Origin of the sequence: Streptomyces sp. CY-1 (assembly GCF_047218265.1) — a bacterium.
In the GTDB taxonomy this organism is placed as follows: domain Bacteria; phylum Actinomycetota; class Actinomycetes; order Streptomycetales; family Streptomycetaceae; genus Streptomyces; species Streptomyces niphimycinicus.
In genome coordinates this window covers 3,200,411-3,314,003 of the sequence record NZ_CP178393.1, presented here as the reverse complement: position 1 = coordinate 3,314,003, position 113,593 = coordinate 3,200,411, and the positions used below count along the sequence as shown (strand labels likewise).

The window sequence follows — 113,593 nt, the reverse complement described above, 5'->3', positions numbered from 1 at the left end:
GCTCGGCGGCGCCTTCGGCAATCTCACCGACCGGATCTTCCGGGCGCCCGGGGACTTCCAGGGGGCGGTCGTGGACTTCATCGCGCCCTCCCACTTCGCGGTCTTCAACCTCGCCGACTCGGCCATCGTCTGCGGCGGCTTCCTGATCGTGATCCTGTCCTTCCGCGGTCTCGACCCGGACGGCACGGTCCACAAGGACTGACCAGGGCCCGGCGGCCGGTATCCGACGGGCGTACGAACCGGTGCCTCCGGTCCGGCATACTCGTCGGGTGAGTACGATTCCCGAGATCCGCACCCTGCCCGTACCGGACGGTCTGGAGGGCGAGCGCGTCGACGCCGCGATCGCCCGCATGTTCGGCTTCTCCCGGACCAAGGCGGCCGAGCTGGCCGCCGCCGGAAAGGTGCAGCTCGACGGCAGCGTCGCCGGGAAGTCCGACCGGGTCTCCGGGGGTGCCTGGCTCGAGGTCGAGTTGCCACAGGCCGCGCCCCCGGTGCGGGTCGTCGCCGAGCCCGTCGAGGGCATGGAGATCGTGCACGACGACGAGGACATCGTGGTCGTCTCCAAGCCGGTGGGCGTCGCCGCCCACCCCAGCCCCGGCTGGACCGGCCCCACCGTGATCGGCGGGCTCGCGGCCGCCGGTTTCCGCGTCTCCACCTCGGGCGCCGCCGAGCGCCAGGGGATCGTGCACCGGCTGGACGTCGGCACCTCCGGGCTCATGGTCGTCGCCAAGTCCGAACTCGCGTACTCCGTGCTCAAGCAGGCATTCCGCGAGCGCACCGTGGACAAGCGCTACCACGCGCTGGTCCAGGGCCACCCAGACCCGCTGAGCGGCACCATCGACGCCCCGATCGGGCGCCATCCGCAGCACGACTACAAGTGGGCGGTGACGGCGGACGGCAAGCCGAGCGTCACCCACTACGACCTCATCGAGGCGTTCCGGGCCGCGAGCCTGCTGGACATCAAGCTGGAGACCGGCCGCACCCACCAGATCCGGGTGCATATGGCGGCCCACCGCCACCCCTGCGTCGGCGACCTCACCTACGGCGCGGACCCGACGCTCGCCAAGCGGCTGAAGCTGACCCGGCAGTGGCTGCACGCCATGCGGCTCGGCTTCGAGCACCCCGCGCACGGCGGGTGGGTCGAGTTCGAGAGCGCCTACCCGGACGATCTGCGCACGGCACTGGACATCGTGAAGGCCGAGAGCTCGTGATCGAGGTCGTGGCCGACGGGGACCTGTCCGGCTGCTTCGCGGTCCGCCGGGAGGTCTTCGTGGTGGAGCAGCGGATCCCCGAGGAGGAGGAGATGGACGCGTACGACGCGCACGCCGTCCACCTCCTGGCCACCGACGGCGCGGGCCGCCCGGTGGGCACCGTGCGCTTTCTGCACGGCGCCGCCGCGGACAAGAAGTACGCCCACGCCGGTGTCGACGGCGCCACCACCGCCGTTCTCGGCCGCCTCGCGGTGGCCAAGGCCGCGCGGGGCACGGGGCTGGGGGCCGACCTGGTCCGGGCCGTCGAGGCGGAGGCCCACCGGCGCGGTCTGGCCGAGGTCTATCTGGAGTCCCAGACCCATGCGCTCGGCTTCTACGAGCGGCTGGGCTACGCGGCGTTCGGCCCCGAGTTCGACGAGGGCAGCGGCATCCCGCACCGCGCGATGCGGCGGCCGCTGTAGCGGCCCGGCAGCGCCCTCACCGCGGGTGCGGGGCGTCCTTGCGGAGCCCGTCCTCGAAGCGGGCCAGACGGTCGTGGTGGTCGTGGCGGTCATGCAGCTCACGGCCCCGCTCGCGCTCCAGCCGCGCCGGCGGGGGCTGGGCGGCCGGGGCGGTGGCGATGCGCGGCAGGGCGTGCGGATGGGCGTCCCGCAGCCACGTGATCATCTTCTCGCGCACCTCACAGCGCACGGTCCAGGCGTCGTCCGGGTCCCGCGCCGTGATGAGCGCCCGTACCACGATGGTGCTCGGGGTGGTGTCCGTCACCACCAGGTTCCAGTCCCGGCCGTCCCAGGCCGGGGACTTCCGCACGATCTCGCGCAGCCGCTCCCGCATCTCCTCGATCGGCGCCGTGTGGTCGAGATGGAAGAGGACGGTGGCCACCTTCTGGGTGCCGCCCCGCGACCAGTTCTCGAACGGCTTGTTGGTGAAGTACGACACCGGCATGGTGATCCGGCGCTCGTCCCAGGTCCGTACGGACAGGAAGGTCAGTGTGATCTCCTCGACCGTGCCCCACTCGCCGTCCACGACCACCGTGTCGCCGATCCGCACCATGTCGCCGAAGGCGATCTGAAGCCCCGCGAAGAGGTTTCCCAGCGTGGACTGGGCGGCGACACCGGCGACCACACCGAGGATCCCGGCGGAGGCCAGCATGGAGGTGCCGACCGTGCGCATCGCAGGGAAGGTCAGCAGCATGGCGGAGACCGCCACCACGCCGACGATCGCGGCCACCACCCGCTGGATCAGCGTCACCTGGGTGCGCACCCGGCGCACCCGCGCGGCGTCGTGCGCGCTGGAGGCGTAGCGGAAGTAGGAGGACTCCACCACGGCCGAGGAGACCCGCACCACCAGCCAGGCCGTCGCCGCGATCAGCACCAGCGCGAGCAGCCGGCCGATCGCCGACTCATGCTCCTGGACGACCCTCGCCCGCGTCTTGTCGTACGAGCCGCTCAGCAGCGCGGTGCACACGGTCACCTGGAGCGGAAGCCGGCAGCGGCGCAGATGGCCCCACAAGGGGGTCTCGGGGTGCCGGGCATCGACCCTCCGCAGCAGCCAGTCGACGGCCCAGCCGATGAACAGCGTGATGGCCAGTGAGCCGCCGATGACGACGAGCGGACGCAGCACGTCCTCCATGGACACCTACCTCAATCCTTCCCTCGGACAGACTCCGGGTGTCCTGTGCCGCCTTCCCCGGATCCGGTGTCCTCAGACCGGGACTGGCACGATGGGAGGGGGCGATCCACGGAAAGGAAAGTGACAGCGGTGGCCGATACCTCGACGATTGTTCTGTTCCACTCCGCGTACGGGCTGCGGCCCGCCGTACAGGAGGCGGCCGACCGACTGCGCGCGGCCGGGCATGAGGTGGTCGTGCCGGACCTGTACGAGGGGCAGACCGCCGAAACCGTCGAGGACGGCATGGTGATCAAGGAGCGGATCGGCCGCGACGAGCTGCTGAAACGGGCCATCACCGCCGCCGCGCCGTACTCGGACCGCGGGCTGGTCTACGCCGGTTTCTCGCTCGGCGGCGCCCTGGCGCAGAACCTGGCGCTGGCCGACGACAAGGCGCGCGGACTGCTTCTGCTGCACGGCACCTCGGACATCGCCGACGACACCACGGTCGATGAGCTGCCGGTGCAACTGCATGTGGCCGACCCCGACCCGTTCGAGCCACACGACTGGCTCAACGCCTGGTATCTGCGGATGCGGCGGGCCGGTGCCGATGTGGAGGTCTTCCGGTACGCCGGGGCCGGGCATGTCTTCACCGACCCCGAGCTGCCGGACTACGACAAGGAGGCCGCCGAGGCCACCTGGCGGGTGGCGCTCGGCTTCCTGGCCGGCCTCTGAGCCGGTAGCCCGTCTGTGCACCGGTCCGTCAGCGCACCGGTGCGTCGGCGCGTTCGACCCGCTGGCTGCCCGCCTGGGTGCGGTACGACCGCGCCCAGGCGGTCGTGGCGTTGCGATCGGTCCTGTCGGAGACGGTGTAGTAGTCCATCTGGGCCCGCTGGGGAGTGACATCGAGCACGCCGTAGCCGTGCGAGTCCATGTCCACCCACTTCACATGGCGGTTGGCGACCTTGATCGCGGCCGCCGCGGCCAAGGACACCGTGTGCGGTGCCACATGGAGCAGATCGTCGAGGTTGTCCGAGGTCACCGAGGTGACCACGAACTCGGTCGCGGCCGACCGGGAGAGCGGATAGGTGGCGGCCTTCACCGGTACGTCGTTGGCCCACGCCATATGGATGTCACCGGTGAGGAAGACCGTGTTGCCGATCGCGTGGTCGGTGAGGTGGGCGAGCAGCTCGCGCCGGTCGTCCGTATAGCCGTCCCACTGGTCGGTGTTGATGGCCAGGCCGCCCTTGGGCAGCCCCAGCAGCTCGGCGAGCGGGCCCAGCAGCTCGGCGGGGAGGGCCCCGAAGGCGACCGGTGAGATCATCACAGAGTTGCCCACCAGCCGCCAGGTGGTGTCCGAGGCGGTCAGGCCCGACTTCAGCCAGTCGAGCTGGGCGCGGCCGGTCAGGGTGCGCTCCGGGTCGTCCACGTCGCCGCTGCCGGTGGCCGCCTGCTGGGAGCGGAACGAGCGCAGATCGAGCAGATGGAGATCGGCGAGGGTGCCGTAGCGCAGCCGCCGGTAGGTGGTGCCCTCGGTGGAGGGGCGCACCGGCATCCACTCGAAGTACGCCTGCTTGGCGGCGGCCACCCGCTGCGCCCACGCCCCCTCGGTGCCGGGCGTGTGGTTCTCCGCCCCGCCGGACCAGGCGTCGTTGGCGAACTCGTGGTCGTCCCATATCGCGATCAGGGGGAGCGCGGCGTGCAGCGCCTGGGCGTCGGGGTCGGTCTTGTAGTTCCCGTGCCGCATGCGGTAGTCGGCGAGCGTGACGATCTCATGGGTGGGGGCGTGCGGGCGGACGACGCTCTTCGCCTCCGGGTATTCGCCGCTCTTGTACTCGTAGATGTAGTCGCCGAGATGGAGCACCGCGTCCAGGTCGGTACGGGCGGCCAGATGGCGGTACGGGGAGAACCAGCCCGCCTCCCAGTTGGCGCAGGAGACCACGCCGAAGCGGACCCCGTCGGCCGCGGCGTCGTGCGCGGGGGTGGTGCGGGTGCGCCCCACGGGGGAGCGGACGCCGCCGTCCACGCCGAAGCGGTAGAAGTAGTCGGTGGCGGGCCGCAGCCCGCGCACATCGGCCTTGACGGTGTGGTCGGTGCCGGCGGCGGCCTTGACGGTGCCGCGGGCGACGACCGAGCGGAAGTCCCGGTCCTCGGCGACCTCCCAGGTCACCTCGATGGCCGGGCCGCGCCCCGAACCGGGCACGGCGTCGGGGACGGGCGTGATACGCGTCCACAGCAGGACCCCGTCGGGCAGCGGGTCACCCGAGGCGATGCCGTGCAGAAAGGCGGGCCCGGAGCCGGCGTGGGCGGCGGGTCCGGGGACGAGGGGCAGCAGGGCGGCGGCAGCCGCCGCGGCCGTGACGGCGCTGCGGCGCGAGATGTGGAGGTCGGTCACGGCCGAGGACATTACTGACAAGTAGCGGGCGGGGACAGGGGGCTTGGGGGATGTTCGCCCACCCGTCGCCGCCAGGTCACCACCGTCGTGGGCGTGAGGTCACCACCGCGGCTGCCGGCGCTGCCCTCGTCGCCGGGCCATAACGCCGTCGGCGGGCGCGCCCCAGGGGCACGCCCGCCGACTCGGCCGGGAAGGGCCGGACGTTACTTCTTGAGGTTCTGCTGGACGAGCGGGGTGAACTGGTCCGGGGTCATCGGCGGGTTCTGGCCCACCTCCAGCTTCTTCCCGTTGAGCTTGAAGGCCGGGGTGGAGTCGACGTCCTTGGTGTCGTTGAACGACTTGGACATGGCCAGCGCCCACCGGTCGTAGGTGCCGTTCTTCACGGCCTTCTCGAAGGCCGTGTTGCCCTTCAGCTCCTTGACCTGCTGGGCGATGTCGATCAGCTTCTGGTCGTTCGCGAAGGCGTCATCGGTCTCCTGCGGGTGGTTCTTCGGCGCGTACAGGGCCGCCTTGTAGTCCAGGAACGCCTGCGGGCTGACGTTGAGGGCCGCGCCGAGCGCGCTCAGCGCGTTCTTCGAGCCGGCGCCGGGCATCTGCTTGTTGTCGTCGAGGAAGGTGCCCATGGTGAACTGCGCCTTGTAGGTGCCGTCCTTGATGTCCTTGAGCACGGTCGGCCCGGTGAACTTCTCGAACTGGGCGCAGACCGGGCAGCGCATGTCCTCGTAGACGTGCAGGGTGTTCTTGGCCTTCTTGTCGCCGATGACGACCGTCGTGCCCTGGGAGCCGGAGGCGTTGGCGGGCTTCGCGAACGACTTCTTCTCGGCTGCCGCCCGCCACTTCTGGTTGGCGTCGTCCGACGAGTCCATGTTGGTGACGGCGTAGCCGATGCCGCCGGCTATCGCGAGGACCGCGACGACCGCGCCGCCGACGAACAACTGGCGCCGCGTGCGGTCCTTCTTGGCCTGGCGCTCACGCTCGGCGCGCAGCCGTTCGCGCGCGGCCTGCTTGTTCTGCTGGTTGTTGCGGTTGCTCATGATGGATCGATCTCCGTGGGTGTGCGTCGTCGGTAAGGCGTACGGGGTGTGGATCGCTGTGCTCGGGCAGCGGCCGAGCTGTGCTCAGGCAGTGGCCGAGCTGTGCTCAGGCAGTGGCCGAGCTGTGCTCAGGCAGTGGCCGAGCAGGGCGGTCCACGACGCACCACGGAGTGCACGAGGAGAGGGAGCGCCGGAGCCGGGCGCACGGGCCGTACGGACCGCGGGGCCGGGCGACGAAGGGGCCGCAGGGCCGCGGCGTGGACCGCGACGGCCAGCAGCAGCGGCCGGAAGGCGAAGGCGGCCAGGGAGGCCAGCAGACGGCTCAGGGCGGCCTCGCCGCGCCGCAGCCAGGCCGAGGCGAGCAGACCCACCGCGATATGCGCGGCGAGCAGCAGCCAGGGGGTGGCGGAGCTCACGGTGGCGGCCAGCGGGGTGCCGACCCCGTTCTGGGAGATCCCGGGCAGCGGACTGCCGAGATCGCCGCCGCCGCACAGCACGGTGACCCCCATGGAGCGCAGGGAGCCCGCCACGGGGCCGCCGGACGGTCCGTAACACGCCTGCTGGCCGGTGGTGAAGATCGTGTCGGCGGCCAGCTCCAGCGGGATCAGCAGGGCGGCTATGGACCAGAAGCCCCGCTCCCGGCCCGCGAGGGCGTACGCGACGGCGAAGACGGCCACCGAGAGCGCGCCGACGGTGCCCAGCGGCAGCGGGGTCCGCGACAGCAGGACATGCGAAGCCGAGGACAGCGTGACGCACAGCGCCGTGAAGAGCGCCGCGCGCACTGTCCTGAGCTGCGGTCCGGTGCCGTCCATGACTTCGAATTCTGCCATGAACGGCTGTAGGGACCATGTGAAGAATCGGCCCCGGCAGTCGGCTAACCGCCCTTGACCTGCTTGTTCACCGCTTCCGTGAACTCCGTCGCGGTCATCGGGGTGGAGCCGCCGCTGCCGGTGAGCTGGGAGCCGTCGAGCTTGACGGCGGGGGTGCTGTTCACCCCGGAGGCGTCGAAGTCGGCGATCATCTTCTTCGCCCAGGGGTCGTAGGTGCCCACGCGCAGCGCCTCCCGGAAGGAGGCGTTCGTCTTGAGTGCGTACACCTCCTGGGAGACGGCCAGCAGACGGCTGTCGTCGGCGTAGGAGTCCTTGCTCTCCTCGGGGTAGTTCTTCGCCGACATCAGGGCGGCCTTGTAGTCGAGGAAGGCGTCGGGGCTCACGTCCAGCGCCGCCCCGAGGGCGCTCAGGGCGTTCGCGGAGCCGTTGCCGCCCATGCTCTTGTCGAGGATGGCGGCGAAGTGGAACGAGACCTTGTACTTGCCGGCCTTGATGTCCTTGGCGATGGTCGGCCCGACCCCCTGGTCGAAGGAGGCGCACGGCGGGCAGCGCACGTCCTCGTAGACGTCGAGGGTGTGCCCCGCATCGGCCTCGCCGATCACCACGGTGGTGCCGCTCGGACCGGAGCTGTGGGCGGGCGCGACGAGGTTTCCCGGGCCCTGTGAGCCACCGGAGCCGTCCGGGCCCGGCGCTCCCGGCGGGCCCTGGACGACATCGTTCGCGGAACCGGCCCTGGAGTCCTTGTCGTCATCCGTGATCACGAGAACGCCCGCGACCACCGCGGCGGCCACCGTCACCGCCACCACGGCCATGAGCCCGGCCTTGCGCTGTGGGTCCGCCGGGGCGGGAGCGCCACCCCAGGGCCCGCCGCCCGGGCCGGGCGGCGGGGGAGCGGGCGGGAAGCCCGGGGGCTGGGACGGAGGCGGCGGATGACCCGGCTGCGGGTGCTCCGGCTGCTCCGGCTGCTGATACGGGTTCTGCTGCGGGTTCTGCTCGCCCCCCGGCGGCTGCTGTCCAGGCCACATGACCGGTAACGATAGGGGGGCGAGCACACAGTGACCATGGCCGGGTGACGATCGGAGCCCGGCGTGGCGATCAGAGCCCGGGGATGCGGCCGTTGCGGAAGAGGTCCACGAAGATCTGGTGGTCGGCCCGGGCGCGGGCACCGTAAGAGTGCGCGAAGTCCACCAGGAGGTCGGCGAAGCCGTCCTCGTCGGCGGCGATCACCGCGTCGATGGCGCGCTCGGTGGAGAACGGCACCAGCGAGTGGCCGCTCTGGTCGTCGGCGGCCGCGTGCATGGTGGCCGTGGCCCGCCCCAGGTCGGCCACGACCGCCGCGATCTCGGCCGGGTCGTCGATGTCGGACCAGTCGAGGTCCACCGCGTACGGCGACACCTCGGCGACCAGTTGCCCCGCCCCGTCCAGCTCGGTCCAGCCCAGCCACGGGTCGGCGTGGGCCTGGAGCGCGCGCTGGGAGATCACCGTGCGGTGGCCCTCGTGGTGGAAGTACGACCGCACCTGCTCGTCGGTGATGTGCCGGGAGACCGCCGGGGTCTGCCCCTGCTTCATGTAGATCACCACATCGTTCTCCAGGGCGTCGCTGTTGCCCTCCAGAAGGATGTTGTACGAGGGGAGCCCGGCGCTGCCGATGCCGATGCCCCGGCGGCCCACGACGTCCTTGACGCGGTAGGAGTCCGGGCGCGAGAGACTGGACTCGGGGAGCGTCTCCAGATAGCCGTCGAAGGCGGCCAGGACCTTGTAGCGGGTGGCCGCGTCCAGCTCGATGGACCCGCCGCCGGCCGTGAAGCGGCGCTCGAAGTCGCGGATCTCGGTCATCGAGTCCAGCAGCCCGAAGCGGGTCAGCGAGCGGGCGTCACGCAGTGCGTCCAGCAGCGGGCCCTCGGCGGTCTCCAGGGTGAAGGGGGGCACCTCGTCGTTCTTGGCGCCGGTGGCCAGGGCGTGCACGCGCTCGCGGTAGGCGCCGGCGTACGTCCGCACCAGCTCGCTGATCTTCTCGTCGCTGAGCGCCTTGGTGTAGCCGATGAGTGCCACGGAGGCGGCGAAACGCTTCAGGTCCCAGGTGAAGGGGCCGACGTACGCCTCGTCGAAGTCGTTCACATTGAAGATCAGCCGGCCGTTGGCGTCCATGTAGGTGCCGAAGTTCTCGGCGTGGAGGTCGCCGTGGATCCACACCCGGCTGGTGCGGTCGTCCAGGTACGGCCCGCCGGCGCGCTCCCGCTCCACATCGGAATAGAACAGACAGGCGGTGCCGCGGTAGAACGCGAACGCCGAGGCGGCCATCTTCCGGAACTTGACGCGGAAGGCGGCCGGGTCGGCGGCGAGCAGCTCGCCGAAGGCGGTGTCGAATACGGCGAGGATGTGCTCGCCGCGCTGTTCCGCCTGGGTCTGCTGGTTCGACATCGCGGAACGCCTCCTGGGGCATGAGGGATGTGATCGGTGTGGCAGATACGACAGGGTATGTTCCGTCGCGCCGGGTGCGCGGGAAGACCGGATGACCCGTCGGGATCAACGCCTGAGGCTACTCGTGAGTGCCCGGCCCGTGTCAGTGCGGAGGGGTAACCTTCGGAGCTGTCTCGCCCTGCCGTCATCGATTGTTCGCCGGAGGTCTTCCACCGTGACCAAGCCGCCCTTCACGCACCTGCATGTCCATACCCAGTACTCGCTGCTGGACGGTGCGGCGCGGCTCAAGGACATGTTCAACGCGTGCAACGAGATGGGCATGACCCACATCGCCATGACCGACCATGGCAACCTCCACGGCGCGTACGACTTCTACCAGCAGGCGACGGGCGCCGGGATCACGCCGATCATCGGGATCGAGGCGTATGTGGCGCCCGAGTCGCGGCGCTACAAGCGGCGGGTCCAGTGGGGCCAGCCGCATCAGAAGCGCGATGACGTCTCCGGTTCCGGTGGTTACACCCACAAGACCATCTGGGCGTCGAACAAGACCGGTCTGCACAACCTCTTCCGGCTCTCCTCCGACGCCTATATGGAGGGCTATTTCGTCAAGTGGCCGCGGATGGACAAGGAGACCATCGCCCAGTGGTCCGAGGGCCTGATCGCCTCCACCGGCTGCCCCTCGGGCGAGTTGCAGACCCGGCTGCGCCTGGGCCAGTTCGACGAGGCGCTGAAGGCCGCCTCCGAGTACCAGGACATCTTCGGCAAGGACCGGTATTTCCTGGAGCTGATGGACCACGGCATCGAGATCGAGCGCCGGGTCCGGGACGGGCTGCTGGAGATCGGCAAGAAGCTGGACATCCCGCCGCTGGTCACCAACGACTCGCACTACACGTACTCCCGCGAGGCGACGGCCCATGACGCGCTGCTGTGCGTCCAGACCGGTAAGAACCTCTCCGACCCGGACCGGTTCCGCTTCGACGGCACCGGCTATTACCTGAAGTCCACGGAGGAGATGTACGCCATCGACTCCTCCGACGCCTGGCAGCAGGGGTGCGCCAACACCCTGCTGGTCGCCGAGCAGATCGACGCCACCGGCTGGTTCGAAAAGCGCGACCTGATGCCGCGGTTCGACGTCCCCGAGGGGTATACCGAGGTCACCTGGTTCCAGGAGGAGGTCAAGAAGGGGATGGCCCGCCGCTTCCCCGGCGGCGTCCCCGAGGACCGTCAGAAGCTCGCCGAGTACGAGATGGACGTCATCATCCAGATGGGGTTCCCGGGGTACTTCCTCGTGGTCGCCGACTTCATCATGTGGGCCAAGAACAACGGCATCGCGGTCGGCCCCGGCCGTGGCTCCGCGGCCGGTTCGATCGTCTCGTACGCGATGGGCATCACCGACCTCGACCCGGTCGAGCACGGGCTGATCTTCGAGCGGTTCCTCAACCCCGAGCGTGTGTCCATGCCCGATGTCGACATCGACTTCGACGAGCGCAGGCGCGGTGAGGTCATCCGGTACGTGACCGAGAAATACGGTGCCGACAAGGTCGCCCAGATCGGCACGTACGGCACCATCAAGGCCAAGAACGCGATCAAGGACTCCGCCCGGGTGCTCGGCTACCCGTACGCGATGGGCGACCGCATCACCAAGGCCATGCCCGCCGACGTCCTCGGCAAGGGCATCCCGCTCTCCGGTATCACCGATGAGAAGCACCCCCGCTACAGCGAGGCGGGCGAGGTGCGCGGGATGTATGAGAACGAGCCGGATGTGAAGAAGGTCATCGATACCGCGCGCGGTATCGAGGGCCTGGTGCGCCAGATGGGTGTGCACGCCGCCGGTGTGATCATGTCGAGCGAGACGGTGACCGACCATGTCCCGGTCTTCTCGCCGAAGAACGACGGCCAGGTCGTGACCCAGTGGGACTACCCCACCTGTGAGTCGCTCGGCCTGCTGAAGATGGACTTCCTCGGCCTGCGCAACCTCACCATCATGGATGACGCGGTCAAGATGGTGCGCGCCAACAAGGGCGTCGACCTGAAGATGCTCGATCTGTCCCTGGACGACCCCAAGACCTTCGAACTGCTCTGCCGCGGTGACACCCTGGGCGTCTTCCAGTTCGACGGCGGCCCGATGCGCTCACTGCTGCGCATGATGAAGCCTGACCACTTCGAGGACATTTCCGCCGTCTCGGCCCTCTACCGGCCGGGCCCGATGGGCATGAACTCGCATATCAACTACGCGCTGCGGAAGAACGGCCAGCAGGAGATCACCCCGATCCACCCCGAGCTGGAGGAGCCGCTCAAGGAGGTCCTGGGCATCACCTACGGCCTCATCGTGTACCAGGAGCAGGTGCAGAAGGCCGCCCAGGTGCTCGCGGGCTACTCGCTCGGACAGGCCGACCTGCTGCGCCGCGCGATGGGCAAGAAGAAGCAGGAGGTCCTCGACAAGGAGTTCGTGCCCTTCCAGAAGGGCTGCCGCGAGCGCGGCTACTCCGACGAGGCCATCCAGGCGGTGTGGGACGTCCTGGTCCCGTTCGCCGGATACGCGTTCAACAAGGCGCACTCCTCCGCGTACGGCCTGGTCACCTACTGGACCGCGTATCTCAAGGCCAACTACCCCGCCGAGTACATGGCGGCGCTGCTCACCTCGGTCCGTGACGACAAGGACAAGTCGGCGGTCTATCTGAACGAGTGTCGTCGTATGGGCATCAAGGTGCTGCCGCCGAACGTCAATGAGTCCGAGGCCAACTTCACCGCTCAGGGTGATGATGTGATCCTCTTCGGTCTCACGGCGGTCCGGAACGTGGGTCAGAACGTGGTGGAAGCGATCATCCGCGGCCGTAAGGCCAAGGGGAAGTACGGCTCGTTCCCGGACTACCTGGACAAGGTCGAGGCGGTCGTGTGCAACAAGCGCACCACCGAATCGCTGATCAAGGCGGGCGCGTTCGACGAGATGGGCCACACCCGTAAGGGGCTCACGGCGCACTACGAGGCGCTGATCGACAATGTGGTCGCGGTCAAGCGCAAGGAGGCCGAGGGGCAGTTCGACCTCTTCGGCGGCATGGCCGGTGACAGCGGGGACGGCGAGGGGCCGGGCTTCGGCCTCGACGTCGAGTTCTCGGACGTCGAATGGGAGAAGACCTATCTGCTGGCCCAGGAGCGGGAGATGCTGGGCCTGTATGTCTCCGATCATCCGCTGTTCGGCATCGAGCATGTGCTGAACGAGAAGGCGGACGCCGCGATCTCCGCGCTCACCGGGGGTGAGCACGCGGACGGCGCGATCGTCACCATCGGCGGGATCATCTCCGGTCTACAGCGCAAGATGACCAAACAGGGCAACGCCTGGGCCATCGCCACCGTGGAGGACCTGGCCGGCTCCATCGAGTGCATGTTCTTCCCGGCCACCTATCAGCTCGTCTCCACCCAGCTCGTCGAGGACGCGGTCGTCTTCGTCAAGGGCCGCCTCGACAAGCGCGAGGACGTGCCCCGGCTGGTCGCCATGGAGCTGATGGTCCCCGATCTGTCCGAGGCATCGGCCAACGCGCCCGTGACGATCACCATTCCCACGGTCAAGGTCACCCCGCCGCTGGTCGAGAAGCTGGGCGAGGTGCTCACCCACCACCGCGGCGCCACCGAGGTGCGGATCAAGCTCCAGGGGGCGCGGAAGACCACCGTGCTGCGGCTCGACCGGCACCGGGTCACCGCCGACCCGGCGCTCTTCGGCGATCTCAAGGTGCTGTTGGGAGCGTCCTGCCTGGCCGGATGAGCCCCTGCGGCCTTGACGCCGGCACGAGCGCACCAGGGGCGCGCCCGCATCGGGCGCGCCCCTGGGGGCCGCGGTCACGCGGCCCTGCCACCGCGGTGGCTCAGCGCCGGTGCGCGGTGCGTCAGTTGTGGCCGAAGCTCTTCTGCCGGCCCTTGCGTGCCGTCGAGGGGCTGCCCTCCGGCCGCATCGCCTGCGACTGCCCGTCCATCGACGGCTGCTGCTCGGCGGGGCGGTCCGCCGTGCCGCGCTCCTGACGCTGTTCCTGCTGCTGCTTGCGATCGCGGTTCTTGTTCTTGCCCATGGTGGTCTTCCTCCGGTTGGGATCAGCCCCCTGGCGAAGGGCCCTCCCGGGCGAAGCCCTTCGGGAAGAAACAGTGACATGCCACGGTGACCCGTGCATTTCGGGCAATTACGGTGAGTGAGAAGGAGGGTATTGGCGGGTAAGCCGTATCCGCCACGCCGGTGATCCAGTTCGGACTGATAACCCCCGCACGGTCGGGCAGACTCGAAGGAAAGCCGAAAACCACATCCGGGGGCGCGGCTGTGTGCGGGGGGCGACCGAGGACTGGACCGTCAGGAAAGAGGGTGGAACGTGGACCGCTGCGTCGTCCTGGTGGACGCCGGGTATCTGCTGGGCGCCGCCGCGAGCCTGCTGGCCGGGGAGCCCGCCCGATCGCGTATCTCCGTCGACCACGCGACCCTCATCCAGGGCCTGCGGGAGCGCGCCGAGGCCGAGACCGAGTGTCCGCTGCTGCGGATCTACTGGTTCGACGGCGCCCCCGACCGGGTGCCCCAGCCGGAGCACCGGCGGCTGCGCGTGATGCCCCGGGTGACTGTACGGCTGGGTGCGCTCACCCGCAGTGACGGTCGCTGGGCCCAGAAGGGCGTGGACGCCGCCATGCACGCCGAGCTCACCGAGCTCGCCCGCAACCGGGCGTGCGCCGACATCGTCCTGGTCACCGGCGACGGGGATCTGCTGCCCGGGCTGATGTCGGCCAAGGAGCACGGCGTCGCCGTCCACCTCTGGGCGGTGCAGGCCGCCGACGGCGACTACAACCAGTCCGAGGACCTTGTCGCCGAGGCCGATGAGCGGCGCGTCCTCGACCGCGCCTGGATCACCAGGGCGGTGCGCGCCAAGGAGCTTCCCGGGCCCTGTGCGCCCGTCTCCGAGCCCCGCCCGGAGATCGCGGCCATTCTCTCCGCCCCGCTGCCGGAGACGGCCGCCGCCGCTGCCGCGGCCGCGACCGGGGCGCCCGGCGCGGCGGAGGCACCCGGCGGCCGTAACGGCGCCGCCCGGCCCGGCGCCGATGGGACCGGCCCGGCCGCCGCCCCCGGCCGTCCCGCCGCCCCGGCCGCCGAGGCGGGCACGGACGTCACCGCGGCGGGCGTCGGCAAGGGGGTGCCCACCCCCAAGGACCTCGCCGACCTGGGTCGCGGCCCGGCCGCGCCCGGCGGCCAGGGCGAGCGGCAGCAGGCCGCCGGTGCCACCCTGCGCTGGTCCTCCGACAAGGGCTGGGTCGACCGGGGCCCCGGCGCCGTGGGGGAGCCGCCGGAGACCGCCAACCTCCCCATGCTGGCCCAGCTCACCAGCGCCGAGCAGCGCTGGGCCGACCGCGAGGAGGACATCACGGCCGTCAGCGGCGACCCGTTCGAGGTCGGCCAGGTCTTCGCCCGCCGCTGGACCGACCGGCTCGCCGATCCGGTCCCGTTGCGCCAGATCTCCACGGAGTACCCCCGCATCCCGCACCGCATCGACGGTGAACTGCTGCGCTACGCGGCCCGCTTCGGGCTGCTGGCCCACAAGGACGACCAGATCGACGAGCACGACCGCTATGCGATCCGGGCGGGTTTCTGGCGCGAAATCGACCTCCGCTCGGCCGCGGAGCACGCGCAGACGGGCGGCTAGGGGATATCCGGCGGATCTTGACCGGGGGCACGGTCACGCTGAGCGGCTCGGGCCTGGCGAACCTCACCCGGGTGAACTTCGGGGATCGGTCGTCCCCACCACCGTGACGGCCGGTGCGGTCACCGCCACCGTTCCGGCGCTATGCGCCGATCAGTACCGCGTCACCGTCACCGCCCGCGGCTCGACCAGCAACTTCTTACCGTTCTTCGTCATCCCCACCCCGGTCTGCCACGGACTGAGCAGCAATGCCGGACCGGCCGGGCCCACCGCCGTCACGCTCCTCGGCACGGGCTTCCCGACCGCCACCGGCGTCACCTTCGCTACGACGCCCCAGCGCCGTCACCGTCACCCCGGCGGCGCAGCTCTCCGGCCCAGAACGTCACGATCGGCGGCACCTGTCTGCTCGACGCCACCGCGGTGGTCCTCGGCAGCGGGCCCACCCACGCCCCCGCCACCTTTGTGAACCTCTCCTCGACCCAGATCCTCTCCGTCGTGCCCGCGGTGCTCCCCGGGACGTACTCCGTTCTCGTCACGACCCCCGGTGGCACCGACACGGCCGGGCCGCCGAGCCTCCTCGTCCTGTGATCCTCCGATCCGTCCCCGAGGGCCCCGAGGACGGGAGCGGGTGTTTGGGCGCGTACCCTCATAGCTCGTGAGGACGGGCGCGAAACAGGCGACGAGTGGCGATGTGGTGTGCACCGTGCGCGGCCTGGTCAAGACCTATCCCGCGGCGCGCGGCCGCCGCGGCGCCCCCGCCACGCCCGCCGTCCGGGCCAGCGACGGCATCGACCTCGATGTGCTGCGCGGCGAGGTCTTCGGGCTGCTCGGGCCCAACGGCGCCGGCAAATCCACCCTCGTACGGCAGCTCACCGGCCTGCTGCGGCCCGACGAGGGCAGTGTGCGGGTGCTCGGCCACGATCTCGTACGCCACCCCGAGCGCGCCGCCCGGCTGCTGTGCTACCTCGGCCAGGACTCGACCGCCCTGGACGAGCTGACCGTCGCCCTCGCCGCCGAGACCACCGCGCGGCTGCGCGGGCTGGAGGCCCGCGCGGCCCGTGCCGAGCGGGACGCGGTGATCGAGGAGCTGGGGCTCGGGGAGATCGCCGGGCGCCCGCTGAAGAAGCTCTCCGGCGGCCAGCGGCGGCTGGCCTGCGTCGCCGCCGCGCTGGTGGGGGAGCGGCCGCTGCTGGTGCTGGACGAGCCCACCAGCGGAATGGACCCCGTCGCCCGGCGCGCCGTATGGGCGGCCGTGGACCGGCGGCGGGCCGAGCGGGGGGTGACCGTGGTGCTGGTCACCCACAATGTGATCGAGGCGGAAACGGTTCTGGACCGGGTCGCCGTGCTGGACCGCGGCAAGGTCATCGCCTGCGACACGCCCGCCGGGCTGAAGGCGCTGGTCGCCGACGAGGTGCGGCTGGAGCTGGTGTGGCGCACCGAGCCGCCGCTGGAGGTGCCCGAGGTCGCCGCCCTGCGGAGCGCCGCCGAGGCGGCCCGGGCCGCCGGTGGCGTCTCCGGGCGGCGCTGGACGCTCCGGCTCCCGCCGGACGAGGCGCGCGCCGCCATCGCCACCGTGACCGGTGGCCCCGCCTTCGCCGCGCTGGACGATTTCACCCTTGCCACGCCGAGCCTGGAGGATGTGTACATCGCCCTGGGCGGCCGTGCGGAGGGCGCGGAGGGGCTGGTGAAGGCGTGACCGCCGGGGTGAGCCGGTGAACACGTCGGCGACCGTGACCGTAAGAGCCGTAGAGGCGAAGAGGAGCCGCGCAACGTGAGTGTCATGCCCGCCGTGTCCGGTGTATCCGGTGTGTCCGGGGCCACTGCTGTGCCTGGTGCGCCTGGTGTGTCCGGTGCTTCCGCCGGGCTGCCCAGTGCGCCCGGTGCCTCGTCCGGTGCCTCCGGTACGTCCGGTGCCTCCGGTACGTCGGGGGCGTCCGGTGCGTCCGGTGAGGCCGGGGACATCCCCGCGCCGCTGGCGGCGCGGGCGCGGCTCCTCCCCGCGCTCGCCGCGGTCTACCGGGCCCAGCTCTCGCGGGCCCGGGTGGCCCGGATACCGCTGCTCTTCGTGGCCACCTTCCAGTCCATCGGGATCATGATCCTGATGCGCGGGGTGGTGGACGGCGGGAGCGAGGCTCGGGCCGTGGTGGCCGGGTCGAGCGTGCTGGTCGTCGCCTTCGTGGCGCTCAACCTGCTCGCCCAGTACTTCGGCCAGCTCCGGGCCAGCGGCGGGCTCGACCACTACGCGACCCTGCCGGTGCCGCCCTCGGCCGTGGTGCTCGGGGCGGCCGCCGCGTACGCCTCCTTCACCGTGCCCGGGACCATCGTCACCGCGGTCATGGGCAGTGTGCTCTTCCAACTGCCCATGACGCATCTGTGGATCCTCCTCGCCGTGATCCCGCTCTCCGGCGCCGCCCTCGCCGGACTCGGCGCCGTGCTGGGGCTGCTCGCCCCGCGTCAGGAACTCGCCACGCTGTGCGGGCAGTTGGGGATGTCCGCCGCGCTGCTGCTGGGAGTGCTGCCCGCGGACCGGATGCCGCAGGTGGTGTCGTACGCACGCGATCTGCTGCCGTCGACGTACGGTGTGGAGGCCCTGGCCCGGGCCTTCGACGGGCAGCCCGACTGGTGGGTGGTCTGTGCCGACCTCGGGGTGTGCGCCGGGGTGGCCGTGGTGTCCCTCGCCGCCGCGACCTGGGCCTATCGGCGGGCGGCCGTGCGGTGACGCGCCGCAGCGAACGTCCCGCCGACCGAACTACGCCGTCCGCCTGGCACGATGACGGGGTGACCGCACCGTTGACGCCACATGATCCGCCTCCGCCGCACGAGGACCCCGCCGAGGGCCGCCCCCCGGCCCACGGGCAGTCCGCCGGGGACTCCTCCGTGCCGAATCCCTCGGGGTACCCGGAGCACCCTTCCGGGCATCCAGGGGGCTCGGAGCACCCCGAGCACCCCGAGCACTCGGAGTACTCCGAGCCGGGGCCCGAGTTGCGCGCCGAACTGGTGCAGGCGTCGCTGGTCGCCATCGCGGTGGCGGTCTCCGGGGTGCTCCTGGGGCTGCTGTGGCTGTGGTTGGCGCCGAAGGTTCCCCTGGTCTCGGACGGCACCGCCGTCTATCTGAAGAACTCGGAAGGGGAGGACGCGATCGGCGCGGACGGTGTGTTCACGCTGCTCGGACTCGCCTTCGGGGCCGTCTCGGCCCTCATCGTCTTTCTGCTCTTCCGCCACGGCGGTATCGCGCTGGTCATCGGCCTGGCGATCGGCGGGGTCCTCGCCTCGGTGATCGCCTGGCGGCTGGGCCTCTGGCTGGGCCCCACCTCGGACGTCGTGGCCCACGCCAAGGAGGCCGGTAAGGGCGTCACCTTCGACGGGCCGCTGAAGCTGGGCGCGAAGGGTGCGCTGCTGGCGTGGTCGGTGGCGGCGATGGTGATCCATTTGGCGCTGACGGGGCTGTTCGGTCCCCGGGATCCGGAGCCTGCGTTGCCGTCGGTGGCTAGCCCGGGAGCGCGCTAGGGGGCTGTCCGGCGGTACGTGACGCCTGCGGCGGGCTGTTCCCCTCCCCGCCCCTTCTCGCGGCCATCGATTTGCGGCTCCGCCGCGTGGTGGGGGGCTGCCTCGGACTCCGGGTTCGGGGGCTGTTCCCCGCCCCTTCTCGCGGCCATCGATTTGCGGCTCCGCCGCGTGGTGGGGTTCCGCCCCAGGCCCCGGGTTCGGGGGGCTGTTCCCCTACCCGCCCCTTCCCGAAACTGGGGCTCCGCCCCAGGCCCCGGGTTCCGGGGACGGGGCTTCTGGTTTCGGGCGGCGGTGGGCGGGCTGTTCCGCTCCCCGGCTCCTTGCCGCAGCGTTGATTCGCGGCTCCGCCGCGTGGTGGGGCTCCGCCCCAGGCCCCGGACCCCGGGATGGGGCTTCTGGTGTAGGGCGGCGGTGGGCGGGCTGATTCCCTCCCCGCCCCTTCCCGAAACTGGGGCTCCGCCCCAGGCCCCAGGCCCCAAGCCCCGGGATGGGGCTTCTGGTGTCGGCGGCGGTGGGCAGGCTGTTCCCCTTCTCGGGCCTTTGCCGTGGCATCGGTTTGTGGCTCCGCCGCGTGGTGGGGCTCCGCCCCAGAGCCCGGGGTCCAGGGGCGGAGCCCCTGGTATCGGGAAGGGGCGGGTAGGGGAAAGATCCGCCGGACACCCCCGCAGGCCGCCGCCTGGGCGGCTACGGAGCCACGCGCGGGCGTCGGATGCCATGAGCGGGCACCACGCGGTACGAGCGGGCGCCGGGCGCCAGGGCACCGCAAGAGCGCTGGAAGCGCTATGCGCGGGCGATCGGTGCCAGTACCGCGTCCGTAAGCGACGCCAGGTCCCCCGGCGCCAGCTCGACCTCCAGCCCCCGGCGGCCCGCCGAGACGCAGATCGTCTCGTAGCCGGTGGCCGACTCGTCCAGGGCCGTGGGCAGGCGCTTGCGCTGGCCGAGGGGGGAGATTCCGCCCCGCACATAGCCCGTGGTGCGTTCGGCCGCCGCGGGGTCCGCCATCGTGGCGCGCTTGCCTCCCACCGCCGAGGCGAGCGCCTTGAGGTCGAGCGTGGCCGAGACCGGCACGATGGCGACCGTAAGGCGGTCATCGACGCTCGCGACAAGGGTTTTGAAGACCCGGCCCGGTTCGACGCCGAGCGCCTGGGCGGCCTCCTCGCCGTAGGAGGGGGCCGCCGGGTCGTGCTCGTAGGAGTGCAGGGTGAATTCCGTGCCCGCCGCGGTGAGGGCGGTGGTGGCGGGGGTGCCCGCCGAGGTCTTCTTGGTCTTCTTGGGCATATTCGTCCGCGTCAGTTGGGGCTGGTGGGACCGCGGGTCAGATCGACGGCCGGCAGCGACGGGAGCTTACCGATGACGGCGCTCTCGGCGCGAAGGAGTTTCAGCTCGTCGGCCAGCCGGCTCGCCGTGTCCGGCGCCTGTAGCAGCCGCTGCTTCGCGGGCGTGTCGAGCACGGCCGCGGCCGCCACCAGGTAGGAGAGCACGGACGGTTCGCCCGGCAGGTCCTGCTCGTTCGCCAGGGTCCGCTCACGAGCGCCCGCGAGCCGCTTCTGGTACATGCGGAAGGCCCGTACGACCCCCGAGGCCAGCGCCCCGGCACCCTCGCCCTGCTCCTCCTCCAGCTCCTTGACCTCGGCCGTCAGATAGGGGCCTGAGGAGTCCACGGAGACCAGTTCGAAGCGGGTGGTGCCGGTGGCCAGCACCTCGAAGGTGCCGCCCTCCTGTTCCCGGATGGTGGCCGCGTCGGCCACGCACCCCACGGCGTAGAAGGACTTGGCGGGATCCGGTCCGAACCCGGCCGTGGGGCCGGGGTCCGGCCGCGTGACGGAGTCCGGGAGGCCGACCGCGCTCGGGGCGACCTCATGGCCGTCCCGGATCGCGATCACTCCGAACCGGCGCGGCGCGTCCTCGGGGAGCGCCGACAAATCGCGCATCAGGGAGCGGTACCGCTGCTCGAAGACGTTCAGGGGCATGACGAGCCCCGGGAACAGCACCGTGTTCAGCGGGAAGAGCGGAAGGCGCGCGGAGGTCACGGGGCGTAAGCCTAATGGCCCCGCGCGTTTCCTTTCACTGGCGCCGCAGCAGTCGGTCCCCGGCGCCGCGGCAGTCGGTCACTGGCGCCGCAGCAGCCGGGACGCACCGGCGGCGACCGCGGTGGCCAGCACCCACCCCAGCAGGATCATGACGATGGACGCCCATTGGACGGCGCCGACCGGTTTCCAGTAGCCGTCCATGCCCAGATCGATCACCGGGATCAGCAGATCGAGCGTGTACAGCGAGGCGTTCCAGTGCGGGGATTCATCCGGCTTGAGCGCCTCCGGCCGGTTGTGGGCGAAGAACACCGAGCCGACCGCCCACAGCACCGCCATCCACACCGCGGCCCGGCCCGGGCGGTACCCGTAGGCCACCGTCCAGTCCTGGAGATAGCCCCAGACCTTCCCGGCGAGCGGCAGCGTCTCCCGGCGGCGGCGCTGCTTGGCGAGCTGCACCTCGCGCGCGTCGGCGTCCTCGCCGCTGGCCCGCATCGTGTTGGCCAGCATCTCGTACGGCTCGGGCGCGTACTCGGGGGTCGCCGCGGCCACCCACTCCAGCCGCCGGGCCAGCGGGAAGTGGCCGCGCGGAATCAGGCACTCATAGCTGAACCCGGCCATGGTCAGCCCGCCCGGCCCCGGCCAGCTCACCGACTTGTCGACAAGATTGACCACCCGGGCGCCGGAGAGGATCACCCGTCCACGCTGCGGCCGCTCCCCGAGGAATCGCAGCTCGGGGGTCTGGACCCGGCGCAGCGAAAGCTCCTGGTCGTTCTCCATGATGAAGCGGGCCTGGTCGAAGTCGATCGCGTCGCCGATCCGCCCGTCGTCCAGCCGGATCCCGCCCTCGCATTCGAAGCGCTGGATCCGGGTGCCCCGGGTGGGAGTGGAGGCGGTGCCGTACGGCGGGGTGGAGCCGCTGGAGTAGGTGCTCACCCCGCCCGCGGTGAGATAGAGGCTGCGCTCCACGGTGAGCTGCGGTGCGTTGAGCGCGCGGCGGCCGTAAGGGTTGCGCAGCCGGCTGCCGCGCAGGCTGAGCGACACCCCGATCTGCGCCCCGCGCAGGCTCAGCTCGCCATAGGACTCGATCATGTCGGCCTGGAAGTCCTGGGCGACGGTCAGCCCGTCGGCGCTGATCGACATGCCCCGGCGGTCGCGGCGCACGATGAGCTGGTTGAGCAGTAAATCCGTGCCGATATGGGCGTCGGTGAGCCGGATCCCGTGTTCGACCACACAGCGCGGCAGATGGAGATCGCCCTCGGTGCGCAGCCGGGCCGCCTCCAGCCGTGGAAGGGCGCAGCCCACCAGGCGCAGGGTGGTGAACTGCGCCTCGGGGAGCAGCACCTCCCGCTCGAAGCGGCAGTTCTTCAGCTCCACATAGGGCTCGATGTTCCCGCCGGCCAGGTCGAGCGTGCCGGTGATGTGCACCCCGTTGAGCTTGAGCGCGGCGACCCGGCCCGGCTGCGCGGGCGGCCCGTCCAGCAGCAGCAGGGCCACGACACGCGCACGGACACTGCGCTCCGGGCCCCAGGCATACGGGCCGGAGGGGTCGTTCCGCTGGGGGTGCGAGGTGCGCAGATCATGGGTGCTGCCATTGCGGAACGCCTGCCACATGCCCCATTCGGCGGTGGTCAGGTCGAGGCCCGGGGGTGGGTCGCCATCGTGCGGCTCGGTCACAGCCGTGTCCCCTCCTGATTCTCCGTGTCCCCGTACGGAGCACATTCCCGCTGAGTAACCGGTTGAACGCCAACGGTCAGGGTCAACTTAGGGCGTCCGTATCACTGACTGATACGGGGGGAGGGGCGTCGTGGCGGGTCTGAGACAATTGATCGCGTGATCTCCCGTATCGATCTGCGCGGTGCCGCCTTCCCGGAAGGCGGGATCGACCGCGACCTGCTGCCCCGTGCCGAGCTCGACGTCGAGGCCGCCCTGGAGAAGGTGCGGCCCATCTGCGACGACGTGCGCCATCGCGGTACCGCTGCGCTGATCGACTACGCCCATCGGTTCGACGGCGTCGTCATAGAACGGGTGCGGGTCCCCGTGGAGGCGCTGGAGCGCGCCCTGACGGAGCTGGACCCGGCCGTGCGCGCCGCCCTGGAGGAGTCCGTCCGGCGGGCCCGGCTGGTCCACCGCGACCAGCGGCGCACCGACCACACCACCCAAGTGGTGCCGGGCGGCACGGTCACCGAGCGCTGGGTGCCGGTCGAGCGCGTCGGGCTGTACGTACCGGGCGGGCGCTCGGTCTACCCCTCCTCCGTGGTGATGAACGTGGTGCCCGCGCAGGAGGCCGGGGTCGGCTCGATGGCCGTCGCCTCCCCGCCGCAGGCGGAGTTCGGCGGGCTGCCGCACCCCACGATCCTCGCGGCGTGCGCGCTGCTGGGCGTGGACGAGGTGTACGCGGCGGGCGGCGCCCAGGCCGTCGCCATGTTCGCCTACGGCACCGAGGACTGCCGCCCGGTCTCCATGGTGACCGGGCCGGGCAACATCTTCGTGGCCGCGGCCAAGCGGCTGCTCAAGGGCCGGATCGGCATCGACGCCGAGGCCGGGCCGACCGAGATCGCCATCCTCGCCGACGCCACCGCCGACCCGGTGCATGTGGCCGCGGACCTGATCAGCCAGGCCGAGCACGATCCGCTGGCCGCCTCCGTGCTGGTCACCGACTCCGAGGAGCTGGCCGCGGCGGTCGAGAAGGAGCTGGACGTCCAGCTCGGGGCCACCAAGCATGTCGAGGACCGGATCCGTCCGGCGCTGTCCGGGCGGCAGTCCGGCATCGTGCTGGTCGACGGCCTCGAGCAGGGTCTGGCCGTGGTGGACGCGTACGCGGCCGAGCATCTGGAGATCCAGACCGAGGACGCGGCGGCCGTCGCGGCCCGGGTGCGCAACGCCGGGGCGATCTTCGTCGGGGCCTTTTCGCCGGTGTCGCTCGGCGACTACGCGGCGGGCTCCAACCATGTGCTGCCCACCGGCGGCTGCGCCTGCCACTCCTCGGGGCTGTCCGTGCAGTCGTTCCTGCGCGGCATCCATGTGGTGGACTACAGCCGGGAGGCGCTGGCCGAGATCGCCGGGCATGTGGTGACGCTGGCCGAGGCGGAGGATCTGCCCGCCCACGGCGCCGCGGTGAAGGCAAGGTTCGACTGGAAGGTGCCACCGAGCAAGTGACCGGCATTGACGATCTCCCGATCCGGGACGAGCTCCGTGGTAAATCCCCGTACGGCGCCCCGCAGCTCGAGGTGCCCGTACGGCTGAACACCAACGAGAACCCCTATCCGCTGCCCGAGCCGCTGGTCGCCCGCATCGCCGAGCGGGTCACCGAGGCGGCCCGGAACCTCAACCGCTACCCGGACCGGGACGCGGTCGAGCTCCGTACCGAGCTGGCCCGCTATCTGAGCCGCACGGCCGGTCTCGAAGTCGGCGTCGCCCAGGTCTGGGCGGCCAACGGGTCCAATGAGGTGCTCCAGCAGTTGCTTCAGACCTTCGGCGGGCCGGGGCGCACCGCGATCGGCTTCGAGCCCTCGTACTCGATGCACGCGCTCATCTCGCGCGGCACCGGCACCGGCTGGATTTCCGGTCCCCGGAACGCCGATTTCACCATCGATGTCGATGCCGCCCGTAAGGCCATCGCCGAGCACCGCCCCGATGTCGTCTTCATCACCTCGCCGAACAACCCGACGGGGACGGCCGTCGCGGCCGAGACGGTGCTGGCGCTCTACGAGGCGGCCCAGGCCGCCAGGGCGGACGCCGCCGGGGCGCTCGTCGTCGTGGACGAGGCGTACGGGGAGTTCAGCCACCGGCCGTCGCTGCTGCCGCTGATCGAGGGGCGGCCCCGGCTGGTGCTCTCGCGCACCATGTCCAAGGCGTTCGGCGCGGCCGGGCTGCGGCTCGGCTATCTCGCCGCCGATCCGGCGGTCGTCGACGCCGTCCAGCTCGTCCGGCTGCCGTACCACCTCTCCGCCGTCACCCAGGCCACCGCGCTGGCCGCCCTGGAGCACACCGATACGCTGCTGGGGTACGTCGAGGCGCTGAAGGCCGAGCGCGACCGGCTGGTGAGCGAGCTGCGCACGCTGGGCTGCGAGGTGACCGACTCCGACGCCAACTTCGTCCAGTTCGGCCGCTTCGAGGACGCCCACGCGGCGTGGCAGGGCCTGCTGGACCGGGGCGTCCTGGTCCGTGACAACGGCGTACCGGGCCGGCTGCGGGTCACCGCGGGCACCCCGGCCGAGAACGACGCGTTCCTCGACGCGGTACGCGAGCTGATGAAGGAGAAGAGCGCATGACCCGCGTGGGACGTGTGGAGCGCACGACCAAGGAGACCTCGGTCGTCGTCGAGATCGATCTCGACGGCACCGGCCAGGTCGATGTGTCGACAGGTGTCGGCTTCTACGACCACATGCTCGACCAGCTCGGCCGCCACGGGCTCTTCGACCTCACGGTCAAGACCGAGGGCGACCTGCACATCGACACCCACCACACCATCGAGGACACCGCCCTCGCGCTCGGCGCCGCCTTCAAGCAGGCGCTCGGCGACAAGGTGGGCATCTACCGGTTCGGCAACTGCACGGTGCCGCTGGACGAGTCGCTGGCCCAGGTGACGGTCGACCTCTCCGGCCGCCCGTACCTGGTGCACACCGAGCCGGAGAACATCGCGCCGATGATCGGCACCTACGACACCACGATGACCCGGCACATCCTGGAGTCCTTCGTGGCCCAGGCGCAGATCGCCCTGCATGTCCACGTCCCGTACGGGCGCAACGCACACCACATCGTGGAGTGCCAGTTCAAGGCCCTGGCGCGGGCCCTGCGCTACGCCAGCGAGCGCGACCCCCGCGCCGCCGGGATCCTCCCCTCCACGAAGGGGGCACTGTGAGCGTCGCACGCGCGGCCGCCCGGCCGCGGATGGCACGCGACCCGCGCTTTCGCCGCGCGGGCGGAGAAGCGAACGAGGTAAGGCTGTGAGCGTCGCACGCGCGGCCGCCGGGCCGCGGATGGCACGCGACCCGCGCTTTCGCCGCGCGGGCGGAGAAGCGAACGAGGTAGCGTCTTGAACGGCTTGTCGACCGTGTTCATCCTCGTGGGGCTGTTTCTGCTCGGCGGGGTCATCTCCTTCGTCAAGCAGGGCATCTCCAAGAGCATCGTCACGCTGCTCGGGATCGGTGCCACGATGGCGCTGCTCGCCGGGATCCTGCGGCTTGAGGTATGGAATTGAGCGACCTGACGAACAGCACGACCGCGAAGAACGTCGTCGTCTTCGACTACGGATTCGGCAACGTACGCTCCGCCGAGCGGGCCCTCGCCCATGTCGGCGCGCAGGTCGAGATCACCCGTGACTACGACAAGGCCATGGCCGCCGACGGCCTCCTCGTCCCCGGTGTCGGCGCCTTCGCCGCCTGCATGAACGGGCTGCGTGAGGCGCGCGGCGACTGGATCGTGGGGCGCCGGCTGTCCGGCGGCCGTCCGGTCATGGGCATCTGCGTCGGTATGCAGATCCTCTTCGGGCGCGGTATCGAGCACGGCGTCGAAGCCGAGGGCCTGGACGAATGGCCCGGCACGGTCGAGCCGCTGCGCGCCCCCGTCGTCCCCCATATGGGCTGGAACACGGTCAAGGCGCCCGGGGACTCACAGCTCTTCGCGGGCCTGGACGAGGGCGAGCGGTACTACTTCGTCCACTCCTACGCGGTCCGCACCTGGGAGCTCGAGGTCACCAACGCCCATATGCCCTCTCCCAAGGTCACCTGGGCCACCCATGGCGAGCCGTTCGTCGCCGCCGTGGAGAACGGCCCGCTGTGGGCCACCCAGTTCCACCCCGAGAAGTCGGGTGACGCCGGAGCGCGGCTGCTCCGCAACTGGCTCGACACCCTCTGACCGGCCCGCGCCGGTCCCGGTCCGCACCTGCCCGCACCACCCGCACCGCCCGCACGCTCTCACCGAAGGTTGTCCGCATGCGCTCGAACCGCCTCGAACTCCTCCCCGCCGTCGATGTCCGCGACGGCCAGGCCGTCCGCCTCGTCCATGGCGAGTCCGGCTCCGAGACGTCGTACGGCGACCCGATGGAGGCCGCCCTGGCCTGGCAGCGGGCGGGCGCCGAATGGCTGCACCTGGTGGACCTCGACGCCGCCTTCGGCACCGGGGACAACCGCGAGCAGATCGCCGAGGTGGCCCGCGCCATGAACCTCAGGGTCGAGCTGTCCGGCGGCATCCGCGACGACGCCTCGCTGTCCGCCGCCCTGGCCACCGGCTGCGCCCGGGTGAACCTCGGCACGGCCGCCCTGGAGTCCCCGGAATGGGTCGCCAAGGTCATCGCCGAGCACGGCGACCTGATCGCGGTGGGCCTCGATGTGCGCGGCACCACGCTGCGCGGCCGCGGCTGGACCCGGGACGGCGGCGATCTGTACGAGACGCTGGCCCGCCTCGACTCCGAGGGCTGCGCCCGCTACGTGGTCACCGACATCGCCAAGGACGGCACCCTCCAGGGCCCCAACCTGGAGCTGCTGCGCAATGTCTGCGCCGCGACCGAAAAGCCCGTCGTCGCCTCCGGCGGCGTTTCCTCACTCGACGACCTGCGTGCCCTTGCGACTCTGGTACCGGAAGGTGTCGAGGGCGCCATCGTGGGCAAGGCACTCTACGCCAAGGCGTTCACCTTGGAAGAGGCGTTGGAGGCGGTATCCGTATGACCTCACCCGAGTCCGCGCGGCGGGTCCAGACCGGCAGCCCCTGGGAGGAGACCATCGGGTTCGCCCGGGCCGTCGAGGTCGGTGACCTGGTGCTCGTCGCCGGGACGATGCCGCTGGCGGAGCGCGGCGTACTGGAGGGCGAGGGGGATCCGTACGAGCAGACGCTCGCCGCCTTCCGCCATGCGCTGGACGCGCTGAAGAAGTTCGACCTGGGCGTCGAATCGGTGGTCCGCACCCGTATGTACCTCACCCACGCCCGCGACGTGGACGAAGTGGGCCGCGCCCACAAGCAGCTCTTCGACGCCGTACGCCCCGCCGCGACGCTGGTCGTGGTGTCCGGTTTCGTCGACTCGCGCGTCCTGGTGGAAGTCGAACTGGAAGCATTCCGAGGAGCACGACAGTCATGACCCTGGCGGTCCGAGTCATCCCCTGCCTGGACGTGGACAACGGCCGGGTCGTCAAGGGCGTCAACTTCCAGAATCTGCGCGACGCGGGCGACCCGGTCGAGATGGCCAAGGTCTACGGCGAGGAGGGCGCGGACGAGCTGACCTTCCTCGACATCACCGCCTCCTCGGGCGACCGCGAGACCACCTACGACGTGGTCCGCCGCACCGCCGAGCAGGTCTTCATCCCGCTGACGGTCGGCGGCGGCGTGCGCACCCCGGAGGACGTCGACAAGCTGCTGCGCGCCGGGGCGGACAAGGTCGGCGTCAACACCGCCGCCATCGCCCGCCCCGAGCTCATCCGCGAGATCTCCCAGCGCTTCGGCAGCCAGGTGCTCGTCCTCTCGGTCGACGCCCGCCGCTGTCCCGAAGGGACGGTGACCCCCTCCGGCTACGAGGTCACCACCCATGGCGGCCGCCGCGGCACCGGCATCGACGCCGTCGAATGGGCCCATCGCGCGGCGGAGCTGGGCGCGGGGGAGGTCCTGCTGAATTCCATGGACGCGGACGGCACCAAGGACGGCTATGACACGGCCATGATCGAGGCCGTCCGCAAGCACGTCACCATCCCGGTCATCGCCAGCGGCGGCGCGGGCAAGCTGGCCGACTTCGCGCCGGCGGTCGCGGCGGGTGCCGACGCGGTGCTGGCGGCGTCCGTCTTCCACTTCGGCGATCTGCGGATCGGCCAGGTGAAGGACGCGCTGCGGGAGTCGGGCCACCCGGTCCGCTGAGGGATCCACGCCTGCGGCGGGGGCCACCGTACGGTGACCCCCGCCGCGTCGGCTCTCAGGACGTCACGGGCGTCACTTCGTGATGCCGCCGCCCTGCGGCCGCTGGCGGTAGTGGTCGACGATCCCGTGCTTCAGGATGGCGTACTCCGCCAGGACGTCACCCTTCTTGCCCGCCGCGAAGTCCTTCGTCCGGTAGCTGCGGTCACCGAAGTAGGCGAGGCTGTCCCGGTCGAAGACCCACTCGGTGGCGACCCACGTCCGCTTGTCGACGCGGGCGATGGCGAACCCGTGGCGGCCCGCCGCGTCCACCGCGTCCTCCTGCCGCGTCACCCCGGGGATCTTCGCGGCGGCCTTGTACAGCGCGGCGGCGTTCTCCGGCGGCATCACATCGCCCAGCAACCGACCGATCTGGTCGAAGACGGCCTGGGCCTTCTCCTGGCCGTCCTCTGCCTCGGTCATCCGGTAGAGCTCCTTGAGCAGGACGTCCGGGTCGGTCGGCAGGGACGCCAGCCACTGGTACGTGGGGCGGTCGATGCCCGCCGTGGACCCGCCCAGTTCGTACATCGGCGAGTAGCCCCCGGCATCGTGTATCTCGCCGGTCTTGGTGATCCGCTTCACCTGCTGCGACTTCCAGACCTCGCGCTCGGCCCGCGGCTCCAGCTTGGAGGCGCCGTTCTCCTTCATCTCGGCCCCGGCCCCGACGCTCTTGACGTAGACGAACTGGTCCTGGCGCACCGGCTGGACGTCCGACTTCGCCGCGGTCCCGGCGATCCGGTCGAGCAGGACGGTGGCGGACTCGCGGGGCTGGGCGGCGCTGTCGCCGGACCCTCCGCCCCCGGTGAAGGTGACGGCCAGCGCCCCGGCCAGCGCCAGGGCCGCGGCGGGCATCACCAGCGCGGGGCGCAGCAGCCGCGGCCGGGCCTTCCGGGCGGGGGCGGTGGCGGGGGTGCGGTTCTGGTCGTCATCGATGAGCTGCATCAAACGGTCCTTGTGGTGGAGGTAGGGCTCGGAGGGAACGTCCCGCTCGGCCGGGGTGGGAAGCAGCCGGGCCAGTTCCTCGCGCTCCGCTTCCTCGTGCTCCGCTTCCTGGTGCTCGGCCCGGTCGGGCCCGGAGCCGGCGGCGTTCATCGGGGTTCCTCCTGAAACTCCTGATAGGGCAGGGCCGCGAACGCGGCCTCACGCTGTACCTCTCCGCGACGGTGTGGCGGTTCCGTCCCTTCTTCCGCGAGCCGCTGCTCGGCGAGCTTGCGCAGCCGGGCGCGGGCCCGGGACAGCCGCGAGCGCACGGTGCCCACCGGAATCCCCAGCGCCTGGGCGGCCTGCGCGTAGTCCAGCCCGGACCATACGCACAGCGCCAGCACCTCCTGCTCGCCGCGCCGCAGCCGGCCGTAGACCGTCCGCACGGCGGCCAGCCGGCGGGCGTCGTCGATCCGCCCGGCGGTCTCGTCGGCGAAGTCCGCCACCGGGGCGGGGGCCGGGCGGCGGGCCAGGAAGGCCAGGCGTCTGCCGATGCCGCGGTTGGCGTTGCGGGCCTTGTTCGTCGCCACGCCCAGCAGCCACGGTTTCAGCGTGCCCTCGCCCGGCTCCAGTTGCTCTCGGGTACGCCAGGCGTCGAGGAACGTGTCCCCCATCACCTCCTCGGCCACCGACCAGTTGCCGGTCAGCCGGTAGGCATGGTTGTAGACCGCGCGCGCGTACTCTGCGTAGAGTTCTGCGAACGCCTCGCGGTCACCCGCTCGTACCCGCGCTCGCAGGTCATCACTCATGTTGTTCACACCTCACACCCGTGCCTCTCCGCACGGCGGAGGTGGTTCCCGTGACCTGTGCCACATATGGGGTGCGGGCGCTTACGAGGTGTCCGGCGCGTGGCAGGGGCATCGCCCCTGGACCTCGGGGTCTGGGGCGGAGCTCCCACGCGGCGGAGCCGCATATCGACGCTGTGTGGGAAGGGGCGGGGAGGGGGAAGCATCGATATGCGGCTCCGCCGCGTGGCCCGCCGCAGGCGTCACGGCCCGCCGGATACCCCTGGGCGCTCGGCTACTCGGCCGGGACGGACGCCGCCTCGATCACCTCGTCCAGGACATCGCGGGAGCGGAGCAGGTCCGCGATCATGCGGTCGATGCGCTCCCGCTCCACCGTCAGATCGGAGACCAACTGCCCGTTGGCCGTCCGCGACGGGCCGCCGTCCGCATCCCGCATGCAGGGGAGCAGTTGGGCGATCTTCTCGCTGCACAGCCCGGCGGCGAAGAGCTCCTGGATGCGGATGACCCGGTCCACCGCGCCCTCGGGGTACTCGCGATGGCCGCCCGGCGTACGCTCGGCCGTCATCAGGCCCTGCTTCTCGTAATAGCGCAGGGAGCGCTCGCTCACGCTGGTGCGCCGAGCCAGTTCGCCGATCCGCATGCTCACCTCGTCCGCCGGGCCGGGATGTGACTCCGGGACTTGAATCTGACACCAATGTCAAGTTCTACCGTACCGGCATGACGCACACACCCCGGATACCCCGCCTCTTCGAACCCGCCCGCCTGGGCCCGCTGGAGCTGCCCAACCGCCTGGTGATGGCGCCGATGACCCGTAACCGCGCCGCCGCCGACGGCGTACCCGAACCGATCATGGCCACCTACTACGCCCAGCGCGCCACGGCCGGACTGATCGTCGCCGAGGCCGCCACGCCCAACGCGGTGGGGCAGACCTACCCCGATATCGCCGCGATCCACAGCGCGGCGCAGGTCGCCGGATGGCGACGGGTGACCGACGCGGTGCACGCGGCGGGCGGCCGGATGTTCCTCCAGTTGCAGCACGGCGGCCGGGTCGGCCACCCGGACACCAGCGGGCTGATGCCGGTGGCCCCCTCGCCGGTCCCGCTCCCGGATACGATCTTCACCCCCGGCGGCCACCAAGAGGCCGTCGTACCGCGCGAGATGACGGTAGAGGAGATCCGCTCCACCGTCGCCGACTTCGCCGCCGCCGCGCGCAATGCCCGGGGCGCGGGCTTCGCCGGAGTGGAGGTGCACGCCGCCAACGGCTATCTCCTCCACCAGTTCCTGGCCCGGAACACCAACCGCCGCACCGACGCCTACGGCGGCTCGGTGGCCGGGCGCATCCGGTTCGTGGCCGAGGTGGTCCGCGCCGTCGCCGCCGCGATCGGCCCCGAGCGGGTGGGCCTGCGCATCTCCCCCGGATCCACCGTCAACGGCATCGAGGAGGGCGACACCGAGATCCTCTACCCCGCCCTCCTCGAGGAACTGGCGGACACCGGCCTCAGCTACCTCCACATCGTCCGCGCCGAACCGGACCAGCCCCTCTTCCGGGAACTCCGCGCCGCCTGGCCCGCCACGCTGATCGCCAACCCGTCACTGCCCGGCGACGGCGTCCCCGCCGACGGCGGCATGCGCCAGGCCGAGCGGCTGCTGACCGCCGGAGCCGACCTGATCGCCCTCGGCCGCACCTTCCTGGCCAACCCCGACCTGGTGACCCGCCTGCGCACCGGCGCCCCGCTCAACCCCATCCGGGACGCGTATCTGATGTACGTGGGCGGCGAAACCGGCTATACGGACTACCCCGCGCTGACGGCGGCCTGAGCGCAGCCGACCCGATCCGGCCGACTCGGCTCAGCCGACCCGGATGGTCGGCTCGTGACGGACGGGGAAGTTGACCGAGTTGGCGATGAAGCACGTCTGATGGGCGTCATGGTGCGCCGAACGCGCCCGCTCCACCATCGCCGCGTCCGCGACGGAGACCACCGGATTGAGCACCACCTCGGTAAACCGCCCGCTGTGCCCGGCCGCCTCCTCCATGACCCCGGTGGCCACGTCCTCGTACGCGGTGATCCGCACCCCGTCCCGGGCGCACACGGACAGATATGTCAGCATGTGGCACTGCGAGAGCGAGATCAGCAGGAACTCCTCCGGATTCCAGCACTCCGGATCCCCCAGAAACGCCGGATCGGCGCTGCCCCGCAGGGTCGGCTTACCGTCCCCGAGAATGTCGTGCGACCGCCCGTAGCCCCGGTAACCACTCGTCCCCGAACCGGAATTGCCGGTCCACCGGACGGTGGCGCGGTAGGAGTGCTGTCGGCCCATCGGCTGTGTGCTCCCTTCCGTTGTGAAGCGCTCGTTCAATGATGGCGCAGCGCACTGACAGGGTGTCCCGCACCCAGGAGAAGCGCGTCCTGGTACAGGCCCGCTGACCTGCCCAGACTCGGTGGGGCAGGACAGAAACGGGATCAGGAGCGAAAGGGATACCGCCATGAACGCCACCACCGAGACGGGCAAGGTCGTGCTCATCACCGGGGCCAGCAGTGGGATCGGCGAGGCGACCGCGCGTCGGCTCGCCGCCGATGGGCACCGGGTGTATCTGGGGGCGCGACGGACCGAGCGGCTGGGGGAGCTGGCCGGGCAGCTCACCGCCGAGGGCGGCAGCGCGGCGTATCAGGGGCTGGATGTCACCGCGGCCGGGGACATGCGGGACTTCGTGGCCGCCGCCCGGGAGCGGTTCGGGCGGGTGGATGTGATGGTCAACAACGCCGGGGTGATGCCGCTCTCGCCGCTCGAGGCGCTGAAGGTCGACGAGTGGGACCGGATGCTCGATGTGAATGTGCGCGGTGTGCTGTACGGCATCGCCGCGGCGCTGCCGGTGATGAGGGAGCAGGGCGGCGGGCATGTCGTGAACATCGCCTCGGTCGGGGCGTACGAGGTGTCGCCCACCGCCGCGGTGTACTGCGCCACCAAGTTCGCCGTACGCGCCATCTCGGAGGGGCTGCGCCAGGAATCGGCCGGTGACATCCGGGTCAGCCTGGTCTCCCCGGGCGTGACCGAGTCCGAACTCGCCGACTCCATCTCCGATCCGGCCGCCCGGGAGGCCATGAAGACCTACCGCTCGGTGGCCCTGTCCGCGTCCGCGATCGCCGACGCCATCGCGTACGCCATCAGCCAGCCGGCCGAGGTCGACGTCAACGAGATCGTGGTGCGCCCGGCCGCGAGCGCCCAGTAGGGACCCGGGGGGCGCGAACTGGCGGGCGGGGGGCGGGCGTCGTGGTCGGATGACGGCCGGGGTAGCGGTCCGGCCGCGGGGGCCGTCGACTTGACGCCGTTGCCGGGGGCCGCTTTGATCACAACAGCCGCACGGGTGTACCGCCCCCGTGCCGCCCGAGAGGTACGCCCAGCCGGTAGGGGGTCCGGTTCCGGTCCCGAGCCCGGACACAGTCGCCAGGACGGCGGATGCCGTCCGAGGCGGGGCCGTTACCCGCGAGTGTTGGAGCTTTCATGCCAGCCAGCCATGCCGCCCGCCTTCGCCGCCGCTGGGTCCTCGCGTCGGTGGCGACGGCGGCGGCCGCCGCGGCCGCCGCCGTCGCCGTGTCCATGTCCTCGGGGGCCAGCGCGTCCGAAGTGGCGCTGCCGCCCGTCCACGGCGGCTTCGACTACCAGATCGGCGGGGAGTACACCCCGCCGAAGGGCGTCGACATCGTCAGCCGCGACCGCGCGGACTCCCCGGCGGACGGGCTGTACAACATCTGTTACGTCAACGCCTTCCAGGTCCAGCCGGGCGAGCGCGACCAGTGGCCCGACGACCTGCTGCTGCGGGACCGCGACGGCGATCTCGTCATCGACACCCACTGGAAGGAACCGCTGCTCGACATCAGCACCGCCAAGAAGCGCGAGCGCGTGGCGGCCAAGGTCAACGGCTGGATCGACGGCTGTGCCGACAAGGGCTTCGACGCCGTCGAGCCCGACAACTACGACAGCTTCGAGCGCTCCAAGAAGCTGCTGACCACCGCTCAGGCCGAGGAGTTCATGGCCCTGCTGTCGGAGCACGCGCACGCCCAGGGGCTGGCCATCGCGCAGAAGAACACCGCGGAGCTGCTCTCCGACCGTAAGGCGGCCGGGCTGGACTTCGCGGTGGTCGAGGAGTGCGGCCAGTACGACGAGTGCGGTGAGTTCGCCAAGGCTTACGACGACCATGTCGTGGTGGTCGAGTACGGCGAGGAGGGCTTCGCCAAGGCGTGCGAGGGCTGGGGCGACCGGCTCAGCATCGTCCTGCGGGACGAGGACGTCTCGACCGACGACGGTGCGGACTACGTCCGCGAGACCTGTTAGGGATTCCTCCGGCGATCCCCGCCGCGCGCACGGCGGCGGGGATGCGCCAGCCACGGGCTCAGACGCCCAGCTTGGCCTCACGCGCCGCGGCCACGGCCTCCTTGTCGCCCTCCAGATCGACCCGGGCGGCCTCCTGGCGGCCGCTGAGGAAGAGCGCCAGCTCGCCCGGTTCGCCGGTGACCGTGGCGACCGGGGCGCCGCGGCGGGCCACCGCCGTACGGCCGTCCGGACGCCGCAGCACCAGGCCGACGGGGGAGCGGCGGCCGAAGATCCGGGCGCCGCGCTCGATACGGGACCACAGCGTGTCGGCGAAGACCGGGTCCAGCTCGCGCGGTGTCCACTCCGGGCGGGCGCGGCGCACATCCTCGGCGTGGACGTAGAACTCGAAGCTGTTGGCCGCCTCGTCCACCTGCTTCAGCGCGAACGGCGACATCCGCGGCGGACCGGTGCGGAACAACTGGAGCAGTTCCTCGTACGGCTTCGCCGCGAACTCCTCCTGTACCCGGGCCAGCCGCGCGGCCAGCGGCTTGACCAGCACCCCGGCGGCCGCGTCGGGGCGGCGCTCGCGGACCACCAGATGGGCCGCCAGATCGCGGGTGTTCCAGCCCTCGCACAGCGTCGGGGCCCCGGGGCCCGCGCCGTCCAAGAGGTCGGCGAGAAGCAGGCGTTCGCGCTTGGCGTGAGTGGACATACGTCCACCCTACGACCGGGGCCCGCCCGCTGCCATGAGAAGCGCCGCCGCGCGCCCCGGCGGGGCGGCTCCGCCCGGGCCTACGGGGTGTCCGGCGGACCACGCGGCTCCGCGGCGTGGGAGGGCTTCGCCCCGTTACCCCGGGGTCTGGGGCGGAGCTCCCACGCGGCGGAGCCGCATATCGACGCTGTGTGGGAAGGGGCGGGGAGGGGGAAGCATCGATATGCGGCTCCGCCGCGTGGCCCGCCGCAGGCGTCACGATCCGCCGAACACTCACTAACCCGGCAGGGGCTTGCTCAGCTTCTTGCCGTCGCGTGCGGCGCTCAGCGTGAGCGCGCAGGAGACCTGGTCCTCGCCCTGGATGGAGTAGGTGCCCAGCGCGGGGTACAGCGCGTAGTAGTAATACATCCGGCCGTCGTTGGGGATGGTCTTGAGCCGCTTCTTGGCGTCCGTCCCGCACAGCGACAGCGCCTTGGTCTGTATCGCCTTCTCGGAGGAGAAGTCGCCGCTCAGCTTCTCGTTGGCGATCACCTCGCCGTCGTGCGGGCCGTGGCAGGACCGCTTCTCGACCTTGGTGACACTGCTGTCCATCGCCGGGTGGTCGAAGCACTGACCGGGGTCGAGCACCACATACGGCACCTTGTCACCGGGCTCGCCGGACTCCGACGCGTCCGGGGCCGCCGAATCCGAGGCGTCCGGATCCGCGTCCGGGGCATCGCTTCCGCCGCCCAGCGGCGCGCCCTGACCGGGGTCCTCCGAGCCCGGCGGGGCGGCGGACGCCCCGCCGTCCGAGGGCGAGGAGAGGGGGCGGTCCGAGGCGGAGGCGGACGGGCCCGCGTCGGCCGATGTCTTCTTGTCCCCGTCGTCCTTCGTCCCGATGACGATCGCGCCGACGACCACCGCCACGGCCACCACCGCCGCGATGACGATCGCCGTGACCTTGGAACCGCCGGGGCCGGCCGGCGGGGGAGGCGGCGGCAGCGCACCCGGGGGCGGCCCGCCGGGCAGCAGGGCCGGTGGGGCCGGCGGGCCGAAACCGCCGCTCGGCTGCCCGGGCGGGCCCGGCTGCGCGTACGGACCGGGCTGGGCGTACGGCCCCGGCTGGGCCTGCGGCCCGGACCCGCCCGGCTGCCCCGGACCGCCCGGCTGCGCGGGCTGGTCCGCCGGGGGCGGCGGCCCGAAGCCCTGCTGCTGCGGCTGCTGAGGAGGCTGCGGGGGCTGAGACGGTGGTTGCTGCTGCGGCTGCGGCGGTGGACCGAACCCCCCGCCGTTTCCAGGCCGGTTGGGGTCATTCGACGGCGGCGGAAACGTCATGCCCGAAGCATGCCCCATGCCACCGACAACCCGACCATCGGGCCCGGCGTACCGGCCCGGCGGAGATCATTCGCGAAGACCCCCCTCCGGGCGTGCAGAATGGTCGCATGACCGGCTCCGACCGCCCCTCCGCCCTCGACCCGGCCCTCGCCACCCGCCTCAAGCGCGGCGCCGACGGCCTGCTGCCCGCCATCGCCCAGCAGTACGACACCGGTGAGGTGCTGATGCTCGGCTGGATGGACGACGAGGCGCTGCACCGCACCCTCACCACCGGCCGCTGCACCTACTGGAGCCGCAGCCGCCAGGAGTACTGGGTCAAGGGCGACACCTCCGGCCATATCCAGCTCGTCAAGTCCGTCGCCCTCGACTGCGACGCCGACACCATCCTCGTCAAGGTCGACCAGGTCGGCGCCGCCTGCCACACCGGCGACCGCACCTGCTTCGACGCCGACGAGCTCCCGCTCGGCCGGTAGACCGGCCGGTGCACCGGCCAGCCGACCCATCGGTGCACCGGCCAGCCGACCTGCCGGTGCACCGGCCATCACCGCACCCGCCCGCCGGGCTCCCCAGCCCTTGACCCAGGACGTTGTCACGATGGATCTCGAGACCTTCCGCAAGCTGGCGGCCGACCGCCGCGTCATCCCCGTCAGCCGCAAGCTGCTCGCGGACGGCGACACCCCCGTGGGCCTCTACCGCAAACTGGCCGCCGAGCGCCCCGGCACCTTCCTCCTCGAATCCGCCGAGAACGGCCGCTCCTGGTCCCGCTACTCCTTCATCGGCGTCCGCAGCTCCGCCACCCTCACCGAACGCGGCGGCCGCACCCACTGGCTGGGCACCCCGCCGGTGGGCGTGCCCACCGAGGGCGACCCCCTCCAGGCGCTGCGCGCCACCGTCGAGACCCTGCACACCCCCCGCGACCTCGGGGGCCTGGTCCAGTTGCCGCCGTTCACCGGCGGCATGGTCGGCTACCTCGGCTACGACATCGTCCGCCGCCTGGAGAAGGTCGGCGAGCACGGGCGGGACGATCTGCGCCTGCCCGAGCTGACCATGCTGCTCACCTCGGACCTCGCGGTGCTGGACCACTGGGACGGCACCGTGCTGCTGATCGCCAACGCGATCAACCACAACGACCTCGACACGGGTGTGGACGAGGCGTACGCGGACGCCGTGGCCCGGCTCGACGCGATGGCCGCCGACCTGGTCCGCCCCGTGCCGACCGACCCCGCCGCGCTGCCCGAGTCCGAGCTGCCCGAGTACACCGCGCTGTGGGGCGGCGAGGACTTCATGGCGGCCGTGGACGACATCAAGGAGCGCATCCGCGCGGGCGAGGCGTTCCAGGTGGTCCCCTCGCAGCGGTTCGAGACGCCGTGCTCGGCCAGTGCCCTCGATGTCTACCGGGTGCTGCGCGCCACCAACCCGAGCCCCTATATGTACCTCTTCCGGTTCGAGGGCTTCGACGTGGTGGGCTCCAGCCCGGAGGCCCTGGTCAAGGTCGAGGACGGCCGGGCGATGCTGCATCCCATCGCCGGCACCCGCCACCGGGGGGCCACTCCGCAGGAGGACGCGGCCCTCGGGGAGGAGCTGCTCGCCGACCCCAAGGAGCGGGCCGAGCATCTGATGCTCGTCGACCTCGGGCGCAATGACCTCGGGCGGGTCTGCGAGCCCGGCAGCGTGGAGGTCGTCGACTTCATGTCGGTCGAGCGCTACAGCCATGTCATGCACATCGTCTCGACGGTCACCGGCAGCCTCGCCAAAGGCCGTACGGCCTTCGACGTGCTCACCGCCTGCTTCCCCGCGGGCACCCTCTCCGGCGCCCCCAAGCCTCGGGCGCTACAGATCATCGACGAGCTGGAACCGAGCCGCCGCGGGCTCTACGGCGGCTGTGTCGGCTATCTCGACTTCGCGGGCGACTCCGACACCGCGATCGCCATCCGCACCGCGCTGCTGCGCGACGGCACGGCCTATGTCCAGGCGGGCGCGGGGATCGTCGCCGACTCCGATCCGACGGCCGAGGACGCGGAGTGCCGCAACAAGGCGGCGGCCGTGCTGCGGGCGGTGCACGCGGCGGGCCGGCTGGGGCGGTAGTTCCCGGTAGTTCCCATATCCGCCACCCGGAGACGGTCCCGTACCCGGGTGGGGGATAGTGGTAGGCGTGAGTGCAGCAGCCGTACCCCAGCCCAGGGCCGAGAACGAGCCCTCCGCCTCCGCCGCGCGCGGCCGCCGAAGCAGTCTCGCCATCGCCCTGCTCGCCGGTGCGCTCGGCGCCGCCCTCGTCCTGCTGGCCACCAGCCGTAAGTGGGCCGAGGGCACCGCCTCCGTCGCCCAGGGCTCTCTCCCGCAGAGTGCCAACGGCGATGACATCACCGGGTTGCCCGGCGCGCTGGCGATCGTCGGCCTCGCCGCGCTGGTCGCGGTCTTCGCCGTGCGCCGCCTCGGCCGTGGCGCCGTCTCGGCGCTGCTCGCCCTCAGCGGCGCGGGCATCGTCGTCAGCTCGGCCCTCGGCGCGACCGACAAGGCGGCGCTGGAGGAGAAGGCGTCCAAGGTGAGCGGTCTGACCCACAGCCCCATCCACGATGTGGCGTACACCCCCTGGCCGTGGGTCGCCGCGGCCGGCGGTGTGCTGCTGCTGCTCGCGGGCGTGCTCGCGCTGGGCTACGGCCGCCACTGGCCGGCCATGTCCGGGCGGTACGAGCGCGCGGGCACCACGGGCCGGGCCCGCACCCGGCGTGGCGGCCCCGCCCCCGACCCGGACCGCCCCGAGGAGCTGTGGAAGGCCCTGGACCGGGGCGAGGACCCGACCCAGGCCCCGTCGCGGCAGGAGGCCGACCGGGGCGCCTAGGCGCTCCGCTGGATGTGCGGCGCCGTGCCGTCGGTCGACTGCGGCGCCGCCGTGGCTGGTCGCGCAGTTCCCCGCGCCCCTTCGGGGCGCTGCCCGAACCGCATCGGATTTCCGCCGATCTGCTGAGAGCCGCCGGGGCTCGCGCCCCCGTCCCGTCCCGGACCGCAAGGCCCACCCCCGCTCAAGGGCATTTCGCGCGTCGGGGACAATGGGCTGGGAGCGTTCGCCCCCGAGCGCCCGGACCAGGCGCAGTACAGCTACGAGGAGAATTCATGGCGGGTCACAACCACGGACACACCCCGGCCGCCTGGACCGGTGTCACCATCGCCTTCATCGGCTTCTGCGTCGCCGGCGCGTTCACCGTGGCGGCCAACCCGCTCGGCTTCTGGGTCGGCATGGTGATCATCGTCCTCGGCGGTGTCGTCGGCGCGGCGATGCGCGCGGCCGGGCTGGGCCTGCCCAAGGAGCAGCACTCGCTCCCGCAGCCGCAGCCCACGGCGCAGGCGCAGGCACAGACCCAGCAGTGAGCCCGGGCGCGGCCCGGGGCCGCGCCCGCCTCCACGGCGCTCGGCACTGAGCCGTACGGAGGCCGGCGCACCGGCCCTGAGCTGCGCCTTCGTGGATCCCGGGGGAGACTTGGCGGTGTGAGCGAACCACCGTCGGCCGCCCCGGCCCCCGTGGCGCGGCGTCTCGCGGCACCTCTCGGAGTGCTCGCGGGCGTTCTCGCCGCGTTCGGCTACGTCGGCGCCGTGGACCCCGGGGAGCCGGGTCACTACCCGGTCTGCCCGCTGCTGCGGCTCACCGGGCTGTACTGCCCCGGCTGCGGCGGGCTGCGCGGCGCCCACGCCCTGGCCCATGGCGAGCTGGCGGCCGCGCTGCGGGACAACGCCCTCGCCGTCGGGTGTTACGCGCTCTTCGCCGTCTGCTGGGTGATGTGGTGCGTGCGCGGACGCTTCCCTGAGGCGCGACCTTGGCATGCGGGGACGCTCGGTGCGGTGGCCCTGGTCTTCACAATCGTCCGGAATTTCCCGTTCGGGGGACTACTGACCCCGTGACCGCTGTTGTGTATGTGCATGTGGGGGCCGTCCGCGTCAACCGGATGCGAGACCTTGGCGTCCCGGCGGCTACCATCGCAGTGCCAGGTGGGGCGGCTTGCCGCCATACCCGGCGGATTCAAAGCCAGCTTCATCCCCGTCACGGAAGGGGGCCCGCTCGATGAGTGTGCTCGACGAGATCATCGACGGAGTCCGTGCCGACCTCACGGAGCGGCAGGCGCGCGTCACCCTCGACGAGCTCAAGGAGCGGGCGGCCAAGGCCCGGCCGGCGAAGGACGGCGTCGCGGCGCTCAAGGGCGACAGCGTCAATGTGATCTGCGAGGTCAAGCGGTCCAGCCCGTCCAAGGGCGCGCTCGCCGCGATCGCCGACCCCGCGGGGCTCGCCGCCGACTACGAGGCGGGCGGCGCGTCCGTCATCAGCGTGCTGACCGAGCAGCGCCGCTTCGGCGGTTCGCTGGCCGACCTGGAAGCCGTAAGGGCGAAGGTCGACATTCCGGTGCTCCGTAAGGACTTCATCGTCACCTCGTACCAGCTCTGGGAGGCGCGGGCGTACGGCGCCGACGTCATCCTGCTGATCGTCGCCGCGCTGGAGCAGGAGGCGCTGGTCTCGCTCGTCGAGCGCGCCGTGTCCATCGGGCTGACGCCGCTGGTCGAGGTGCACGACGAGGAGGAGGTCGCCCGGGCGGTCGACGCCGGGGCCCGGGTGATCGGCGTCAACGCACGCGACCTCAAGACCCTCCAGGTGGACCGCACGACCTTCGCACGCGTCGCCCCGGAGATCCCGGACCACATCGTCAAGATCGCGGAGTCGGGTGTGCGCGGTCCGCACGACCTGATCGCCTACGCGAACGACGGCGCGGACGCGGTGCTGGTCGGGGAGTCCCTGGTGACCGGGCGCGACCCCAAGGCCGCGGTGGCCGATCTGGTGGCGGCGGGCGCCCACCCGGCGCTGCGCCACGGCCGGGACTGACGAGGCGGGACCGGCGGACCATGGAGACGTACGCGCGCCTGGCCCGGGGCTGTCGGCCCCGGGGCTGCCGCGCGCCCGCGAGGCGGGTGCGGGGGCGGCGCGTGCGCTACCACATCGGATGCGAGCCGGGGCAGATCAACGGGCGGCGATGGCGTCGGACGGCAACGCGCTGACAGTGCGCTGCGGGCCGTAACCGTGGGCCGTGCCGGGGGCTTTCCGCCCGGCGGGCCATGGCTTTTCCACCCATCACATCTGTTGCGGGGCGCTGCCCCGATCGAGGAGTACCACCCATGTCCTCTGATTTCTTCATCCCCGACCCGGAGGGTCGAGTGCCCAGCGCCGAGGGCTATTTCGGCGCCTTCGGCGGCAAGTTCATCCCCGAGGCGCTCGTCGCCGCCGTCGACGAGGTCGCGGCCGAGTACGAGAAGGCCAAGTCGGACCCCGCCTTCGCGGCCGAACTCGAGGATCTGCTGGTCAACTACACCGGCCGGCCCAGTGCGCTGACCGAGGTGCGGCGGTTCGCCGAGCACGCCGGGGGCGCCCGGGTCTTCCTCAAGCGGGAGGACCTCAACCACACCGGCTCCCACAAGATCAACAATGTGCTGGGGCAGGCCCTGCTCACCAAGCGCATGGGCAAGTCCCGGGTCATCGCCGAGACCGGCGCCGGTCAGCACGGGGTGGCAACGGCCACCGCGTGTGCGCTGTTCGGGCTCGAATGCACCATCTACATGGGCGAGGTCGACACCCGGCGGCAGGCGCTCAATGTGGCGCGGATGCGGATGCTGGGCGCCGAGGTCATCTCCGTGACGTCCGGCAGCCGCACCCTCAAGGACGCCATCAACGAGGCGTTCCGGGACTGGGTCGCCAATGTGGACCGCACCCACTACCTCTTCGGCACGGTGGCCGGCCCGCACCCCTTCCCGGCGCTGGTGCGCGACTTCCACCGGGTGATCGGCGTGGAGGCGCGGCGGCAGATCCTGGAGCGGACCGGGCGGCTGCCGGACGCGGTCGCGGCCTGCGTGGGCGGCGGATCCAACGCGATCGGGCTGTTCCACGCCTTCCTGCCGGACGAGGGCGTACGCGTCGTCGGCTTCGAGCCCGCCGGGCACGGTGTGGAGACCGGGGAGCACGCGGCCACGCTGAGCCAGGGCGAGCCCGGGATCCTGCACGGCTCCCGGTCGTTCGTGCTCCAGGACGAGGACGGCCAGATCACCGAGCCGTACTCGATCTCGGCCGGTCTGGACTACCCCGGCGTCGGGCCGGAGCACGCGTATCTGAAGGACATCGGCCGCGCCGAGTACCGGGCGGTCACCGACGACGAGGCGATGCGGGCGCTGCGGCTGCTCTCGGAGACCGAGGGCATCATCCCGGCGATCGAGAGCGCCCACGCGCTGGCGGGCGCCCTGGACCTCGGCCGTGAGCTGGGGAGCGACGGCCTGGTGCTGGTCAACCTCTCCGGGCGCGGCGACAAGGACATGGACACGGCGGCTCGGTACTTCGGGCTCTACGACCAGCAGAGCGACCAGGGAGCGAAGTGATGGCCGGGAATCTGGAGCTGCTGGGATCCGTCCTGGCGGGCGCCAAGGACGAGGGGCGCGCCGCGCTCGTCGGCTATCTGCCCGCCGGTTTCCCCTCCGTCGACGGCGGGGTGGACGCGATGACCGCCATGATCGAGGGCGGCTGCGACATCATCGAGGTCGGGCTGCCGCACAGTGATCCGGTGCTCGACGGGCCGGTGATCCAGACCGCCGACGACATCGCGCTGCGCGGCGGGGTGAAGATCCGCGATGTGATCAGCACGGTGGGGGAGGTACACGCCCGCACCGGTGCCCCGATCCTGTGCATGACGTACTGGAACCCGGTGGACCGGTACGGCGTCGAGCGGTTCGCCGCCGATCTCGCCGAGGTGGGCGGCGCGGGCTGCATCCTGCCCGATCTGCCGGTCCAGGAGTCGGAGGTCTGGCGGAAGGCCGCCGAGCAGCACGGTCTGGCGACCGTGTTCGTGGTCGCGCCCAGCAGCCGTGATGAGCGGCTGGCGAAGATCACGGCGGCCGGCAGCGGTTTCGTCTACGCGGCGTCCCTGATGGGCGTCACCGGAACGAGGGAATCGGTGGGCCAGGAGGCGCGCGAGCTGGTGGAGCGCACCCGCGGCACCACCACGCTTCCGGTCTGCGTCGGGCTCGGCGTCTCCAACGCCACCCAGGCGGCCGAGGTCGCGGCGTTCGCCGACGGGGTCATCGTGGGCTCGGCCTTCGTCAAGCGGCTGCTGGACGCCGAGGGCGACACCGAGGCCGGTCTCGCGGGGCTGCGCGAACTCGCGGGTGAGCTGGCGGAAGGCGTGCGCGCCCCCCGTTAGCCGCCTCGTCCGTCAGAGGCGCCGCCGGTTGTACGCCTCTGGGCGGCTCGCCCGTTGGAGGGTCGCTCGTTAGAGGGAAGAACGGGGCGGAGGAGCCCAGCGGTGCTCCTCCGCCTCGTTGGCGAGGGCGTGAGTCAGAGAAATCGTGAGGGAAAGCGCGGCGCCCGAGAGCGCCTGCGGGAACAGCGCGAGCGGGAGCGGTCGCGCGCGAAGCGGAAGCGGACGCTGGGCGTCCTGGGGGCCGTGGTGGCCGTCCTCGCCGGGGCCGTGGGGGTGGGCATGGTCGCGTCCAGGACCGAAGACGACTCGGGCAAGTCGGGCAGCTCCGTGGTGCCGCCGCGCGGAGCGATCGGCAAGGGGCACCTGGTGATCCCCTCGGGGATGGCGGAGAAGGCGGGGCGGGCCGGGCAGGCGGACAAGGCCGGGAAGCCGGCCCCGGTGACCCTGACGGTGTACGAGGACTTCCGCTGTCCCGGGTGCAAGCAGTTCGAGGACGTCTTCCGCAAGACCGTCCACGAGCTCCAGGACGAGGGCCGGATGAAGGTCGAGTACCACCTGGTGACGATCATCGACGGCAACCTCGGCGGCACCGGTTCGGTCCGTGCGGCGAACGCGGCGGCCTGCGCCCAGGACCAGGACGCCGGGAAGTTCCGGGCGTACCACGATGTGCTCTACCGCCATCAGCCCGCGGAGACCCGGGACACCTACGCGAAGAACGCCCGGCTGATCAAGCTCGCGGACCAGGTCCCCGGGCTGGTCACCGCCGCCTTCCGGAAGTGCGTGGAGGAGGGGCGGCACGACGCCTGGGTGCGCAAGTCCAACGATGTCTTCGCGCACTCCGGCTATGCCTCCACGCCGACGGTGCTGCTGGGCGGGAAGTCCGTGTACGGCGACCCGGACAAGCCGCTGAGCCCCAACAAGCTCAAGCGCATGGTCCTCGCGGCGGCCCGGGACTGATCCTTGTTACGCAGCCGTTGCCGGGTGGGTTGCCGCATCTCCCGCCCGGCACGGTAGCGTCGGTCCTGTCATGGACCTCCTCGCTTACATTCCCAGCCCGTCGTCCGGCGTGATCTATCTCGGCCCGGTCCCGCTGCGCGGCTATGCCTTCTGCATCATCATCGGCGTCTTCGTCGCGGTCTGGCTCGGCGGGCGGCGCTGGGTCGCCCGGGGCGGCCGCGTCGGCACCGTCGCCGACATCGCCGTCTGGGCGGTGCCCTTCGGCCTGGTCGGAGGCCGCCTCTACCACGTCATCACCGATTACGAGCTGTACTTCACCGACGGCCGTGACTGGGTGGACGCGTTCAAGATCTGGCAGGGCGGCCTCGGGATCTGGGGGGCCATCGCGCTGGGCGCCCTGGGTGCCTGGATCGGCTGCCGCCGCCGGGGCATCCCGCTCCCGGCCTACGCGGACGCCATCGCGCCCGGTATCGCCTTCGCCCAGGCGATCGGCCGCTGGGGCAACTGGTTCAACCAGGAGCTGTACGGCAAGGAGACCACCCTGCCGTGGGCGCTGAAGATCGACGGCGACGCCGACGCGGGCCGGGTGGCCGGCACGTACCACCCGACCTTCCTGTACGAGTCGCTGTGGTGCATCGGCGTGGCCCTGCTGGTGATCTGGGCGGACCGTCGCTTCAAGCTGGGGCATGGCCGTGCGTTTGCCCTCTACGTCGCGGCGTACACCGTGGGCCGCTTCTGGATCGAGTACCTCCGGGTGGACGACGCCCACCATGTGCTCGGGCTGCGGCTCAACAACTGGACGTCCGTCGTGGTCTTCCTGGCCGCGGTGGCCTATCTGGTGATCTCCGCGAAGAAGTCCCCCGGCCGCGAGGAGGTCGTCGAGCCCGCCGCGGCCGAGGACGGCGCGGATGCCGGCGGCGGACCGGCCCCGGCGACCAAGGCCGAGGCGGGCGACGCCGCTCCGGCCGGGACCGGCGGGGCGGACGAAGCCGGTGCGGTGGCCGCCGAGGCGGAGCCCTCCAAGAAACCCTGACGCGCGCCGCGTCGCGTCCAATAGGACGTCCCATAGGCCGCCGGACCCCTCGGGGTTCGGCGGCCTCTTTACGTTTCCGCAGGTCAGCGAGGTAAGTTCGGCCTTCCTTGCTGGCGGAGCGGGGTAATTCGTGCGTACCTTCGAACCGTTGGGGTGGGGCCGCATCGCCGCACCCTTCTCGAAGGGAGCACATCTTCACATGTCCGTCATCGATACCGCCGAGCCCCCGCACATCGCCCACCGCGACAACCACACCCACCGTGATGTGACCGGCGGCTGGCTGCGCCCCGCCGTCTTCGGAGCCATGGACGGACTGGTCTCCAACCTCGCGCTGATGACCGGCGTGGCCGGTGGCGCGGTGGACCGGCAGACCATCGTGATCACCGGTCTGGCGGGCCTGGCGGCCGGTGCCTTCTCGATGGCCGCCGGGGAATACACCTCCGTCGCCTCCCAGCGCGAGCTGGTCGAGGCCGAGCTGGAGGTGGAGCGGGGCGAGCTGCGCAAGCACCCGGTGGACGAGCTGGAGGAGCTGGCGGCGCTCTATGTGTCGCGCGGGGTGGAGCCGGCGCTGGCCCGTGAGGTGGCCGAGCAGCTCTCCCGCGACCCCGAGCAGGCGCTGGAGATACACGCCCGCGAGGAGCTGGGCGTGGACCCGGACGATCTGCCCTCACCGCTGGTCGCCGCGGTGTCCTCGTTCGGCTCCTTCGCACTGGGCGCGCTGCTGCCGGTGCTGCCGTATCTGCTGGGCGCCTCGGCGCTGTGGCCGGCCGTGGTGCTGGCACTGATCGGGCTGTTCGGCTGCGGTGCGGCGGTGGCGCGGGTGACCGCCCGTTCCTGGTGGTACAGCGGGCTGCGGCAGCTCGCGCTGGGCGGCGCGGCGGCGGGTGTGACCTATGCCCTGGGAGCTTTGTTCGGAACGGCCGTAGGATGACAGGCATACGGTGAGCCGCATAACTACGCCGTTACTCCTCGGTTTCGATCCTTTTGCGGGCGGGCATAAGCCGAAAGCGCTTGGGCAGAGTCGCCCGGTCCGCGCTATGGCGACGCTGGTCGCCCCATCCGCTACCGCCCGTATTGCCTGACATCACCCCACCCTTGGGGTGTCCGAATGATGGAACGGAATTTCCACTTCCCGAGATTCAACCCATCATGTAACCTGCACGAAATTCTCGCGGAGGGCCAACGTCGTCCCTCGGCACACGCAAAATGCCATGACGACGACGGGAGAGCCGATGCGTTCCGCATCCCACCCCGCCCGCCAGGGGATGTACGACCCGCGCAATGAGCACGACGCCTGTGGCGTCGGCTTCGTGGCGACCCTCACCGGCGAGGCCAGCCATGAGCTCGTGGAGCAGGCTCTCACTGTGCTGAGGAACCTCGAGCACCGCGGCGCCACCGGTTCCGAGCCCGACTCGGGCGATGGCGCGGGCATCCTCGTCCAGGTTCCGGACGCCTTCCTGCGGGCCAGTGTGACCGGCTTCGAGCTGCCCGAGGCCGGTGCCTACGCGGTGGGCATCGCGTTCCTCCCGGAGGGCGAGAGCGAGAGCGCGGCCGCCGCGGAGCACATCGAGCGGCTCGCCGCCGAGGAGGGCCTGACCGTCCTCGGCTGGCGCGAGGTGCCCGTCGCCCCCGAGCTGCTGGGCAATGGCGCCCGTTCCACCATGCCCGCCTTCCGCCAGCTCTTCGTCGCCGACGGCACCAGCACCGGCGTGGCCCTGGACCGCACCGCGTTCGTGCTGCGCAAGCGCGCCGAGCGCGAGGCCGGGGTCTACTTCCCCTCGCTGTCCGCCCGCACCCTGGTCTACAAGGGCATGCTGACCACCGGCCAGCTCGAGCCGTTCTTCCCGGACCTGTCCGACCGCCGCTTCGCCACCGCCGTCGCGCTGGTCCACTCCCGGTTCTCCACCAACACCTTCCCGAGCTGGCCGCTGGCCCACCCGTACCGCTTCGTCGCCCACAACGGTGAGATCAACACCGTCCAGGGCAACCGCAACTGGATGCGCGCCCGGGAGTCCCAGCTCGTCAGCGACCTGTTCGGGGAGAAGGGGCTGGAGCGGATCTTCCCCCTCTGCACCCCGGACGCCTCCGACTCGGCGACCTTCGACGAGGTCCTGGAGCTGCTCCACCTCGGCGGCCGCTCGCTGCCGCACTCGGTGCTGATGATGGTCCCCGAGGCGTGGGAGAACCACCCCTCCATGGACCCGGCCCGGCGCGCCTTCTACCAGTACCACTCCACGATGATGGAGCCCTGGGACGGCCCGGCCTGTGTCACCTTCACCGACGGCGTCCAGGTCGGCGCCGTGCTGGACCGCAACGGTCTGCGGCCCGGGCGCTACTGGGTCACCGACGAGGGCCTGGTCGTGCTCTCCTCCGAGGTCGGCGTCCTGGACATCGACCCGGCCAGGGTGGTCCGCAAGGGCCGGCTCCAGCCGGGCCGGATGTTCCTGGTCGACACCGCCGAGCACCGCATCATCGAGGACGACGAGATCAAGGCCGAGCTGGCCGCCGAGCAGCCGTACGGCGAATGGCTCGAGGCCGGTCTGATCGACCTGGCCGACCTCCCCGAGCGCGAGCACATCGTGCACACCCACGCCTCGGTCACCCGCCGCCAGCAGACCTTCGGCTACACCGAGGAGGAGCTGCGCGTCCTGCTCGCGCCGATGGCCAAGGCCGGCGCCGAGCCGATCGGCTCGATGGGCACCGACTCGCCGATCGCCGCCCTCTCCGACCGGCCGCGGCTGCTGTTCGACTACTTCACCCAGTTGTTCGCGCAGGTCACCAACCCGCCGCTGGACGCGATCCGCGAGGAGCTGGTCACCTCGCTGATCTCCTCGCTGGGCCCGCAGGGCAATCTGCTGGAGCCGACCGCGGCCTCCTGCCGCAGCGTCACCCTGCCCTTCCCGGTGATCGACAACGATGAGCTGGCCAAGCTCATCCACATCAACGCCGACGGGGACATGCCGGGCCTCAAGGCGGCCAATCTCTCGGGCCTGTACCGGGTCGGCGGCGGCGGTCAGGCGCTCGCCGCCCGGCTGGACGAGATCTGCGCCGAGGCCGACCGCGCCATCGAGGACGGCGCCCGGCTGATCGTGCTCTCCGACCGCCACTCGGACGCCGAGCACGCCCCGATCCCCTCGCTGCTGCTCACCTCCGCGGTCCACCACCACCTCATCGGTACCAAGCAGCGCACCCAGGTGGGGCTGCTGGTCGAGGCGGGCGACGTCCGCGAGGTGCACCATGTCGCGCTGCTGATCGGCTACGGCGCCGCGGCCGTCAACCCGTACCTGGCCATGGAGTCGGTCGAGGACCTGGTCCGGGCAGGGACGTTCCTGCCCGGTGTCGAGGCCGATACCGCGATCAAGAACCTCATCAAGGCGCTCGGCAAGGGCGTCCTGAAGGTGATGTCCAAGATGGGCATCTCGACCGTGGCCTCCTACCGGGGCGCGCAGGTCTTCGAGGCCGTCGGCCTGGACGAGTCCTTCGTGGACACCTACTTCCACGGCACCGCCACCAAGATCGGCGGCGCGGGCCTGGATGTCGTCGCCAAGGAGGTCGCCGCCCGCCACGCCAAGGCGTACCCCGCCTCCGGCGTCCCCTCCGCCCACCGCACGCTGGAGATCGGCGGCGAGTATCAGTGGCGCCGCGAGGGCGAGCCGCATCTCTTCGACCCCGAGACGGTCTTCCGGCTCCAGCACTCCACCCGGTCGCGTCGCTACGACATCTTCAAGAAGTACACCGAGCGGGTGAACGAGCAGTCCGAGCGGCTGATGACGCTGCGCGGCCTGTTCTCCTTCAAGGGCGAGCGGCCCTCGATCCCGATTGACGAGGTCGAGTCCGTCGGCGAGATCGTCAAGCGGTTCTCCACCGGCGCCATGTCGTACGGCTCCATCTCCCAGGAGGCGCACGAAACCCTCGCCATCGCCATGAACCAATTGGGCGGCAAGTCCAACACCGGTGAGGGTGGCGAGGACTCCGACCGGCTGCACGACCCCGCCCGGCGCTCGTCGATCAAGCAGGTGGCCTCCGGCCGCTTCGGCGTGACCAGCGAATACCTGGTCAACTCCGATGACATCCAGATCAAGATGGCGCAGGGCGCCAAGCCCGGCGAGGGCGGCCAGCTTCCCGGCCACAAGGTCTACCCCTGGGTCGCCAAGACCCGGCACTCCACCCCGGGCGTCGGACTGATCTCCCCGCCGCCGCACCACGACATCTACTCGATCGAGGATCTCGCCCAGCTCATCCACGACCTGAAGAACGCCAACCCGCAGGCCCGGATCCACGTCAAGCTGGTCTCCGAGGTCGGCGTCGGCACGGTGGCCGCGGGCGTCTCCAAGGCCCACGCCGATGTGGTGCTGATCTCCGGCCACGACGGCGGCACCGGTGCCTCGCCGCTCACCTCGCTCAAGCACGCGGGCGGCCCCTGGGAGCTCGGCCTCGCCGAGACCCAGCAGACGCTGCTGCTCAACGGGTTGCGCGACCGCATCGTGGTGCAGACCGACGGCCAGCTCAAGACCGGCCGTGACGTGGTCATCGCCGCGCTGCTCGGTGCCGAGGAGTTCGGCTTCGCCACCGCGCCGCTGGTGGTCTCCGGCTGCGTCATGATGCGCGTCTGCCACCTGGACACCTGCCCGGTCGGCATCGCCACCCAGAACCCGGTGCTGCGCGAGCGCTACAGCGGCAAGGCCGAGTTCGTGGTGAACTTCTTCGAGTTCATCGCCGAGGAGGTCCGCGAGATCCTCGCCGAGCTGGGCTTCCGCACCCTGGACGAGGCCATCGGCCACGCCGAGCTGCTGGACACCGCCCGCGCCGTCCAGCACTGGAAGGCCCAGGGCCTGGACCTCGCCCCGCTGCTGTACGTGCCCGAGCTGCCCGAGGGCGCCGTCCGCCACCAGGCGATCGCGCAGGACCACGGCCTGGCCAAGGCGCTCGACAACCAACTGATCAAGCTGGCCGCCGACGCGCTGAACGCCGAGAGCGCCGAGGCCGCCCAGCCGGTCCGCGCCCAGGTCGCGATCCGCAACATCAACCGGACCGTCGGCACCATGCTCGGCCATGAGGTGACCCGGACCTTCGGTGGCGCGGGCCTGCCCGACGACACCATCGACATCACCTTCACCGGCTCGGCCGGCCAGTCCTTCGGCGCGTTCGTGCCCAGGGGCGTCACCCTGCGGCTCGAAGGCGACGCCAACGACTACGTGGGCAAGGGCCTGTCCGGCGGCCGGATCGTCGTCCGCCCGGACCGGGGCGCGGACCACCTCGCCGAGTACTCCACCATCGCGGGCAACACCCTCGCGTACGGCGCGACCGGCGGTGAGATGTTCCTGCGCGGCCGGGTCGGCGAGCGGTTCTGCGTGCGCAACTCCGGCGCCACCGTCGTCTCCGAGGGCGTGGGCGACCACGGCTGTGAGTACATGACCGGCGGCCACGCGCTCGTCCTCGGGCCCACCGGCCGCAACTTCGCGGCCGGTATGTCCGGCGGCATCGCGTATGTGATCGACCTCGACCCGGACAACGTCAACGTCGATCTGCGCAGCGCCCTCGGCGCGCTGGACGACACCGACAAGCAGTGGCTGCACGACGCGGTGCGCCGCCACCACGAGGAGACCGGCTCCACCGTCGCGGGCGCGCTGCTCGACGACTGGGAGACCGCCCTCACCCGCTTCAGCAAGATCATCCCCGCTACGTACCAGGCCGTGCTCGCCGCCAAGGACGCCGCCGAGCGAGCCGGGCTCTCCGAGTCCGAGACCACCGAGAAGATGATGGAGGCGGCGATCAATGGCTGACCCCAAGGGCTTCCTGACCACTGGCCGAGAGGTCGCCGAGACCCGCCCGGTGGACGAGCGCGTCAAGGACTGGAACGAGGTCTACGTCCCCGGCTCGCTGCTGCCGATCATCAGCAAGCAGGCCGGACGCTGCATGGACTGCGGCATCCCGTTCTGTCACAACGGCTGTCCGCTGGGAAACCTCATCCCCGAGTGGAACGACTACGCCTACCGGCAGGACTGGCGCGAGGCCAGCGAGCGGCTGCACGCGACCAACAACTTCCCGGAGTTCACCGGGCGGCTGTGCCCGGCCCCGTGCGAGTCGGCCTGTGTGCTCGGTATCAACCAGCCCGCGGTGACCATCAAGAACGTCGAGGTCACCATCATCGACAAGGCGTGGGACGCGGGCGATGTCACCCCGCAGCCGCCCGAGCGGCTCAGCGGCAAGACCGTCGCCGTCATCGGCTCGGGCCCGGCGGGCCTGGCCGCCGCCCAGCAGCTCACCCGGGCCGGTCACACGGTCGCCGTCTATGAGCGGGCCGACCGCATCGGCGGGCTGCTGCGCTATGGCATCCCCGAGTTCAAGATGGAGAAGCGGCACATCAACCGCCGTATCGAGCAGATGCGCGCGGAGGGCACCAAGTTCCGCACCGAGACGGAGATCGGCCGCGACATCGACGCGGCCAAGCTGCGCAAGCGGTACGACGCCGTGGTCATCGCGGCCGGCGCCACCACCTCGCGCGACCTGCCGGCCCCCGGCCGGGAGCTGAACGGCATCCACTTCGCGATGGAGTATCTGCCGCTCGCCAACAAGGTGCAGGAGGGCGACCTCACCACCGCCCCCATCACCGCCGAGGGCAAGCATGTCGTGGTCATCGGCGGCGGCGACACCGGCGCGGACTGCGTCGGCACCGCCCACCGCCAGGGCGCCGCCTCCGTCACCCAGCTCGAGATCATGCCCCGGCCCGGCGATGAGCGGAGCGCGGGCCAGCCCTGGCCGACCTTCCCCATGCTCTACAAGGTCACCTCGGCGCACGAGGAGGGCGGGGAGCGGATCTACTCCGTCTCCACCACCCACTTCGAGGGCGACGAGGACGGCAATGTCCAGTGGCTGCATCTGATCGAGGTGGAGTTCAAGGACGGCAAGCTGGAGCAGCAGCCGGGCACCGAGCGGAAGATCCCGGCCCAGTTGGTCACCCTCGCCATGGGCTTCACCGGCACCGACCAGAAGAACGGCCTGGTCGAGCAGTTCGGCCTGGAGCTGGACGAGCGCGGCAACATCGCGCGCGACGCCGACTTCGCCACCAATGTGCCGGGTGTCTTCGTGGCCGGTGACGCGGGCCGCGGCCAGTCGCTGATCGTCTGGGCCATCGCCGAGGGCCGCTCCGCGGCGCGCGGGGTGGACCGCTATCTGGCCGGGGCCAGCGAACTGCCCGCCCCGATCCGCCCCACCGACCGGGCCCTCATGGTCTGACCGGTCCAACCCCTGCCGGTCTTCCCGGCTTCGGTCTCCTGGGACTCCCGGGGACTTCTGGGACTGGACTCCCGGATTCCTGGATCTCCGCCCGTACAACGGCGTACGGACCGGCCGCGCGGCGCCTTCCCCCTACCCGACCAGGGGGGAGGCGCCGCGTGGCGTTTGCGGTCGGCATCCGCTCAGTGGTCGACCTTCGCTCAGTGGTCGGCCTCCGCTCAGGAGTTGACATTGTCTCGGGCGCGCTCCACCATCATTCCACTAACTGATTAGTGAAAGGGTGGTGGACGGATGGTCGAGTACCGCATCGACCGGCGCAGCGGCATCGCCACCTATCTACAGATCGTCCAGCAGACCAAACAGGCGCTCCGCCTCGGACTGCTTGAGCCCGGGGACCGGCTGCCCACGGCCAGGGAGGTCGTCGCGGCCACCGCCATCAACCCCAACACCGTCCTGAAGGCATACCGCGAGCTGGAGCGCGAAGGGCTGGTCGAGCCCCGGCCGGGCCTGGGCACCTTCGTCCGCCGGTCGCTGGCCCGGCCCGGCGCCGCCGCGGACTCACCGCTGCGCGCGGAGCTCGCCGACTGGACCGACCGGGCCCGCGCCGCCGGGCTCGGCCGCGAGGACGTGACGGCGCTGGTGGCCTCGGTCCTCGAAGAGCGTTTCGGCGAGACCGCCACCCTCAGCGGGAGTGGCCACGAGGAAGACGGTGAGAACCGGTGACCGACGAGATCGACGCGGCCGGCGCACTGGAGGCGTCCGGGCTGGGCAAGAAGTACCGGCGCGGCTGGGCGCTGAGAGATGCCGCCTTCCACCTGCCCGCCGGGCGGATCTGCGCGCTGGTGGGCCCCAACGGCTCCGGTAAGAGCACCCTGCTGTCCCTCGCCGCCGGTCTGCTGACCCCGACCACCGGCACGCTGCGGGTCTTCGGCCGGCCGCCCTCCGCGCCCGCCGCCCGCGAGCGCGTCGCCTTCGTCGCCCAGGACAAGCCGCTCTACCCGCGCTTCTCCGTCGCCGACACCCTGCGCCTGGGCCGGGAGCTGAATCCCCGCTGGGACCAGCAGGCCGCCGAACGGGTGGTGGAGGAGGCCGAGGTGCCGCTGTCCGCCCGCGTCGGCTCGCTCTCCGGCGGCCAGCGCACCTGTGTGGCCCTGGCCCTCGCCCTCGGCAAACGCGCCGATCTGCTCCTCCTGGACGAGCCGATGTCCGATCAGGACCCGCTGCGCCGCCGCCGGATGATGGGCGTGCTGATGGCGGAGGCCGCCGAACGCGGCACCGGTGTGGTCATCTCCACCCATGTGCTCGCCGAACTCGACGGAGTCTGCGACTACCTGCTGCTGATGGGCGGCGGCCGGATCCGCCTGGCGGGCGAGACGGACAAGATCCAGGCCGCCCACCGCCTCGTCACCGGCCCGAGCGCGACCGGCGGCGGAACACCGGCCGCGCTCGCCCGCCACACCGTGGTCGAGACCCGTACGACAGGCCGTCAGCTCACCGCGCTGATACGCCCGGAGGGCGCCGCGGCCGAGGACGGCTGGATCGTCAGCGAACCCTCCCTCGAAGAGATCCTGCTCGGCTATCTGCGCGCTCCCGACGCCCCGCCGCTGCTCGCGGACGACACGCGGACGCCAGATACGGAGGTGGGGGCATGAGCACGGTCGGCATCCGGCTCGCCGCACCCGGCGCCCGGCCCCGCACCCGAGGACTGGTGTGGCTGGTGGCGCGCCAGCACCGGGCCGCCCTCTGGGCGGGCCTGGCCGTGGTCGTGGCGATCGCCGCGTACATCGTCTGGCAGCGCGCCGAGATGGTCGGCTATGCGCGGGCGCACGATATCCAGGGCTGCGCGGACTGGGGCCGGGAGCGGCTCTGCCACGGCAGGGAGACCGATCCCGCCAAGGGAACTACCCCGACTGTCGAGGCGCTCCGCCACCTCAGCGACACCTACCGCACACCGCTGCTCAACACCGGACGGCTGCTCATCGCGCTGCCCGCGCTGATCGGCGTCTTCATCGGCGCGCCCCTGTTCGCCCGGGAGTTGGAGATGGGCACCCACCAGGTGGTGTGGACCCAGTCCGTCGGCAGGACCCGCTGGCTCATCGCCAAACTCGCGGTCCCCCTCGTCGCCGTCACGGCCGGCACCGCGGTCCTCGCGGCCCTCTACACCTGGTGGTGGCGGGCGGCCCGGGTCCAATTCCCGGACATTGCCTGGGGCAGCACCGCGCCGTTCGACGCGACCGGCCCCGCGGCCGTCGCCCTCACCCCGCCGGCCTTCCTCCTCGGCGCGGCCGCCGGACTGCTGCTGCGGCGTACCCTGCCCGCGATGGTGCTCACCCTGGGGGCCGGCGCCGGTGCCCTGTACGGGCTCGACGCTCTGCGCCCCCATCTGATGACGCCGCGGACGATCGTCTCCGACCCCTCCGGAAGCATGCCCGAGATCTCCGACACCGCGTGGCGTGGCATGGGCCACGGCTATCTGTCCCGGGCCGGGGAGAAGCTCCCCCTGGACCGCTGCTCGTCCGCCGTCGGTGCGGACGGCTGGGACCGCTGCTTCGCCCGGCTAGGCGTCACCAAGAGGTGGTACGAGGAGCTGCACCCGGCGAGCCACTACTGGCCCATGCAGTGGATGCAGGCCGGGATCTGCCTGGCCGTGGCCGTCGCGCTCGCCGCGTTCTGCGTGTGGTGGATCCGGCGGCGACCCGCGGTGAAGGAGGCGGTATGAAGACCGGAACCGCCACCCGCCCGGGCCCGCCGCACACCGGCTCCCCTTCCAGGCCGCGCCACACCGGCTCCCCGCTGAGCCCGCGCGGTCCGCTCTGGCTGGCCTGGCGCCGCCAGCGGACCGTCCTGGTGACGGGCGGGGTGCTGATCCTCGCCCTCGCCGGATATCTCGTGCACCAGCGCACCGGCATGGCCGCCCTGATCCACGACCGGGGCGTCGCCGACTGCCGGATATGGCGCGACTGCAATGGGACGCCCCTGGGGTCCTCGGACGAGCTGTCCGAGGCGTTCGTCCGGCTGGAGACCTACCGCGCGGCGCTGCTCGACACCGCACGGCTGCTGCTCGCGATCCCCGCGGTCATCGGGGCCTTCGTCGGCGCACCGCTGATCGCGCGCGAATTCGAGAGCGGCACCGCCGCGCTCGTCTGGTCCCAGTCGGTCGGCAGGGTGCGCTGGCTCATCGCCACGCTCGCCCTCCCCGTCGTCGCCACCCTGGCCGCCACCACCCTGCTGGCCGCGCTGTTCACCTGGTGGTGGTGGCCGGTGCGCGGCACCTTCCCGGACGTCCACTGGGGCGACACCCTGCCCTTCGACGTGATGGGCCCGGCCTTCGTATCGCTGTCCCTGCTGTCCCTCCTGCTCGGCACGGCCTTCGGCCTGGTGCTCCGGCGGACGCTGCCCGCCATGGCCTGCACCCTCGCCGTCACCGCCGGTGTCGTGTACGGCCTCCAGCAGTTGCGCCCGCATCTGATGCCCCGGCTCACCGTGACGGCGGGCGTCCACGTCCACGCGGAGGCGCCGTTCGGCGGGTGGTACATCGGCTCGGGGTATCTCGACGGGACCGGTGCCAGGGTCGACGGATCGGTCTGCCAGGGGCTCGGCGGGTGGCCGGCCATCTTCCGCTGCCTCGACCGCCGCCACCTGGCCGAAGAGTATGAGGACTACCACCCCATCGGGCACTTCTGGTCCATGCAGTGGATCCAGGCTGGGATCTGCCTGGCCGTGGCCGTCACGCTCGCCGCGTTCTGCGTGTGGTGGATCGGGCGCAGACGGGCCTGACCAGCGCCCCGCCACCACGGTTCCGCACCCTTCCACGGCTCCCGAGCCCTCCTGCGGCTCCTCACCCTCCCGCTCCGATCGGAGTCCCCTTCCCCATGGCCATCTCGCCCGCCCTCGACACCGCCCGGGGCGTCCCACGCGTCCACCCGGCGCCCCCGGTGCGCCGCCGCCCCGGCCCGGCCGTCGTCGCGCTCGCCCCGGCCGGGCTGGCGCTGGCGCTCGGGCTGTGGGGGATCCGCCGGGAGCACAGCATGTGGCGGGACGAGTCGACGACGTACCAGGTCGCGCACCGTAGCGTCGGCGAGATCGGCCATCTGCTCGGCAACGCCGATGTGGCGCACGGCCTCTACTACCTGCTGATGCACGCCGTCTTCGCCCTCTGGGACGGCGGACTGCTCGCCCTGCGGCTCCCCTCGGTCCTGGCCATGGCCGCCACCGCGGCCGGGGTGGGACTGCTCGGCCAGCGGCTCGCCGGGCCCCGCGCCGGACTCGTCGCCGGGCTGGCCTTCCCGCTGGCCCCGGCGGTGCAGCGGTACGCACAGGAGGGGCGGTCGTACGCCCTGGTCAGCGCCGCCGTCGTCGCGGCCACGCATCTGCTGCTGAGCGCGGTGGCCAGGCCCCGCAAGCGCACCTGGGCCGGATACGCCGCCGTCGCCTCGCTGGCCTGTCTGCTGCACGAGTTCGCGATCCTGGCCGTCGCCGCGCACGGCGTCGTGCTGTACCGGGCCCGGGTGGGCGCGCGGTCCGGCTGGGCGTGGGGGCAGGCGGCCTCCGTGGTGGCCGTGGTGCTGGCACCGCTGGTGATCGTCAGTCAGCAGCAGGCGGCGCTGGTGGGCTGGATCTCCGCGCCGGGCCCGCCCGAACTGTTCGGCTTCGGGGCGCTCGCCCTGACCGGCCTCGTCTGCGCCCGGGGACCACTGCCCGCCCGGGGCCCCGTTCCGCTGCGCGACCTCGCCCTGGCGCTGCTGATCCTGCCACCGGCCGCGCTGATGGCCGTGTCGTATCTCCATCCGCTCTACGTCGACCGGTATGTGCTCTACGCCCATGTCGGGCTCGCACTGCTGATCGGCGCCCGGCTGGACGCGCTGTCGCGCACCCTCGCCGTTCCTCGGGCGCTGGCCGGGGGACTGGCGGTGGCCGCCGTGGCGGCCCTGCTGCCGTACTCGCTCCAACTGAGGACCCCGGGGAGCCGGCTCGACAACACCCTCGCGGCCGCGCGCGCCGTACGGGAGCTGGGGCGGCCCGGTGACGGGGTGCTCTTCCTGCCCGCGCGGCGCCGGGAGCCGATCATGTCCAGCCCGGAGGAGTTCCGGGGGCTGCGGGAGCTGGCGCTGGCCCGGCGCGCGATCCCCTCGGGCACACTGCACGGCATCGAGCTGCCCGCACCGCGGATCCGGGCCCGGATGCTGACGGCCGGGCGGATCGTCACGGTGAACGACCCACCCGGCCAGCCGCTGGACGAGACCCCTCAGGAGCGGGTGAAACGGGAGGTGCTCGCGGAGCACTTCCACCGATGCGCCGTCAGGGACGTCACCGGGATGCGGATCGTGCTCTACGGGCGCGCGGGGCGGTGCTGAGCGCTCGGGGTGCGCGCGGTGCCGAGCGCTCGGGGCGCGCATGCGGTGCCGAGCGCCTACGCCCCGCGGCTTCCAGCGGAGCGCTCAGCTCTCGACCAGCCGGGCCGGGAAGCCGCCCGTGGCGACCGGGCCCCAGCGCTCGGGAGTGACCCGGATCAGCGACTTGCCCTGCTTGCGCATGGCCTCGCGGTACTCGTCCCAGTCCGGGTGCTCGCCCGCGATATTGCGGTAGTACTCGACCAGCGGCTCGACGGACTCCGGGGTGTCGACCACTTCGGCGGTGCCGTCGATCTGCACCCAGGGGCCGTTCCATTCGTCGGACAGCACGACGAGGCTCACGGCCGGTTCGCGCTTGACGTTGCGCACCTTGGCGCGCTCGGGGTAGGTGGACATGACGATACGGCCGGAGTCGTCGACTCCGCAGGTCAGCGGGGACGCCTGGGGCGAGCCGTCCGTCCGGCGGGTCATCAGCAGCGCACGGTGGCGCGGGCGGACGAACTCCAGCAGTTCATCGAGGCCGACACGGGTGTTGGTGGCGATGGAGGGGCTCATGCAGGCGAGCGTACGACGTCGAGCGCACTCCAAGCCCGCACGGCCACGGACCGGACCGGCGCCGCGTCGGATCTGTCGTGAGCTGCCGCTTCACGTGCCGCGTGACATGTCCCGGCAGGTGTCGCGTGACATGTCCCGTCACATGTCCCGTCAGGTGTCGCACTCCAGCACCGTGCGGCACAGCCCGCAGCGGGCCCGCACCCGGCCGCGCACCGGGACCCGGATGCGCTGACGGCAGGTCGGGCAGGGGAAGGAGACGCTCAGCGGAGGGCCGCTGTCGAAGGCGTAGTCGCCTCCGGTGGGGGAGGGGTCGCCGGACTGGGCCGACCGGCGGTCCTTGGCGTAGCGGCGGCGGCCGGTCCACCCGGCGGCGGCGAGCGGCGGCCGGGCCTGGTCGTGGCGCGCCAGCTCCAGCCCCTTGGCGTACGCCGCGTACGCCTGCGGAGAGGTGAACCAGGGGGAGGGGTCCTCATCGAAGAGCAGCGCCCGCTTGGCCAGCACGTAGCCGAACTCCTCCGGCGTCAGATAGCCCAGTTTCTGGCTGGAAAGCGAGTCCTGACGGAAGGCGTCGAGCAGCAACCAGCCCGTGCCGAGATAGGCGGCGGTGGTGTCGGTGAGGATTTCGTTGTCGCGTGTGCCGGGGAACGACAGGTCGAGGCGGTGCAGATACACATGCGTGACCTCATGGGCGAGGGCCGCGCCGATGTCCCGACGGTGGGTCTTGAAGCGGGAGTTGAGCTCGATGAAGTACTCCGGGCCCGCGGCGAGCTCCACGTTTCCCGCATGCCGCATCTCCCGGAAGCTCACGATCATCCGGGCGTCGGGCAGCCGCAGATGCCGCACCATCACCCCGGCCACCCGCTGAACGCCCAGGTAGAGGTCGTCCTGGTCGGAGAAGGCCACATCGCCGGGGACCACGCTGAGCCCGAAGGTGTCCACCGTGTCGCGGGACAGGCGGCGGTAGAGCGCGGCGATCGAGGCCCGGACGGTGTCCAGGTGGGGAAAGCCGTGCTCGATGTCGCTGCCCGGTGCCGCCACGCCGTCACCCCGTGCCCGTCGCCAGCCGTGCGCCCTGTCTCATCTCAACCTTACGGTCGTTCGGTGGGGCGGCGGGTAGGCCGCGCTGGCTGAAAACCGACCCTTGTCACCCCGTTCACCCGCTCCACATAATCACAGGGCGTTTTACCGGCTCATCCATGGGATTTCGGAGAGGTTTCCGGATTTTATGGCTTGGCATGAGCCTGACATGCGCCCCGAACCCCCCACGAAAGGACAGTCCGTTGCGGAAGACCCTGAAGCACCTCAAGAGAGCCTCGGCCGCCGGCGCGGTCGCCCTCGCCGCCTTCAGCCTCACCCCCGGCAGTGCCAGCGCCGCGCCCACCGGCCCCGAACCGAGCCCCTCCGTCGTCGGCGGCACCCGCGCCGCCCAGGGCGAATTCCCCTTCATGGTCCGGCTGTCCATGGGCTGTGGCGGCGCTCTCTACACCCAGGACATCGTGCTCACCGCCGCCCACTGTGTGGACGGCAGCGGCGCCAACACCTCGATAACCGCCACCGCGGGCGTCGTCGACCTCCAGAGCTCGAGCGCCGTCAAGGTCAAGTCCACCCAGGTGCTCCAGGCCCCCGGCTACAACGGCACCGGCAAGGACTGGGCGCTCATCAAGCTCGCCAAGCCGATCAACCAGCCCACCCTGAAGATCGCCGACACCACGGCGTACAACAAGGGCGACTTCACCGTCGCCGGCTGGGGCGCGGCCGTCGAGGGCGGCGGCCAGCAGCGCTACCTGCTCAAGGCCACCGTGCCGTTCGTCGACGACGCCACCTGTAAATCCGCGTACGGCGAGCTGGTGCCCGGCGAGGAGATCTGCGCCGGCCGGATGGCTCAGGGCGGCGTGGACACCTGCCAGGGCGACTCCGGCGGCCCGATGTTCCGCAAGGACGACAGCGGCCAGTGGATCCAGGTCGGCATCGTGAGCTGGGGCGAGGGCTGCGCGCGGCCCGGCAAGCCCGGCGTCTACACCGAGGTGAGCACCTTCGCCAAGGACATCAAGGCGGCCGCGGGCCAGCTCGGCGGCTGACGCCTCCTCAGCCTCGCCTCCGCCGGTTCTCCGAGCCGTGCCGGTGCCCTCAGCTCTGTCAGCTCTGTCAGCTCTGTCCGTTCTGGCCGTAGCAGATGCAGAACGGATGCCCGGCCGGATCGTTGAAGACCCGGAACCCCGACCGCTCCCCGCCGCTGTCGTGCAGGAACGTCGCCCCCAGCTCGATCAGCTCCTGCTGCGCCCGCTCCGCGTCCTCGATCGTGTCCACGTCGAAGTCCAGATGGATCTGCTGCGGATACGCCGGATCCGGCCAGCGCGGCGGCTGATGGTCCGGCGCGAGCTGGAAGGCCAGCCGCCGGCCGTCCTCGGCCGTCAGGGTCGCCCACTCGGGATCGCCGTCGTCCACCCGCCAGCCCAGGATCCGTCCGTAGAAGGCGGCCAGCGCGGCGGGGTCGGGACAGTCGATGACGGTGCACTGAAGCGTCGCGATCATGTTGCGGACCCTAGCCCGGAACAGCCCTGCCCGGAACGGCCGCGCCCGGAACAGCCCTGCCCGGAACGGCCGCGCCCGGAACTGCTCGGCCCGGGAACGGCTCCACCTGGAGGGGCTGCGCCCGCCACGGCTGCGCCCGGTAGGAGCCGCGGGAAAGTCGGTCCGGAAATGGAACCTCGCCCCGCCCAGGCGACTCCTCCACGGTGGAGACACCGCCTCGGGAGCGGCCCTCCACCATGACCGCCCCGCCCCCTTCCGGCCCCCTGAGGGCCGGATCCGAAACCCCCCACAGGGGTCGGGGCGGTCCGGGGCCGCGACCGGCCCGGCACAAGCTGCCGCGGCGCCGCGGGGGCTTGCGCGGGCCGGAAACATCCAGAGCCAGGCCAATGCGCCCCGGAGAGGAACCGAGCCCCGAGAAAAAGTAGTCTCGGGAGGCATGACGCACAGCATGAGCGACCACACCGCCGGCCGGCCGGCGACGCCGGGAGACCCCGAGGGGATCGACCCGTCCGTCCTCGACGAGCTGACCAGGTTGCGCGACAGCATCGACAACATCGACGCGGCCGTGGTCCATATGCTCGCCGAGCGCTTCAAATGCACTCAGCAGGTCGGCCACCTCAAGGCCGCCCACCGGCTGCCTCCGGCCGACCCGTCCCGTGAGGCGCGCCAGATCACCCGGCTGCGGCAGCTCGCCGAGAGCGCCAAGCTCGACCCCGGCTTCGCCGAGAAGCTGCTCAACTTCATCATCGCCGAGGTCATCCGGCACCACGAGACCATCGCCCGCTCCTGACACCGGCCCGAGGGCGCACTCGGGTGGTGCGCCCGTACGGCCGTCCGCCCCGGTCGACCACTTCCCACCCGTGTGCGGCCCGCCGCACGTAGGGCAGCATGTCCCCATGTCCGTACTGACGCGCGAGGAAGCGCAGATCCGAGCCCGCCTCATCGAGGTCCATCGCTACACCATCGACCTGGACCTCACTCGCGGGGAGGAGCTCTTCGGCTCCACCACGACCATCCGCTTCAGCGCGCGCCAGGCGGGCGCGGACACCTTCGCCGAGCTCGCGCCGGCCGCGGTCCACCGTGCCGTACTGGACGGCCGCGAGCTCGACCTCACCGGCGACACCGCCGAGGCGCTCGCGGAGGGCCGGCTTCCGCTCACCGGCCTCACCGAGGGCGAGCACGAGCTGCGCGTCGAGACGGATATGCGCTACTCCCACACCGGCGAGGGCATGCACCGCTTCACCGACCCCGCCGACGGCGAGACGTACCTCTACACCATGTGCTGCATGGCGGACGCGAACGATGTCTTCGCCGCGTTCGACCAGCCCGACCTCAAGGCCGTCTTCGACGTCCGCGTCACCGCCCCGCCCCAGTGGACCGTCCTCGGCAACGGCATCGCCACCCGCGTCGGCGCCCCCGAGGAGGGCCGCTGGCAGCTCGCGCCCACCCCGCCCATCAGCACGTATCTGATGGTGCTGGCCGCCGGCCCGTACCACTCGGTGCGCACCGAGCACGCCGGGCTCCCCTTCGGGCTGCATGTCCGCCGCTCCCTCGCGCCCTATCTCGAGGCCGACGCCGACGAGCTGTTCGACATCACCCGGCGCTGCTTCGACCGCTACCACGAGATCTTCGAGGAGCCGTACCCCTTCGACTCCTACGACCAGGCGTTCGTCCCCGAATTCAACTCCGGCGCCATGGAGAACCCGGGCCTGGTCACCTTCCGCGACGAATTCGTCTTCCGCTCCGCCGTCACCGACGCCGAGCGCCAGACCCGCGCCATGGTCATCGCCCATGAGATGGCCCATATGTGGTTCGGCGACCTCGTCACCATGAAGTGGTGGGACGACATCTGGCTGAACGAGTCCTTCGCCGAGTACATGGGCTACCAGATCCTCACCGAGACCACCCGCTACACCGACACCTGGGCCGACTTCGGCGTCCGCCGCAAGAACTGGGGCTACGACGCCGACCAGCGCCCCTCCACCCACCCGGTCGCCCCCACGCCCGAGCTGGTCCCCGACACCGCCGCCGCCCGGCTCAACTTCGACGGCATCTCCTACGCCAAGGGCGCCTCCGCGCTGCGCCAGCTCGTCACCTGGCTCGGCGAGAAGACGTTCCTCGACGGCATCAACGACCACTTCACCCGGCACCGCTTCGGCAACGCCACCCTCGCCGACTTCATCGACTCCCTCGCCCGCTCCTCCGGCCGTGACGTCCACGCCTGGGCCGACCGCTGGCTGCGCACCACCGGCGTCGACACCCTCGCCCCCGTCGTCACCGCGAACGGCGACCGCTGGAGCGCCGAGATCCGCCACCAGGGCGGTGGCCCGGACGGCGACGCCCACACCCGCCGCCCGCACCGCATCGCCATCGGCCTCTACGACCACGCGCCCGCCGCCCCGCACCAACTGGTCCTGCGCGAACGCGTCGAGGCCGAGCTCGATGGCGCCGAGCCCGTCCTCAGCCTCTCCTTCACCGGGCCCCGCCCCGATCTGCTGCTCCTCAACGACGGCGACCTCACCTACAGCAAGATCCGGCTCGACCCCGGCTCCTGGAAGGCCGTCCACCGCGCCCTGTCCGGCCTCCCCGACGCCGTCAGCCGCGCCGTGGTCTGGAACGCCGCCCGCGACATGGTCCGCGACGGCGACCTGCCGCCCGCCGACTTCCTCGAGGCCGCCCGCGCCCATCTGCCGCACGAGACCGACATAGCGATCGTCCAGGGCGTCCTCGCCTTCGCCCGCACCCAGATCGCCGACCGCTACCTGCCCGCCGACCGGCGCCCCGCCGCCCTGGCCACCATCCGCGCCACCTGCCGCGATCTGCTGCGCCGCACCGAGGACGGCACCGGCGCCGGGCTGCGGCTCGCCGCCGTGCGCACCTTCATCGGCAGCGCCACCGACCCCGCCGAGCTCACCGACTGGCTCGACGGCGACACCGTCCCCGGGGGCCCCGCCCTCGACCCCGAACTGCGCTGGCAGATCCTCGGCCGGCTCGCCGTCCTCGGCGCCGTCGGCCCGGCCCGGATCGACGCCGAACTCGCCCGCGACTCCAGCGCCACCGGCCAGGAGGGCGCCGCCCGCTGCCGGGCCGCCCTGCCCGATGCCACCGCCAAGGAGGCCGCGTGGCAGACCCTCTTCGGCCCTGAAACGGACGGCCAGGGGCCCGAGCTCTCCAACTACCTGGTCACCGCGACCGTCGCCGGCTTCTGGCAGCCCGAGCACCACGACGTCCTCGCCGACTATGTGCCGCGCTACTTCCCGGCCGCCGTCACCCTGGGCACCCGCCGCGGCCCCGCCATCGCCGACACCGTCGCCCGCTTCGGCTTCCCGAGCACCGTGGACGCCGAAACCCTGCGACGAGGCGAGGAATGCCTCGCCAACCCCGACGCCCTGCCCACCCTGAGCCGCCGCCTGGCCGACCAGCTCGACGACCTCCGCCGCGCCCTGCGCGTACGGGAGAAGCAGGGGGAGTAACCACCGCCGCCCGGAGGGACCCCGCCGTCCCGGCTCCAGTTCGCCCTCACCACCTGAACAGGAGCCGGACGGCGCGCTGTTCCACCGGAGCGCCGTCCGGGTTGTTCCGCTGACGACCAGCACCGCCGAGGGAGGCTGTCCGCCGGGCCGGGGCGTCTTGGCCTTGCTCAGCTCGGGCTGTCGTCCGATGGGCTGGGGACACAGCCCTCGCGACGTGACCAAGACCCCTTCACGACCCTCCTGGCCAGAGGCGGCGCGCCGCCTACCAGGCGGGCCGACATGCCCAGCACTCCGACGGAGCCTCCACCGGAGTCACGGTCCACGACATCCTGCGCATGGCCACCCTCGACGGCGCCCGCTTCCTGGGCCTGGCCGACCGCACCGGCTCCCTCACCCCCGGCAAGCAGGCCGACCTCCTGGTCCTGCGTGCCGACCAGCCTGATGTGGCCCCCGTCCACGACCCGTACAGCACCGTCGTCCTTCATATGGACCGCTCGCACGTCGAGACGGTCATGGTCGCCGGGCGGGAACACGTCCATTCCGGCCGGCCTGTCGCCGACAGTTCCGAGCTCTTGAACGACGCCCGCCGAACCGCGCACCGCCTGGATCGGGCGGGTATCAGCGCCCGTTCGGGCAGGGGGCAGACTGACGGGTATGGATCGAGAAACTCTTGAGCGGACCTTGACCGTCGACGGGGAGAGGTTCGAAGTCGCCGAGCGTCCCGACGAACCCGGAACCTACGACTTCACCTGGCTGACCGGGCCGAACCCCGACTACGGCTTCACCACCCGGGTCCATGGAGCCGAATCCCTCAGCACACGGCAACTGGAGGACTCCGCACGGGAGTTCCTCGGCCAGGTGGACCCCGACACCGGGTATATCGAGTAGCCGGGCGGGCGGATCAATCCGGGTGACCGGGCCGTACCACGTATGGGTGCACTTCCCGCGGACCCCGGACCGGAGCGCTGGTGTGCGAAGTAGTTTGGGCAGCCCTGACCGCCGCTGGACCGCTGCCACCTGCCCGACTCCCAGACACCCCCTAGGGGCACACCCATGCCCGTGCCCGCATCCGGAACCGCCCGCCTCCTCGCCGGGGGCCATGGCGGACCGGGCGCGCTCCGCCCGATGGTCGACACCGTCCTCGACGCCCTCGCCCACGGGGCCGCCGACCGCGGCGGGCCACTCCCGGCCGGGGGCCCGGCCGCGGTGGACCGGCGGATACGCGGTGCGGCCCGGCCGCTCATCCCCGACGAGGGGGAGGGGCCCCACCACGCGCTGCGCACTCTCGTCCGCGCCCTCACCCATGGCGCGGCCGACCCCGCCGACCCGCGCTGCACCGCCCATCTGCACTGCCCGCCGCTCGCCGTGGCCGCCGCCGCCGACCTCGCGGTGTCCGCGCTCAACCCCTCCCTCGACTCCTGGGACCAGGCCCCCGCCGCCTGCGCACTGGAGGCCCTGACCTGCCGCGCCCTGGCCGAGCTCGTCCACCCCCACGGCCCCGCCCCCGACGCGCTCGTCACCACCGGCGGCACCGAGTCCAACCAGCTCGCGCTGCTCCTCGCCCGCGAAGCCGCGGGCGGCGTCGGCAGACCCCTGCGGATCATCTGCGGCGGCAACGCCCACCACAGCATCCACCGCGCCGCCTGGTTCCTCGGGCTGCCCGCGCCCCACACCCTCCCCACCCCCACCGGCGTCCTCGACCCGGCCGCGCTCCACACCGCCCTCGACCGGCTGCCCGACACCGACGCCCCCACCCTCGTCGTCGCCACCGCCGGCACCACCGACACCGGGGCCATCGACCCGCTCCCCGATATCGCCGACGTCTGCGACCACCACGCCGCCACCCTCCACATCGACGCCGCCTACGGCGCACCCCTCCTCTTCAGCGACACCCTCCACAAACAGCTCCACGGACTCGACCGGGCCCCTACCGTCGCCCTCGACCTGCACAAACTCGGCTGGCAACCGGTCGCCGCCGGCCTCCTCGCCGTCCCCGACAGCGCCGCCCTCGCCCCGCTGGCCCACCAGGCCGAATACCTCAACGCCGACGACGACACCGAAGCGGGGATGCCCGACCTGCTCGGCCGCTCCTTCCGCACCACCCGCCGCCCCGACATCTTCAAGATCGCCGTCACCCTGCGGGCACTCGGCCGACGCGGCCTCGGCCACCTCGTCGATCACGTCTGCACGGCCGCCCAGCACCTCGCCGACCTCATCGAGGCCCGCCCCGGACTCGAGCTCTACGCCCGCCCCACCATCAGCACCGTCCTCTTCCGCCCCACCGGGGCACCGCCCGCCGCCGTCGCCGCGCTGCGCCGCCGCCTCCTCCACCACGGCACGGCCGTCCTCGGCCGCGCCGCCACCCCCGAGGGGCTGTGGCTCAAGGTCACCGTTCTCAACCCGCACACCCAGCCCGACGATCTGCGCGGGCTGCTCGAACTCGTGGAAGGCCACACCACCCCATGAGCACCGAACAACCCCCCGCCCCCGCCGCCGGGTCCGCCCACGGCGTCGACCGGCCCCTGGACCTGGCCGGTATCGGCATCGGCCCGTTCAACCTCTCCCTCGCCGCCCTCGCCCACGGCATCCCCGCCCTGCGCACCGCCTGCTACGAACAGCGGCCCGCCTTCCACTGGCACCCCGGCCTGCTCATCGACGGCGCCACCATCCAAGTCCCCTTCCTCGCCGACCTGGTCACCCTCGCCGACCCCGGCAGCCCCTGGACCTTCCTCCAGTACCTCAAGGCCCATGAGCGGCTCTTCCCCTTCTACGTCGCCGAGCGCTTCCACATCGAGCGCGCCGAATACGACGCCTACTGCCGCTGGGTCAGCGAACAGCTTCCCGGACTCCACTTCGACCACCGCGTCGACGCCGTCCGCTGGGACCACGAATACGAGCTGTTCGAAATCGACTTCACCCGGCTCGGCGGCCCGGCCGACGACGCCCACGCGCCCCACCTCACCGGGGCCGACGAGGGCGGCAGGGCCCTCGGCCGCGCCTACGCCCGCAACCTCGTCCTCGGCGTCGGCACCGAACCGTACGTCCCCGAACCCCTGCGCCCCCTCGCCGACGCCCCCAACGTCCCCGTCCTCCACTCCTGCGACTACCTCGAACACCGCGAACGGCTCCTGGCCACCGGCCACATCACCGTCATCGGCTCCGGCCAGTCCGGTGCCGAGGTCTTCCTCGACCTGCTGCGCCACCGGCCGCTGGGCGCAGAAGGACTCCACTGGCTCGCCCGCACCCCGTCCTTCGCGCCCATGGAGTACAGCAAACTCGGCCTGGAGCAGTTCAGCCCCGACTACACCCGCTACTTCCACGCCCTGCCCGAGCCCGTCCGCGACCAACTGCTGCCCCGCCAGTGGCAGCTCTACAAGGGCATCGCCCACGAGACCCTCGACGCCATCCACCACGAGCTCTACCGCCGCGCCCTCCACGCCGACGGCTGGCCCGGCGCCGTCCTCACCCCCGGCGTCACCGTCCGCACCGCCGGCCGCATCGCCGCCGCCCGCCTCGAACTCCACCTGGAACACACCGAACAGGGCACCCGCACCCGCCACACCACCGAGGCCGTCGTCCTCGCCACCGGCTACCGCGAGCGCCGCGTCGACACCCTGCTCGCCGCCCTCGACCCCTACGTCCGCCGGGACGCCTCCGAGCGCCCGCGCATCGACGCCGACCACCGCCTGGTCCTCGACCCCATGATCAAGGGCTCGGTGTACGTCCAGAACGCCGAGCGCCACACCCATGGCGTCGGCACCCCCGATCTCGGCCTCGCCGCCTGGCGCTCCGCCGTCATCCTCAACTCGCTGCTCGCGGAACCCGCCTATCAGTTGCCGTCCCGCACCGCGTTCACCTCCTTCGGCCTCCAGCCGTCGGGGCGGTGCGGCACCGTCATCGGCGGCCCGCACCTCCCCGACCAGCGCAACGGACTCGCCCATACCCGGATGTGATGGCCTCGGCGCGTTCCGCATCAACCCCGTCCCGGCCGACCCCGAGTACGTCGAGGAACTGTGGCAGGGCTACCACCACGACATGCCTGCCGCCGACGCGACAGCCCCGGACGACGCCTCCCGGACGGCGGTCTCTCAGCCGGCGTCCGGGAACACCGGGGCGCCGTCCCGGGTCAGCTTCCAGTCCACCGACGCGAACCGCGACACATCGATGGTCTTCTCCGCCTGGACCCAGGCGATGATCGTGTTCCGGATCTCCTCCGAATTGGCCCACACCTGCTTCGCGGAGGCCACATGCGGGAAGTTGCCGCCGCCGCTCGCCCGGTAGTTGTTCACCGCCAGCACGAACTGCGCCTTCTCATCGATCGGCTTGCCGTCGAAGCTCAGCTTCGCGATCCGCGAGCCCGGCGCCTTCGCGATGTCGATCTCGTACGTCAGGCCGCCGACCGCGTCGTAGTTGTAGTCGGGCGTGTTGTCGGCGTTCGTCAGCTTCGACGGGTCCACATCGCCGCCCGCCGGAGTCCGCACGTAGTAGCGCGCCGAGAACTCCAGGTACTCCTTGAGCTGTGCGCCGGTCAGCACCCGCGCCTCCAGCGTGTTCTCGAACGGGTACAACCCCGCCACCTGCCGGATCGTGACCTCCCCGGCCGGGATCGACGCCGTACGGGAGAAGCAGGAGGCCTGCGAGAGCACCGGCAGCGCCGCGTACTCCGTCCCCGCCAGCGCCGCCTTCACCGTCTCCGACTGCACATGGTTGATGAAGTCGAGGATCGGCACGTCCTTGTACGCGGCCTCGGTCGCCGCCATCGCCGCCGTCGAGGTGCCGATGACCTGGTTGACGTACCCGACGACCTTCTTGTGCTCATCGCCGAGCAGCCGCACGATCCGCGGATCCTCCTCGGCCGCGTTGGAGTTCAGCACCTTCGCCGACACCGACGCCACCTGCCAGCGGCCCCGCTCCCACTCCAGCTCGAAGTCGAAGAGGGTCAGCCGCTGACCCCACTTGAGCGGCTCCGACAACACGACCTCGCGCCCGGTCTCCTTGTTGACCACCCGTGACTCCGGGATCTCCACATGCGCGTGGCCCACCAGAATCGCGTCGATCCCCGCCACCTTCTCGGCCACCAGCGCCGCCGCGTTCTCCACATACGGCACCTGGTCGCCGTAGCTGGAGGTGCCGCTGGTCCCCGAATGCGCCGAGACGATCACCACGTCCGCGCCCATCGACCGCAGCCGCGGCACCCACTTCGCGGCCTGCTCCTCCAGGCCCGGGAAGGTCATCTTCCCCTGCACATTGACCTTGTCCCAGATCGCGATGCCCGGATTGGTCAGCCCCAGCACCGCCACCTTCACATCCCGCCCGCACGGAGTGCGCAGCCGCGTCATCCAGTACGGCGCGAAGGCGGGCCGCAGCGTCTTCGCGTCCAGCGCGTTCGCCCCCAGCAGCGGGAAGTCGCACTGCTCCTCGAACTTCCGCAGCACCGGGATGCCGTAGTTGAACTCATGATTGCCCAGCGCCGCCGCGTCATAGCCGATCGCGTTCATCGCCTGCGCCATGGGATGCACCGGGCCGTCCGCCCCGGTGATCGGGTCCACCCTGGCGTAGTAGTACGACAACTGGGTGCCCTGGATGGTGTCGCCCGCGTCGATCAGCAGCGTATTGCGGCGCCCCTTCTCCTTACGGACCTGATCGACCAGCGTGGAGATCTTCGCCAGGCCCACATCGTTGTGCGCCGTGTCGTCGAACTCGGCGTCGGTGAAGTAGTCCCAGTTGAAGACGTTGCCATGCAGATCGGTCGTGCCCATCACGGTGAAGGCGTACCGCCGCCGGGGGCGCCCGTGACCCCGCGCCTCGGCCGGGACGGCGGCCGCGGCCGAGGCGAGGGCGGCCCCCGCACTGGTCGCCGCGGTGCGGCCCAGGAACTTCCGACGGTTGAGCGGCATGGCTGATCTCCTCCGAGATACCTGCGAAATGAGCACAACGCGCGTAGATTCTGGCCCAGCCGCACCGCCCCGCACCACCCCCGGCAGGTTGCGATCAGGTTGCCGCCGGTGCTTCTTGAGGGCCGGTCAGACCAGAATCTTCCCGGCCGGGTCGTCCCACCCCGCCGAGGGCCCGGCCGTCGTACGCTCCGGACACCACCCCGCGCACACCCGACCAGGAGCCGCCATGGACCAGCCGGCCCACCCCAGCCAGCCGCCGCAGCCCGCCGCCCCCGCCCCCGTACCGACCGCCCCCGTCCCCTACGGCACCCCCGACACCCCGCGCGTCGCCGTCCGCGGCGAGGCGACGCTGGAGGTCGACCCCGAGATCGCCCGGCTCACCATCACCGTCAGCGCCCGCGGCGCCGACCGGCGCGCCGCACTCGACGACCTCACCCGGCGCAACAACCAGGTCCTCGCGCTGGTCAAGCCCTACGGCGAAGCGGTCGAGAAACTGGAGACCGGCGCCTTCTCGGTCACCCCCGAGATCAACCCCAAGAGCCGCCATGAGCGCGTACGTGCCTACCACGGCCGGGTGCACCTCACCGCGACCCTCACCGACTTCACCGCCCTCGGCGAGCTCACCACCCGCCTCGCCGACCTCGACCTCACCCGCGTCGACGGCCCCTGGTGGGGGCTGCGCCCCGACTCGCCCGCGCACGGCCGGGCCCGGCAGCAGGCGGTGCGGGAGGCGGTGCAGCGGGCCCGCGAGTACGCCGGAGCGCTCGGCTCCCGGCTGGTGGCGCTCACCGAGCTGGCCGACCTCGATGCGGAGCAGGGCCCGCTCCAGCCCGTGGCCGCCACCACGCGCGGCCGGTCCGCCTTCGGTGGCCCCGCCGACCGGGACGCCGTCGCCGCGCTCGACCTCGAACCGCAGCGCCAGACGGTGTATGCGCATGTCAACGCGCGCTTTACGATCACCCCTCCCGAGCTCTGAGGGCCCTCCTTCCGAGTCTTGAAGCCATCCCCCGAAACGCTCATCGGAGCACCCCGCTGCACGTTTCATTAGTTGTCAATAGCCCGCCATCCAAAGGCCATGGAGGAGTGTGAAGTTCCGGGCTCTTTACTCGCCGGTAAGTCATAGGCTCGACACCATGCGCCGAGCAAAAATCGTCTGTACTTTGGGACCCGCCACCGACTCGTACGAGCAGATCAAGGCACTCATCGAAGCCGGAATGGATGTGGCCCGCTTCAACCTCAGCCACGGCACCTATGCCGAGCACGAGGAGCGTTATCGGCGAGTGCGCAAAGCCTCGCTGGAAACCGGCCGCAGCGTCGGCATCCTCGCCGACCTTCAAGGTCCGAAGATTCGGCTCGGCCGCTTCCGTGAAGGACCCGTACTCCTTGAACGCGGAGACGAGTTCATCATCACCGTCGAACCCATCGAGGGCGACCGGTTCCGCTGCGGCACCACCTACGAGGGGCTGGCCGGCGACGTCAGCAAGGGTGAGCGGATCCTCGTCGACGACGGACGGGTCACCCTCGAGGTCGTCGACATCGACGGACCCCGGGTGCACACCATCGCCATCGAGGGCGGCATGATCTCCGACCACAAGGGGCTCAACCTCCCCGGCGTGGCCGTCTCCGTCCCCGCGCTGTCCAAGAAGGACATCGAGGACCTGCGCTGGGCACTGCGCATCGGCGCCGATGTCATCGCCCTCTCCTTCGTCCGCAACGGCAACGACGTCGTGGACGTCCACCGGGTGATGGACGAGGAGGACCGCCGGCTCCCCGTCATCGCCAAGATCGAGAAGCCGCAGGCGGTCGAGAACCTCGAGGGCATCGTCGACGCCTTCGACGGCATCATGGTCGCCCGCGGCGACCTCGGCGTGGAGATGCCGCTCGAGCAGGTGCCGATGGTCCAGAAGCGCGCGATCAAGCTGGCCAAGCGGAACGCCAAGCCGGTGATCGTCGCGACCCAGATGCTCGACTCGATGATCGACAACTCCCGCCCCACCCGCGCGGAGGCGTCCGACGTCGCCAACGCGATCATCGACGGCACGGACGCGGTGATGCTCTCCGGCGAGACCAGCGTCGGCAAGTACCCGATCGTCACGGTCAAGACGATGGGCCGCATCGTCGAGGCCGCCGAGGAGGACATCCTCGCCAAGGGCCTCCCCCCGCTCACCGAGCGCAACAAGCCCCGCACCCAGGGCGGCGCGGTGGCCCGCGCGGCGGCCGAGATGGGCGACTTCCTCGGCGCGAAGTTCCTCGTCGCCTTCACCCAGTCCGGCGACACCGTCCGCCGCCTCTCCCGCTACCGCTCCCCGATCCCCCTCCTGGCCTTCACCCCGGACCCGGGCACCCGCTCCCAGCTCAACCTCACCTGGGGCGTCGAGACCTTCCTCGGCCCGATGGTCAACTCCACGGACGAGATGGTGGCCCAGGTCGACGAGGAACTGCTGCGCCTCGGCCGCTGCCGCAAGGGCGACCTCGTCATCATCACCGCCGGCTCCCCGCCCGGCGTCTCCGGCTCCACCAACCTCGTGCGCGTCCACTACATCGGCGCGGACGACCTGAGGTAGCCGAACCTCGCTCCCTTGGGGCCGAAGTACTGGGCTCAGTACTTCGGCCCGACGTGCTTGTCCATGAGGGCGACGGAGGCACGGCGGGCGACGGAGATGTTGAACGGATCGCTCCCGCGCGCGAGCGTGGTCCACTCGACGCCGACCTTGGTGAGGGTGTCGGAGCAGAGCTTGCGGATGTCGTCGGACTTGTTGGCGAAGAAGTACCGGGGGTATTCGTAGCGCTTGCGTTCGCCCCCGACCAGCTTCGTGGTCCAGTTGGTGATCCGGCAGCCGTCGGAGTGGAAGAGCCCGCGGATGAACTTCCAGGGGAACTCATCGACGATCTGCTGTTGCCACGGCTCCAGGGCTATGGCGCGGTCGTGCTTCTTCCCCGGCCCGTGCTGAGGGAACATGCACGTCCAGTGTTTCGTGTACGACTTCACCTCGGCGCAGCCCTTCTTCTGCCGCCGCTTCACACTGGGTAACGCCATCACCGCCTTCATGGTGGCTTCGGCTTCATCGATCAAGCCGGGCCAGGCATCGGCACAGAAAAGCGACAGGTGGTGCTGCTTCGGCTTGGAGATGATGTGACCGTCGCCGAGGTAGAGACCGAGGAGGTAGGCGTATGCCTCGTGGTCGAATTCCTGGCGGGTGCATTTCGGGCAGTCTGTGGGACGCATAGCGACTTCGCCCCGTTGTTTTCGGTCCTGGTGTCGCCACCAGCCAACGGTGCCCCGAGGGACTCCGAAGAGTTCTGCCACGTCCCGATTGGCGACACCGCGCCGCATCAGCATCACGGCGTCATGGCGAACGGACGGACTGTAATCGCTCATGTGTAGAGCGTTACATCGCTGGGGGTGGCGCCGCCGTGAATTTGCCCCTAATCATGCGAACGTGACCGTCCGCTTTTACCTATGAGTACCGGGTGCGGGATTCGAACCCGCAAGCCCTCTCGGGCAGAGGTGTTTGAGACCTCCGTGTATACCTTTCCACCAACCCGGCAAGGAGTTGTAGCGCGCACAGCTTACCGTGTGCGAGCCGATCTCGTCTCGCAGGTAGGCTCGAGGTGCAGCACCTGCCAGGAACGAGGAGCCCCGTGAGCGCCACCGAGCCCGTCGACGAGCAGTCGCATATTCCACCGGTGACAACCCGCGTCGTCATCGCCGAGGACGAGGCGCTCATCCGCCTCGACCTGAAGGAGATGCTCGAGGAGGAGGGGTACTCCGTCGTCGGCGAGGCGGGCGATGGTGAGACGGCTGTCGCGCTCGCCCAGGAGCACCGCCCCGACCTCGTCATCCTCGATGTGAAGATGCCGGTTCTCGACGGCATCTCCGCCGCCGAGCGGATCGCGGCCGACCGTATCGCCCCCGTCCTGATGCTGACCGCCTTCTCCCAGCGCGAGCTGGTCGAGCGGGCCCGGGACGCCGGGGCGATGGCGTATCTCGTGAAGCCGTTCAGCAAGAGCGATGTGGTCCCGGCCATCGAGATGGCCGTCTCCCGCTTCACCGAGCTGAAGACCCTGGAGCAGGAGGTCGCCGACCTCTCCCAGCGGCTGGAGACCCGCAAGCTGGTCGACCGGGCCAAGAGTGTTCTCCAGACGCAGTACGGGCTGACCGAGCCCGCCGCCTTCCGCTGGATCCAGAAGACCTCGATGGACCGTCGGCTGTCGATGCAGCAGGTGGCCGAGGCCGTTATCGAGGACGCGGCGGAGAAGAAGGCCAAGGAGCAGTAGGGGACGAGCGGAAGGGGCCCGTATCGCCGCGTCGGCGGTACGGGTCCCTTACCGTTGCTGCCGGTCCTCAGCCCTCAGTCCTCGCCGAGGTACGCCTTGCGCACCGACTCGTCGTGCAGCAGCGCGTCCCCCGTCCCCGACAGCACGATCTTGCCGATCTCCATCACATGGCCCTGGTCGGCCAGTGACAGGGCCGCCTGGGCGTTCTGTTCGACCAGCAGGATCGTCGTGCCCTGGGACTTGAGCTCGGCGATGGTGTGCATGATCTTCTGCATCATGATCGGTGAGAGGCCCATCGAGGGCTCGTCGAGCATCAGCAGCTTGGGGCGGGACATCAGGGCGCGCCCCATCGCGAGCATCTGCTGCTCACCGCCGGAGAGGGTGCCGGCCGCCTGGGCGCGGCGTTCGCCGAGGATGGGGAAGAGGTCGTACGCCTTCTGTATGTCGGCGGCTATGCCGTCCGCGTCCTTCCGGAGGAACGCTCCGAGCTGGAGGTTCTCGGCGATCGACAGCCGCGGGAAGATATGCCGTCCCTCGGGCGAGTGGGCCAGCCCCAGGGCGACGATCTTGTGTGCGGGGACGCCCTTCAGCGGTTGGCCGTCGAAGCGGATCTCCCCGCCGAGGGGTTCGAGCAGGCCGGACAGGGTGCGCAGGGTGGTGGTCTTGCCCGCGCCGTTGGTACCGATGAGGGTGACGACCTGGCCGGCCTCGACGTTGAACGAGATGCCCTTGACGGCCTCGATCTTGCCGTAGGCGACGCGCAGGTCCTCGACCTCGAGCAGTGCGGTCACTGTCCGTCCTCCGTACGTGCTGTGGTGCCCCGCTGGGTCTCGTCCTGCGGGGCGCCGGTCGTGGCTCCGGCCTCCGAGGCCCCGGCTTCCGCGGCCTCGACCTCGGCGGCCTCCTCGGCGCCGGGTGCGCCTTCGAAGGGGGTGCCGAGGTAGGCGGCGATGACGCGCTCGTCGCTCTGGACGACCTCGGAGGTGCCCTCGATGAGCTTCTGGCCCTGGACGAGGACGGCGACCCGGTCGCAGAGGTTGAAGATGAAGCGCATGTCGTGCTCGATGACGAGTACGGCGGTGCCCAGGTCGCGGATGGCGAAGACCAGTTCCTCGGTGGCGCGGGTCTCCTGGGGGTTCATTCCGGCGGTGGGTTCGTCGAGGAGCAGCAGTCCGGGGTCGCTGGCGAGGGCGCGGGCGATCTCCAGCTTGCGCTGTTCGCCGTAGGGGAGGTTGCGGGAGAGGTGGTCGGCCTTGTCGGCGAGGCCGGTGAACTCCAGGAGTTCCATGGCGCGGGCCTTGGAGGCGGCTTCGGCGCGTTTGAAGCCGGGGCCGCGCAGGAGGGCCGACCACAGGCCCTCCTTGGTGCGGGTGTGGCGGCCGACGAGGACGTTCTCCAGGACCGTCATGTTGGCGAAGAGCCGGATGTTCTGGAAGGTGCGGGCGATGCCTGCCTGGGTGACGAGGTGGGGCTTGGGCGGCAGGACGGTGCCCTGGTAGGCGACGCTGCCCTCGGTGGGGATGTAGAGGCCGGTGAGGCAGTTGAAGAAGGTGGTCTTGCCTGCGCCGTTGGGGCCGATGAGGCCGACGATCTCGCCGGGGTGGACGTCGAGATCGACGGATTGTACGGCCGTGAGCCCGCCGAAGCGCATGGTGACGCCGGTGGCGGTGAGCACGGGGGAGGTCGTGGTGGTGGTCATCTGTGTCATGCCTCCGCCTTGGTGACGCCGACGGCACCGTCCTTGAGTCCGGTCGCGCCGGGGACGTCGAGCTGGCCGGTCTCGTGGTATTCGAGCTGCTGCCGCCGGTTGGGGACGATCCCTTCGGGGCGGAAGCGCATCAGCAGGATGAGTGCGATACCGAAGGCGAGGAGCTGGTAGTCCTGGAGGAATTCCAGCTTCTTGGGGATCAGGTAGAGCAGGGTGGCGCCGAGCAGCGGGCCGCCGATGGTGCCCATGCCGCCGAGGATGACGGCGGCGACCAGGAAGGTGGAGTTGGGCGGGACGGGGCCGGCGAAGACGTACTGCTCGGGGACGACGGTGGACTGGAAGTGGGCCCAGACGGCGCCGGCGACTCCGGCGAGGGTGGCGCCGAGTGCGAAGGCGACCAGCTTGACCCGGAATCCGTTGATGCCCATGGCGGTGGCGGCGGTCTCGTCCTCGCGGATGGCGACCCAGGCGCGGCCGATGCGGGAGTTGCCCGCGCGGCTGAAGATCAGCACGACGACGATGGTGACCAGCAGCATCAGCAGGTAGTAGTTGCCGTTGGAGTCGAGGCTGAGCCCGCCGATGCTGTGGTCGTCGTTGAAGTTGAACCCGAAGATCTCCAGCGGTGGGATGTTGGGGATGCCGTCGGGGCCGTTGGTGACGGAGGGGCCTGAGGTGCCGTCGAGGTTCAGCATGGCGAGACGGAAGATCTCTCCGAAGCCGAGGGTGACGATGGCGAGGTAGTCGCCGCGCAGCCGCAGGGTGGGGGCGCCGATGACGACGCCGAAGATCAGCGAGACCACGCCGCCGGTGATGACGGCGGCCCAGAAGGGGAACTTGACGTCGATGGTCGAGGCGGTGGATCCGGAGACCAGGGCGGCGGTGTAGGCGCCGACGCCGAGGAAGGCGACGTATCCGAGGTCGAGGAGGCCGGCGAGGCCGACGACGATGTTCAGGCCGAGGGCGACGGTCGCGAAGATCGCGATGTTGACGCCGAGTTCGGTGAAGCTGGACTTGTCCTGGAAGAAGGGGAAGACGATCGCGGTGATCAGCGCCGCGACCAGGGTGGTGGAGCGGTAGGCGCTGGTGAGTTCGCTGATCCGGCTGACGAGCCCGGCCTTGATGAGGGCGACGGCGGCGAACGCGACGGCGATGAGGTAGCCGATGAACGGCTCGGGGTGGTCGGCGTCGGTCTGGATGCCGTAGTTGACCACGTAGAGGCCGAGGGCGAAGACGCCGGCGATGATCAGGATGTCGGCCCAGGAGGGCAGCTTCTCGGGGCGGCACAGGGGGCGGGTGTCGTCCGGGAGCAGGAAGGTGGTGGCCACGGGGGCGGCGGTCACCACCGCGGCGATCCAGCCGCCGGGCTCCAGGTTGACCAGGCCGTCCAGGTCCACGGCGATGGCGATGACGGTGAACCAGGTGACGGCGAAGGTGCCGAGGGCCAGCATCCGCAGGGCCTGGGTGGAGCCGCTGGGGGTGAGCCAGCGCAGGCCCTTCAGGCCGAGGGCGGCCAGCGCGAAGACGGCGGTGGCGATGCCGAGGACGAGGGTGAGGAGCTGGAGTCCGCCGGGGTAGCCGTAGACGGTCAGATCGCCGGGGAATTCGGCGGTCCAGGTCCAGGCGAGGAAGGTGGAGACGACGGCGGCGGCGCCGCCGGCCGCGGTGAGGGCGCGGAGCAGGGTGGTGCGCGGCGCGGTGGCGCCGGGCTCGGCCTCGTTCACGGGGGTGGGCTGGGTCTTGTCGGTGGTCATCGGTTCACTCCCTCACGCCCGGTCCGCGACGCGTTCGCCGAGCAGACCTTGTGGCCTGACCAGCAGGACGACGATGAGCAGGGTGAAGGCCCATACGTCCTTCCAGGCGCCGCCGCCGAGTTGGTCCATCCCGGGGATGTCCTGGATGTACTTGATGGCCAGGGCCTCGACGATGCCGAGGACGACGCCGCCGAGCATGGCGCCGTAGATGTTGCCGATGCCGCCGAGCACGGCGGCGGTGAACGCCTTGAGGCCGGCGATGAAGCCCATTTCGAAGTTGATCTGGCCGTATTTGAGCCCGTGGGAGAGGGCGGCGACGGCGGCGAACGCACCGCCGATGGCGAAGGCCATCACGATGATGCGGTCGGTGTTGATGCCCATGAGCTTGGCGGTGTCGGGGTCCTGTGCGGTGGCCTGCATGGCGCGGCCGGCGCGGCTCTTGGAGACGAACAGTCCGAGGGCGAGCATGCACACCGGGGCGGCTATGAGCAGGAAGGCGTCGCCGCGCTGGATGTGGAGATTGCTGAAGATCTCGAACGAGGAGCCTTCGAACTGCGGGAAGCTGCGGGGCTTCTTGGCGTCGGGGTAGAAGGCCCAGACGGCCTGCTGGAGTGCGATGGACAGGCCGATCGCGGTGATCAGGGGGGCGAGCCGGGGGCCGCCGCGCAGAGGCCGGTAGGCGAAGCGTTCCGCCGCGGTGGCGATGGCGACCGAGGCGATGACGCCGCCGATCAGCATGAGGGGCAGGGCGAGGGAGAGCGCGGTGCCGCTGGGCAGCCAGATGTAGATGGTGAGGGCCCCGAAGCCCCCGATCATGAAGATCTCGCCGTGGGCGAAGTTGATGAGCTGGACGATGCCGTAGACCATGGTGTACCCGATGGCGATCAAGCCGTAGAGGGCGCCAAGGGTCAGGCCGTTGACCAGCGTTTGCGGCAGTTCGTGCACCGCAGGGCCTCCGATGAGCGTGTCGGATATGACGCCGCGCGAGGGCGATGGTGTACGCCCTCGCGCGGATTCGTTTCGTGGGTGTGCGGATTGCCGCCTGGGGTCAGTCCTTGAAGGTCTCGCTCTTCACGGACTTCCAGGCGCCCTTGGTGACCTTGTAGACGGTGAGCTGCTTGTTGGTGGTGTCGCCGTACTTGTCGAAGGAGACCTTGCCGGTGACGCCGTCGAAGGAGACCTTGCCGAGCGCCTCGGTGACCTTGGCGCGGGCGTCGTCCGGGAGCTTGCCGTCGTTGTCCTCGACGACGGCCTTGACGGCCTGGATGATGGCCCAGCCGGCGTCGTAGGAGTAGCCGCCGTAGGCCGCGTACGGGTCCTTGTAGTGCTGGTCCCCGTAGTTCTTCACGAAGGTCTTGGCGGAGTCGAGCTGCTCGACCGGGTAGCCGACGGAGGTGGCGAGGTCACCGTCGTTGTTGGTGCCCGACGCCTTGATGAAGGCGGGGTCGTAGATGCCGTCGCCGCCCATGATCGGGACCTGTGCGCCGGCCTGCTTGACCTGGTCGGACAGCAGACCGCCCTCGGGGTACTGGCCGCCGAAGTAGACGGAGTCGGCGCCGGTGGACTTGACCTTGTTGGCGATGCCGGAGAAGTCGGTCTCCTTGACGGTCAGGTGGTCCCGGCCGACGACCTTGCCGCCGAGGCGCTGGAACTCCTGGGCGAAGATGGTGGCGAGGCCGTTGCCGTACGCCTGCTTGTCGTCGACGACGAAGACCTTCCGCTTCTTCGCGTCCTTGTAGTAGTACTGCGCGGCGAAGCGGCCCTGGATGATGTCGGTGGTGGCGGTGCGGAAGTAGGTCTTGAACGGGCGCGTCTTCTTGCCCGAGGCCCAGTCGTCGCCCTGGCTGAGGGCCGGGTTGGTGTTGGCGGGGGAGACCTGGGCGAGGTCGGCCCGGTCGAAGACGCCCTGCATGGACTGGGCGACGCCCGAGTTGAGCGGCCCGACCGCGCCGAGGATGTCCTCGTCGTCGACCATCGAGGTCGCGTTCGCCTTGCCGGAGGAGGGCACGGCCTGGTCGTCGAAGGACTTGACCTTGAAGGTGACCCCGTCGACCTCGTTGTTCTTGTTGGCCACCTTCGCGGCGAGGTCGACGGAGTTCTTGATGCCCTGGCCGAGGGCGGACAGCGAGCCGGTGAGCGGGGCGTCGACACCGATGACCACGGTGGTCTTGCTGTCCTTGCCGCCACTGTCGTCTTTGTTGTCGCGCGACCCGCAGGCGCTGAGGGTCAGGGCTCCCGCAGTGATCGCGGTCGTGATGATGAGCAAGGAACGGTGTCGCACGAGGAATCCTTTCGCTGGCCCGGCACCCCGGGTTCATGGGGTGCCGTGTCCTCGCCGGATGAACCTGGAATGGCCGTGCGGGTGCGGCGTACACCCCACGGGGCCGTGACTGGCTGTGACTCTAAGCGCGGGGCGCGACCGGTGGCAGAGGTCCAGACGATGATGTGACTGTCTTGTTATGACGCGCGTCACCCCAGGATGTCCGTGTAGCGGAACGTAAGGGACGAATGGGGCGAATCTGATCCAACCATTAGGTCCGGATCCTGAGAAGTTGCAGTTCCGCTAAGGAGTGCGGGGGACTGGTGAACGATGCGCGAACCGGTGTGTGCGGACGAGCGGGGAAAGATCGAGTTCAGGGGCGCCGCGGGTGGCGAAAGTGCGATCTTATATTGCGTCAGTGTTACGGAGTGTTACGACTGTCGGCGTCGGCCCGGTGGGGTGGCGGTGGTGCCGGACGGATGCGGCTCAGGTTGGTGGACGCCAGTTCTCGGAGCTGTGGGTGGCGCCGTTCGCGGCCGCGCAGCGGCGCTCGGCCAGACGCTTGATCAGCGCTTTGGCGGCCGGGGTGCCATGCCGCCGCCGCTCGGCGCGCGCGGCGTGGACGATGTCGTCGTAGATCTCGTACTGCTGGTTGGAGAGCCCCTTCTGCTCCCAGTCGAGCCCGGCCCAGCGGCTGCCCGCGAGGTCCTGTTCGGCCCAGTAGGAGATGAGATCGGAGCACATCCGTACGGGCGAAGGCGCCTGTGGCGTGGGGCTGTTGGGGCCGGGACGGGACGCGGACGGGGAACTGCCAGCCGGGCCGCGAGAGTTGTCGGAGTCGCCGGAACCGGATCCGCCGCATCCGGTCAGTGTCACGGCGAGTACGAGAGCGCAGCCACAGGCGGTGGCGGGCCGGAAACCCGCCCGGGTCGTTGCCCCCATGGGGGGCACGCTAGACCCGGCCTCCCGGAGGGACAACGGTGATGACGCGGGCCGTTACGGCGAGGTCCGGACCGGCCGGGGCGGGAGGACCGGACCGACCGGGGGTGCGAGGGCTGGACCGGCGGCTGCCACTGGGGCCGGACCGGCCGGGGCCGCGAGGGCCGGAGGCGGGGCACCGGACGCCGCCCGGGGGCGTCCGGCCCGGCGGGCGTTACGTCGGCGTCCGGCCCGCCCCTGTGTCACGCTTCGCCGCGCTCCTTGGCCTCGGTGACCTCGGCGACCGTCTTGGCCTGACCGGCCTCGTCGACCTCGCGCAGCAGGCAGGTGAGGCGGGCGGTGCACACCCGCCGGTCCTGCTCATCGCTGATGACGATCTCGTAGGTGGCGGTGGAGCGGCCCCGGTGGACGGGGGTGGCGACGCCGGTGACCAGGCCGGAGCGCACTCCCCGGTGGTGGGTGCAGTTGAGGTCCACGCCGACCGCGATCCGCCCGCTGCCGCCGTGGAGCATCGAGCCGACCGAACCGAGGGTTTCGGCCAGCACGGCGGAGGCGCCGCCGTGCAGCAGGCCGTACGGCTGGGTGTTGCCCTCCACCGGCATGGTGGCCACGACGCGGTCCGCGGAGGCTTCGAGGATCTGCACGCCCATGCGGGTGCCCAGGTGCCCGGCGGAGAACAGCGCGGGAAGATCCACGCCGAGCGCCGCGTACTCGTCGATGACCTCCTGCGGGAACTTCACGCTGGTCTGCTCGCCCATCGGACCGGCTCCGTTCAGTTGCTTGTGGTGGCCACCTTCTTACCAGGCGACTGAGCAAACGCTTAGGCCGGGGGTGTCTGTTCCAGGCGGATCACCACGGACTTGCTCGCCGGGGTGTTGCTGGTGTCGGCGGTGGCGTCCAGCGGGACCAGGACGTTGGTCTCCGGGTAGTACGAGGCGGCGCAGCCGCGCGCCGTCGGGTAGTGGATCACGCGGAAGCCGGTGGCGCGCCGCTCGACGCCGTCCGTCCACTCGCTGACCAGGTCGGCGTAGCTCCCGTCGGCCAGCCCGAGCTCCTGGGCGTCCTCGGGGTGCACCAGCACCACCCGGCGGCCGTTCTTGATGCCGCGGTAGCGGTCGTCCAGGCCGTAGATGGTGGTGTTGTACTGGTCGTGGGAGCGGAGGGTCTGGAGCAGCAGCCGGCCCTCGGGCGCGGTGGGGTACTCGACGGGGGCCGCGGTGAAGTTGGCCTTACCGGTGGTGGTGGGGAAGCTGCGGCTGTCGCGCGGGGCGTGCGGCAGGGCGAAGCCGGAGGGGTCGCTCACCCGGGTGTTGAAGTCCTCGAAGCCGGGGATGACGGCGGCGATACGGTCGCGGATCCGCGCGTAGTCCTTCTCGAACTCCTCCCAGGGGGTGCGGCTTTCGGGGCCGAGCACCCGGCGGGCCAGCCGGCAGACGATGGCCGGTTCGGAGAGCAGATGGGCGCTCGCGGGCTCCAGGCGCCCACGGGAGGCGTGCACCATGCCCATGGAGTCCTCGACGGTGACGAACTGCGGGCCGCCGCCCTGGAGATCGCGCTCGGTGCGGCCGAGGGTGGGCAGGATCAGCGCCCGCGCCCCGGTGACCACATGGGAGCGGTTGAGCTTGGTGGAGACATGGACGGTCAGCCGCGCGGCGCGCATCGCGCCCTCGGTGACCTCGGTGTCGGGGGAGGCCGCCACGAAGTTGCCGCCCATGGCGAAGAAGACCTTCGCCTGGCCGTCGCGCAGGGCGCGGATGGCCCGCACGACGTCGAAGCCGTGCTCGCGGGGCGGGGCGAAGCCGAACTCGCGCTCCAGGGCGTCGAGGAAGGCCGGGGCGGGGCGCTCGAAGATGCCCATGGTGCGGTCGCCCTGGACATTGCTGTGGCCGCGCACCGGGCAGACTCCGGCGCCGGGGCGGCCGACATTGCCGCGCAGCAGCAGGAAGTTGACGACCTCGCGGATGGTGGGCACCGAGTGCTTGTGCTGGGTCAGACCCATCGCCCAGCACACGATGGTGCGCTTGGAGTCGAGGACCATGCGCAGCGCGCTGTCGATGTCGGCGCGGTCGAGGCCGGTGGCGCGCAGCGTCTCGTCCCAGTCGGCGTCGCGGGCGGCCTTGGCGAACTCCTCGAAGCCGTGGGTGTGCTCGCCGATGAACTGCTCGTCGGTGGCTCCCTCGGTCTCCAGGATGAGCTTGTTGAGGAGGCGGAAGAGAGCCTGGTCGCCGCCGAGCCGGATCTGTAGGAACAGATCGGTGAGCGCGGTGCCGACGCCGGAGAGGCCGCGTGCGTTCTGCGGGTTCTTGAACCGCTCAAGACCGGCCTCGGGCAGCGGGTTGATGGAGATGATCTTCGCGCCGTTGGCCTTGGCCTTCTCCAGGGCGGAGAGCATGCGCGGGTGGTTGGTGCCCGGGTTCTGCCCGGCCACGATGATCAGGTCGGCCTGGTAGAGGTCCTCGAGCAGCACGCTGCCCTTACCGACGCCGAGGGTTTCGGTGAGTGCCGAGCCGGAGGACTCATGGCACATGTTGGAGCAGTCGGGCAGGTTGTTGGTGCCGAATTCGCGGGCGAAGAGCTGGTAGAGGAAGGCCGCCTCGTTGCTGGTGCGGCCCGAGGTGTAGAAGACCGCCTCGTCGGGGGAGTCGAGCGCGGTCAGCTCGTCGCCGATGATGTCGAAGGCGCGGTCCCAGGACACCGGCTCGTACCGCTCGGCGCCCTCGTCCAGATACATGGGCTGGGTGAGCCGGCCCTGCTGGCCGAGCCAGTAGCCGCTGCGGGTGGCGAGGTCGGCCACCGGGTGGGCGGCGAAGAAGTCGGGGGTGACCCGGCGGAGGGTGGCCTCCTCGGCGACGGCCTTCGCCCCGTTCTCACAGAACTCGGCCGCGTGGCGCTTGTCCGGCTCGGGCCAGGCGCAGCCGGGGCAGTCGAAGCCCTTCTTCTGGTTGACGCGCAGCAGCGTGAGCGCGGTGCGGCGCACCCCCATCTGCTGCTGGGCGATGCGCAGCGAATGCCCCACGGCCGGCAGTCCGGCCGCGGCATGTTGTGGGGGTGTGACCTCGGGCGCGTCCTGGATCGGATCGCCTGCGGGCGGCTTGGCTGCCATCGTCGCTCCCCTTGGGCTCGGGCGTTGCGGGACCTGTGCGTGGACACCTGTGGGTCAAATCCTGTCACGCGCCTACGACAGCCTGGGCGGCGGCCCGGTCCGGCTGTGCGGGGCACGATCTTGTACGCGGCCTGGTCCGATCTTGTACGCGGCCTGGTCCGATCTTGTGCCCGGTCCGGTTCGATCTTGTGCCCGGTCCGGTCCGTGGCCGGGGCGGGAGGCATTGTCGGTGGGCCGTGGCAGGATCGGGGGCGTGGCAGAGAAAGCATCGAAGAAGACCGCAGCGCCCGCTCCCGACCGCACGGGGGAGGACCGACCCCGCCTGCTCCTGCTGGACGGGCATTCCCTGGCATACCGGGCGTTCTTCGCGCTGCCGGCGGAGAACTTCAACACGACCACCGGCCAGACCACCAACGCGATCTACGGCTTCACCTCGATGCTGGCGAACACGCTCCGTGATGAGCAGCCCACGCACCTCGCCGTGGCGTTCGACGTCTCGCGCAAGACCTGGCGCTCCGAGCAGTTCACGGAGTACAAGGCGAACCGCTCCAAGTCCCCCGATGAGTTCAAGGGCCAGGTCGAGCTGATCGGTGAGCTGCTCGACGCCATGAACATCACGCGCTTCGCGGTGGACGGCTTCGAGGCCGACGATGTGATCGCCACCCTCGCCACCCAGGCCGAGGAGCAGGGCTTCGACGTGCTGATCGTCACCGGCGACCGGGATTCGTTCCAGTTGGTCACCGACCATGTCACGGTGCTCTACCCCACCAAGGGCGTCTCCGAGCTGACCCGGTTCACCCCCGAGAAGGTGCAGGAGAAGTACGGCCTCACCCCGGCGCAGTACCCCGACTTCGCGGCCCTGCGCGGCGACCCGTCGGACAACCTCCCCGGCATCCCGGGCGTCGGCGAGAAGACCGCGGCGAAGTGGATCAATCAGTTCGGCTCCTTCAAGGAGCTGGTGGAGCGGGTCGACGAGGTCAAGGGGAAGGTCGGCGAGAAGCTCCGCGACCACCTGGAGTCCGTCAAGCTCAACCGGCAGTTGACCGAGCTGGTGCGGGATGTGGAGCTGGCCGCCGGACCCGAGGGCCTGGGGCGCACTCCGTACGACCGGGAGGCGCTCTCGGTGATCCTGGACGCGCTGGAATTCCGCCACCAGAACTTCCGCGACCGGATCATGGCCGTCGACCCGGGCGCGGCGGCGGACGAGCCCGCGGCCGCCGAGCCGGGTATCGCGGTGGACGGAGAGGCGCTGGGCGCGGGCGAGCTCGCCCCCTGGCTGGAGAGCCACCGTGACGCCCCGCTGGGCCTGGCCACCGTCGACACCTGGGCGCTGGGCAGCGGCAGCGTCAGCGAGATCGCGCTGGCCACCGGCTCCGGCCCCGCCGCGTTCTTCGACCCCTCGCAGTTGGACGAGGCCGACGAGCGGGCGTTCGCCGAGTGGATCGCGGACCCGGACCGCCCCAAGGTGCTGCACAACGCCAAGGGGATCATGCGGGTCTTCGCCGAGCACGGCTGGTCCGTCGCGGGCGTCACCATGGACACCGCGCTGGCGGCCTATCTGGTCAAGCCCGGCCGCCGCTCCTTCGAGCTGGACGCCCTGTCGGTGGAGTACCTGGGCCGCGAGCTGTCCCCGGCGGTCGCCGCGGACGGCGGCCAGCTCGCCTTCGGCGCCGATGACGAGGCCGAGCGGGACGCCTTGATGATCAAGGCGCGGACCATTCTGGACCTGGGCGAGGCGTTCGGCGGCCGGCTGAAGGACGTGGGCGCGGCCGGGCTGCTGCACGACATGGAGCTGCCCGTCTCCGAGCTGCTGGCCCGGATGGAGCGGTCGGGCATCGCCGCCGACCGTGGCTGGCTGGAGCGCATGGAGCAGCAGTTCGCGGCCGCCGTGCAGCACGCCGTGCAGGAGGCGCACGCCGCGGTGGGCCATGAGTTCAACCTGGGCTCGCCCAAGCAGCTCCAGGAGGTGCTCTTCGGCGAGCTGGGCCTGCCCAAGACCAAGAAGACCAAGACCGGGTACACCACGGACGCCGACGCGCTGGCGTGGCTGGCCGGCCAGACCGACCACGAGCTTCCGGTGATCATGCTGCGCCACCGGGAGCAGGCGCGGCTGCGCTCCACCGTCGAGGGCCTGATCAAGACCATCGCCCCCGGGGGCCGCATCCACACCACCTTCAACCAGACCGTGGCGGCCACCGGCCGGCTCTCCTCCACCGACCCCAATCTCCAGAACATCCCGGTGCGCACGGACGAGGGCCGGGCGATCCGGCGCGGATTCGTCGTCGGCGACGGCTTCGAGTCACTGATGACCGCCGACTACAGCCAGATCGAGCTGCGCGTCATGGCCCATCTCTCCGAGGACGAGGGTCTGATCGAGGCGTTCACCTCCGGTGAGGACCTGCACACCACCGTCGCCTCCCAGGTCTTCTCCGTCGACAAGTCGGCGGTCGACCCGGAGATGCGCCGCAAGATCAAGGCCATGTCCTACGGGCTGGCGTACGGCCTTTCGGCGTTCGGCCTCTCCCAGCAGTTGGGCATCACCCCCGATGAGGCCCGCAAGCTGATGGAGAACTTCTTCGAGCGGTTCGGCGGGGTGCGCGACTATCTTCAGCGGGTCGTCGAGGAGGCGCGCGCCACCGGCTATACCGAGACCATGCTCGGCCGCCGCCGCTATCTCCCGGACCTCACCAGCGACAACCGCCAGCGCCGCGAGATGGCCGAGCGGATGGCGCTCAACGCCCCGATCCAGGGCACCGCAGCCGATATCGTGAAGATCGCGATGCTCAAGGTGGACGCGGCGTTGACGGGGGAGAAACTCTCGTCGCGGATGCTGTTGCAGGTCCACGACGAAATCGTGCTGGAGATCGCGCCCGGTGAGCGGGAGCGGGTCGAGGAGCTGGTCCGCCGGGAGATGACGGGCGCCTTCAGCCTGAGCGCTCCGCTGGACGTATCGGTAGGATCCGGGTCGGACTGGGAATCGGCGGCTCACTGAGGGTTCCACCGATGTGGCGTTTGCACCGGTAGCTGCGGGCCTTAAGTTGTCGTAGTGTCACCAGAGTTGACGCGCCGGGGGAGCGCACTGTGTTCGACGGGAGGGACACACGGATGGCACCGCTTATCGGCCGACGACTGCGCAAGGGGGCCGCCACGACGGCGGTGGCGGCCGCCGCGATGGCCGCTCTCACCGCGTCCCAGGCACCCGGGTTCGCCCACTCCGACCAGGGCGACCGGAACCGGGAGCAGCGGGCGGGGGAGGCACCGGCGCCCGACGACACCCCCATTGACGGTGGTTCGTCGTACCACACCGATCTGCCGCCGCTGGTCACCCCCGACAAGCCGGGCTCCTCGACCGATCTGCCGGGGCTCCCCGGGGGCGGCAGCACCAAGGCCGAGGCGGGGATACCCGCCAGCGTGCTGGACGCCTACAAGAAGGCCGAAGCGGCCCTGCGGAAGTCCAACCCCGGCTGCAATCTGCCCTGGCAGTTGCTGGCCGCGATCGGCAAGGTCGAGTCCGGCCAGGCCCGCGGCGGCGATGTGGATGCCGACGGCACCACCGTCTCGCCCATCCTCGGCCCGGTCCTCAACGGCGACGGCTTCGCCCTGATCAAGGACACCGACGGCGGTGCCTACGACGGCGACAGTACGCATGACCGCGCGGTCGGCCCCATGCAGTTCATCCCGTCCACCTGGGCCAACTGGGGGCGGGACGGGAACGGTGACGGCGAGAAGGACCCCAACAATGTCTATGACGCCGCCCTCGCCGCGGGCAACTACCTCTGTGCGGACGGCCGCGATCTGTCAGTCAAGGCCCATCTGGACCGTGCGATCCTCGGCTACAACCACTCGCAGGAGTATCTGAACACCGTCCTGTCGTGGTTCGAGTACTACAAGCGCGGCACCCACGAGGTCCCCGACGGCACCGGTGTGCTGCCCTCGGGGGACGGCTCCGGCGGCTCGGGCTCGGGCGACAAGGGCAAGGACTCGGGGAAGGGCGGCGGAAACGGCAAGGACACCGGAAAGGATCCGGAGAACGCCCACACCCTGCCCAAGCCCGACGACGAGCCCGACACCTCCACCCCGACCCCTCCGGCCGGCGAGAACGGCGGGACCCCCGGCACCGGGACCCCGACCCCCAAGCCCCCCACCACTCCGCCGTCCACCCCGAGCGGCACCAGCAAGCTCACCACGGTCGGCGCGAAGGAGCTGTCCGCCACCGCGGGCACCGATTTCGCCCGGTCGCCGCGCGTCAAGGCCGTGGACGCCGCGGGCAAGCCGGTGGCCGGTGCGCGGGTGAGGTACGAGATCCTCGGCGAGACCGACTCGCGCTTCCTCGGCCTCGTCAAGTCCGCCACCATGCTGACCGGCAGCGATGGCACCGCCACCGCGCCGAAGCTGGTCGCGGGCGAGAAGACCGGCACCTTCACTCTGCGCGCCACCGCCGTGGGGCGGGAGGCCGCCCCGGTCGAGTTCGCCGCGACCGTCAAGGCCCGTCCCGTACCGCAGGCCGATGCGCTGGCCCGCCTCGGCGACAAGGAGCTCACGGCCCAGACCGGCGCCTCCTTCGCCGACGCGCTCACCGTCAAGGCCACCAGCAAGGGCAAGGCCACCGCGGATGTGCCGGTGACCGCCACCATGATCACCTCGGCGAAGGACCCCGAGCTGAACGACAAGGGGCCCTACTTCCTGGACGACAAGGGCAAGCCGGTGCGCACCCTGACCGCCCTGAAGACCAACGCCCTCGGGCAGCTCACCCTGCCGAAGATCCTCACCGATGACCACGCGGGCACCTTCCTGCTCCGCCTCACCGCCAAGGGCGGCGCCGTCCTGGACATCGAGCTGACGGTCACCGAGGCCGAGGCCCCCGCCTCGTAAGCCGCCCGGTAGCCGAGTAGCGCCGCGGATCACGCGGTTCCTCGCGCCGCCCCTGGGCCCCCACCGGGCCCAGGGGCGGCGCGACGCTTTTCGGCCTTCGTGTTCTCATCTGCGGCCCCCGTTGCTACGGTGCCCCATCCCTGACGAACCGTCAGGCAGCGCCTCGTACCGGACCACGAGGAGGCCCGTATGCGCGCCCTCGCCGCCGCCGCGATCGGACTCGCCGCCGCCCTCGCCATCGTCCTCACGATGACGGCCATCGGCGCCCCCAGCGGTGAGACCTCCCCGAAACCGCTGCTCACCACAGTCCCCAAGCACCCCTGAGGGAGGGACATCCGCCATGCGCCGCAGAGCAAGCCTGGTGCTGCTGGCCTTCGCCGTCTTCTTCGCCGCACTGGCGCCGCTGCTGCGCTGGTACGCCTATCCCCGGCTGGCCAAGATCCCGCCCAGCGAGTACCAGACGGCGGTCCTGGAGGCCAGCCCGGCCACCCTGCTCGACTACGGCACCATGCGGCCCCGCAAGGTCTCCAAGGTCAGCATCGTGCAGACCCTGCGCGGCAATGTGCCCGCCGCCGAGAAGGCCGGGAAGGCGACCGGGCGCGATGTCGTCGTCTGGGACGCCCTGTCGTATATGGCCGGGCCCGACGGCAAGATGGTCTCCAAGATCCCCGAGCGCTATGTCTTCGACGCCCACTCCCAGGACCCGGTGCACGCGGGCGGGGAACATGTCGACGGGGACGCGGTGCGCCGCGACGGCATCGAGTTCAAATGGCCGTTCCTCACCGAGAAGCGCGACTACCGCTACTTCGACGCCCAGGCCCGCACCTCCGCCCCCATCCACTACAAGGGCACCCAGACCTTCCGCGGCCTGAAGGTCTACTACTTCGAGCAGACCATCCCCTGGACCAAGGTGCCGCTTCCCAAGACCATGCCGGTCCAGGGCGTCACCCCCGAAACCGTCCGCAAGGCCGGAACCGCCCGCTGGTACAGCACCAAGCGGATGTTCTGGGTAGAGCCCACCACCGGCGCCCCGGTCAACGGGCAGGAGATCCACCGGGAGGAGTTGCGCGGCGGCACGCTGCTGGGCGACCGCGACCGGGTGACCGTCTTCAGCGGCCATGTGAAGATGCGCGAGGACTACATCCGGCACACGGTCGACATGGTGAAGTCCCAGCGCCAGTTGGTCTTGCTGCTCACGGCCTATCTGCCGTGGGGCTTCCTGATCCTCGGCATGGCCCTGCTCGCGCTCGCCCTGCTGCTGGAGGCCCGCGGGCGCGCGGCGCACCCGCCGTCGGCCCCGGCGGCGCCGACCCCGTTGTCAGTGGCGGGCCGTAGCGTATGACCATGCCAGTGAACTGCTGCGTTCCCGGGCCCGAACTCGTCGGCCATATCGTCGAATTGGCGCGCCTGGAATGGACTCCGGGCGTCACGGCGGCCGCCGCCGAGCGCTTCGGCTGGGTGCCCGACGGCTCCCATGCGTCCTCCCACGCCACCAACACCGGGCACTATGTCCGCCCGGAGTGGTTCGGCGGGCCCGATGACGCGGACACCGAATGCCTGATCCCGTTCTGCTACTACTACGAGCCGGACGACTTCGACGCGGAGTTGCAGGCCGACGGGCTGAGCTCCAATGTCGACTGGCTCGCCGAGTACCACTCCGAGGACCCCGCATGGGTCTTCCACCGCGATGCCGACCGCTCCGCCTTCGACGGCCGGTGGCGCGCAGCCGTGGATGCCTTCGGTGAGCGTCTGGGCGAGCCGGAGACCGTGGTGCGGGACGAGAAGGGCGACCACCCGTGGAACTACGCCGCGTGGCGCTGCGGCGGCAATGCGGTGGTGGTCGGCCAGTGCGTCGACAACGGCTCGTATATGACCTTCGAGCAGGCGCTCATATGGGTCGGGCCGCATCCCGTGGACGAACCGTTCCCGACGGGGGAGCAGTTCGCCCTGAGGCTGGAGTGCTGAGCGGCACGGCCGTCGCGTCGATCGCCGTGTCAGTCGCCGCGTCAACCCGCGTCCTCGCGATTCGCTCGTGGTGGCCAAGCCGGTAGTGATCAGAGCGGAGGCGTGGCTAGCATGCCGCCCATGCCTGGCATCACGATTGAGTTCACCGAGCAGGAGCTGGCCGAGCTGCGTGCCGAGGCGAGGGAGAAGGGCGTCGAGATCAGGCGCCTGGCGCACGACATACTGACCGAGGACGTGGTCCGGCGGCGTCAGAAGCAGCGTTTCGTCGAGGGCGCGGTGAAGTTCGCCCTGGAGTACAAGCCCGAGTTCGAGCGGGAGTTCCCGCACGGCATGCGGTGATCCTGTATGTCGACGCCGGTTGGGTGCTGAACGTCCAGGTCGAGGTCTCCCCGGTGAACACCCCGGTCCGGGACTGGGGTGCGCTGCACTGCATGACCGAACGCCACCGCTATGAGCGGTTCTCGGGCGAGCCCTACTACGAGGAGGCCGCCGCCCGCGCCGCGACCTTTCTGCACACCTCACTGATCCTCGAGCCGTTCTCCGACTACAACGCCACGATCGGCGCGGCCTGCGCGCGGATGTACATAGCGGAGTCGGGAGAGCCGATCACGCCTCCGCCGGGTGGCATGGTCAGACTCGTCCGCGAGATACGGGAGATCAGCGGATTCCGGCTCGGCGAGACCGCCCGCAGGCTGCGCGACTGGGCCGACTGACGCCCGAGGCGGGCCGCCGATGCCTGATGTGGCCTGCTGAGCGGCCCCATTGGCTTTCGCTCAGCGGCGGGTGTTGGCAGGGCTCGGCGGCGGACGTTGGGCGGGCTCAGCGGCGGGTGTTGGTCCGCCGGGTCGGCTCGGCCGTCGATGGATCCTCCGGCCATGGATGCTTGGGGTACCGGCCGCGCAGCTCGGCCCGCACCGAGCGGTAGCCGTCCTTCCAGAACGACGCCAGATCGGCGGTGACCGCGGCCGGACGCCCCGCCGGGGACAGCAGATGCACCAGCAGCGGCACCCGTCCGCCCGCGATCCGGGGCGCCTCCTGCCAGCCGAACAGCTCCTGAAGCTTCACCGCCAGTACGGGCCGGTCCGCGCCGTAGTCCACCCGCACCCGCGAGCCGCTCGGCACCTCGATCCGCTCCGGCGCCAGCTCCTCGAACCGCGCGGCCTCGCCCGTGGCCCACGGCATCAGCCGGGCCAGCGCCTGTCCCGCGTCCACCCGCCCCAGATCGGCCCGTCCGCGGGCCCGCGCCAGCTCCGTCCCGAGCCAGTCGTCCGCGCGGTCCAGCAGCGCCGCGTCGGAGACATCCGGCCAGGCCCCGCCCAGCTCCCGGTGGAGAAACGCCATCCGCTGCCGGACCGCCGTGGCCTGCGCCGACCAGCGCAGCAGCCCCGTCCCCGCGCGCCGCAGCCCCTCCAGCAACGCCTGCCGCACCAGCTCTGGATCGGGCTTGGCCAGCGGCCGGGACACCAGCTCGATCGCGCCGAGCCGGGCCACCCGGCGCGCCACGACGTCCCCGTCGGCCCAGTGCACCTCCGCACCCTCCGAGGCCAGCGCCGCGGCCGCCGCCCGGGCGGTCTCCTCGTCGGTCACGGCCGCGAGCCGCACCCGCGCCGACGCGGCGGTCACCGGCCGGTCCGCGACGGCCACCGCGAGCCATGGCGCCCCGCCCAGCCGCGAGCCGTCGGCCAGCTCCGCGCCCGTCCCGGCGGCCATGAGGTACGCCCGCTCGCCGCGCCGCCGGGCCACCCGCTCCGGGAACGCCAGCGCGGCCAGCAGCCCCGCCACGGCGTCGTCGCCGCGCGCCGCCCGCTGTGCGCCACGCGCGTCACCTGCGCCACGCGCGTCACGTGCGCCACGCGCGTCACCTGCGCCACGCGCGTCACGTGCGCCATCTGGCCGCGCGTCGCCCGTGCCGGTCAGAGCCTGTTCCAGCCGCCGGGCCTCCTGGCGCCAGCGGGCGGCGTAGGGGTCGCCGCCGTGGCGGGCGGTGCGCCAGGCGGCGGCGAGGTCGTCGCCGTACTCCCTCGGGGGCTCCTCGCTCAGCAGGGCCACCACCTCGGCGGCCCGGCGTGCGCCGACCTCCTTCGCGCCGTCGATGAGCGCCCGCGCGAGCCGGGGGTGGAGGCCGAGGCGGGCCATCCGGGTACCGCGCTCGGTGGCCCGTCCGGCGGCGTCCACGGCGCCGATCGCGGTCAGCGTCTCGCGGGCGGCCGTCATCGCCCCGGCGGGCGGCGGATCGAGCAGGGCCAGCCCCGAGGCGTCCGGATCGCCCCAGCACGCCGTCTGGAGCGCGAAGGCCGTAAGGTCCGCGCCGGCGATCTCCGGGGACGGGAAACGCGGCAGCCGGGCGTCCTCCGCCTCCGGCCAGCAGCGGTAGACCACCCCGGGCGCCTCACGCCCCGCACGGCCCGCGCGCTGCCGGGCGGCCGCCCGTGACGCCCTTACGGTCGTCAGCGCGCTCAGCCCGCGTGCGTGGTCCATCCGGGGTTCACGTGCCAGCCCGCAGTCCACCACGATCCGCACGCCCGGCACGGTCAGGCTCGACTCGGCGACCGAGGTGGCCAGCACCACCCGCCGCCGTCCGCCGTCCGCGCCCGCCAGCACCGCCTCCTGTACGGCGGCGGGTGCCCGCCCGTGCACTTGCAGGACCTCCGCCTCGGCGAGCCCGCCCAGCTTCCCGGCCACCCGGGCGATCTCCCCGACGCCCGGCAGGAAGCACAGCACATCGCCCTCCCGCTCGCGCAGCGCCCGCCGTACCACGGCCGCGACATGGTCCAGCAGGGCGGGGTCCACCCGCATCCCGTGCGGCGGCCGTACGGGGCGCTCCGGCGGCGCCCACACCACCTCCACCGGATGGGACACACCCGGGGCCGACACGACCGGTGCGGGCCCCTCAGGGCCGCCCCCGCCGTCCGTCGCCCCTTCCCCGCCGTCCGTCCCGCGCTCGCCACTCTCCCCGTCGCCGAGCAGCCGCGCCCAGCCCTCCGCGTCCGTGGTCGCGGAGGCGGCGATCAGCCGCAGGTCGGGGCGCAGGGCGGCCCGGACGTCCAGCAGGAAGGCGGCGGCCGTGTCCGCGTCCAGATGGCGCTCATGGCATTCGTCGAGCACGACCACATCGACGCCGGCCAGCTCCTGGTCGCGTTGCAGCCGTTGCAGCAGTACGCCGGTCGTGACCACCTCGACCACGGTCCCGCGGCCGGCCTGCCGCTCCCCGCGCACGGTGAAGCCCACCTTCCCGCCCGGCCGCTCGCCCAGCAGCCACGCCATCCGCCGCGCGGCGGCCCGTGCCGCGATCCGCCGCGGCTCGGCGACCAGCACCCGCCGCACCGGTCCGCCGCCCACCAGCCCGGCGAGCACCAGTGGCACCAGCGTGGTCTTACCGGTCCCCGGGGGCGCGCACAGCACGGCGACCCCGCGGTCGTCGAGCGCGCGCAGCAGCGCGGGCACGGCCTCGCGTACGGGAAGGCGGTCGAGGGCCTCGGCGCGCGGGTCCCCAGGAGTGGTCAACGCCTCTGCTCCGATTCCGCTCAGTCCCGCTCGCATATGAAGATCGCCGTGCCCGGGATGAGGTTCCCCCGCAGGGGGGACCAGCCGCCCCACTCCTGGTGGTTCCACGCGGGCCACTCCGGCTCGACCAGGTCGACCAGCCGGAAGCCTCCGGCCACCACGTCGCGCACCCGGTCGCCCACCGTCCGGTGGTGCTCCACGTAGACGGCCCGGCCCGACTCGTCCTGTTCCACATAGGGCGTGCGGTCGAAGTAGGAACCGGCGACGGACAGCCCCTCGGCCCCTGGTTCGTCGGGGAACGCCCAGCGGATCGGATGCGTCACCGAGAAGACCCACCGCCCGCCCGGCCGCAGCACCCGGCGCACCTCGCGCATCACCCGCACCGGCTCGGCCACGAACGGCACCGCCCCGTACGCCGAGCACGCGAGGTCGAACGAGCCGTCCCGGAAGGGCAGTGCCGTGGCGTCGGCCTGTACCAGCGCGACCCCGGCCCCGTCGGCCGTCCCCTCGCCGCCCCCGGCGGCGGCCTCCGTGTCGATCCGCCGCGCGTGCCGCAACTGCCGGTGGGAGAGGTCCAGCGCCACCGGCCGCGCCCCCTGGGCGGCCAGCCAGCGGGCGCACTGTGCGGCGCCCGCGCCCACCTCCAGCACATCGCGCCCCTTGAGCGCCTCCACCGGGCCCAGCAGCCCGGCCTCCGCCTCGTCCAGCCCCTCCGGGCCCCAGATGAACCGGTCGTCGCCCAGGAAGGCGCCGTGCTCCTCCTGGTACTCGTCCGCGTTGCGGTCCCACCACCGCCGGCTGGCCCGGCTGCTCTCCGCCTCGCCCGCGATCCGGCGGGTGGCCGTCGGCTCGGCCGTCTCCTCGGCGGTGCTGGGCTCGTGTTCTTGGACCATCGCGCGCGTCGTCGTACTCTCTGTATCGACCTGTGGCTGCGGGGCACGGTGAAGACCGCGTCGCAGTACGGACCATGCAATTTGCCGGGTTCGGGGAGTTAATCCCCACGTGTGCTCTTCGTGCATTGACCATGCCCGGCTGCCCCCGTATGCTACAAGTTGCGCTGCGGGCCTGTGCGCCTCGGACCGAGCAGGCCGCACTCGCATCTGTTGTATGTCCCCTCGGTTGTCGAGGTGCATGGGCTTTTCGATCATTCGAAATCGGAAAGATTCGGTGCCTCCTAGGCTGTCCGGCTTCGGCAGTGCGATAAGGGCTCCCGGCGTAGCAGTACCTACGACTTCATGTCCGTACCGGAGCCCTTTTCCACATGACGAGCAGCACCGAGGCAACCCGCACCACCCCGCAGGTGGCGGTAAACGACATCGGTTCCGAGGAAGCCTTCCTCGCCGCGATCGACGAGACGATCAAGTACTTCAACGACGGCGACATCGTCGACGGCGTCATCGTGAAGGTCGACCGGGACGAGGTCCTGCTCGACATTGGTTACAAGACCGAAGGCGTCATCCCCTCCCGCGAACTGTCGATCAAGCACGACGTCGACCCGAATGAGGTCGTCGCCGTCGGCGATGAGATCGAGGCCCTCGTCCTCCAGAAGGAGGACAAGGAAGGCCGGCTGATCCTCTCGAAGAAGCGCGCCCAGTACGAGCGCGCTTGGGGCACCATCGAGAAGATCAAGGAAGAGGACGGGATCGTCACCGGTACCGTCATCGAGGTCGTCAAGGGTGGTCTCATCCTCGACATCGGCCTCCGTGGCTTCCTCCCCGCCTCCCTGGTGGAGATGCGCCGCGTTCGCGACCTCCAGCCCTACGTGGGCAAGGAGCTCGAGGCGAAGATCATCGAGCTCGACAAGAACCGCAACAACGTGGTCCTGTCCCGCCGCGCCTGGCTGGAGCAGACCCAGAGCGAGGTCCGCCAGACCTTCCTCACCACCCTCCAGAAGGGCCAGGTGCGCTCCGGCGTCGTCTCCTCCATCGTCAACTTCGGCGCGTTCGTGGACCTCGGCGGCGTCGACGGTCTCGTCCACGTCTCGGAGCTGTCCTGGAAGCACATCGACCACCCCTCCGAGGTTGTCGAGGTCGGCCAGGAGGTCACGGTCGAGGTCCTGGACGTCGACATGGACCGCGAGCGCGTCTCCCTGTCGCTCAAGGCGACCCAGGAAGACCCGTGGCAGCAGTTCGCCCGGACCCACCAGATCGGTCAGGTCGTCCCGGGTAAGGTCACCAAGCTCGTTCCGTTCGGTGCGTTCGTCCGCGTGGACGAGGGCATCGAGGGCCTGGTCCACATCTCCGAGCTGGCCGAGCGCCACGTGGAGATCCCGGAGCAGGTCGTCCAGGTCAACGACGAGATCTTCGTCAAGGTCATCGACATCGACCTCGAGCGCCGCCGCATCAGCCTCTCGCTGAAGCAGGCCAACGAGGCGTTCGGTGCCGACCCGTCCGTGGTCGAGTTCGACCCGACCCTGTACGGCATGGCCGCGTCCTACGACGACCAGGGGAACTACATCTACCCCGAGGGCTTCGACCCCGAGACCAACGACTGGCTCGAGGGCTTCGAGACCCAGCGGGAGGCGTGGGAGACCCAGTACGCCGAGGCGCAGCAGCGCTTCGAGCAGCACCAGGCGCAGGTCATCAAGTCCCGCGAGGCCGACGAGCAGGCCGCTGCCGAGGCGGGCAGCGGCGCCGCTCCGGCGCCCGGCGGGCAGGCTTCCGGTGGCGGCGGTTCGTACTCCTCGGAGTCGGCCGACAACTCCGGCGCCCTGGCCTCGGACGAGGCGCTGGCCGCGCTTCGCGAGAAGCTGGCCGGCGGCCAGAGCTGATCACCGGCCGCTAGTCGGCACCAGCTAATGGGTAAGGCCCGCTCCCCTGGGGAGCGGGCCTTACGCATGCCCGGGTCGCCGCACACTGACCGAAACGGAGTCCACGGTCACGCTCCGGGCGGCGTCGATCCTGATGCCCTCCCGGCCGCCGCGGACCGTGATCCCCCTGACGGTCCAGTACGAGGCGCCGTTCAGCCGCAGCCCATAGCCGCCGCTCGCGGTGAGGACCGCCTTCGACGAGCCGGTGAGGGTGATCCGCGAGCCGGAGGTGCCGGAGGCGGTGATCTCGAAGCTGCCCCGGTACCTGCCGTCGGCGAGCCGGATCGTATCGCCGGGCCGGGCCCCGGCGAGGGCCTCCCGGAGCCCGTCCGTGTCGTTCACGGAGATCGGGACGGCGGTCGCGGCGGGGGCCTCCCGCGCGGTCGTACCGGCCGCGATCAGCCCGCCGGCGGCGACCAGCCCGGCGGCGGAGGCGGTGACGAAGGTGCGTAATCGGGTGGGAGTGCGGCCGGGGGAGTGCATAGGAGGCTGCCTTCCTGTGCCGTGGCCAGAGGTGAACACGCTGGGTTCTGGTCAGTGAACGCCGGATGACATGATGAACCGCTGACGGCTGGCGAAGATAGGCGTGCCGCATATGCGCGTCAACCCCGCGAAGTGCGCCGACGTCGAGTTCGGGCCGCTCCCGTTGGCCCAAATGGGCTCCTCCGCACCGCGGTTCATGGCCGCCGGACCATCGCGGCCCCCGCTCGGGGAATGCCCCCGCCCTCGTCCGGTGTTCTTCGGAACGGACACAAGGAGGAGCGGTCACAGTGCAAGATCCGCAGGAGTTGTACGCATGGGAACCGAGCGGGCTGGCGGAGGTCGACGCGATAGCCTCGCGGGACTCGGCCGGGCTGGTGCTGCTGTACCACTTCGACGGCTATATCGACGCCGGAGAGACGGGGGACCAGATCGTCGAGCGGCTGCTCGACGGCCTGCCACGCAAGGTCGTCGCGCGCTTCGACCATGACCGGCTGGTCGACTACCGGGCCCGGCGGCCGCTGCTCACCTTCCAGCGCGACCGCTGGACCGCGTACGAGACCCCGAAGCTCGAGCTGTATCTGGTGCGCGACGCGACCGCGGCCCCGTTCCTGCTGCTCGCCGGGCCGGAGCCGGATGTGGAGTGGGAGCGGTTCGCGGCGGCCGTGCGCCAGATGGTCGAGCGGCTGAACGTACGGCTCGCGGTGAACTTCCACGGCATCCCGATGGGCGTGCCGCACACCCGGCCGGTCGGCATCACCCCGCATGGCAACCGCATCGATCTGACACCGGGTCACCGCGGCTTCTTCGACGAGGCCCAAGTGCCCGGCAGCGCCGAATCCCTGATCGAGTACCGGCTCGCCGAGGCGGGCCGCGATGTGCTCGGCGTCGCCGCGCATGTGCCGCACTATCTGGCCCGGTCGGCCTATCCGGACGCCGCGCTCACCGCGCTGGAGGCCATCACCGCGGCCACCGGTCTGGTCCTGCCGGGGCCCACGCACGCCCTGCGCAACGACGCCCTCAAGACGCAGGAGGAGATCGAGCGGCAGATCTCCGAGGGGGACGAGGAGCTGGTCGCGCTCGTACGGGGCCTTGAGCACCAGTACGACGCGGTGGCCGGGGCCGAGAGCCGCGGCAATCTGGTCGCGGAGCCCGCCGAGCTGCCCTCGGCGGACGAACTGGCCGCGGAGTTCGAGCGGTTCCTGGCCGAGCGGGAGGGCGAGGGTGGAGCCTGAGCGAGGAACCCGCCGGTGCGCCGTATAGCGTGGGCCCCATGCTGAAGCTGGGGCTCACGGGCGGAATCGGCGCGGGCAAGAGCGAGGTCTCACGGATCCTGACCTCACGGGGAGCGGTGCTGATCGACTCGGATCGGATCGCTCGCGAGGTGGTCGAGCCGGGAACGCCTGGACTGGCCGCCGTCGTCACCGAGTTCGGCCCCGAGGTGCTGACCGCCGACGGCCATCTCGACCGGCCCAAACTCGGCGGGATCGTCTTCAACGACCCGGAGCGGCTGAGCGCGCTGAACGCGATCATCCACCCGCTGGTCCGGGACCGCTCCGCCGAGCTCCAGGCGGCGGCCGCCCCCGACGCGGTCGTGGTCCATGACGTCCCACTCCTGGCCGAGAACAAGCTGGCCCCGCTCTACGACCTGGTCATGGTCGTGGACGCCACCCCCGAGACCCAGCTCGACCGGCTGGTACGGCTGCGCGGCATGGCCGAGGACGAGGCGCGCGCCCGGATGGCGGCACAGGCCACCCGAGCCGACCGGCTGGCGATCGCCGATGTCGTGATCGACAACAATGGCCCGATCGAGGCGCTGGAGCCGCAGATCACCAAGGTCTGGGCCGATCTGGTGAAGCGGGCGGCCGGCGCGGAGGGCTGAGCGGGGGCGCGGAGCGCGCGGGGCAGAGCCGGGGCGCGGCGCGGAGCGTGCGCGCGCCCGTGGCGGGGAATGCGGCGTGCGGGGTGATTGTTGTGGACCTCGTAGCGAACGATCAACCATGACAGTTCATCCCATCCCCTCACCCGATCCACCGCCTCATCACCGTGCACGTACCCGGGGAAGGAAACGGCTGTGCCCGAGCCCACGCCCGAGACCCACGTCATCGACTACCGCGCCGCCGAGCAACTGCTCGCCGCCCGAGATCCACGGGGCGCCGTGAAGCTGCTCGACTCCGTCATCAGCTCCCACCCCGAGAACACGGCGGCCCGGCTGCTGCGGGCGCGCGCGTTCTTCCTGGCGGCGCAGTTGCGCTCGGCGGAGCTGGAGTTCCAGCTCGTCCTGGAGCGCGAGCCGGACAACGCGTTCGCCCACTTCGCCCTGGCCCGCACCCTGGAGCGGGCCAACCGCTCGGCCGAGGCCACCCGCCATTTCCGGCTGGCCGCGGCGCTCGATCCGCGTCCGGACTTCGTCGAGGCGGCCCGGTTCGGCGAGCGGGACTGAGGGGTCGGACAGACGGGGCGCGGGCTGGGCCGCGGCGAGTGCCTGGCCCGGACTCCGCCCCATCCGCCGGTGCGTACACAGCGGCCCGTCCCGGGCCGCTGTGCGCCGGTCCGGCCAGCCCCCGGTCAGTGCCAGAGGGCGAACCCGCCGAGGACCACCGCCCCCAGCAGCACCACCCCGCCGAGCCCCAGCGCCACTCCGCGCTGCCGGACGAGGTCGTACGGGTCGGCCTCCCGTCCCGGCCGCGCCCGCTGCCGCCCATGCGGCTCCCCGGTTCCGGAGAGCATCAGCCCGAGCGCACAGAGCGCGATGCCGATCGCCAGCACTCCCATGACGGCCCCCTGTGGCGACAGGTACTCAGCAGGTACTCGGCAGTATCTCCCGGAATGCGGGGCTCCCGGCCGTCGATATCCCGTCACCCCCGGAGCGCCGCGCACGCCTTACGGCTTCCATGTTTTACGGCGTCCACGCCATGCACGCCTTACGGCCGCCACCCCGCGCACGCCTTACGGCGTCCGGCGCCGTCCGCGGCTCTGCCCGCGCTCACCGAGCGGTGCGTACGGCGGCACATCCGGGCCGGGCTGATAGTGCGGCCCCTGCCGGATGTGCCGGATGACCAGGACCAGATCGACCAGGGTGACGACGGCGAGCGCAGCACACGCGGCAGCCCATCCCGGCCGGCCCACCACCGCGAAGGCCACCGCGCCGCCGAGCGTCCAGAGCAGCCCCCAGGTGGCCAGCCCCAGCCGCATCCGCAGTGGGCTGCGCGCGTGGACCGGTTCGTCGCCCGTTCGGATCAACCGCGTCGGCATGGGCATCGTATCTCCCGATTTCGACAGCCTTCTTCTATTTTCCTCCGATTTGTGACTCCTCGAATCTACCGCCGAGGGGCGCCCCCCGACACCTGAGATCATGGCGTGAGCATCCACATGGGACGGCATGGGCCCAGGACGATGAGGAGCTGCCAGTGATCCGCCAGTCATGGGACGAATCGGCCGCCAAGCGGGCCCGCATCCGCGGCTGCCTGCTGGGCGGGGCGATCGGGGACGCGCTCGGCAATCCGATCGAGTTCCTCTCCCTGCGGTCGATCCGCGAGACCTATGGCGGCACGGGCATCACCACCCTCGTCCCGGACGGCAGCGGAGTCGTGGGCCGGGTCACCGATGACACCCAGATGACGCTCTTCACGGCGGAGGGCCTGATACGGGCCCACGCCAGATCCTCGTCCAAGGGCATCGCGGGGTCCGAGACCGCCGTCGTCCGCCATGCCTATCTGCGCTGGCTGGACACCCAGAACCACCCCGGGCCGCCGCCCGCCGAGGGCACCGGCGACCTGGTCCGCACCGGCTGGCTGCGCACCCAGCCCTGGCTGTACGCCCGCCGCGCCCCCGGTAACGCCTGCCTCTCCGGCCTCACCAAGGAGCATGTCCCCGCCCCGCGGGCGCCCCTGGACGGCACCCCCGGCCCGGTGAACCCCGGCTCCAAGGGCTGCGGCACCGTGATGCGCTCGGCGCCGTTCGGCCTCACCGGGCTCGACCCCCGCGACTGCTTCGAACTCGCCGCCCGCTGCGCCACGATCACCCATGGCCATCCGACCGGCTCCTACGCGGCCGGTGCCCTGGCCGCCATGATCGCGTGCCTGCTCGACGGCGAGTCCCTCGAAGGCGCGACCCTGCGCGCCCTGGAACTCCTCGCCCGCTACCCCCGCCACGAGGAGACCACCGCCGCCCTCCGTAAGGCGGTCGACCTCGCGGCCGACGGCGATCCGACCGCCGAGAAGGCCGAATCGCTCGGCGGCGGCTGGGTCGCCGAGGAGGCGCTGGCCATCGCGGTCTACAGCGCCCTGGCCCGTACCCCCGCCCAGCAGATCCTCTACGGCCCCGGCGGCAAGATCAGCTACGATCCGGCGCCCCCGCGCACCCCCGTCCAGGCGGCCCTTCTGCTCTCCGTCAACCACTCCGGCGACAGCGACTCGACGGGCTCGATCTGCGGCAACCTCCTCGGCGCCCACCACGGCGACCTCCGCCTTCCCCCGTCCTGGCTGGCCCGGACCGAGGGCCGCGGCACGATCGCCGAACTCGCCGACGACTTCGCCTTCGAGTTCCACCGCTCCGTGGAGCTGTACGAGCCCTACGACGACGTGGTCTTCCCCCGCGACCGCTACCCGCTCGGCTGACCGCGCCCGGCAGCCGGGGTGCGCGGCCACCGCTCAGACAGCCGTGGAGCCGTCCTTACGGTCGCGCCGGATCCAGCGCTGGATCTTGTGGAGAAAGAGCAAGCGCTCGCGCTTCTCGCGGGTGCTGCGGTCGAGCTCTTCCATGAGGCGCTTGGAGCGCTGCTCCATGTCGAGTTCGTCGAGGATCCGGTCGATCTCCGCGAGCAGGGCACCGTGGAGCTGCCACTGGCGAGGATGTTCCTGGACGCGGCGCAGCAGGAGGTCGGCGCCGCGGTCGCGGCCGGCGTGGGCCTTCACCAGCTCGCTGGCGAGACGGGATTCGGCTTCTTCGGCGTTGGCGCTGACCTGCGTGGTGACCAGGACGGCAAAGCTCTCGACGGCGGCGGCTAGATGGACGAAGAGGTCCTTGAGGGCCTCCGCCACCTCCGGAGGGAAGAGGGGCTCCTCCGTCCGCGCCTTGGCGAGGTCGGTCAGGGTCCGGGACATGACACGCAGGATGACGGTGCAGATCTCCAGCGTGTCCAGGCCGGTGCGGAGCACCACGCGGTAGAGGAGGCCCTCCTTGACGCGGGGGTTGAGCCGCACACTGTCCTCCGCCTGGCGGAGTGCGGCGTCCACCTGCGTGATGTCGTGATCGAGCCGCCGCGCCTCGTAGAGACGGGCGGCGGCGCGGTCGACGGCGATCTGGCTGCCCAGTTCCTGGCCGATGTGCAGCATGAGCTGACGCATCCGGCGGGCCAGGTCCTCGATGGACTTGCCGGCCGTCTCGACCCACACCGGAGGGGCGAGGAAGAAGTTGAAGGCCATCCCGACACCGGCCCCGATGAGGGTCTCCAGCACCCGGTCCCAGGCGTAGGTGGTCACCTGCGCCACCCCGAGGACCAGCATGGCGCTGATCGCCACCTCCTGGACCCAGTCGCCCACCCGCGTGAGGTAACCGGCGGTCTGCGCGGCGAGGATGATCAGACACAGACTCCACCAGGTCAGCCCCACCAGCACGCTGAAGGCGACGGCGATCAGGACGCCCACGACCACGGCCTCGACCCTGCGCAGGCTCCGGGTGAGGGTCGCGTAGAGGGTGACCTGGACGACGAGGAGGGCGGTCAGCGGAGCGGTGAGCGGAGCGGGTTCCTTGCTGAGTTCGAGGGCGACGACGTACGCGATGGTCGCGGCCGCCGTGGAACGCACTGTCTGGACGACCACGGGGTCGTGGCGCCGTTTGACGAACTCTGCCACCGGGTCGGGAACATCAGGCACGTACATGCCCCTTCCACACGGAGGGGGCCGCCATGTCATCGGCCGCCGCGTACGGGTTAACGTGTCGCGCGTGATCAGGCCATTCAACGGAACGCAGGGGACGGAGGACGGCGCGGCGCTTCCCGGAAGCACCGGTCCCGCCGCCACCGTCGAGGCTCATCCGCGCCAGGTCGGGCGGGTACGGACGGAGTACGCACCCGATCCGGACGGGGACCCGGACCCCGGGGAGATCGTCTGGACATGGGTGCCGTACGAGGAGAACGACGGCCGCGGCAAGGACCGGCCGGTGCTGGTGGTCGCGCGGGAGCGGGGCGGGACGCTGCTCGCCGTGCAGCTTTCGAGCAAGCGGCATGACGCCGACCGCGAATGGGTGCCGATCGGCTCCGGGCCCTGGGACCGGGCCGGGCGGGACTCCTGGGTCGATGTGGACCGGGTGCTGCGGGTGCATCCGGACGGGATGCGGCGCGAGGCGTGCGCACTCGACCGGCCGCGCTTCGACCTGGTCGCGATGCGGCTGCGGCAGCGATACGGCTGGAGCACAACAGGGCTCACGCTGGGGGACGCACCTCGGGATTGAGGGGTGTCCCTCGGGGGCGAGGGGGCGTTTCTCGAGGTTGAGGGACGTGCCTCTCGCCGAGGAGACGTCTCAGGCGTCGGCCAGCGCCAGCAGCTTGGTGACCGTATTCCAGTTGCGGGCGGTGGCCGGCACGCCGAGCCGGGCGTTGGCGACCTTCGCGGCCAGCTTGGAGCGGCCGATCCCGTCCGGGCAGCGCAGGAAGATCTCGCGGCCGATGAGGCGGAACTCCTCCGGGGCGTAGGCGGCCGGATCCAGTGCGTCCAGCGCGGCCAGCGCGGCCGGGTCCGTGGGCACGTCCGCCAGGAAGACCACATGCAGGGTCTTGGGCTCGGCCGCGGCCTCCGGATAGGGGTTGGCCTCGATCGCCGCGGCCAGCTCATCGCGGGTACGGACCATCACGGGCACGGGAAAGCCGAGGTCGGCGGCGAAGCCGTCCTCGAGGGTGCGGGCCGTCCGCTCGGGCGGGGTGCCGGGGTCGGCGAAGACGATATTGCCGGTCTGGAGGTGGACGGTGACGTCCTTGAAGCCCAGCTCGGCCATCAGCTCACGCTGCCGGGCCATGGGGAACTTCCTGTTCCCGCCCACATTGATGCCGCGGAGCAGCGCTATCTGAAATGCCATGGCTCGGAGGGTACCTCTCGCCGAGCCGCGCGGCCGGGCCCCCGCGGCCCACGCTCCGGGGCCCACGGCATGATGGGGGCGTGCGGCTCGAAGCGATCACCTGGGAACGGCTGACCGACGCGACCGCCGACCGCATCGCCGGGCTGACGGCGGCGGACGGCGGCCCCTGGCTGAGGGTGGCCCTGGACGGGGCTCCGGCGGCGCCCACCGCCGAGCTGGCGCGGGATCTGTCGGAGGCGCTGCGGATCCGGGGGCGTCCGGTGCTGGTGGTCGGTTCGGCGGGGTTCTGGCGGCCCGCCTCGCTGCGCTATGAGTGGGGGAAGCGGGACCCCGACGCGTACTACGACCGCTGGCTGGACATCGGCGCCCTGTGGCGCGAGGTCTTCGATCCGCTGGACCCGGGGGCGGGCGGTACCGGGCGGGTGCTGCCCGACCTGTGGGATCCGGTGACCGACCGGGCCACCCGCAGTCCGTACGCCGAGCTTCCGCGGGGCGGGGTGCTGCTGCTGCACGGCGCTCTGCTGCTGGGCCACTGGTTCCCGTTCGATCTGTCGGTGCATCTGCGGCTGTCCCCGGCCGCCCTCGCCCGCCGCACGGAGGAGGACGACCACTGGACCCTGCCGGCCTTCGCGCGCTACGAGGACGAGGTGGGGCCCGGTGAGGCGGCGGATGTGGTGGTGCGGATGGACGACCCCCGGCATCCGGCCTGGCACCGCCCCGAGCCGTAACCGGGTACGTCTCGGGGCGGTGCGCGGGACATCATGTCCGGGGTGGTGCGCGGAAGGTCACTTCTTGGCCGGGCATTCCTTCCAGGCGAAGTGATAGGTGGTGCTCACATCGCCGTCGGTCGAGTCCATCGCGATGAAACTGGTCGTTTCCTTGGTGTCGGACGTTCCGGCGTTGGCTCGCAACTCGGTGTTGATGTTGAAGTTGCGGAGTTCCCCGCAGGGCGACCACACCACGGTCGCGATATCGGCCGTGTCGGTGACCTGCCAGTTGTCGTCGTAGGAACCGGCGAACTCATGCGTGTTGGACGAGGTCTGCGACTGCCCCTGGAAGTAGTACGAGGCTTTCTGCGTGGCGGACGCGCCCTTTTCCAGATGGGCGAAACCACGGTAGTCGACGCTGGCGATGGCGTAGGAGAAGCCCTGTGGCACATGCATGACCAGACTGAGCTGACAGTTCTTTCTGAAGTCCGTCGGCTTGGCTCCCTTGCCCACCTGGGCGAGATACTCGCTGTAGGTCACGGTGAAGGCCGTGTTGTCGGGGGACACGGCGATCGCCGCGGTGCCCGCCGGGCAGCCCGATCCATTCACGGTCGCGACCGTGATCACGATCTTGTCGGGTGGCACGGTGTCGAACGGGGGTTGCGCATATGCCTGGGAAGTGAGCGTCGAGGCGAATAACGCCGCGACCACGCCGCCTGCGTACAGAACACCGGGCATGATTCTCCATTCGATGGTGGATTTACCGTGCTACTGGGCGGCGGCGGGGCATTCCTTCCAGGCGAGGTGGTAAATGGTGCTGACGCCGCCGTCCGTCGAGTCCATGGCCATGAAGCTGGTGCTGCCCGCGGCGGAGGTACCGGCGCTGACCCGCAGCTCGGTGTTGACGTTGAAGTTGCGGTCCTGGCCGCAGGGGGCCCACACCAGGGCGCTGTAGTCGGTGCTGTCGGTGGTCTGCCAGTTGTCGTTGTACGGACCGCTGAATTCATGGGTCCGTGACGCGGTGTCCGCCGAGCCCTGGAAGTAGTAGCTCGCCTTCTCGGTGCCCTTGGCGCCCTTTTCGAGGTAGCCATAACCCCGGTAGTCGACCTGGGCGATGGCGTACGTGAATCCCTGCGGCACATGCACGCCGAGGCTGAGCTGGCAGTTCTTGCGGATGTCGGTCGGATCCGCGTCGGGGCCCACCTGGGCGAGATAGTCGCTGTAGGTCACGGTGAAAGCCGTGTTGTCGGCGGCGGCGGCCACGGCGGCGGTGCCCTTGGGGCAGCCCGATCCGTTCACCGTCTTGACGCTTATCTGGATCTTTTCCGGCGGTCCATCAGGAGCCGAGGAAACGCCTTGGGTGGAAAGGGCCGAGGCGAATAGCGCCGCGACCGCGCCGCTCGCGAGCAGAACACCGGACATGGCTCTCCAATTCGATCACTTGTGGGGACGTAGTTGAGCGGTGAATTTCCAAGGAGCGGGAAGAACAGGGCGTGCGGGGGTAGGGCAGGGGGGAACCGCGGGAGCGGGTGGAGCGGAAGATCGGTGGAACGGGGAAGAGCGGATGAGCGGAAGAGCAGAAGTGCGGGGAAGAGCGTTATCGCGCGGTACGGTTCGTACGGCCGAACGCAATGAGAGCCCCTTGCCCGGCAGGTGACGGAATGCCAGGGCGATGGGCGCTCTTAAGATAGGGGTGATAGGCAAGCGCCACAAGACGGCCGAGGAATTCCGGAACAAGATATTTCCGTCCCGGCCGGGAAGAACGATTCAGAAGAGCGGTTGCGGAAGGACGCCTTCCAGTGCCAGCAGGGAGCGCTTGGTCTCCAGCCCGCCGCCGAAGCCGCCGATGCCGCCGTCGCTCTCGACCACCCGGTGGCAGGGCACCACGACCGGCAGCGGATTGCTGCCCATGGCCATGCCGACGGCGCGGGCCGCGCCCGGCTCGCCCACCCGGTCGGCGAGGTCCTGATAGCCGACGACCGTGCCGTAGGGGACATGGGCGGCCAGCTCGCGCAGCACCCGGCGGTTGAAGCCGGTGGTCAGGGACCAGTCCAGGGAGAGGGTGAACGCCTTGGTGTCCTCGGCGAAATAGCTCTCCACCTGCCGGATCGCCCCGGCGAGCTGCTCGGCGCAGCGAGGCGCCGCCGGGGCGGCCGCGGTGCCGGTGGCCGCGGAGGGCGCGGGCGTGGGCTCGGTGCCCAGGCGGCGCGTGAGCCTGGCGACGGCCTCGGCCGCCGTCTTCTCCGCCGCGTGGAAGACCACCTGGACCAGCCCCTCGTCCGTGGCCGCGAGCAGCAGCGGGCCGATGGGCGTGGCCGGAACCGCCCAGGCCCAGGCGCGCGCGTCCCGCCGCTCCGGCCGCTCCGGCCCCTCGTGCGGGTCCCGCCGTGTCTGCCGCTCCGCGATCGTCACGCCTTCAGCGTAGAACCCACCACCGACAGCGCCCCGCCGGCCGACCGGCGGGGCGCCCGCTTCTCCGGGGAGCCGTGGGTCACGAGGCGTCGTCGAGGGCGTCCCGGATCACATCCGGCTTGTTGGTGATGATCCCGTTCACGCCCATGCCCGCGACCGAGACCGCCGACGGAGCGTCGTTGACGGTCCAGGTGTAGACCTCCAGCGGCTTGTCGTGCGCCCCGTGCACCGACCGCACCGCGGCCACATAGCCGGCGTCGATGGTCTTGTAGCTGGGGTTGATCTGGTCGGAGAACTCGGCGTACTCCGGCAGGTCGGCGACGGCCGGGGTGCCCAGGAAACCGGTCTTGACGTCCGGCCGCAGCCGGTGGACCGACCGCACGGAGTCGGCGCTGAAGCTCTGGATGATCAGCCGGCGCTTGTGCCGATGGTCCAGCCAGCCCTCTCTTCGCAGCTCCCGCAGCGTCTGGCGTTCGATCCCCGGATAGAGCTCAGGAGCCTTGAGCTCCAGCAGGAGCTTTTGGTGATTGTCCGAAACCCGGTCCATGTACTCCTCCAGGGTCGGCACCGTCTCGCCCTGGAATTCGGCGCCGAACCAGCTTCCGGCGTCCAGCTTCTCGATCTCGTCGAGGGTGAAGTCGGAGATGTTCCAGGGCGCCCGGTCCGGGAAGATCTGCTCGACATCGGTGGTCCGGCTCAGCGTGGTGTCGTGCATCACGATCAGCTCGCCGTCCCTGGTGCGCTGGACGTCGTTCTCCACCCAGTCGATGCCCAGGTCGTCGGCGGCGTCGACGGCGGCCAGGGTGTTCTCGGGGGCGTACGCGGAGGCGCCGCGATGGGCCACGGTGACCGTGTGGTGGTGCGTCTGCCCGGTGGCCTGGGCCGTCGCCGTGGCCGTGGGGAGGAAGAGCGCGGACATCCCGATGAGTGCGCCGGTTAACGCGGCTGCCGGGCGGATCTGCATACGGACTCCTCGCGTCGTCTGACTCTCGTCCGACTCATGGACGGGCAGAGGGTCCCAGATGCGCGGTAGCGGGGGATAGATATCGGATGGACGGAAAATTCGTGTCACGGGCGACATCGGGCGCATGATCATATGAATCCGGCCAGAGGGCCGGGGGTGGGCCGCGCATGGGATACGGCCCGCCGTTGTCAGTGGCGAGTCGTACGGTTGGTCTCATGCGGCCCGTAACTCAGCTCGAACGCAAGGTGGCGCCCTTCGAGGTCGTCAGCCCCTATCAGCCCAGCGGTGACCAGCCCACCGCCATCGCCGACCTCGAGCGGCGCGTCCGCGGGGGTGAGAAGGATGTCGTACTGCTCGGCGCGACCGGCACCGGCAAGTCCGCGACCACCGCATGGATGATCGAGAAGCTTCAGCGGCCCACGCTGGTCATGGCCCCGAACAAGACGCTGGCCGCCCAGCTCGCCAATGAGTTCCGCGAGCTGCTGCCGAACAACGCGGTCGAGTACTTCGTCTCGTACTACGACTACTACCAGCCCGAGGCGTACGTCCCGCAGTCGGACACTTACATCGAGAAGGACTCCTCGATCAACGAGGAGGTGGAGCGGCTGCGCCACTCGGCGACGAATTCGCTGCTCACCCGGCGTGACGTGGTCGTGGTGGCATCCGTCTCCTGTATCTACGGCCTCGGTACGCCGCAGGAGTACGTGGACCGCATGGTGCCGCTCAAGGTCGGCGAGGAGATCGACCGCGATCAGTTGCTGCGTCGCTTTGTCGATATTCAGTACGCCCGTAATGACATGGCGTTCACCCGGGGCACCTTCCGGGTCCGCGGCGACACCATCGAGATCTTCCCGGTCTACGAGGAGCTCGCGGTCCGCATCGAGATGTTCGGCGACGAGATCGAGGCGCTCTCCACGCTCCATCCGCTCACCGGCGAGGTGATCAGCGAGGACCGGGAGCTGTATGTCTTCCCGGCCAGCCACTATGTGGCCGGGCCCGAGCGCATGGAGAAGGCCATCGCCGGGATCGAGGCCGAGCTCACGGAGACCCTGGCCCGGCTGGAGAAGCAGGGCAAGCTGCTGGAGGCCCAGCGGCTGCGGATGCGCACCACCTACGACATCGAGATGATGCGCCAGATCGGCACCTGCTCGGGCATCGAGAACTACTCGCTGCATATCGACGGCCGTGAGTCCGGCTCCCCGCCGCACACCCTGCTGGACTACTTCCCGGAGGACTTCCTCCTGGTCATCGACGAGTCGCATGTCACGGTGCCGCAGATCGGCGCGATGTACGAGGGCGACGCCTCCCGTAAGCGGACCCTGATCGAGCACGGCTTCCGGCTGCCCTCCGCGCTCGACAACCGCCCGCTGAAGTGGGAGGAGTTCTTGAAGCGCGTCGGCCAGACGGTCTATCTCTCCGCGACCCCGGGCCCGTTCGAGCTCTCCCGGGGCGATGGCTTCGTGGAGCAGATCATCCGCCCGACCGGCCTGATCGACCCCGAGGTCGTCGTCAAGCCGACCGAGGGCCAGATCGACGATCTCATCCATGAGATCCGCACCCGCACCGAGAAGGACGAGCGCGTCCTGGTCACCACCCTCACCAAGAAGATGGCCGAGGACCTGACCGACTACATGCTCGAGCTGGGCATCCAGGTGCGCTATCTGCACAGTGATGTGGACACCCTGCGCCGGGTCGAGCTGCTGCGCGAGCTGCGCGCCGGTGAGTTCGACGTGCTGGTGGGCATCAACCTGCTGCGGGAGGGCCTCGACCTTCCGGAGGTCTCCCTGGTCGCCATCCTCGATGCCGACAAGGAGGGCTTCCTGCGCTCGGGCACCTCGCTGATCCAGACCATCGGCCGGGCCGCTCGTAACGTGTCGGGCCAGGTGCATATGTACGCCGACAAGGTCACCCCGGCGATGGCGAAGGCCATCGACGAGACCAACCGCCGCCGCGACAAGCAGATCGCGTACAACAAGGCGAACAAGATCGATCCGCAGCCGCTGCGCAAGAAGATCAACGACATCGTGGCCCAGATCGCCCGCGAGGACGTCGACACCGAGCAGTTGCTGGGCACCGGCTACCGCAAGATGAAGGACGGCAAGGACGCGAAGACCCCCGTGCCGACGGCCGGCGGCAAGGCGGCCAAGGGCGGCAAGGCCGCCAAGGGCAAGGCCAGGGAAGAGGTGCTCACCGACCGGCCCGCGGCCGAGCTCGCCGAGCAGATCGAGGAGATGACCGACCGCATGCGGGCCGCGGCTGCGGAGCTCCAGTTCGAGGTGGCGGCACGACTGCGCGACGAGGTGTCGGAGTTGAAGAAGGAGCTGCGGCAGATGAGGGAGGCGGGAGTCTCCTGACGACCGGGCGCCCCGGCACTGCGCCGGGGCGCCCGCAGCTTCGCTGTGTTGCAAGACCGACACAAAAGCCCGCTCGTCCGGCCGGAGCCCTGGCGGCAGTGCATAGGGTTTTCGGAGGGCCGTGCATACGGCGCGGCCACGGCCGCACACCCGCGGCGGCCACGGGGAATCGAGAGACGAGAGTAGGGACAGCGCGTGACGGTCAACATGTCCAAGGGACAGGCCATCAGCCTGGAGAAGGCCGACGGGGGCGCCCTGACCGCGGTGCGGATGGGGCTGGGCTGGCAGGCGGCGCCCCGCCGCGGGCTGTTCGGCTCCCGTACGAGGGAGATCGACCTCGATGCGTCGGCCGTCCTCTTCGCCGACAAGCAGCCGACCGATGTGGTCTTCTTCCGCCACCTGGTCAGCGATGACGGCTCGGTCCGCCACACCGGTGACAATCTCGTGGGCGGTGCCGGGCAGGGCGGCGACGACGAGGCGATCCTGGTTGATCTACAGCGGGTGCCCGTCCACATCGACCAGATCGTCTTCACGGTGAACTCCTTCACCGGCCAGACCTTCGCCGAGGTGCAGAACGCGTTCTGCCGGCTGGTGGACGAGACCAACGGCCAGGAGCTCGCCCGCTACACCCTCACCGGTGGCGGGCAGTACACCGCCCAGATCATGGCCACGGTCCAGCGCGCGGGCGGCGCCTGGCAGATGAAGGCGGTCGGCGAGCCGGCCAACGGGCGCACCTTCCAGGACCTGATGCCGCACATCGTGCCGCATCTGTAAAAACGCCTGTCCCCGCCGCCCGGACGAGTGGCGGGGACAAGCCAGCAGGCGGATCCGCCCCGGAGGCGAACCGCCCGGATGAACGCGTCGGCCCGGTGGAGCACAGCTCACCGGGCCGACGCGCTCACCGCACACCTACGGCATCAGCGGAATACAACGAGGGGACGCAGCCATGACGGCCGAGCTGGTCCGAGGGCAGAACCACCCCCTGCCCCAGACCCGTTTGGAGATCCGGATCTCTGCGGGCAATCCGATCGTGGCCGGGGCGACACTCGGCGATGAGCGGGGCACGGTGCACGGCGCGGAATGGGTCGCGCATCCCGCCTCGCCCCAACTGGCCGGGATAGAGGTGCCCAAACAGGCGGCGGCCGACCACCGGCTCGCCGTCGACCTCGACGCGATGCCCGGCCATATCCACCGGGTCACCGTGCTGCTCGCGCTGCCGGTCGGCGTCGGCGGCCCGGCCCGGTTCGGCGTCATGGCCGCGCCGTTCGTCGCCGTCACCGGCCTCGACGGCACCGAGATCGCCAGCTACACCATCACCGATCTGGACTCGGAGTCCGCGGTGACCGCCCTGGAGCTCTACCGCAGGCAGGGCGCCTGGAAGGTGCGCGCCGTCGGCCAGGGGTACGCGGGCGGGCTGGCCGCCATGCTGCACGACCAGGGGCTGGCGGAGGCCACGGACCTCGCGGCGCGGATCAACGAGGCGGTGGCGCGGGGCATGGCCCGCTCGGTCGCCCAGCCCCC

106 protein-coding genes, 1 tRNA gene and 2 pseudogenes (2 of these 109 cut by a window edge) are annotated in these 113,593 nt (G+C 71.0%); 67 read left to right on the top strand and 42 right to left on the bottom strand.

What is annotated here, in order from left to right; translation table 11 throughout:
* The 3 genes from lspA to ACK1X7_RS14295 all read left to right on the top strand — a co-directional run.
* Positions 1–202: the final stretch of a signal peptidase II gene (gene lspA / locus ACK1X7_RS14305; RefSeq protein WP_385154174.1), read on the top strand. Its footprint begins 386 nt before the window's first position; 202 of the gene's 588 nt are visible here — the last part of the coding sequence; its start codon lies off the left edge, out of view; it ends in the stop codon at positions 200–202.
* A gap of 67 nt (positions 203–269) precedes the next feature.
* On the top strand, positions 270–1,211 hold the full coding sequence (locus tag ACK1X7_RS14300; protein ID WP_216342983.1) for an RluA family pseudouridine synthase: 942 nt from the start codon (positions 270–272) through the stop codon (positions 1,209–1,211).
* Positions 1,208–1,672 (top strand): GNAT family N-acetyltransferase, encoded by a 465-nt coding sequence (locus ACK1X7_RS14295; RefSeq protein WP_385154177.1) that lies wholly within the window; start codon positions 1,208–1,210, stop codon positions 1,670–1,672. The genes ACK1X7_RS14300 and ACK1X7_RS14295 overlap by 4 nt, the downstream gene beginning before the upstream one ends.
* 16 nt (positions 1,673–1,688) lie before the next feature.
* Here ACK1X7_RS14295 and ACK1X7_RS14290 read toward each other — a convergent pair whose 3' ends face one another.
* A complete protein-coding gene (locus ACK1X7_RS14290) occupies positions 1,689–2,843 on the bottom strand; it encodes a mechanosensitive ion channel family protein (RefSeq protein WP_382960751.1) in 1,155 nt (384 codons plus the stop codon).
* Between the two features lie 120 nt (positions 2,844–2,963).
* On the opposite strand from ACK1X7_RS14290, the gene ACK1X7_RS14285 reads away from it, so the two are divergent.
* Positions 2,964–3,554: a dienelactone hydrolase family protein gene (locus ACK1X7_RS14285; RefSeq protein WP_385154180.1), complete on the top strand. Its 591-nt coding sequence runs from the start codon at positions 2,964–2,966 to the stop codon at positions 3,552–3,554.
* A 28-nt stretch (positions 3,555–3,582) separates the two neighbouring features.
* Here the strand turns inward: ACK1X7_RS14285 and ACK1X7_RS14280 are convergent, their stop codons facing one another.
* The 5 genes from ACK1X7_RS14280 to ACK1X7_RS14260 form a co-directional block, all read right to left on the bottom strand.
* Positions 3,583–5,226, bottom strand: a complete 1,644-nt coding sequence (locus ACK1X7_RS14280) for an alkaline phosphatase D family protein (RefSeq protein ID WP_413115139.1) — start codon at positions 5,224–5,226, stop codon at positions 3,583–3,585.
* Positions 5,227–5,417: 191 nt separating this feature from the next.
* A complete protein-coding gene (locus ACK1X7_RS14275; RefSeq protein ID WP_385154185.1) occupies positions 5,418–6,248 on the bottom strand; it encodes a thioredoxin domain-containing protein in 831 nt (276 codons plus the stop codon).
* Between the two features lie 128 nt (positions 6,249–6,376).
* Entirely contained in the window at positions 6,377–7,078 is a 702-nt protein-coding gene (locus ACK1X7_RS14270; protein WP_385118915.1) for a hypothetical protein, read from the bottom strand.
* Between the two features lie 44 nt (positions 7,079–7,122).
* Positions 7,123–8,103, bottom strand: a complete 981-nt coding sequence (locus ACK1X7_RS14265) for a thioredoxin domain-containing protein (RefSeq protein ID WP_413115138.1) — start codon at positions 8,101–8,103, stop codon at positions 7,123–7,125.
* A gap of 70 nt (positions 8,104–8,173) precedes the next feature.
* Positions 8,174–9,499 (bottom strand): DUF2252 domain-containing protein, encoded by a 1,326-nt coding sequence (locus ACK1X7_RS14260; protein WP_361511314.1) that lies wholly within the window; start codon positions 9,497–9,499, stop codon positions 8,174–8,176.
* A gap of 214 nt (positions 9,500–9,713) precedes the next feature.
* Between ACK1X7_RS14260 and dnaE the strand changes: the two genes are divergently transcribed.
* On the top strand, positions 9,714–13,259 hold the full coding sequence (gene dnaE, locus ACK1X7_RS14255) for a DNA polymerase III subunit alpha (protein WP_385152712.1): 3,546 nt from the start codon (positions 9,714–9,716) through the stop codon (positions 13,257–13,259).
* Positions 13,260–13,380: 121 nt separating this feature from the next.
* On the opposite strand, the gene ACK1X7_RS14250 is transcribed toward dnaE, so the two are convergent.
* Positions 13,381–13,560, bottom strand: coding sequence for a hypothetical protein (locus ACK1X7_RS14250; RefSeq protein ID WP_208518935.1), 180 nt, complete (start codon positions 13,558–13,560; stop codon positions 13,381–13,383).
* 291 nt (positions 13,561–13,851) lie between these two features.
* On the opposite strand from ACK1X7_RS14250, the gene ACK1X7_RS14245 reads away from it, so the two are divergent.
* On the top strand, positions 13,852–15,165 hold the full coding sequence (locus tag ACK1X7_RS14245; protein ID WP_385152709.1) for an NYN domain-containing protein: 1,314 nt from the start codon (positions 13,852–13,854) through the stop codon (positions 15,163–15,165).
* Between the two features lie 150 nt (positions 15,166–15,315).
* On the opposite strand, the gene ACK1X7_RS14240 is transcribed toward ACK1X7_RS14245, so the two are convergent.
* Positions 15,316–15,471: a hypothetical protein gene (locus ACK1X7_RS14240; protein WP_413116976.1), complete on the bottom strand. Its 156-nt coding sequence runs from the start codon at positions 15,469–15,471 to the stop codon at positions 15,316–15,318.
* Between the two features lie 75 nt (positions 15,472–15,546).
* Between ACK1X7_RS14240 and ACK1X7_RS14235 the strand changes: the two are divergent.
* The 4 genes and pseudogenes from ACK1X7_RS14235 to ACK1X7_RS14220 all read left to right on the top strand — a co-directional run.
* Positions 15,547–15,750, top strand: a pseudogene (locus ACK1X7_RS14235) (hypothetical protein); the annotation flags it as partial.
* 67 nt (positions 15,751–15,817) lie between these two features.
* Positions 15,818–16,858, top strand: coding sequence for an ABC transporter ATP-binding protein (locus ACK1X7_RS14230; RefSeq protein ID WP_390792946.1), 1,041 nt, complete (start codon positions 15,818–15,820; stop codon positions 16,856–16,858).
* Between the two features lie 168 nt (positions 16,859–17,026).
* Positions 17,027–17,881, top strand: a complete 855-nt coding sequence (locus ACK1X7_RS14225) for an ABC transporter permease (protein WP_390793034.1) — start codon at positions 17,027–17,029, stop codon at positions 17,879–17,881.
* A gap of 59 nt (positions 17,882–17,940) precedes the next feature.
* Positions 17,941–18,669 (top strand): ABC transporter permease, encoded by a 729-nt coding sequence (locus ACK1X7_RS14220; protein WP_385152696.1) that lies wholly within the window; start codon positions 17,941–17,943, stop codon positions 18,667–18,669.
* Positions 18,670–19,449: 780 nt separating this feature from the next.
* Here the strand turns inward: ACK1X7_RS14220 and ybaK are convergent.
* The 3 genes from ybaK to ACK1X7_RS14205 all read right to left on the bottom strand — a co-directional run bounded on the left by ybaK (position 19,450) and on the right by ACK1X7_RS14205 (position 22,373).
* Complete coding sequence (gene ybaK / locus ACK1X7_RS14215) at positions 19,450–19,947, bottom strand: Cys-tRNA(Pro) deacylase (RefSeq protein WP_385152693.1); 498 nt, start codon at positions 19,945–19,947, stop codon at positions 19,450–19,452.
* Positions 19,948–19,958: 11 nt separating this feature from the next.
* Positions 19,959–20,699 (bottom strand): LON peptidase substrate-binding domain-containing protein, encoded by a 741-nt coding sequence (locus tag ACK1X7_RS14210; protein WP_385152690.1) that lies wholly within the window; start codon positions 20,697–20,699, stop codon positions 19,959–19,961.
* A gap of 78 nt (positions 20,700–20,777) precedes the next feature.
* Positions 20,778–22,373: an oxidoreductase gene (locus ACK1X7_RS14205; protein ID WP_385152687.1), complete on the bottom strand. Its 1,596-nt coding sequence runs from the start codon at positions 22,371–22,373 to the stop codon at positions 20,778–20,780.
* 156 nt (positions 22,374–22,529) lie between these two features.
* On the opposite strand from ACK1X7_RS14205, the gene hisD reads away from it, so the two are divergent.
* From hisD to hisF, 8 genes are all read left to right on the top strand, one after another.
* Positions 22,530–23,855 carry a histidinol dehydrogenase gene (gene hisD / locus ACK1X7_RS14200; RefSeq protein WP_390792947.1) on the top strand — a complete coding sequence of 442 codons (1,326 nt, stop codon included), beginning with the start codon at positions 22,530–22,532 and terminating at the stop codon, positions 23,853–23,855.
* On the top strand, positions 23,852–24,970 hold the full coding sequence (locus ACK1X7_RS14195; protein ID WP_385152681.1) for a histidinol-phosphate transaminase: 1,119 nt from the start codon (positions 23,852–23,854) through the stop codon (positions 24,968–24,970). Before hisD ends, ACK1X7_RS14195 begins: the two co-directional genes overlap by 4 nt.
* Entirely contained in the window at positions 24,967–25,560 is a 594-nt protein-coding gene (gene hisB / locus ACK1X7_RS14190; RefSeq protein WP_014059975.1) for an imidazoleglycerol-phosphate dehydratase HisB, read from the top strand. Before ACK1X7_RS14195 ends, hisB begins: the two co-directional genes overlap by 4 nt.
* Before the next feature lie 174 nt (positions 25,561–25,734).
* Positions 25,735–25,899 (top strand): hypothetical protein, encoded by a 165-nt coding sequence (locus tag ACK1X7_RS14185; RefSeq protein ID WP_162952980.1) that lies wholly within the window; start codon positions 25,735–25,737, stop codon positions 25,897–25,899.
* Positions 25,890–26,555, top strand: coding sequence for an imidazole glycerol phosphate synthase subunit HisH (hisH, locus tag ACK1X7_RS14180; protein WP_385157605.1), 666 nt, complete (start codon positions 25,890–25,892; stop codon positions 26,553–26,555). The genes ACK1X7_RS14185 and hisH overlap by 10 nt, the downstream gene beginning before the upstream one ends.
* Positions 26,556–26,632: 77 nt before the next feature.
* Positions 26,633–27,364, top strand: coding sequence for a bifunctional 1-(5-phosphoribosyl)-5-((5-phosphoribosylamino)methylideneamino)imidazole-4-carboxamide isomerase/phosphoribosylanthranilate isomerase PriA (gene priA, locus ACK1X7_RS14175; protein WP_059145017.1), 732 nt, complete (start codon positions 26,633–26,635; stop codon positions 27,362–27,364).
* On the top strand, positions 27,361–27,771 hold the full coding sequence (locus ACK1X7_RS14170) for a RidA family protein (protein ID WP_361505173.1): 411 nt from the start codon (positions 27,361–27,363) through the stop codon (positions 27,769–27,771). Before priA ends, ACK1X7_RS14170 begins: the two co-directional genes overlap by 4 nt.
* Positions 27,768–28,538 carry an imidazole glycerol phosphate synthase subunit HisF gene (gene hisF / locus ACK1X7_RS14165; protein WP_385157602.1) on the top strand — a complete coding sequence of 257 codons (771 nt, stop codon included), beginning with the start codon at positions 27,768–27,770 and terminating at the stop codon, positions 28,536–28,538. The genes ACK1X7_RS14170 and hisF overlap by 4 nt, the downstream gene beginning before the upstream one ends.
* Before the next feature lie 72 nt (positions 28,539–28,610).
* On the opposite strand, the gene ACK1X7_RS14160 is transcribed toward hisF, so the two are convergent.
* From ACK1X7_RS14160 to ACK1X7_RS14150, 3 genes are all read right to left on the bottom strand, one after another.
* The gene (locus tag ACK1X7_RS14160; RefSeq protein WP_413115137.1) at positions 28,611–29,666 is read right to left on the bottom strand and encodes a CU044_5270 family protein; all 1,056 of its coding nucleotides are present in this window, start codon (positions 29,664–29,666) and stop codon (positions 28,611–28,613) included.
* The gene (locus ACK1X7_RS14155) at positions 29,663–30,304 is read right to left on the bottom strand and encodes an RNA polymerase sigma factor (RefSeq protein ID WP_385157596.1); all 642 of its coding nucleotides are present in this window, start codon (positions 30,302–30,304) and stop codon (positions 29,663–29,665) included. Before ACK1X7_RS14155 ends, ACK1X7_RS14160 begins: the two co-directional genes overlap by 4 nt.
* A 271-nt stretch (positions 30,305–30,575) precedes the next feature.
* A complete protein-coding gene (locus tag ACK1X7_RS14150; protein ID WP_385158266.1) occupies positions 30,576–30,941 on the bottom strand; it encodes a MerR family transcriptional regulator in 366 nt (121 codons plus the stop codon).
* A gap of 77 nt (positions 30,942–31,018) precedes the next feature.
* Between ACK1X7_RS14150 and ACK1X7_RS14145 the strand changes: the two genes are divergently transcribed.
* On the top strand, positions 31,019–32,119 hold the full coding sequence (locus ACK1X7_RS14145; RefSeq protein ID WP_413115136.1) for an alkene reductase: 1,101 nt from the start codon (positions 31,019–31,021) through the stop codon (positions 32,117–32,119).
* Positions 32,120–32,149: 30 nt separating this feature from the next.
* Here the strand turns inward: ACK1X7_RS14145 and ACK1X7_RS14140 are convergent, their stop codons facing one another.
* Positions 32,150–32,620, bottom strand: coding sequence for an OsmC family protein (locus ACK1X7_RS14140; protein WP_385158262.1), 471 nt, complete (start codon positions 32,618–32,620; stop codon positions 32,150–32,152).
* A 166-nt stretch (positions 32,621–32,786) separates the two neighbouring features.
* Here ACK1X7_RS14140 and ACK1X7_RS14135 point away from each other — a divergent pair, with 166 nt between their 5' ends.
* Positions 32,787–33,530 carry an SDR family oxidoreductase gene (locus ACK1X7_RS14135; RefSeq protein ID WP_385158260.1) on the top strand — a complete coding sequence of 248 codons (744 nt, stop codon included), beginning with the start codon at positions 32,787–32,789 and terminating at the stop codon, positions 33,528–33,530.
* Between the two features lie 272 nt (positions 33,531–33,802).
* Positions 33,803–34,633, top strand: a complete 831-nt coding sequence (locus tag ACK1X7_RS14130; RefSeq protein ID WP_413115135.1) for an endo alpha-1,4 polygalactosaminidase — start codon at positions 33,803–33,805, stop codon at positions 34,631–34,633.
* Positions 34,634–34,691: 58 nt separating this feature from the next.
* Here the strand turns inward: ACK1X7_RS14130 and ACK1X7_RS14125 are convergent, their stop codons facing one another.
* Both ACK1X7_RS14125 and ACK1X7_RS14120 read right to left on the bottom strand, forming a co-directional pair.
* Positions 34,692–35,324, bottom strand: a complete 633-nt coding sequence (locus tag ACK1X7_RS14125; protein ID WP_390792951.1) for a TIGR03085 family metal-binding protein — start codon at positions 35,322–35,324, stop codon at positions 34,692–34,694.
* A gap of 276 nt (positions 35,325–35,600) precedes the next feature.
* Complete coding sequence (locus tag ACK1X7_RS14120) at positions 35,601–36,638, bottom strand: hypothetical protein (protein WP_390792952.1); 1,038 nt, start codon at positions 36,636–36,638, stop codon at positions 35,601–35,603.
* Between the two features lie 107 nt (positions 36,639–36,745).
* Between ACK1X7_RS14120 and hisI the strand changes: the two genes are divergently transcribed.
* From hisI to ACK1X7_RS14025, 19 genes are all read left to right on the top strand, one after another.
* Positions 36,746–37,111 carry a phosphoribosyl-AMP cyclohydrolase gene (hisI, locus tag ACK1X7_RS14115; protein WP_385156546.1) on the top strand — a complete coding sequence of 122 codons (366 nt, stop codon included), beginning with the start codon at positions 36,746–36,748 and terminating at the stop codon, positions 37,109–37,111.
* Positions 37,112–37,232: 121 nt separating this feature from the next.
* Positions 37,233–38,723 (top strand): anthranilate synthase component I, encoded by a 1,491-nt coding sequence (locus ACK1X7_RS14110; protein ID WP_390792953.1) that lies wholly within the window; start codon positions 37,233–37,235, stop codon positions 38,721–38,723.
* Positions 38,724–38,790: 67 nt separating this feature from the next.
* On the top strand, positions 38,791–39,477 hold the full coding sequence (locus tag ACK1X7_RS14105) for a TIGR02234 family membrane protein (RefSeq protein WP_385156541.1): 687 nt from the start codon (positions 38,791–38,793) through the stop codon (positions 39,475–39,477).
* A gap of 272 nt (positions 39,478–39,749) precedes the next feature.
* Positions 39,750–40,004, top strand: coding sequence for an HGxxPAAW family protein (locus ACK1X7_RS14100; protein ID WP_385156538.1), 255 nt, complete (start codon positions 39,750–39,752; stop codon positions 40,002–40,004).
* Positions 40,005–40,121: 117 nt separating this feature from the next.
* Positions 40,122–40,532, top strand: a complete 411-nt coding sequence (locus ACK1X7_RS14095; RefSeq protein ID WP_385156536.1) for a DUF2752 domain-containing protein — start codon at positions 40,122–40,124, stop codon at positions 40,530–40,532.
* A gap of 160 nt (positions 40,533–40,692) precedes the next feature.
* The gene (gene trpC, locus ACK1X7_RS14090) at positions 40,693–41,502 is read left to right on the top strand and encodes an indole-3-glycerol phosphate synthase TrpC (protein ID WP_385156533.1); all 810 of its coding nucleotides are present in this window, start codon (positions 40,693–40,695) and stop codon (positions 41,500–41,502) included.
* Between the two features lie 20 nt (positions 41,503–41,522).
* Positions 41,523–41,675: a tryptophan biosynthesis modulator TrpM gene (gene trpM / locus ACK1X7_RS14085; protein WP_372458418.1), complete on the top strand. Its 153-nt coding sequence runs from the start codon at positions 41,523–41,525 to the stop codon at positions 41,673–41,675.
* Between the two features lie 117 nt (positions 41,676–41,792).
* Complete coding sequence (gene trpB / locus ACK1X7_RS14080) at positions 41,793–43,040, top strand: tryptophan synthase subunit beta (protein WP_385144959.1); 1,248 nt, start codon at positions 41,793–41,795, stop codon at positions 43,038–43,040.
* The gene (gene trpA / locus ACK1X7_RS14075) at positions 43,040–43,858 is read left to right on the top strand and encodes a tryptophan synthase subunit alpha (protein ID WP_361508806.1); all 819 of its coding nucleotides are present in this window, start codon (positions 43,040–43,042) and stop codon (positions 43,856–43,858) included. The genes trpB and trpA overlap by 1 nt, the downstream gene beginning before the upstream one ends.
* A 129-nt stretch (positions 43,859–43,987) precedes the next feature.
* Entirely contained in the window at positions 43,988–44,815 is an 828-nt protein-coding gene (locus ACK1X7_RS14070; protein WP_385144956.1) for a DsbA family protein, read from the top strand.
* Positions 44,816–44,885: 70 nt separating this feature from the next.
* Positions 44,886–45,848, top strand: a complete 963-nt coding sequence (lgt, locus tag ACK1X7_RS14065; RefSeq protein WP_385144954.1) for a prolipoprotein diacylglyceryl transferase — start codon at positions 44,886–44,888, stop codon at positions 45,846–45,848.
* Between the two features lie 199 nt (positions 45,849–46,047).
* Positions 46,048–46,779 carry a VIT1/CCC1 transporter family protein gene (locus tag ACK1X7_RS14060; RefSeq protein ID WP_216343513.1) on the top strand — a complete coding sequence of 244 codons (732 nt, stop codon included), beginning with the start codon at positions 46,048–46,050 and terminating at the stop codon, positions 46,777–46,779.
* Between the two features lie 301 nt (positions 46,780–47,080).
* Positions 47,081–51,631 (top strand): glutamate synthase large subunit, encoded by a 4,551-nt coding sequence (gene gltB, locus ACK1X7_RS14055; protein ID WP_385144952.1) that lies wholly within the window; start codon positions 47,081–47,083, stop codon positions 51,629–51,631.
* A complete protein-coding gene (locus ACK1X7_RS14050) occupies positions 51,624–53,084 on the top strand; it encodes a glutamate synthase subunit beta (protein ID WP_385144950.1) in 1,461 nt (486 codons plus the stop codon). The genes gltB and ACK1X7_RS14050 overlap by 8 nt, the downstream gene beginning before the upstream one ends.
* A gap of 291 nt (positions 53,085–53,375) precedes the next feature.
* Positions 53,376–53,807: a GntR family transcriptional regulator gene (locus tag ACK1X7_RS14045; RefSeq protein ID WP_390792956.1), complete on the top strand. Its 432-nt coding sequence runs from the start codon at positions 53,376–53,378 to the stop codon at positions 53,805–53,807.
* The gene (locus ACK1X7_RS14040) at positions 53,804–54,736 is read left to right on the top strand and encodes an ABC transporter ATP-binding protein (RefSeq protein WP_413115134.1); all 933 of its coding nucleotides are present in this window, start codon (positions 53,804–53,806) and stop codon (positions 54,734–54,736) included. The genes ACK1X7_RS14045 and ACK1X7_RS14040 overlap by 4 nt, the downstream gene beginning before the upstream one ends.
* Positions 54,733–55,803, top strand: coding sequence for a translation initiation factor IF-2 (locus tag ACK1X7_RS14035; RefSeq protein ID WP_385144944.1), 1,071 nt, complete (start codon positions 54,733–54,735; stop codon positions 55,801–55,803). Before ACK1X7_RS14040 ends, ACK1X7_RS14035 begins: the two co-directional genes overlap by 4 nt.
* Entirely contained in the window at positions 55,800–56,861 is a 1,062-nt protein-coding gene (locus ACK1X7_RS14030) for a transporter (protein WP_390792957.1), read from the top strand. Before ACK1X7_RS14035 ends, ACK1X7_RS14030 begins: the two co-directional genes overlap by 4 nt.
* A gap of 95 nt (positions 56,862–56,956) precedes the next feature.
* Positions 56,957–58,438, top strand: a complete 1,482-nt coding sequence (locus tag ACK1X7_RS14025; protein WP_390792958.1) for a glycosyltransferase family 39 protein — start codon at positions 56,957–56,959, stop codon at positions 58,436–58,438.
* 84 nt (positions 58,439–58,522) lie between these two features.
* Here ACK1X7_RS14025 and ACK1X7_RS14020 read toward each other — a convergent pair whose 3' ends face one another.
* Complete coding sequence (locus ACK1X7_RS14020; protein WP_385144938.1) at positions 58,523–58,990, bottom strand: PPOX class F420-dependent oxidoreductase; 468 nt, start codon at positions 58,988–58,990, stop codon at positions 58,523–58,525.
* Between the two features lie 150 nt (positions 58,991–59,140).
* Positions 59,141–60,028: a hypothetical protein gene (locus tag ACK1X7_RS14015; protein ID WP_385144936.1), complete on the bottom strand. Its 888-nt coding sequence runs from the start codon at positions 60,026–60,028 to the stop codon at positions 59,141–59,143.
* Between the two features lie 242 nt (positions 60,029–60,270).
* Here ACK1X7_RS14015 and ACK1X7_RS14010 point away from each other — a divergent pair, with 242 nt between their 5' ends.
* Entirely contained in the window at positions 60,271–61,068 is a 798-nt protein-coding gene (locus ACK1X7_RS14010; protein WP_385144934.1) for a S1 family peptidase, read from the top strand.
* Between the two features lie 67 nt (positions 61,069–61,135).
* Here ACK1X7_RS14010 and ACK1X7_RS14005 read toward each other — a convergent pair whose 3' ends face one another.
* Entirely contained in the window at positions 61,136–61,522 is a 387-nt protein-coding gene (locus tag ACK1X7_RS14005) for a VOC family protein (protein WP_413115133.1), read from the bottom strand.
* Positions 61,523–61,958: 436 nt separating this feature from the next.
* Between ACK1X7_RS14005 and ACK1X7_RS14000 the strand changes: the two genes are divergently transcribed.
* From ACK1X7_RS14000 to ACK1X7_RS13975, 6 genes and pseudogenes are all read left to right on the top strand, one after another.
* Positions 61,959–62,312, top strand: a complete 354-nt coding sequence (locus ACK1X7_RS14000) for a chorismate mutase (RefSeq protein WP_014059936.1) — start codon at positions 61,959–61,961, stop codon at positions 62,310–62,312.
* 106 nt (positions 62,313–62,418) lie between these two features.
* The gene (gene pepN / locus ACK1X7_RS13995; RefSeq protein ID WP_390792960.1) at positions 62,419–64,995 is read left to right on the top strand and encodes an aminopeptidase N; all 2,577 of its coding nucleotides are present in this window, start codon (positions 62,419–62,421) and stop codon (positions 64,993–64,995) included.
* Positions 64,996–65,285: 290 nt separating this feature from the next.
* A pseudogene (locus ACK1X7_RS13990) lies at positions 65,286–65,669 on the top strand (amidohydrolase family protein); the annotation flags it as partial.
* The gene (locus ACK1X7_RS13985) at positions 65,650–65,883 is read left to right on the top strand and encodes a hypothetical protein (RefSeq protein WP_385144928.1); all 234 of its coding nucleotides are present in this window, start codon (positions 65,650–65,652) and stop codon (positions 65,881–65,883) included. The pseudogene ACK1X7_RS13990 and the gene ACK1X7_RS13985, both read left to right, overlap by 20 nt.
* Positions 65,884–66,048: 165 nt before the next feature.
* Positions 66,049–67,461: a pyridoxal phosphate-dependent decarboxylase family protein gene (locus tag ACK1X7_RS13980; RefSeq protein ID WP_385144926.1), complete on the top strand. Its 1,413-nt coding sequence runs from the start codon at positions 66,049–66,051 to the stop codon at positions 67,459–67,461.
* On the top strand, positions 67,458–68,948 hold the full coding sequence (locus tag ACK1X7_RS13975; RefSeq protein WP_390792961.1) for a lysine N(6)-hydroxylase/L-ornithine N(5)-oxygenase family protein: 1,491 nt from the start codon (positions 67,458–67,460) through the stop codon (positions 68,946–68,948). Before ACK1X7_RS13980 ends, ACK1X7_RS13975 begins: the two co-directional genes overlap by 4 nt.
* A gap of 135 nt (positions 68,949–69,083) precedes the next feature.
* Here ACK1X7_RS13975 and ACK1X7_RS13970 read toward each other — a convergent pair whose 3' ends face one another.
* Positions 69,084–70,892 (bottom strand): bifunctional metallophosphatase/5'-nucleotidase, encoded by a 1,809-nt coding sequence (locus ACK1X7_RS13970; protein ID WP_385144922.1) that lies wholly within the window; start codon positions 70,890–70,892, stop codon positions 69,084–69,086.
* A gap of 226 nt (positions 70,893–71,118) precedes the next feature.
* Here ACK1X7_RS13970 and ACK1X7_RS13965 point away from each other — a divergent pair, with 226 nt between their 5' ends.
* Both ACK1X7_RS13965 and pyk read left to right on the top strand, forming a co-directional pair.
* Complete coding sequence (locus tag ACK1X7_RS13965; RefSeq protein ID WP_385144920.1) at positions 71,119–71,868, top strand: SIMPL domain-containing protein; 750 nt, start codon at positions 71,119–71,121, stop codon at positions 71,866–71,868.
* A 157-nt stretch (positions 71,869–72,025) separates the two neighbouring features.
* On the top strand, positions 72,026–73,456 hold the full coding sequence (gene pyk, locus ACK1X7_RS13960; RefSeq protein ID WP_390792962.1) for a pyruvate kinase: 1,431 nt from the start codon (positions 72,026–72,028) through the stop codon (positions 73,454–73,456).
* 35 nt (positions 73,457–73,491) lie between these two features.
* Here pyk and ACK1X7_RS13955 read toward each other — a convergent pair whose 3' ends face one another.
* Both ACK1X7_RS13955 and ACK1X7_RS13950 read right to left on the bottom strand, forming a co-directional pair.
* Positions 73,492–74,271 carry a helix-turn-helix domain-containing protein gene (locus tag ACK1X7_RS13955; protein WP_361496165.1) on the bottom strand — a complete coding sequence of 260 codons (780 nt, stop codon included), beginning with the start codon at positions 74,269–74,271 and terminating at the stop codon, positions 73,492–73,494.
* An 86-nt stretch (positions 74,272–74,357) separates the two neighbouring features.
* A tRNA-Leu gene (locus ACK1X7_RS13950) sits at positions 74,358–74,440 on the bottom strand.
* 94 nt (positions 74,441–74,534) lie between these two features.
* On the opposite strand from ACK1X7_RS13950, the gene ACK1X7_RS13945 reads away from it, so the two are divergent.
* Complete coding sequence (locus ACK1X7_RS13945) at positions 74,535–75,170, top strand: ANTAR domain-containing response regulator (protein ID WP_413115132.1); 636 nt, start codon at positions 74,535–74,537, stop codon at positions 75,168–75,170.
* 74 nt (positions 75,171–75,244) lie between these two features.
* Here the strand turns inward: ACK1X7_RS13945 and ACK1X7_RS13940 are convergent, their stop codons facing one another.
* From ACK1X7_RS13940 to ACK1X7_RS13905, 8 genes are all read right to left on the bottom strand, one after another.
* Complete coding sequence (locus ACK1X7_RS13940) at positions 75,245–75,961, bottom strand: ABC transporter ATP-binding protein (RefSeq protein WP_383143501.1); 717 nt, start codon at positions 75,959–75,961, stop codon at positions 75,245–75,247.
* Positions 75,958–76,878 (bottom strand): ABC transporter ATP-binding protein, encoded by a 921-nt coding sequence (locus tag ACK1X7_RS13935; protein ID WP_385144912.1) that lies wholly within the window; start codon positions 76,876–76,878, stop codon positions 75,958–75,960. Before ACK1X7_RS13935 ends, ACK1X7_RS13940 begins: the two co-directional genes overlap by 4 nt.
* Complete coding sequence (locus ACK1X7_RS13930; protein WP_390792966.1) at positions 76,875–78,629, bottom strand: branched-chain amino acid ABC transporter permease; 1,755 nt, start codon at positions 78,627–78,629, stop codon at positions 76,875–76,877. The genes ACK1X7_RS13935 and ACK1X7_RS13930 overlap by 4 nt, the downstream gene beginning before the upstream one ends.
* Positions 78,630–78,641: 12 nt before the next feature.
* The gene (locus ACK1X7_RS13925) at positions 78,642–79,574 is read right to left on the bottom strand and encodes a branched-chain amino acid ABC transporter permease (protein ID WP_059144968.1); all 933 of its coding nucleotides are present in this window, start codon (positions 79,572–79,574) and stop codon (positions 78,642–78,644) included.
* Positions 79,575–79,677: 103 nt separating this feature from the next.
* Positions 79,678–80,910: a branched-chain amino acid ABC transporter substrate-binding protein gene (locus ACK1X7_RS13920; protein ID WP_385154671.1), complete on the bottom strand. Its 1,233-nt coding sequence runs from the start codon at positions 80,908–80,910 to the stop codon at positions 79,678–79,680.
* Between the two features lie 465 nt (positions 80,911–81,375).
* Positions 81,376–81,633 carry a hypothetical protein gene (locus ACK1X7_RS13915; RefSeq protein WP_385154674.1) on the bottom strand — a complete coding sequence of 86 codons (258 nt, stop codon included), beginning with the start codon at positions 81,631–81,633 and terminating at the stop codon, positions 81,376–81,378.
* Positions 81,634–82,070: 437 nt separating this feature from the next.
* Complete coding sequence (locus ACK1X7_RS13910; RefSeq protein ID WP_119986987.1) at positions 82,071–82,586, bottom strand: hotdog fold thioesterase; 516 nt, start codon at positions 82,584–82,586, stop codon at positions 82,071–82,073.
* 62 nt (positions 82,587–82,648) lie between these two features.
* Positions 82,649–84,931: an FdhF/YdeP family oxidoreductase gene (locus ACK1X7_RS13905; protein ID WP_385154680.1), complete on the bottom strand. Its 2,283-nt coding sequence runs from the start codon at positions 84,929–84,931 to the stop codon at positions 82,649–82,651.
* A 253-nt stretch (positions 84,932–85,184) separates the two neighbouring features.
* Here ACK1X7_RS13905 and polA point away from each other — a divergent pair, with 253 nt between their 5' ends.
* The 7 genes from polA (at position 85,185) to ACK1X7_RS13870 (ending at position 92,481) form a co-directional block, all read left to right on the top strand.
* Positions 85,185–87,923, top strand: a complete 2,739-nt coding sequence (polA, locus tag ACK1X7_RS13900) for a DNA polymerase I (RefSeq protein WP_385154683.1) — start codon at positions 85,185–85,187, stop codon at positions 87,921–87,923.
* A 113-nt stretch (positions 87,924–88,036) separates the two neighbouring features.
* Complete coding sequence (locus ACK1X7_RS13895; RefSeq protein ID WP_413115131.1) at positions 88,037–89,803, top strand: lytic transglycosylase domain-containing protein; 1,767 nt, start codon at positions 88,037–88,039, stop codon at positions 89,801–89,803.
* A 189-nt stretch (positions 89,804–89,992) separates the two neighbouring features.
* Positions 89,993–90,127: an SPW_0924 family protein gene (locus tag ACK1X7_RS13890; RefSeq protein WP_014059917.1), complete on the top strand. Its 135-nt coding sequence runs from the start codon at positions 89,993–89,995 to the stop codon at positions 90,125–90,127.
* Between the two features lie 16 nt (positions 90,128–90,143).
* Positions 90,144–91,145, top strand: a complete 1,002-nt coding sequence (locus tag ACK1X7_RS13885) for a DUF3068 domain-containing protein (RefSeq protein WP_385142376.1) — start codon at positions 90,144–90,146, stop codon at positions 91,143–91,145.
* A 2-nt stretch (positions 91,146–91,147) separates the two neighbouring features.
* The gene (locus tag ACK1X7_RS13880) at positions 91,148–91,768 is read left to right on the top strand and encodes a hypothetical protein (protein ID WP_385142378.1); all 621 of its coding nucleotides are present in this window, start codon (positions 91,148–91,150) and stop codon (positions 91,766–91,768) included.
* A gap of 120 nt (positions 91,769–91,888) precedes the next feature.
* Complete coding sequence (locus tag ACK1X7_RS13875) at positions 91,889–92,107, top strand: hypothetical protein (RefSeq protein WP_361512289.1); 219 nt, start codon at positions 91,889–91,891, stop codon at positions 92,105–92,107.
* Positions 92,108–92,130: 23 nt separating this feature from the next.
* Complete coding sequence (locus ACK1X7_RS13870) at positions 92,131–92,481, top strand: hypothetical protein (protein WP_385142380.1); 351 nt, start codon at positions 92,131–92,133, stop codon at positions 92,479–92,481.
* A gap of 106 nt (positions 92,482–92,587) precedes the next feature.
* Here the strand turns inward: ACK1X7_RS13870 and hrpB are convergent, their stop codons facing one another.
* Both hrpB and ACK1X7_RS13860 read right to left on the bottom strand, forming a co-directional pair.
* Positions 92,588–95,308 carry an ATP-dependent helicase HrpB gene (gene hrpB, locus ACK1X7_RS13865; protein ID WP_413115130.1) on the bottom strand — a complete coding sequence of 907 codons (2,721 nt, stop codon included), beginning with the start codon at positions 95,306–95,308 and terminating at the stop codon, positions 92,588–92,590.
* The gene (locus ACK1X7_RS13860; protein WP_385142386.1) at positions 95,293–96,165 is read right to left on the bottom strand and encodes a class I SAM-dependent methyltransferase; all 873 of its coding nucleotides are present in this window, start codon (positions 96,163–96,165) and stop codon (positions 95,293–95,295) included. Before ACK1X7_RS13860 ends, hrpB begins: the two co-directional genes overlap by 16 nt.
* A gap of 368 nt (positions 96,166–96,533) precedes the next feature.
* Here ACK1X7_RS13860 and rpsA point away from each other — a divergent pair, with 368 nt between their 5' ends.
* Complete coding sequence (gene rpsA / locus ACK1X7_RS13855; protein WP_093460957.1) at positions 96,534–98,042, top strand: 30S ribosomal protein S1; 1,509 nt, start codon at positions 96,534–96,536, stop codon at positions 98,040–98,042.
* A 60-nt stretch (positions 98,043–98,102) separates the two neighbouring features.
* Here the strand turns inward: rpsA and ACK1X7_RS13850 are convergent, their stop codons facing one another.
* Positions 98,103–98,564, bottom strand: a complete 462-nt coding sequence (locus ACK1X7_RS13850) for a hypothetical protein (RefSeq protein WP_385142389.1) — start codon at positions 98,562–98,564, stop codon at positions 98,103–98,105.
* A 287-nt stretch (positions 98,565–98,851) separates the two neighbouring features.
* Between ACK1X7_RS13850 and ACK1X7_RS13845 the strand changes: the two genes are divergently transcribed.
* The 3 genes from ACK1X7_RS13845 (at position 98,852) to ACK1X7_RS13835 (ending at position 101,004) form a co-directional block, all read left to right on the top strand.
* Complete coding sequence (locus ACK1X7_RS13845) at positions 98,852–99,796, top strand: PAC2 family protein (RefSeq protein ID WP_208518998.1); 945 nt, start codon at positions 98,852–98,854, stop codon at positions 99,794–99,796.
* A gap of 38 nt (positions 99,797–99,834) precedes the next feature.
* Entirely contained in the window at positions 99,835–100,443 is a 609-nt protein-coding gene (gene coaE, locus ACK1X7_RS13840; protein ID WP_385142392.1) for a dephospho-CoA kinase, read from the top strand.
* A 192-nt stretch (positions 100,444–100,635) separates the two neighbouring features.
* Positions 100,636–101,004, top strand: coding sequence for a tetratricopeptide repeat protein (locus tag ACK1X7_RS13835; protein WP_216345684.1), 369 nt, complete (start codon positions 100,636–100,638; stop codon positions 101,002–101,004).
* Between the two features lie 125 nt (positions 101,005–101,129).
* Here ACK1X7_RS13835 and ACK1X7_RS13830 read toward each other — a convergent pair whose 3' ends face one another.
* A complete protein-coding gene (locus ACK1X7_RS13830) occupies positions 101,130–101,336 on the bottom strand; it encodes a hypothetical protein (RefSeq protein ID WP_385142395.1) in 207 nt (68 codons plus the stop codon).
* Between the two features lie 174 nt (positions 101,337–101,510).
* Positions 101,511–101,816, bottom strand: a complete 306-nt coding sequence (locus ACK1X7_RS13825) for a DUF6343 family protein (protein WP_398159385.1) — start codon at positions 101,814–101,816, stop codon at positions 101,511–101,513.
* A gap of 155 nt (positions 101,817–101,971) precedes the next feature.
* On the opposite strand from ACK1X7_RS13825, the gene ACK1X7_RS13820 reads away from it, so the two are divergent.
* Positions 101,972–103,180 (top strand): ADP-ribosylglycohydrolase family protein, encoded by a 1,209-nt coding sequence (locus ACK1X7_RS13820; RefSeq protein WP_385142401.1) that lies wholly within the window; start codon positions 101,972–101,974, stop codon positions 103,178–103,180.
* A 33-nt stretch (positions 103,181–103,213) separates the two neighbouring features.
* Here ACK1X7_RS13820 and ACK1X7_RS13815 read toward each other — a convergent pair whose 3' ends face one another.
* Positions 103,214–104,443, bottom strand: coding sequence for an FUSC family protein (locus ACK1X7_RS13815; RefSeq protein ID WP_398159306.1), 1,230 nt, complete (start codon positions 104,441–104,443; stop codon positions 103,214–103,216).
* Positions 104,444–104,507: 64 nt separating this feature from the next.
* On the opposite strand from ACK1X7_RS13815, the gene ACK1X7_RS13810 reads away from it, so the two are divergent.
* A complete protein-coding gene (locus ACK1X7_RS13810) occupies positions 104,508–105,014 on the top strand; it encodes a type II toxin-antitoxin system PemK/MazF family toxin (protein ID WP_253209407.1) in 507 nt (168 codons plus the stop codon).
* 69 nt (positions 105,015–105,083) lie between these two features.
* Here the strand turns inward: ACK1X7_RS13810 and ACK1X7_RS13805 are convergent, their stop codons facing one another.
* On the bottom strand, positions 105,084–105,635 hold the full coding sequence (locus ACK1X7_RS13805) for a DUF1697 domain-containing protein (RefSeq protein ID WP_390792972.1): 552 nt from the start codon (positions 105,633–105,635) through the stop codon (positions 105,084–105,086).
* Positions 105,636–105,715: 80 nt separating this feature from the next.
* Here ACK1X7_RS13805 and ACK1X7_RS13800 point away from each other — a divergent pair, with 80 nt between their 5' ends.
* Entirely contained in the window at positions 105,716–106,363 is a 648-nt protein-coding gene (locus ACK1X7_RS13800; RefSeq protein WP_398159305.1) for a uridine kinase, read from the top strand.
* A 57-nt stretch (positions 106,364–106,420) separates the two neighbouring features.
* Here ACK1X7_RS13800 and ACK1X7_RS13795 read toward each other — a convergent pair whose 3' ends face one another.
* The 4 genes from ACK1X7_RS13795 to ACK1X7_RS13780 all read right to left on the bottom strand — a co-directional run bounded on the left by ACK1X7_RS13795 (position 106,421) and on the right by ACK1X7_RS13780 (position 109,718).
* A complete protein-coding gene (locus ACK1X7_RS13795) occupies positions 106,421–107,080 on the bottom strand; it encodes a DUF4360 domain-containing protein (RefSeq protein ID WP_361504841.1) in 660 nt (219 codons plus the stop codon).
* 30 nt (positions 107,081–107,110) lie between these two features.
* The gene (locus ACK1X7_RS13790; protein ID WP_398159304.1) at positions 107,111–107,764 is read right to left on the bottom strand and encodes a DUF4360 domain-containing protein; all 654 of its coding nucleotides are present in this window, start codon (positions 107,762–107,764) and stop codon (positions 107,111–107,113) included.
* Positions 107,765–108,109: 345 nt separating this feature from the next.
* Positions 108,110–108,748, bottom strand: a complete 639-nt coding sequence (locus ACK1X7_RS13785; RefSeq protein ID WP_390793035.1) for a methylated-DNA--[protein]-cysteine S-methyltransferase — start codon at positions 108,746–108,748, stop codon at positions 108,110–108,112.
* Positions 108,749–108,833: 85 nt separating this feature from the next.
* Positions 108,834–109,718, bottom strand: a complete 885-nt coding sequence (locus tag ACK1X7_RS13780; protein WP_413115129.1) for a glycerophosphodiester phosphodiesterase — start codon at positions 109,716–109,718, stop codon at positions 108,834–108,836.
* A 215-nt stretch (positions 109,719–109,933) separates the two neighbouring features.
* Between ACK1X7_RS13780 and uvrB the strand changes: the two genes are divergently transcribed.
* From uvrB to ACK1X7_RS13765, 3 genes are all read left to right on the top strand, one after another.
* Entirely contained in the window at positions 109,934–112,072 is a 2,139-nt protein-coding gene (gene uvrB / locus ACK1X7_RS13775) for an excinuclease ABC subunit UvrB (RefSeq protein ID WP_398159303.1), read from the top strand.
* A gap of 195 nt (positions 112,073–112,267) precedes the next feature.
* Positions 112,268–112,846, top strand: a complete 579-nt coding sequence (locus ACK1X7_RS13770) for a TerD family protein (RefSeq protein ID WP_216345673.1) — start codon at positions 112,268–112,270, stop codon at positions 112,844–112,846.
* A gap of 172 nt (positions 112,847–113,018) precedes the next feature.
* Positions 113,019–113,593 carry the 5' portion of a TerD family protein gene (locus tag ACK1X7_RS13765; protein ID WP_390792975.1) on the top strand. The gene runs 1,435 nt beyond the window's last position, so 575 of the gene's 2,010 nt are visible here — the first part of the coding sequence; the start codon lies at positions 113,019–113,021; its stop codon lies off the right edge, out of view.

Coding starts and splice junctions, on each gene's coding strand:
- ACK1X7_RS14025 (WP_390792958.1), top strand. CDS start 56,957: ATGGCCATCTCGCCCGCCCTCGACACCGCCCGGGGCGTCCCACGCGTC.
- ACK1X7_RS14005 (WP_413115133.1), bottom strand. CDS start 61,522: ATGATCGCGACGCTTCAGTGCACCGTCATCGACTGTCCCGACCCCGCC.
- lgt (WP_385144954.1), top strand. CDS start 44,886: ATGGACCTCCTCGCTTACATTCCCAGCCCGTCGTCCGGCGTGATCTAT.
- ACK1X7_RS14100 (WP_385156538.1), top strand. CDS start 39,750: ATGGCGGGTCACAACCACGGACACACCCCGGCCGCCTGGACCGGTGTC.
- ACK1X7_RS13780 (WP_413115129.1), bottom strand. CDS start 109,718: ATGCAGATCCGCCCGGCAGCCGCGTTAACCGGCGCACTCATCGGGATG.
- ACK1X7_RS14260 (WP_361511314.1), bottom strand. CDS start 9,499: ATGTCGAACCAGCAGACCCAGGCGGAACAGCGCGGCGAGCACATCCTC.
- ACK1X7_RS13930 (WP_390792966.1), bottom strand. CDS start 78,629: ATGACCACCGACAAGACCCAGCCCACCCCCGTGAACGAGGCCGAGCCC.
- ACK1X7_RS13915 (WP_385154674.1), bottom strand. CDS start 81,633: ATGTGCTCCGATCTCATCTCCTACTGGGCCGAACAGGACCTCGCGGGC.
- ACK1X7_RS13970 (WP_385144922.1), bottom strand. CDS start 70,892: ATGCCGCTCAACCGTCGGAAGTTCCTGGGCCGCACCGCGGCGACCAGT.
- trpC (WP_385156533.1), top strand. CDS start 40,693: ATGAGTGTGCTCGACGAGATCATCGACGGAGTCCGTGCCGACCTCACG.
- ACK1X7_RS13805 (WP_390792972.1), bottom strand. CDS start 105,635: ATGGCATTTCAGATAGCGCTGCTCCGCGGCATCAATGTGGGCGGGAAC.
- ybaK (WP_385152693.1), bottom strand. CDS start 19,947: ATGCCCAAGAAGACCAAGAAGACCTCGGCGGGCACCCCCGCCACCACC.
- ACK1X7_RS14265 (WP_413115138.1), bottom strand. CDS start 8,103: ATGTGGCCTGGACAGCAGCCGCCGGGGGGCGAGCAGAACCCGCAGCAG.
- ACK1X7_RS13825 (WP_398159385.1), bottom strand. CDS start 101,816: ATGCCGACGCGGTTGATCCGAACGGGCGACGAACCGGTCCACGCGCGC.
- ACK1X7_RS14135 (WP_385158260.1), top strand. CDS start 32,787: ATGAACGCCACCACCGAGACGGGCAAGGTCGTGCTCATCACCGGGGCC.
- hisH (WP_385157605.1), top strand. CDS start 25,890: ATGGAATTGAGCGACCTGACGAACAGCACGACCGCGAAGAACGTCGTC.
- ACK1X7_RS14045 (WP_390792956.1), top strand. CDS start 53,376: ATGGTCGAGTACCGCATCGACCGGCGCAGCGGCATCGCCACCTATCTA.
- ACK1X7_RS14160 (WP_413115137.1), bottom strand. CDS start 29,666: ATGAACGCCGCCGGCTCCGGGCCCGACCGGGCCGAGCACCAGGAAGCG.
- ACK1X7_RS13890 (WP_014059917.1), top strand. CDS start 89,993: ATGCGCGCCCTCGCCGCCGCCGCGATCGGACTCGCCGCCGCCCTCGCC.
- ACK1X7_RS14120 (WP_390792952.1), bottom strand. CDS start 36,638: ATGACGTTTCCGCCGCCGTCGAATGACCCCAACCGGCCTGGAAACGGC.
- ACK1X7_RS14140 (WP_385158262.1), bottom strand. CDS start 32,620: ATGGGCCGACAGCACTCCTACCGCGCCACCGTCCGGTGGACCGGCAAT.
- trpM (WP_372458418.1), top strand. CDS start 41,523: ATGGAGACGTACGCGCGCCTGGCCCGGGGCTGTCGGCCCCGGGGCTGC.
- uvrB (WP_398159303.1), top strand. CDS start 109,934: ATGCGGCCCGTAACTCAGCTCGAACGCAAGGTGGCGCCCTTCGAGGTC.
- ACK1X7_RS14275 (WP_385154185.1), bottom strand. CDS start 6,248: ATGAGCAACCGCAACAACCAGCAGAACAAGCAGGCCGCGCGCGAACGG.
- ACK1X7_RS13880 (WP_385142378.1), top strand. CDS start 91,148: ATGCCAGTGAACTGCTGCGTTCCCGGGCCCGAACTCGTCGGCCATATC.
- ACK1X7_RS13830 (WP_385142395.1), bottom strand. CDS start 101,336: ATGGGAGTGCTGGCGATCGGCATCGCGCTCTGTGCGCTCGGGCTGATG.
- ACK1X7_RS13980 (WP_385144926.1), top strand. CDS start 66,049: ATGCCCGTGCCCGCATCCGGAACCGCCCGCCTCCTCGCCGGGGGCCAT.
- ACK1X7_RS14030 (WP_390792957.1), top strand. CDS start 55,800: ATGAAGACCGGAACCGCCACCCGCCCGGGCCCGCCGCACACCGGCTCC.
- ACK1X7_RS13910 (WP_119986987.1), bottom strand. CDS start 82,586: ATGGGCGAGCAGACCAGCGTGAAGTTCCCGCAGGAGGTCATCGACGAG.
- ACK1X7_RS13935 (WP_385144912.1), bottom strand. CDS start 76,878: ATGACACAGATGACCACCACCACGACCTCCCCCGTGCTCACCGCCACC.
- pepN (WP_390792960.1), top strand. CDS start 62,419: ATGTCCGTACTGACGCGCGAGGAAGCGCAGATCCGAGCCCGCCTCATC.
- priA (WP_059145017.1), top strand. CDS start 26,633: ATGCGCTCGAACCGCCTCGAACTCCTCCCCGCCGTCGATGTCCGCGAC.
- ACK1X7_RS13905 (WP_385154680.1), bottom strand. CDS start 84,931: ATGGCAGCCAAGCCGCCCGCAGGCGATCCGATCCAGGACGCGCCCGAG.
- ACK1X7_RS13795 (WP_361504841.1), bottom strand. CDS start 107,080: ATGCCCGGTGTTCTGTACGCAGGCGGCGTGGTCGCGGCGTTATTCGCC.
- ACK1X7_RS13965 (WP_385144920.1), top strand. CDS start 71,119: ATGGACCAGCCGGCCCACCCCAGCCAGCCGCCGCAGCCCGCCGCCCCC.
- ACK1X7_RS14020 (WP_385144938.1), bottom strand. CDS start 58,990: ATGAGCCCCTCCATCGCCACCAACACCCGTGTCGGCCTCGATGAACTG.
- ACK1X7_RS14145 (WP_413115136.1), top strand. CDS start 31,019: ATGACGCACACACCCCGGATACCCCGCCTCTTCGAACCCGCCCGCCTG.
- ACK1X7_RS14250 (WP_208518935.1), bottom strand. CDS start 13,560: ATGGGCAAGAACAAGAACCGCGATCGCAAGCAGCAGCAGGAACAGCGT.
- hisF (WP_385157602.1), top strand. CDS start 27,768: ATGACCCTGGCGGTCCGAGTCATCCCCTGCCTGGACGTGGACAACGGC.
- trpB (WP_385144959.1), top strand. CDS start 41,793: ATGTCCTCTGATTTCTTCATCCCCGACCCGGAGGGTCGAGTGCCCAGC.
- trpA (WP_361508806.1), top strand. CDS start 43,040: ATGGCCGGGAATCTGGAGCTGCTGGGATCCGTCCTGGCGGGCGCCAAG.
- ACK1X7_RS13955 (WP_361496165.1), bottom strand. CDS start 74,271: ATGAGCGATTACAGTCCGTCCGTTCGCCATGACGCCGTGATGCTGATG.
- ACK1X7_RS14280 (WP_413115139.1), bottom strand. CDS start 5,226: ATGTCCTCGGCCGTGACCGACCTCCACATCTCGCGCCGCAGCGCCGTC.
- ACK1X7_RS14110 (WP_390792953.1), top strand. CDS start 37,233: ATGGATCTCGAGACCTTCCGCAAGCTGGCGGCCGACCGCCGCGTCATC.
- gltB (WP_385144952.1), top strand. CDS start 47,081: ATGCGTTCCGCATCCCACCCCGCCCGCCAGGGGATGTACGACCCGCGC.
- ACK1X7_RS14060 (WP_216343513.1), top strand. CDS start 46,048: ATGTCCGTCATCGATACCGCCGAGCCCCCGCACATCGCCCACCGCGAC.
- ACK1X7_RS13975 (WP_390792961.1), top strand. CDS start 67,458: ATGAGCACCGAACAACCCCCCGCCCCCGCCGCCGGGTCCGCCCACGGC.
- ACK1X7_RS14150 (WP_385158266.1), bottom strand. CDS start 30,941: ATGCGGATCGGCGAACTGGCTCGGCGCACCAGCGTGAGCGAGCGCTCC.
- ACK1X7_RS13815 (WP_398159306.1), bottom strand. CDS start 104,443: ATGTACGTGCCTGATGTTCCCGACCCGGTGGCAGAGTTCGTCAAACGG.
- ACK1X7_RS13860 (WP_385142386.1), bottom strand. CDS start 96,165: ATGGTCCAAGAACACGAGCCCAGCACCGCCGAGGAGACGGCCGAGCCG.
- hisB (WP_014059975.1), top strand. CDS start 24,967: ATGACCCGCGTGGGACGTGTGGAGCGCACGACCAAGGAGACCTCGGTC.
- rpsA (WP_093460957.1), top strand. CDS start 96,534: ATGACGAGCAGCACCGAGGCAACCCGCACCACCCCGCAGGTGGCGGTA.
- ACK1X7_RS13895 (WP_413115131.1), top strand. CDS start 88,037: ATGGCACCGCTTATCGGCCGACGACTGCGCAAGGGGGCCGCCACGACG.
- ACK1X7_RS14000 (WP_014059936.1), top strand. CDS start 61,959: ATGACGCACAGCATGAGCGACCACACCGCCGGCCGGCCGGCGACGCCG.
- ACK1X7_RS14125 (WP_390792951.1), bottom strand. CDS start 35,324: ATGTCCACTCACGCCAAGCGCGAACGCCTGCTTCTCGCCGACCTCTTG.
- ACK1X7_RS14290 (WP_382960751.1), bottom strand. CDS start 2,843: ATGGAGGACGTGCTGCGTCCGCTCGTCGTCATCGGCGGCTCACTGGCC.
- pyk (WP_390792962.1), top strand. CDS start 72,026: ATGCGCCGAGCAAAAATCGTCTGTACTTTGGGACCCGCCACCGACTCG.
- hisI (WP_385156546.1), top strand. CDS start 36,746: ATGACCGGCTCCGACCGCCCCTCCGCCCTCGACCCGGCCCTCGCCACC.
- ACK1X7_RS13875 (WP_361512289.1), top strand. CDS start 91,889: ATGCCTGGCATCACGATTGAGTTCACCGAGCAGGAGCTGGCCGAGCTG.
- coaE (WP_385142392.1), top strand. CDS start 99,835: ATGCTGAAGCTGGGGCTCACGGGCGGAATCGGCGCGGGCAAGAGCGAG.
- ACK1X7_RS14050 (WP_385144950.1), top strand. CDS start 51,624: ATGGCTGACCCCAAGGGCTTCCTGACCACTGGCCGAGAGGTCGCCGAG.
- ACK1X7_RS14155 (WP_385157596.1), bottom strand. CDS start 30,304: ATGAGTGATGACCTGCGAGCGCGGGTACGAGCGGGTGACCGCGAGGCG.
- ACK1X7_RS13885 (WP_385142376.1), top strand. CDS start 90,144: ATGCGCCGCAGAGCAAGCCTGGTGCTGCTGGCCTTCGCCGTCTTCTTC.
- ACK1X7_RS14270 (WP_385118915.1), bottom strand. CDS start 7,078: ATGGCAGAATTCGAAGTCATGGACGGCACCGGACCGCAGCTCAGGACA.
- ACK1X7_RS13985 (WP_385144928.1), top strand. CDS start 65,650: ATGGATCGAGAAACTCTTGAGCGGACCTTGACCGTCGACGGGGAGAGG.
- ACK1X7_RS14170 (WP_361505173.1), top strand. CDS start 27,361: ATGACCTCACCCGAGTCCGCGCGGCGGGTCCAGACCGGCAGCCCCTGG.
- ACK1X7_RS13790 (WP_398159304.1), bottom strand. CDS start 107,764: ATGTCCGGTGTTCTGCTCGCGAGCGGCGCGGTCGCGGCGCTATTCGCC.
- hrpB (WP_413115130.1), bottom strand. CDS start 95,308: ATGCGAGCGGGACTGAGCGGAATCGGAGCAGAGGCGTTGACCACTCCT.
- ACK1X7_RS14130 (WP_413115135.1), top strand. CDS start 33,803: ATGCCAGCCAGCCATGCCGCCCGCCTTCGCCGCCGCTGGGTCCTCGCG.
- ACK1X7_RS13850 (WP_385142389.1), bottom strand. CDS start 98,564: ATGCACTCCCCCGGCCGCACTCCCACCCGATTACGCACCTTCGTCACC.
- ACK1X7_RS14035 (WP_385144944.1), top strand. CDS start 54,733: ATGAGCACGGTCGGCATCCGGCTCGCCGCACCCGGCGCCCGGCCCCGC.